Source organism: Bailinhaonella thermotolerans (genome assembly GCF_003594875.1).
GTDB classification, from domain to species: domain Bacteria; phylum Actinomycetota; class Actinomycetes; order Streptosporangiales; family Streptosporangiaceae; genus Bailinhaonella; species Bailinhaonella thermotolerans.
This window is the reverse complement of record NZ_QZEY01000001.1, coordinates 336277-443624: the sequence shown is the minus strand read 5'-3', so window position 1 is coordinate 443624 and position 107348 is coordinate 336277. Positions and strand designations below refer to the sequence as shown.

Here is a 107348-nt window from a genome sequence, read left to right as displayed (position 1 = left end):
TCGTCGGCGAGGCGCCGTACGCCGAAGCGGTCCAGGCCGTCGCGGTCGACCAGCGCGACGGCGGCGGCCGCGATCCGCGCGCGGTCGAGACCTGCCGAGGTCCCCCGTGTGCGTCTGGTCACGTCTGCTCCTCCTCGGTTGCCAAACCTACGCCGTAGATTCTACGGTGTAGGTGAAATCTACGGCGTAGGTTTGAGAAGGGAAGACTCATGGCCTTCACCGCCAACCGTCCCCTGCCCGAGGGGGAGCCCCTGAGTGAGGTCACCGTCGTGGAGCGGCCGCCGGAGCCGGACTTCACGGCGATGACGGAGGAGGAACTGGTCGCCTACCAGGAGGCGGAGAACCGCTGGCGGGCCGCTGACTCCTCGCGGGCGATCCTGGGGGAACGCGACCCCTGCGCCGCGATCGACTGGCGGGAGGTGGCGCTGCCCGACCGCCGGATCCCGGTGCGGGTGTACCGCCCCTCGCCCGGCGGGGCCGACGACCTGCCCCTGGTGCTCCACGTGCACGGCAGCGGCTTCGTGGGCACGGCGACGCAGAGCGACTGGATCAACAGCCACCTCGCCGCCCGGCTGCCCGCGGTCGTCGTCTCGGTCGAACACCGCCTGCTCGCCCCGCGGACCCCGCTGTCGGCGGCCGCCGACGACGGCTGGGAGGTGCTGCGGCACGTGGTGGAGCACGCCGCGAGGTGGGGCGTCGATCCGGAGCGGGCCGCCGTGTTCGGCGAGAGCACCGGCGCGCTGATCAGTGCCCTGGCGGCGATCCGGGCCGGGAGGGCGGGCCCGCGCCTGCGGGCGCAGGTGCTGGTCAACCCCCTCACCGACGTGACGGGGACGATGTTCGACCACCCCTCCATGGCTCAGCACGCCCACACGCCGACCCTGGCCGTGCCGCAACTGCGGCTGCTCCAGCGGCTCGCCGTGCCGCCGGGCACCGACCCCCGGCCGGTGTCGCCGCTGTACGCCGAGGTCCCGGACGCGCCGGCCCCGGCGCTGGTGCTGGTGCCGACCCGCGACCCGCTCGCCGATCACGGCCGCCGCTACGCCGAACGCCTGCGGGCGGCCGGGACGTCCGCGCGGCTCATCGAATACCCCGGAGCCGGCCACGCGTTCCTCAGCCTGCCCGGCGTGCCGGAGCAGGCCGAGGCCGCACACGCCGCGCGCGCCGACATCCTCCGGTTCCTCCGGGCCCACCTCACCGCGGGAGACGAGAGGGAAGGAACCCGATGACCGGAACATCCCATGAACGCGGGGCCGTCGCGGCGATGTACGCGGGCCTGGGCCTCACCGTCCTCGCGGCGATCGCCCCGTACGCTGACGACGCCACCACCCGTCTGCTGGCGGACCACATCCACGCCGGCTATCCCGCCTACTCCCCGGCGCGGGTCGACTCGGCCGTCAACACCTACCTGGTCCTGCTGTCGGCCATCGGAGCGCTCGGCGTCATCTCCTGGCTCTGTACGGCATGGGCCGTCAGGCGGGGCAAGCGGTGGGCCCGCCCCGCCGCGACGGTGCTGCTCGCGCTCGGCGTCGTCGTCGGGCTGACCGGGCTGCTCACCCAGGACACCTCCGGCGACACCGGCCTGCCGCCGGCCCTGGGCTGGATCGGCATGGCCCCCTGCCTGGCGGGGCTCCTGGCGGTCGCGCTGTTGTGGAGGCGGCCGCGCCCGGAGTGAAGCCGGCTCCGGCGAGTCCCGGGCCGCCGAGGTCGCGCCGTCGGTGGGTTCACCGTCAGGGCGGCCCGGCGGCCGGGGTGTTTCCGGGCCGGGTGTTTCCGGGCCGGATCACCGCCGGGCCCGGCCGGGAGCGGAGTCAGCCGGCGGCGCCGTTCCGGCCGGGCCCGGCGACCAGGCAGCCGGTGACCACGTCGGTCAGCGCGGCGATCGCGCCGGCGGTGGTCGTGCGCCCGTGGTTGAGCTCCGCCGCGATGGCCTCGGCCGCGCCCAGCACGCCGACGCAGCGCAGCCGGAGGGACTCGGCGCCCTGGCCGGTGTGGGGGGCCAGCGCGGCGGTCATCAGCTCGATGTAGTCGTCGAGCAGCTCGTGCTGGATCGCCTCCATCTCCGGGCTCCCCTTCAGCGCCGCGGAGATCGCGTTCAGCTCCGGCATGGTCGTGGCGCAGGTGAGGTAGGCCTCGGCCATCAGCCGCGCGACCCCGCGGGCGCCGGTCCCCGCGTCCGCCAGGGCCCGTGTCAGCGCGGCCCGGTACTGCTCGTCGAGCCGCCGGTAGAGCGCGATCAGCAGTGCCTGCCGGGTGCCGAAATGGTCGTACACGATCGGCCTGCTCACCTGGGCGGCCTCGGCCAGCGTGGGCAGGGTCAGGTGGGCGGCCCCCTGGTCGCGCACGATCGCGGTCGCCGCGTCGAGAAGTTGCTCCCGCCTCGCCTGCTTGGACAGGCGCGTCCCTTGTGTCCCCATCGTCCTCCTTGCGTGCTGAGTCCAGCTTAGGCTACAAAATGTAGGCTACAAAATGTAGCTTTCTGGATGAGAGGACTCAGCGCGTGAAGCAGCCGGTTTTGATCATGGGTGGTTCGGGTCAGGCGGGCTCGGGGGCCGCCCGGCTCCTCCGGGAATGGCACCCCGACCTGCCCCTGGCCATCGCGGGCCGCGACCTCGGCCGCGCCCGGCGCGTCGCCGGCGAACTCGGTGACGCCACCGCCGTCACCCTCGACCTGGAGCGCCCCGGCCTCGGCCTCCCCGCCGAGAACGCGTACTCCGCCGTGGTCGCCGCCGTGCGCGACTCCCACCTGCACGGGCTCCGGTACGCCCAGGAGCGCGGCCTGCCGTACCTCAGCATCTCCAGCGGCCTGGCCGACATCGCCCCCGAGGTCGTCGCCGGGGCTCAGCGGGCGACCGCCGCGCCGGTGCTGCTGGCCAGCCACTACCTGGTCGGCCTGGTCGTCCTCGCGGCCATGGACCTCGCGCGGGAGTTCGGGCGGCTCGACGCCGTCCGGATCGCCGCCGTCCTCGACGACCAGGACGCCGGCGGCCCGGCCGCGCTCGACGACCTCGAACGCCTGAGCGCCATCACCTCCGCGGGCCTCGTACGCCGGGGCGGGGCCTTCACCTGGGTCACCGGGGCCGAGGCGGAGGTGAGCGTGCCCAGCGCCGACGGCGTCGCGCTGCCCGGCCAGCGGGTCGCCACCCTCGACGTCCCGAGCCTGGCCCTGGCCACCGGCGCGAACGACGTCCACTTCGACCTCGCCGTCGGCGCCACGGCCAGCCGGCGACGCGGCGGCCCACCCTCGGCCGAAGTCCTCATCGACCTTGCGGGAACCGCCCCGTCCGGCGCCCCCCTTCGCACGCGCCATCACCTCGTCCACCCCGACGGCCAGCGCCCCCTCACGGCCCTCGGCATCGCCCTCGGCGTCGAGCGGCTCCTCGGCCTGACGGGCGAGCCCGCCGGCCCCGGCCTCCACACCCCCGAGGCCCTGCTCGACCCCGCCGTCGCCGTCGAACGGATGACGGCCATCGGAGCCACCATCACCGCCGCGTAACCCCCCACCCCCGCGGCCCCGGCCCCCGAGCCGCCCCGGCCCCGCGGAGCCGTACGCCGGCCGAGGATGCACCCCGGCCGCCGGGTTGCGTCCGGTCGAGGAGCGTGGCCGGGAAGGGCCGCCCTCATCCGGGACGAGGACGCCGATGGCGGCGAGGAGGCCGGCGCCGCCTGACACCCGCCCCGCCGTACCCGGGGCGGGTGTCAGGCCTGCCTGCGGCGGGACCGGCCCGTCCGCCGCCGGTCGGCCCGCGCCTAGTTCCCGCCGGCGCGGCCGGGCGCGTACTGCCGCCGGAACTCGCGCGGCGCCAGGTCGTAGGCGGCGCGGAAGACGTGGCTGAAAGGGCTGGGCCGGTGAAGCCCCATCGGGCGGCGATGGCGCGGATGGGCTGGTCGGCGAGGCGGGGGTCGGCCAGGTCGCGGCGTCAGCGTTCGAGCCGGCGCCGGCGGATCCGGGCGGCGACGGTGCGGCCCTCGGCGTGGAACAGCTCATGCAGGTGGCGCGGGGAGATGTGGTGGGCCGCGGCGACCGTGTCCCGGGGCCGGGCGCGGATCGCGAGGTTCCGCTCGGTGAAGGCGTGGATCTCGGCCGGCAGCGCGCGCTTCCTGGTGTGCGGCGGTACGGCGCCGCGGGCCTCCAGCGCGCCGGCCGCGCCAGGGTCGGCACGTCGAGCGTCAGGGTGGACTGCCGGGCGGCGTCGAGGGGGGCAGCTCGTCCAGAGGCCGGGCCACGGTGCACGACGCCAATTGTCTACAACGAAACTATCTGTTACAGTCTTTGTGTCGAAGATCGAACGTCCAGCGAGGGCGCGCCTCTTGGTGCCGCGCCGTCTGATCGGGGAGAAGAATGAACGAGAACCAGTCCGGTCCCGCCCCTCGGCCGCTCGGCGAGGAGGAACTGCTGAAACTGCTCGGCGGGCAGCGGTTCGGCGTGCTGGCGACGGTCAAGCGCAGCGGCCACCCCGCCATGTCCACGGTCCTGTACCGGTGGGACCCGGACGCGCGGATCATCAGGATCTCCACGACGGCCGGCCGGCTCAAGGCGCGCCAAGTGCGCAACAACCCGCACGTCGCCCTGCACGTCAACGGCCCCGACGTCTGGTCCTTCGCCGTCGCCGAGGGCGAGGCCGAGGTGTCCGACGCCGCCGACGAGCTCCTGGCCTTCGCGGGAGAGCAGCCCGACCCGGCCGCCTTCCTGGAGCAGCAGGCCCGGGAGCAGCGCGTGGTGATCAGGATCAAGGTGTCCCGCCTGTACGGCACGGCCCTGGACATCTCCTGAACGGTCCTGGGCCGGCGAGACCGCCATCCGCCCGAGGCGCGGGGAAAGTCCACCACTAAGATCGAGATCCATGACAGAAGTCGCAGGTCGGCCGGGCGGTCACCCGCTTCCCTCACGTCCGATCCGTATCGCCTCCGCACAGGCGCAGGCGCAGGCCGGTGACATCGAGGCCAACACGGCCACCGTGGCGGAGATGATCCGGGAGGCGGCCCGGGCCAAGGCCCGCCTGGTGGTCTTCCCGGAGAAGTTCCTCAGCGGCTACGAGCCCGACCTCATCCACGCCGACCCACGGCGCTACGCCGTACAGCCCGACGACCCGCGATTGAAGCCCATCGCCGACGCGTGCCGGGAGACCGGCACGGCCGCCATCGTCGGCGCCGCGTTCCACGACCAGGATGACCTGTACGTCTCGGCGCTGGTCATCGGTGCGAACGGGGAGTTGGTCACCCGCTACGACAAGCAGCAACTGTTCCAGTCGGAACGCGAGATCTACCGCGAGGGCGCGGCCGGGTGCACCCTGGAGATCGACGGCTGGCGCCTGGGACTGGGCATCTGCTACGACTCCGGCTTCCCCGAGCACGCCCGCGCGGCGGCGCTGGACGGCTGCCACGCCTACGTCGTCAGCGCCCTGTTCAGCGTCGGCAACGGCTACCACGAGTCGCGCACCTGGTTCCCGGCGCGGGCCCTGGACAACACCTGCTATGCGGTGCTGTCCAATCACATCGGCACCACCGGGGGCTGGAACGCCTGCGGATCCAGCGCCATCTGGGGCCCTGATGGCCGGCTGCTCGCCGAGGCGGGCCCGGACCGGCCCGAGCTAATCACGGCGGACCTCGACCCTCAGGTGCTGCTCGCCGCCCGCGACTCCGAACCCCTGCTCCGCGACCTGCGCGACACGACCACCCACCCGCGGACCCGTTTCCAGCTCACCTGATCCCCCCGGACGGCCGCCCGGCCCCCTCCCAGGCGACGACGCGCCGAACCCGACGCCCCTCCCCGGCGACTCGCCGCCGCCGCGCACGAGGGTGGGCGCGAAGGCGGACAGTTCTCCGGGCATCGGGGGGACCGGGCGGTGCGGGGTGGGGCTTGACGGGTACGGCGGGGCGGCGCATTGTGCGCTCGATGGGGAAGTTGGACGTGGTCGCCGCGCGGGTGGCCGGGGGAGCCACGGTGTCGTTCCGCCCGACCGGTTCCTCGATGGTGCCGCTGATCAAGAGCGGTGACCTGGTCACGGTGGCGCCCGTCGATCCGGCCGCGCTTGAGGTCGGGGACATCGTCCTGGCCCGGGTCGCCGGTGCGGTGTACCTGCATCGGGTCTCGGCCCTGGATCCGGCGCGGGGGCGTGTGCAGATCAGCAACAACCGGGGCGGGATCAACGGCTGGACGAGCTACGCCCGGGTGTTCGGGATCTGCCTCACCGTCGCCGGAGTCCCGCGCCCCGGCGCCGCCGCCAAGGTCGCGGCCCCCGCCGAGCCCGACGCCCCCGCGTGATCCGGCAGGGGAGTGCGGCGAGGCCGTACGCGGCCCGCCGCGGCGTCTCGCCCGCACGGATCCTGATGGCGGGCAAGGATGAATCTACAGTGTAAAGGCGAGCGGTTGGTGACGGCACCCGGCCTCAGGGCCACCACCCCTTCGACCTGCGCTTCCGCTCGCCCGGCTTCCGCCAGCACATACGGCGGGCGCCGCTGCTCGTGCCCCGGCAGTCCCTCACCCTCGCCGAACGCCACGGCATCGCCCTCACCGAGACCTTCTTCGCCTGCCCCGGCAGGAGCCCCGGGGATCAGGCGGGCCGCTCGGCGCCCTTCACGCTCACCTGCCGGCCGATGTCATCCTCCTCGGCCGCGGCCAGCACCGCCTGGAGCAGTCCGGGGAGGCGGGCCTGCACGTCCTCCCGCCGCAGGACCACGAAGCAGCGGGTCCCCTCCTGCCGAGTGCGCGTCAGCCCGGCGTCGCGCAGCACCCGCAGGTGGTGGCTCAGCGTTGACTTGGCCACCGGTGCTTGCAGCTCACCCCACCCGCGTTCACGGCCGTCGGCCAGCACCCGCACCAGCCCCACCCGAATCGGGTCGCTGAGGGCGGCCATCACCCCGGTCAGCGTGATCTCACCCGCTTCGGGGTGATGTGCCCGTCTCATCCGCCCATGGTAGCTTGTTCGATGTTTCACGAACATCGAATGAGAGGGGACGCCGTGACCGCCCCGCCCACCGGCCGGTTCCGGGACCACGTCGTGATCGTCACCGGCGCCGGATCCGGGATCGGCCGTGCCGGCGCGCTCGCCTTCGCCCGCGCCGGAGCGCGCGTGCTCGCCGTGGGCCGCCGCGCCGAAGCCCTGCGTGAGAGCGCCGCCCTGCATCCCGGCATCGCCGTCCTGCCTGGGGACATCACCGCCGACGGGGCCCCGCAGGCGGTGATCGACGCGGCCGTCGAGCGCTGGGGCCGCCTGGACGCGCTGGTCAACAACGCAGGCGCCACCGCCGTCATGCCGCTGGCCGACGCCGACGCCCGGCGCATCGGCGACCTGTTCGCGCTCAACGTCACCGCGCCCAGCCTGCTCGCCCGCGCCGCGCTGCCCCACCTGCGCGCCACCCGGGGCGCGATCGTCAACGTCTCCAGCACGTACGGCCACCGCCCGCTGCCCGGCGCCGCCCACTACGCCGCCTCCAAGGCCGCCCTGGAACAGCTCACCCGAAGCTGGGCGCTGGAGCTGGCCGCCGACGGAATCCGCGTCAACGCCCTGGCCCCCGGCCCCACCGAGAGCCAGGCCCTGACCGCCGCCGGCCTGCCCGAGGCCGTGGTCGAGCAGATCAAGCGGGATGAGACCGCCCGCATCCCCCTGGGCCGCCGCGGCGTCCCGGAGGAGGTGGCCGACTGGATCGTCCACCTCGCCGACCCCGCCGCCACCTGGATCACCGGCCAGGTCCTCACCGTCGACGGCGGCCTGGAGCTGACCTGAGGCCACCGGCGGCGGAACGCATGCACGCCGCCCGGCCGGAAACACCGCCCCCGTGACAGCCGGGAGGCGCCGGGCGGTGCGCGATCGCCAGGTGATGACATCCGCCGCGCCGCCTCGCTTCTGACGGCAGAGCCGCCCGAGCCGTGGCTACCCGCGCGGAACGGCGTGAGCCCCCTCTGTCTGCCCGCGCGGACCGGCGTGAGCCTCCTCCGACTGTCCGGCGGGTCGGCGGGCGCTCGTGCCGGTCCGGATGAAGGCGTGGAGGGCGTCCAGGGTGTCCAGGAGCAGGCGGTCCTCCGGCAGGAGCGCCTGGCCCATGGCGTTCGCCTCCGCCAGCGCGGCGCGGACCGCCTGGTGCGGATCCGGGTCGAGCGCGGCGGCGAGACATGCGGCGGCGTGGTGCTTGAGCAGCAGCCGTCCCGTCTTGGTCTCTCTGCCGGCGGCGAGGGGCTCGCCGGTCTCGCCGGCCCGTCGCTCGGCCTTCTCGCGTGCCCGGGGCGGCGGACGTGAGGACCCGAGTACGGAGGTCGTGGAAGGCGAGCGGGTCCTTCCCGGAGCCGATGTCGCTCATCGCGGACGCGGCCGCCTCGTTAAGGAACATGCCCGCCGTGTTCAAGGCGACCTCGGCGGCGCAGATCGCCAGCGCGGGCAGATCCCGGGGGCCGGGGTCGGAGGCGATCAGCTGGATCCTCCGGTGCTCCGCGAGCAGGTCAACCATGTCGTCGCGGAGATACTCGGCCGCACGGCCCAGCGTGGGCCGGGGCGGTGGCGGGGCGGGCTCCGCCGGCCGTTCCGCGTCGGGGGAGCCGGGGAGCCGAACGCGTCCCCGCGGACATCGTCCCAGGTGGCCTCGGAGATGTCGGCGGGGTCGCCGTCGAGGTGGCGGAGGATCTCCGCCGGGCCGAGGCCGTTCACCCAGGTCACGCACACGGGATCGGGGAAGGCCCGGACGGTTTCCCGGTAGGCGTGGAACGGCTCACTCATGGCCGGGACCTCTGTTCACGGGGCCTGCGGCGGGACGGTGTCCGGCTCCAGGATCACGGCCGCCGGTCCGATTCACGCTCTCGCCGTACGGCTCGCGCGGGCTCACGGAGCCGTCTTCCGCCACACCCTGACGATCCCCGACTCGCCCGGCAGGAGAGGGGAGGAGGGGGCGGCGGCGGGCTCCGCCTCCTCGAAGCCGAGGCGCCGGGGGACGCCCGCGCTGGCGACGTTGGCCGCGTCGTGCCGGATCTCCAGCCGATCGACTCCCTCCAGCGCGAACCCCGCCGTCATCAGGGCGGCGACGGCCTCGGTGACCAGGCCCCGGCCGGTCCAGTCCCCGTGCAGCCAGTAACCGATCTCCAGGCCGCCCGGCCCGATCCTGCGCATCAGCCCGCAGCCGCCCACCACCTGGCCCTCGGCGAGGATGGCGTACTTGTACGCCTCGTCCCGCTCCCACTCCGACATCGCCGTGGTCACCAGAGCGGTCGCGGCCTCGTGGCTGTCGCCCGCCGCGAGGTGCGACCAGGGGAGCAGATGGTCGTGGGAGTCCCGGATCGCCCGAGCCGCCGCGCCAATGTCCTCCTCCTGCCATCGGCGCAGGACGAGGCGGTCGCAGACGAGAGTCACAGGGGGACGGCGCATCACCCCATGATCCTCCCCGCGCGGACCCTTCTCAACTTCACCGCTGAACGGCCATCCGGCCGGTGTGTTCTCACGCGGCCTCGCCCGGTGACCGTGAGCCCGGCCCCCGTACGGCCACGAGGCGGCGCGATCACGCCGGCCTCGGCCGTACGCGCTCCTGGGGAGGTGGTGAGGGCGCGCGGAGGGACCGGACCTCGTACACCTGCACGTGGACGTGGTGCTTGCCCGCCCTGGCGGAGGACCTCAGGATGTGTCCTCGGCGTCGTGGGTGCGGGTGGGGTGGACGCCGGTGGGGTGGACGCCGGCCGAGGGCGCGTCGCGGTCGGCGGCGCGGCGGATCCCGCCCGTCACCGTCAGGGCCGCGATGGCGGCGAGCATCACCAGCCAGCCGGGCCATCCGCTGAGGCCGACGGTCCAGGGATCGCTCAACGCCCGCTGATCATCGGCGGCGAACACGACGTTCGCGAAACCCGTGATCAACGTGTTGTTGGCGGCGTGCGCGATCACGCCCGGCCAGATCAGCCCGGAGGCCAGGCGCAGCCAGCCGAGCAGGACGCCGAAGAGCATCGTGGTCACCACGAAGGGGATCAGGCCCGGCCTCGCGTCCGCGCCGATGTAGCCCGGCAGGTGCCACAGGCCCCAGATCAGGCCGCTGAGCAGGAGCGCCGGCCACAGGCCGATCGGCCGCAGCCGGGGGAGCAGGAAGCCGCGCCAGGCCCATTCCTCGCCGAACGCCAGTGGCAGGAGCAGGACGAACAGTCCCAGGTTCGCCGCGAGAACGGACAGGATCAGACCGGCGGGCATGCCGGGCTCGCCGACCGTGGCCGGTGCGTACGCGCGGCGCAGTCCGGAGAAGTTCTCCAGGTCGAGTGGGTACACCTGCGCCAGCGCGCCGATCGCGACGGCGAGGAAGGCGAAGGCGAGCGGGGCGAGGAGCGCGATCCCGCAGTAGCGCACGAGCCGGGGGACCGGGCGCAGCGGAGCCAGGGCGGTGTCGCGCGCGATGCCGTCCGGCCGTCCGGCCCAGCGGACGGCCACGAACGTGGCCACGCCGGCCGCGAGCATCCCGCCTGCCGCGACCACGTCGACTCCGGTGCGCAGCCGCAGCAGCCAGAGCAGCCACGGGATGGTGAAGGCGAGGAGCAGGAAGACCGCCAGCTCCCGCCGGCGAAGGCCGCCGGGACGCTCCGGCGCGTTGACGACGTGGGGGTCGGGGAGTGCGCGCATGGTGTCGGTCCTTTCGGGGCGGGATGCGGCCTCGTCGCCTGCCTGCGGGGGTGGACGGTGCCGTAGTACTCCTTCTCTATCTGTTCTACTACATCTATATCAGATAGAGTAGGGGTGTGCTTCTGACGATCGACCTCGACAGCGAGGTGCCGATTTACCAGCAGATCCGTGATCGGGTGGTGGAGGCCATCGCCGACGGAGATCTGGTGGAGGGATCGGCGCTGCCTTCCACGCGGCAACTGGCCGCCGACCTGGCGATCAACTTCCACACCGTGAACAAGGCCTATGACCTGCTGCGCCGGCAGGGGATCATCCGGATCAACCGCAAGAGCGGGGCGGTGGTGCGCCGCGACCCCGGCTCCGGGCCCGCCGACGCCGGCTTCGCCGACGAGTGGCAGGCGCGGCTGCGGACCCTGCTCGCCGAGGCCGCGGTGCACGGCCTCGGCGAGCAGGAGGCGCTGCGGCGGTGCGGCGAGGTGCTGCGCTCGTTCAGGGCCGAGAAAGAAAGGACGCCGACATGATCATGGTTGCGGTGGCAGGTCTGTCCCTGGTCGCCCTGCTGACGGCCGCGGCGGTCGCGGTTCCGGTGCTGAGCCGCCCGACACTGCCCTTCGGCGTGCGGGTGCCCGCCGGCCGCGTGTCCGATCCGGCCATCACCGCCCAGCGCCGCCGCTACACCCGGGCCGTCCTGGTCCTCGGCGCGCTCGCGGCCCTGCTCTTCCCTTCCGCGGCGGTCCTTCTCGGCACGCCGCACGTGCTGCAGGCCGGCATCGTGGGCCTGGGCGCGGCGCACATGACGCTCTTCTACACGGCTCATCGCGGAGTGTCGGCGGCCAAACGACGCGGGGACTGGTACGCCGGAACCCGGCAGGCGGCCGCCGCCGACACCACGCTGCGCACCGATCCGGTGCGCCTGCCGTGGCCGCTGCTGATCCCGGCCGCCCTGCTGCCGCTCCTCACCGCGGCCATCGGATCGTGGCGTTTCGGCGCGCTGCCGGCCACCCTGCCCACTCTGGGGGGCCCGGGCGTGGACCCTGTGGTGAGGGTCGACACCACCTTCGCCACGGCCTTCGCGCCCGTCTTCTCGCAGGTGGCCCTCACCCTGCTCACGCCGCTCCTGGCCGCCGCGCTGCTGCGGGCGAGACCGGAGCTGGACGCGGCGCGCCCGGCCGGCTCGGCCCGCCGCTATCGCGTCTACCTGCGCGGCCTGGCGAGGCTGCTGCCGGCCGGGGCGGCCTGCGCCAACCTGACCCTGCTTCTCCTCGCCCTGCAACTGTGGGAGATCGTGACGCCCAGCGCGATCGTGACCGTCGTCACCTGGCTGCCCTTGGCGGCCGCGGCGGCCGCCGGGCTGATCTTCGGGGTCCGGGTCGGAGAGGCCGGTCACCGGCTGCCGCCGGGCCCGGGCGAGGAGCCGCACTCTGGATTCGAGCAGCGCGACGACGACCGACACTGGCACCTCGCCGGGATGGTCTACGCCAACCGGGCCGACCCGGCGATCCTCGTCCATCAGCGCGCGGGCGGCCGCTGGACCCTGAACCTCGGCAACCCGGTCGCCTGGGCCATCCTGGCCGGACTGGCCATCGTGGCGCTGCTGTCCTTGCTCGGAGTGGTCGATCTCCCCGCGAACCCCTGACCCCGCACGTCCAGCCAGGGGGAGCACGGGGGCCCGCAAGCGCCGTTCCAGCCTCTCGAACCCGGCGCCGGGAAGACCAGGGCGCGCCGGGAAGGCCAGGGCCCGACCCTTTTCCGGAGAGCCCAGTACGGGCGCGCGGCCCCGGCCGGCGGTCAGGAACGGTTGAGATAGGTGAGGACGGCCAGGACCCGGCGGTTGGTGTCGTCGGCGGGTTCGAGGCCGAGTTTGGCGAAGATGGCGGCGATGTGCTTGCCCACGGTCCCCTCGCTGACGTGGAGGCGCTCGGCGACGGCGGCGTTCGAGCGGCCCTGGGCCATGAGCTGGAGCACGTCGCGCTCACGCGGGGTCAGCAGCGCGATCGGGTGCCGGGGCGAGGTGCCGCCGATCAGCTTGGCGACCACCTCCGGATCCATCGCGGTGCCCCCCGAGGCCACCCGGCGCAGCGCGTCCACGAAATGGCGCGTGTCGAACACCCGGTCCTTGAGCAGGTACCCGACGCCTCCCGCGCCGTCGGCCAGCAGCTCGCGGGCGTAGATCTGCTCGACGTACTGCGACAGGACCAGGACGGGCAGCCCGGGACGGCGGCGGCGGGCCTCGATGGCCGCGCGCAGCCCCTCGTCGCTGTAGCCGGGCGGCAGCCGTACGTCCACGATCGCGAGGTCCGGCTCCCGGTCGGCCACGGCGTCGAGCAGGTCCTCGCCGGTCTCCACCGCGGCCGCGACCTCGAAACCGTGGGCTCTCAGGATGTGGGCGAGCCCTTCCCGCAGGAGGTAGACGTCCTCGGCGAGGACAACGCGCATGGGATCTCCAAGGTGGCGACGGTCGGCCCGCCGGGCGGGCTGGACAGGGTGAGGACACCGTCGAAGGCGTCCAGGCGGCGCCGGATGCCGTGGAGCCCGCCGCCGTGCCCGGCCGCCGCCCCGCCCCGCCCGTCGTCGGCGACCGTGACGCGCAGCACGCCGTCCTCGTGGCGCAGCTCCACCGACGCCTTCGACGCGCCGGCGTGCCTGGCGACGTTGGTCAGCAGCTCGGACACGGCGAAGTACACCGCCGCCTCGATCGGCTCGGCGACCCGGCCGGGCAGGTCCGCGCGCACCTCCGCCTCCAGGGGAGCGTCCATCGCCAGCGTGCGTACGGCGTCCGCGAGCCCGCGGTCGGCCAGCACCGGCGGGTGGATCCCGCGGATGAGCTCGCGCAGCTCGCCGAGCGCGGTGACGGACAGGTCCTTGGCGCCGGTGATCATCGCCTTGGCCGCCGCGGGGTCCCGGTCGAGCAGTTCCTCGGCCGCCGCCAGCGTCATCCCGACCGCCACCCAGCGGGCCTGCGCGCCGTCGTGCAGGTCGCGCTCGATGCGGCGCAGCTCGGCGGCCTTGTCGTCGCTGACCCGCGCACGACTGGCGGTCAGCGCGCCGACCCGGCCGGTCAGCACGGCCGTCCTGGCCGGGGCGAGCAGCGACCGGCTCAGCAGGGCGTGCCAGCGCAGCAGCGCCGGGGCGCACGCCAGGCCCAGGGCGGCGGCGGCCACCCCGGCGACCGGGGCCGGGACCCCGGCCAGGCCCGGCGCGACGGCGTGCACCAGGTCGTCCGGTGACCAGGCGAGGTCGCTCACGAGACCCAGGGCCGAAGTCCACAGCCAGAGCCAGCACAGGACCACCGGCCCGCCCGCGATGAGCACGGCCGGCACGGCGAACAGCAGCGCGCCCACCGGCGCCTCCAGCAGCAGCCAGGCCAGGTCCCGCCACGAGGCCGGGTCGCGCAGGAGCCGGTCGAGCCGCCGCGCGCGCACCGCCGCCTCCCGGGTCCGGTGGAGCGTGCCGAACGGCCCCCACTCCAGCCGGTAGGAGCCGTCCGGCTCCGGCCGGGGCGGCGGAGGCTCGGGGCCGTACGGCTCGGCGATCCGCACGCCCGTCCATTCCCCCATCTGCGCGCGGCGCCAGGACACGAAACGGCGGGAGACCGCCACCGTGTCGGGCCACAGCCGCAGGGCCGTCAGCGCGATCGCCAGCACCTGGACCACGGCGAGCGGCGCCGCCGCGCCCGCCAGCACCGCGCTCGCGCACACGCGCGTCCCCGCCGCCGCGCGCGCCTGCGCCGCCCGGGCGATCCGGCCCGGCGCCCGCCGCGCTGGCGGCGCGAGCAGTACCCGGGTCCAGCGCGCGTGCGCGCGCAGCGTCCAGGGGCCGATCGCGACGCCGAGCAGCGCCGCCGCGCCGCCGAGGACGAGCCGGCCCGGCGCGGGCCGGTGGAGCCAGGCCGCGGCCAGCCCGCCGCCGATCAGCCCCGGCGACAGCACCGCGAGCGGGCCGCCGATCAGCGGGTTGAGCGCCATCCACGCCAGATCGCGCCAGGTCGCCGGATCCCCGGCGACCCACCGGAGCCGGCCCAGGTACGCCGGCGGGAACGCGGACCGGAACAGGTCGTCGCCGTCGCGGTACCAGCCGCCGGCGTCGCGCACCGGCGGCGGCGGAGCCGGACGGTACGGCGAGGCGACGGCCACCCCGCCCCACCGCGCGGCCAGCCGCCGGGCCAGCTCCGGCAGGCGGCGGCCGTGCTCGACGAAGAACGCCGGGGACGGCAGCCCCGCGTGCGCCCCGACGAAGATCACGACCAGGAGCGGCGGCCCCAGCAGCGCCGGCGCCGCCAGCGCCAGGCCCCGCAAGGGGGCGAGCGCGTACGCGACGACCCTCTCGCCTCGCCCCACCTCGCGCCTCCACACCCGCTCCGGCCGCCGGCCCGGATCGTCCGGCTCCCCGCGCCGCCGCGCCCGCACACGATGAAAGCACGCCGTACGGCGGCGCGGTATGGGTGCCGGCCCCCAGGCGAGCCGGGGGCCAGGCCCGTTACCACCGGCCGCCGCCGTTCCTAGCGTGGTGCGTCGACCAGACCGCAAGGCAGAGGCGGGAGCGACGCCATGCTGACCGACCACCCCACCGCCACCGGCCCGACCCGGGAAACCGGGAGGCTGTTCTTCCTCGACCGGGTGCGCGTGCTGCTCACCGCGCTCGTGGTCCTGCACCACGTCGCCCTGACGTACGGGAGCTTCGCGCTGTGGTACTACCACGAGCCGACCATGGGCCGCCCGCCCGCGCGGGCCGGAGAGTGGGGGCGGCTCCTGGACCTGTACCTGCTGCTGAACCAGACGTTCGCCATGGGGCTGTTCTTCCTGATCTCCGCCCACTTCCTGCCCGCCTCCCACGACCGCGGGGGCGGGCGGCGGTTCCTCCTCGACCGCCTGCGCAGGCTGGGGATCCCGCTGCTGGGCGTCGTCCTCGTCGTCGTCCCGCTCGCCAAGCTGCCGATGTACCACTGGGAGAACGCGCGCCGGCCCATCTCCTTCCCCGACTTCTACCTCCGCGAGCTGGAGCAGGGACCCGCGTGGTTCCTGGCGCTCCTCCTGGTCTTCGTGACGGCCTACACGGTGATCCGCGCGCCGCGCCCGGGCGCGCGGCCGCCTCGCCGTACGGGCTTCCCCCGGGCCCGCGCCGTCGCCGGCTTCGCCCTGCTGCTGGCCGTGCTCGGCGCGGCCTGGCGGATCCGGCCGCCCGTGGACCGGGTGCCGCTGCTGCACCTGCCCGTGCCGGCGTACCTGCCGCAGTACGTCTGCATGTTCCTCGCCGGCCTGGCCGCCCACCGGCGCGGCTGGCTGACGGCCATCCCGGCGCGGGCGTCCCGATGGGGGTTCGCGGCGGCCGTGGCGGCCTCGGTGACGCTCCTGCCCCTGGCGGTGGGCGACCCGGACGCCTCGGGCCCGCGGCTGCTGATCGCCCACGTGGCCCACGGCCTCTTCGACGGCGTCTACTGCGTGGGCATGTCCCTGGGCGTCCTCGGCCTGTTCGCCCGCCGCTTCACCGGCGCCCCCGGCCCCGTCGGCCGCTTCCTGTCCGGCAACGCCTACGCCGTGTACGTCGTGCACCCGATCGTGCTGGTCGCCGTCTCCGTCGCCCTGGCGGGCGTGCCCGCCGCCCCCCTCGCCAAGTTCGCCCTCGCGGCCCCGCTCTCCCTCCTCCTCTCCTGGCCCGCGGCCGCCGCCCTCCGCACCCTCCCCTACGCCAAGAGCGTCCTGTGACCCTGTCGAACGGCTCTCCTCATCGAGGGCCTTCGCCTTCCCCGATCCCCGGGTGACTCCGGCGGGACACCGGGCTCCTCGAACGACGGCGGCCGAAGAGGCCGTACGGCGCGTGCGCACCCAGCGGGAGGGGATCGGGCTCTTCCAGGGGCGCACAGGAGCTTCGCCGCTCGAGGGCGATCGCTGTGTACCAAGCCGCGCGGCGGCATCAGCGACGTCCTCTGGGCGCTTCGCTTGCCGGGGTGGGCTTCGCGCGGGGGTTCGTGGGCTGGCTAGCATCGCGGGGATGAGGCTTCACGTACGGGAGTTCGACGGGCCCGCGGATCGGGCGTTGCTGGTCATCCATGGCGGGCCGGACTGGGACCACAGTTACCTGGTGGAGCCGCTGAGGAGGCTGGCGGGGGAGTATCGCCTGCTCTTCCCGGATCTGCGCGGGTGCGGTCGTTCCGCCGCCGCCGAGCCGCTCACTCCCGATGCCATGGTGGGCGACCTCGTCGAGCTGATCGGCGCCTCGCGGGTGGACGTCCTCGGTTTCTCCTACGGCGGTCTCATCGCGCAGCGGCTGGCGATCCAGGCCCCGCACCTGGTCCGCCGGCTCATCGTGGCCTCCAGCGCCGTGCTGCCGGTGCCCGAGGACGCGTTCGAGGGGTGGGAGGAGTACGAGCGCCGCAAGGCGGCCCATCCGTCGAGCTGGGACACCTCGCCGCTGGAGGGGGCCGAGCTGACCTGGGCCGAGGCTTTCGCGGCGGCTCCGTTGAACGTCTGGCGGAAGGAGTCGCTGCCGGAGTACCTCAGGCGGCTGGAGCAGGTCACCTTCACCGGCAGCTACCTGCGCCCCTGGCGGGAAGGCCGGCTCCCCTCGGCCCAGTACCCCGACGCGGCCGAGCGCCTGTCCGGGATGCCGCTGTTCTTGCTGCACGGGCGGTATGACATGACGTTTCCGGCCTCGCTGGTGCCGCTGACGCCGTGCACGGACGCGGTCGTGCTGGACGAGGCGGGGCACATGGCGCACATCGACCAGCCGGAGGCCTGGCTCGCGGCGGTCACCCGCTTCCTCGCCGCCTCCTGATCCGGTTCGGTCCCGGCCCCGCCGGGACCGGCCCGGGCACGGCGCCGGCGCTCTCGCCGCCATCCGGCGATCACGGTCTCGATTCGCTTAGGGTGCGGTGCATGAACGGCGACCCCCGATTCGGGTACGGCCAGAGCGGGCGCCCTGTGCGGACGGCGCGGGACGCGGGAGCCGTTCGCACGCACCCGCCCCCCGTCACGAGCCCGGCCGCCTCCGGGGCGTCATGACCGGGGCGAACACGCAGGACGAGCCGAGGAGAACCGCGTGAGCACGGTTTTCATGCACAGCGTGGTGTCGGTGGACGGCTTCATCGCCGACGAGGACGACGACGTCGGGCCGCTCCACGACTGGTACTTCAACGGGGACACCCCGATCGCCGCGGACCAGCGGTACGACCACTCCGGAACCGGAAGCGGGTTCAAGGTCTCCCGCGCGTCGGCGCCGTACGTCCGGTCGATGTGGGAGTCGACCGGCACGATCGTGATGGGCCGCCGCCTGTTCGACCTGATCAACGGCTGGGAGGGGCATCCGCCCACCGGTGACCACGTGGTCGTGGTGTCCCACCGGCCCAAGCCCGAGGGCTGGCACCCCGAGGCGTCGTACCACTTCGTGGACGATGTGACGGCCGCGATCGGCAAGGCCAGGGAACTCGCCGGAGGGCGGGCCGTCAGCGTCAACGCCGGCTCCGTGGGCGGCCAGGTCTTCGCGGCCGGCCTCGTGGACGAGGTGGCGATGGACGTCGTGCCGGTGGTGTTCGGATCGGGCAAGCGCTACTTCGGCGACGTCGAGGGGCGGCATCTGCTGGAGGGCCCCCACGTGGTCGTCCAGGGTGAAGGTGTGCTGCACCTGAGGTTCAAGGTACGCCGTCAGGGGCCCGGCAAGCCCGGGCCGTGAATCGCAGGGGGCCGGAACGGAGCCGCGATGGGAGTGGTGCTGGCCGCGCTGCTGGCGGTGCTGGGGCTCAAGGCCGTGGCCATCTTCAACGCCACGCGCTGGCTGCACCTGCACGGGCCCGCCTACCGGCAGGCGTTCGGCTGGGAGTCCACGGGGCGGGCGGAGCGGGAGCGGCTGGTCGAGGAGCACGGCGGCGCCTTCTTCCCCTTCGGCCTCAAGGACTACCGGCTGCGGCGCTACCTGCGGCGCTCCCGCCGGTTCTCACCCCTCCGGATCCTGCTGCTCCTGTGGCACGCGCTGTTCTTCCGCCTCGGGTGGCTGATGCCGCTGTGCGCCGCCGCCCTGATCGCCACCGCCGTCGCGCCGGCCCGCCTGCTCCTCTTCCCGCCCCCGCTCACCGACGCCGCCGGGCTGACCTTGTCCGTACTGCTCCTGCTGGTCACGCTCCTGATCGTGGTGGAGTCGGTGTACGGCTACGCGCTGCTGGGCTCGTACGGCTTCGCGTTCCACCTGCTGAACCCCCGCAGGCTGGGCCCGGGCCGCCGCCTGCTGCGGGAACTACAGGTCTTCATCGGCGTCGTGATGACCGCGCTCCTGGCCGGCCTGGGGGCCTTCTGCTTCACCAGCGTGCGCTTCGACGGCTTCGAGCGCCTGCCGGGCGAGGTCGTGACCCCTCTCGACGTGCTCAACCGGATCCTGGACAGCGCCTACTACACCTTCATGGCGTTCCTCGGCTCCGGTGAGGCCGATCCGCGCAACATCCCGGGCCGCCTGATCGTCGCCCTGCTCGGCCTGCAGGGGTTCGCCATCCTCGTCCTGGTGCTCGGCGTCCTCGCCTCCGCCGTCCCCTCCCCGCCCCTGGCCGGCCCCCCTCAGCCCGTAGAGGGGCCGCCCCCGGCCGCCGCCGGTCCGCCTCCGCCCGCCACGGGCCACCCGCCTCCGCCCGCCGCGGGCCCGCCCCCGGCTCGCCTGTCCGCGCGGGGCCGTACCCTGGCATACGCCACGGGCGCGGCCCTCCTGGCTGGCGCGGCCTTCCGCGCGGCCCGCCACCTGCGCCGAAGGCGCCTCCCCGCCCGGCGGGGAAGCGGCACCACGCGGCGCTGACGCCCCCGGCCGGGGCGTGCCGTGGTCACGCCCGGCGCGGCAGGCTCACCGTGACGACCAGCCCGCCGCCCTCGCGCGGCTCGGCGCCTGCCGTGCCGCCATGCGCGCAGGCGATGGCGCGGACGATGGACAGACCCAGCCCGAAGCCGCGTTCCGCGCCCTGCTCGCCCGGGGCGCGGCTGTCGTCGAGCCGGCGGAACGGCTGGAACAGCGAGGCCACCTCGTAACGCGGCACCACCGGCCCGCTGTTGGCCACCTCCAGCACCGCCAGGCCGTCGTCGGCCCAGGTGCGGACGGACAGCCACCCGCCCTCGGGCACGTTGTGCTTGACCGCGTTCTCGACGAGGTTCTGCACGAGGCGTTCCAGCAGGTAGGGGTCGCCCTCCACGGGCGCCTCGGCCAGGTCGGCGCGCTGGATGCGCACGCGGCCGCCGCGGGCGGTCGCCACCAGCACGTTGCCGGCCACGTCGTCCAGATCGACGGGATGGCGTTCGGTGACCTCGTTCTCGCTGTCGGCCAGGATCAGCAGGCCGTCCACCAGCCGCTCGTGCCGGTCGTTGACGCTCAGGAGCGCACGGCCCAGTTCCCGTGCGTCGGGCGAGGCGCCCGGCCTGGTGACGGCCACCTCGATCAGCGCGCGCTTGATCGCCAGCGGGGTGCGCAGCTCGTGCGCGGCGCCGGCCACGAAGCGGCGCTGACCGTCGAACGAGCCGTCCAGGCGCTCCAGCATCAGGTCGAAGGTGTCGGCCAGTTCCTTGACCTCGTCGTGCGGCCGGCTCAGCGCGATGCGCTCGTGCAGCCCGCGTCCCACCCCGGCGGCGATCCGGCGCGCGGTCTCGGTGATCCGCTGCACGGGGGACAGCACCCGCCCGGCGAACGTCCAGGCCAGCGTCCCGCCGATGGCGCCCACCCCGCCGAGCGCGACGGCGCCCATGGCGAGCAGGGAGTCGAGCATGTCCTCGCGGTACCGGCGCTGCTGCGCCTGGATCTCCCCGACGTACTCGCGCAGCCCGACCCGCCTGCCGTCGATCTCGACCTGCCCGGCGAGCGGGAGCCGGTCGTTGTCCAGATTGGCCGCCAGCGCCGGGTACTCGCTGGTCAGCCCGTTCCCCATCTGCTGCGCCACCAGCAGGTAGGTCACCGCGAGCAGCACCGCCCCGCCGGCCAGCAGCAGCCCGCCGTACACGAGCGTGAGCCGTACGCGGAACGTCATGGGATCCGGTAGCCCTTTTCCTGGACGGTGAACACGATGGGCGGTTCGCCCAGCTTCCGGCACAACTTCATGATCGTGACGCGGACGACGTTCGTGAACGGGTCGATGTGCTCGTCCCAGACGCGTTCGAGCAGTTCCTCGGCCGACACGGCCGCGCCCTCGGCGCGCAGCAGTTCGGTCAGCACCGCGAACTCCCGGTTCCCCAGGCTGATCGGCCGGCCGTCGCGGTGCACCTCGCCCCGTGCCGGGTCCAGCCGGACGCCGGCCCGTTCCAGCACCGGAGGCGCGGCCGGGCGCGAGCGGCGCGTCAGCGCGTGCACCCGGGCGGACAGCTCCACGAACGCGAACGGCTTGGGCAGGTAGTCGTCGGCCCCGAGGGACAGCCCGGCCACCCGGTCCCGCAGCCCCCCGGCGGCGGTGAGCATCAGCACCCGCGACCGGGACCGCGCGGCGACGATCCGGCGGCACACCTCGTCCCCGTGCACCCGGGGCAGGTCCCGGTCGAGCACGACCACGTCGTAGTCGTTGGCGTACAGGCGGTCCAGCGCCGCCTCCCCGTCGTAGGTCATGTCCACCGCGAACGACTCGCGGCGCAGCCACTCGGCGATGCCGTCCGCGATGAGCCGTTCGTCCTCGACCACCAGCACCCGCACGGCGCGTCTCCTCTCCCCGGTCGTCCGCCCATACTCCCCGCCGGCATGTGAAGCGGGCGTAACGCGGCAGGGGTTACGTCGTGGATACCGCCGCCTGGATTGACTCCGCCCCAAGACGACCCCAAGGCAACCCCGAGACGGCGACGACGGAAGGAAGACCCATGTGGCGACGTGGAGGAACGGCGCTGGCCATGGCCGTGCTGCTGTGGGCGGCGGCCGCGTGCGGGGGTGCGGAGCCCGCCGCGACCACCCCCGCGGGCGGCGGCGGCGCGTCCGCGGCCGACGCGCGGAACGCCGAGAAGGCGCGCGAGTTCTCCCAGTGCATGCGGGAGAACGGCATCCCCGGCTTCCCCGACCCCGGCCCCGACGGCAAGCTGCCCGCCGCGCCGCTGCGCGGCCTGTCGGTGGACGAGGCCACGCAGGAGAAGGCGCTGAACGCCTGCCGGGAGCACATGCCCAGCGGGATGCTCGGTGGCCAGGAGGACCCGAAGGTGCAGGACCAGCGCAGGAAGTTCGCGCAGTGCATGCGCGACAACGGCGTCGCAGACTTCCCCGACCCCGACCCCGAGGGCGGCTTCGGCGACGGGGCCGGGTTCGACACCGGCGACCCGTCCGTACAGAAGGCCGCCGAGGCGTGCGAGCCGCTGCTCACCGGGGAGGGCGGCCGATGAAGCGCCGGACCCGCCGCGCCCGGCGCCGGTGCCGCTTACCAGGCCGTTCGCCTTCGGTTCGAGCTGGGGAGGCGGTACGGCGGCGCCTGATCCGTCCGCGGGCTAGGCGCGGGCCCGGCGGAGGCGCTCGGGGGCCTGGGCTCGCAGGGCGTCGCCGCCGGCCGGTGAGCCGCCGCACAGGGCCATCTCGCGGGCGTTGTAGGCGGCCATCCACACGCCGGCCGCCCAGGCGACCTCCAGTTCCTCGGGTGTGAACGAGCGCCCCCGCAGGTCCTGGTAGGCCATCAGGAACGCCTCGGAGCTCTCGATCGGCGCCAGCGTCGGCGGCCCGGAACTGGCGAACGACCCGCTCGCCGCTCCCGCCAGCGCCGCCTCCGGTAGCCACGCCAGGCTGTCCCAGTCGTGCACCGCCCACACCCGCCGCCCCCGCCACCGCAGGTTCTGCGCCTCGAAGGCGGCGTGGCCGAGCACGCACGGCAAGCCGCCGGCCAGCAGCCGTACCCGGGCCCGCTCAGCCGCCTCGGCGACGTGCGCGGGCACGGCGCTCTGGTCCAGGCAGTCGAGGAAGCCGATCGCCGGCCATGTCCCGCCACCGGTGTCGTCCCAGCGCACCCAGGGCGGATTCGGCAGCGGCGGAGCGCCGGTCACGCCGGCGAGTTCGGCCATCAGCCGGGCGAACACCTCCGCGCAACGCACGGCCATCTCCGGCGAGTCCCCGTGCAGCACCTCGCCGCCGGGCCGGAACTCCTCGGCGTGCACGGCCAGCGCGCCGACACCGACCACCGGCGTCAGCGGCCGCGCGCAGGGGAACCCGCGCTCGGCCAGCCGGGCCTGCGCCGCGACACACGAGGCCGCGCGGCCGCCGTCGGCCCGCGCCTTGACCACGACCTCCCGCCCACCGGCCAAGCGCAGGCCGAACACCATCGAGACCTGCCGCGACCGGAACAACACCCCGGCGGGCTCGCCGCCCAGATGCTCACGGCACCACCCCGGCAACCAGCCCGGCAACCCGTCCAAGGACACGCTCTGGACTGTGCCACAGCCCCCGAACCCGGCGGAAGCCGGCCCGGCTCCCCTGATTCGCCATGAGCCGTTCATCCACCGTTGCCTCCCATTCGCATCGACATCGGCCGATATCGAAGACGGCTCGGCCGCGCGATCGGCCTGCCGTACGACCGCACCGCGACCCTGGCCTTCACCGCCGCGGGCGACGACTTCGAGCCGGCCATCGCGGTCGCCGTCGGCGTCTTCGGCGTGACCTCCGGCATACCCTGGCCGGGGTGGTCGGCCCGCTCATCGAGGTGCCCGTCCTGGCCGCCCTGGTCTACGTCAGCCTGTACGGCCGCCGCCTGTTCGCCCGCACGCCCCGGAGGAGCCCGCCCATGCCCGGTAAGCCCGGTAAGCCCGGTAAGCCCAGCGTCCTGTTCGTCTGCGTGCACAACGCCGGCCGTTCCCAGATGGCCGCCGCCTGGCTCACCCACCTGGCCGGCGACCGCGTCGAGGTCCGCTCCGCCGGGTCGGCCCCCGCCGACCGCGTCAACCCCGCCGCCGCGGAGGCGATGCGCGAGGCCGGCATCGACATCGCCGCCCAGCAGCCCAGGATCCTCACCGCCGAGGCCGTGCGGACCTCCGACGTCGTCATCACCATGGGCTGCGGCGACGCCTGCCCCGTCTTCCCGGGCAAACGCTACGAGGACTGGGACCTCGACGACCCCGCCGGCCAGGACATCGACACCGTACGGCGCATCCGCGACGACATCCGGGCCCGCGTCGAGAAGCTCATCGACGAGCTGACCTAGCGGCCGGCGACGGCTCAGGGGGTCAGATCTGGTCCAGGGCCCGCAGGAGGCGTTCGACCTCGTCGAGGGTGTTGTAGTGGAGGAAGCCGACCCGCAGGGCGCCCTCGGTCAGGCCGAGGTGGTTCATGATCCCGGGAGCGTGGAAGTCGCCTGAGCCGGCCGCGATCCCCCTGTCCGCGAGGGCCTTGGCGAGGTCGTGGGGGTCGGCGCCGGGGAGGGTCAGCGCGAAGGTGGCGGTGCGGCCGGGCACATCGGGGAGCCCGTGCAGCCGCCAGCGGCGGGGCAGGCCGTCCAGGAAGCGGCGGGCGAGGGCCTGTTCCTGCTCCTGGACGAACCGCCAGCCGAGGTCGTCGAGGTAGTCGAGGGCGGCGATCAGCCCGGCCAGGGATTCGAAGGGCGGGGTTCCCGGCTCGAAGCGAGCGGCCGGATGCCCGTGGGCGGCGTGGCCGATCTGGTACGGACGCCACCGCTCCAGCAGGCGGCGGCGGGCGTAGAAGACGCCGACGTGCGGTCCGAAGAACTTGTACGCCGAGCCGATCACCACGTCGGCGCCGGTGGCGCTCGCGTCGACGGGGCCGTGGGGCAGGTAGTGGGTGGCGTCGGCCCAGGCGATGGCGCCGGCGGCGTGCGCGAGCCGTACCACCTCGGGCACATCGACCAGGGTGCCGACCGCGTTGTTGGCCCAGGGGAAGGCGACGATGCGGGTCCGGCCGGTGATCGCCCGCTCCAGCGCGGCCATGTCGAGGCGGGTGTCCGGCTCGACGCCGACGGTGCGGATCTTCAGGCCGCGGTCGGCCGCCGCCTCCGCCCACGGCGCGAGGTTGGCCTCGTGGTCGAGCCGGGTGACCACGATCTCGTCCCCGGGCAGCAGGTCCCGGGTGGCGCTCCTGCTGAGGTGGAAGTTGATCGCGGTGGCGTTCAGGCCGAAGCCGACCTCGTCGGGGTCGGCTCCCAGGAAGGCCGCGGTGCGCCGGCGGGCCTGGGTGACGAGCCGTTCACTGGCCAGGCTCGCCGGATGGGCGCCGCCGCGGTTGGCGTTGTGGCGCCGTAGGTGGTCGGCCATGGCGTCGAGCACCGACTGGGGTGCCTGGGCCCCGGACGGGCCGTCGAGCCGGACGACGTCGGAGTTCAGGCCGGGGAACCGGCGGCGCAGGTCGGCGAGCACGTCGTCTCCTCCGGGGTCGGGGTCGGGATCGGGCCGGTCGCCGGCCGTACGGCCGCGGCTTCCCGGGCCGTACGGCCGGCGCCGATGAGGGTGGCGGAGGCGGGGCCGGGTCCTGCCCCGATGGCCGGCACACCGACCGGCCGCGCTGTGGCGCCCGCCTCCTGGCGCGGCCTAGACGGTGGCGGGCTCGGTCATGGGGGTGAAGAGGCGGCCGATCTTGGCGACCCGCTCGGGGATGAGGCGGTAGTAGACCCAGGTGCCGCGGCGTTCGCCGTCGATGAGGCCGGCGGTGCGCAGGATCTTGAGGTGGTGGGAGATCGTGGGGGCGGTCAGGTCGAAGGCGCCGGTGAGGTCGCAGACGCACGCCTCGCCGCCCTCGTGCGCGCCGATCATCGACAGCAGGCGCAGCCGTACCGGGTCGGCCACGGCCTTGAACAGCGCGGCCAGCTCGGCGGCCTCGGCCTCGCCGATCGGCTCGGCGGCGATCGGGGCGCAGCACTGGGAGCCCACGGCGTCTCCTCCTGGTTAGATGATTCTCTAAATGATAGGCCGTGGAAGGTCATCGACGCCAACGGCGGCGATCCCGCGGGCCAGGGCCACACCGCCGTGGTCTGCCCGGCGGATATGGCTCCCGGCCGTGTCTGGACGGGTACGGCTCTCGCGTCAGCCGCAGCAGCTTCCACCGGAGGCGGTGGCGACGGAAGGGAGGGGTGCGGCGAGGAGGCCGCCGGTGATGCCGGTGGCCAGGCCGACGCGGGTCTCCTGGGCCTCGGCGAGGCCGGAGGAGCAGACACCGGTCTCGGGCAGGTCGAGCCGGACGTCGCGGGCGGCGTCCCAGTCGCCGGCCAGGGCGGCGACGACGGAGCGGGCCTGCTCGTAGCCGGTGGCGAGCAGGAACGTCGGGGCGCGGCCGTAGCTCTTGACGCCGACCGCGTAGTAGTCGGGCTCGGGGTGGGCCAGCTCGTCCACCCCGTGGGGCGGCACCGTGCCGCAGGAGTGCTGGTCGGGGTCGATGAGCGGGGCCAGGGCGCGGGTGGAGCCGAGGACGGGGTCCAGGTCCAGGCGCAGCTCGGACGCGATCGCGTGGTCGGGCCGGTAGCCGGTGGCCGCGACGATCCGGTCGGCGGTGACGGACCGCTCGGCGCCGGTCAGGTCCCGGCTGGTGACCGTGACCCGGCCGGCGTCCCGGCTCACGGTGTGGGTGTGGAAGCCGGTGAGCAGGCGGATGCGGCCGGACCGGACGTGCTCGCGCAGCCGGGTGCCGAGGGCGCCCCGGGCGGGGAGGGCGTCGGCGTCGCCGCCGCCGTAGGTCCGGCTCGCCGACGCGGCGCGGATCGCCCAGGTGATCGACGTGCCGGGGGCGTCCTCGGCGAGGGCGGCCAGGGCGAGCAGGGTGGTGGCGGCCGAGTGGCCCGCGCCGACGACCAGGGTGTGCCTGCCGGCGTAGGTCCGGCGGTCGGCGCCGAGGATGTCGGGCAGGGCGTGGTCGATGTACGGCGCGGCCGCGGCCTCGCCGTGGGCGGGCAGGCCGTTCGCGCCGAGCACGTTGGGCGTGGTCCAGGTGCCGGAGGCGTCGATGACGGCGCGGGCGGCGATCTCCTCCCCGGAGGCGAGGCGGATCAGGAACGGGGCGTTCTCGCGGCCGGAGGTGCGGACCCGGTCGTGGCCCAGGCGGCTGATCGCGGCCACGTGCGCGCCGAACCGCAGGCGGGGGGCGATCGCGGGGTGGGCGGCCAGCGGGGCGAGGTAGCCGGAGATCAGTTCGGCCCCGGTGGGCAGCCGGTCCGGGTCGGGCGCGGTCCAGCCTTCGGCCTCCAGGAGACGGCGGGCCGCGCCGTCGATGTCGAACCGCCACGGGCTGAACAGCCGCACGTGGCCCCACCGCGCCACCGACGCCCCCGCCCCGGCGCCGGCCTCCAGGACCAGGAAGTCCAGGCCGCGCCCGGCCAGGTGCGCGGCGGCGGCCAGCCCCACCGGTCCCGCGCCGATCACCACGATCGGCAGGTCACCGAGACCGCCCGCCCTGGCGGCGGGAATGTTCTCCTCGGCGGGGATGGGGCCGCGGCATCCACTCATGGGGGTCCTCTCCTTCGGCTCGCGCATTACTTAGAAGTTTTTCGAAGCAGGCGCCATCTTGTCCCCGCGCTTAGAGAGATGTCAAATTAGAAGCATGTCAAAGCAGGCGGGTCACCGGCGGTCGCGCCCGCCCGCCGAGCCGCCCCGGCCGCACCCGATGGAGAAGACCATGACCGAACTCGACGACCTTCGCGAACAGGTCCGCACCCGCTACGCCGCCGCCGCGCGAGCCGTACTCGACGAGCGGGACGCGGCCTGCTGCTCCCCGGCGGCCGACTGCCGCACCGGACCGCGGGTCTTCGGCGGCGACCTGTACGGCGCGGCCGAACGCGCCGAACTGCCCGCCGACGCGGTGACGGCCAGCCTGGGCTGCGGCGACCCGGTTGCCGTCGCCGAACTGCGTGACGGCGAGACCGTGCTCGACCTCGGCTCCGGCGGCGGCATCGACGTGCTGCTGTCGGCCCGCCGCGTCGGCCCCACCGGCACCGCGTACGGCCTGGACATGACCGATGAGATGCTCACCCTCGCCCGTGCCAACGCCGCCGAGGCCGGCATCGCCAACGCCCGCTTCCTCAAGGGCGCCATCGAAGCCGTCCCGCTCCCCGCCGGCTCGATCGACGTGGTCATCTCCAACTGCGTCATCAACCTCTCGGTCGACAAGCCCGCCGTCTTCGCCGAGACCTACCGCGTCCTGCGCCCCGGCGGGCGCCTCGGAATCACCGACGTCGTCGCCGAGGACCACCTGTCCCCCGCCGACCGGGCCGAACGTGGCGAGTACGTCGAATGCGTCGCCGGCGCCCTGTCCTTCGGCGAGTACCTCACCGGCCTGACCGAAGCCGGCTTCACCGGCATCCAGATCACCCCGACCCACCAGGTCGGCGGCGGCCTGCACAGCGCCATCATCCGCGCCACCAAGCCGCGGTAGCCGACCCGGCGAATCCACCAACTCCCAGCCCGCCGCCCGCCGCGTGTCGTACCCGCCCGGTATGGCCCTCCTGTCCTGCCGAGGTGCGCACCAGACAGGCCCCTCGGCCCGCTCCGCCGCCTCGTCGGCCATGTTCTGGCGAGGGTGGCGGCGTTCGCGGCGCCCCCATGAAGGCCCGGCCTTTCTGCTGGCGGAGCGCCTGACCGGGATCGCGATGACACCGCGGTTGCTGGAGGAGGCCGCTTATCTGGGTGGAAGCGTCTCCCTGCCGCGGTGAGCGGAGGCCGCTACTTCCGGGGGTGTAGGGCGGGGGGTGGGTGATCCCGGTGGGGTAGGGGGAGGAGTCTTCTGTGGCAGGACGTTCTCCGGGTGGGGGCGCGGCCACACTTGCCGCTCATGAGGGCCCGCGACCGCGGGCGCCGATCATGAGAGGACGGGTGTCTTGACGGTCAAGCTGAGGGCCTGGGCGGGTGTGGCCGTGATGGGGGCCGCCGCGGTGATGGCGGGGGCTCCCGCGGCCGGGGCGCGTTCCGGGCCGGATGACGGGAGGCTGCGCTCGGCCCTGGAGGAGGTTCATCGGGCCGGGATGGTGGGGATCGACGCCGCGGTCCGCGCGGGCGGGCGGGAGTGGCGGGGGGCCTCGGGGGTCGCCGACCTGGCGACCGGGCGGCCGCTGCGGCCGGGGACGCGGCACCGGGTCGGGAGCATCACCAAGACGTTCACCGCCGCCGCGATCTTGCAGCAGGTCGAGAAGGGCCGCGTGCGGCTCGACGCGCCGATCGGCCGCTACCTGCCGGACGTGGTGCCGGGGGAGCGCGGCCGGAAGATCACGGTCCGGATGCTGCTCAACCACACCAGCGGCCTGTCCGAATACCTCCTGGCGGCCTTCCCGTCCCTGGCCGGGTTCCCCTCCCTGCCGGACATGTCGGCCAAGAGCCTGGACGACAACCGCTTCCGGCGTTTCAGGCCGGAGGAGCTGATCAAGATGGGGCTGGCGCTGCCCGCCAAGGAGCCGGGCAGCCTTCCCGGCGTCTACTCCAACACCAACTACCTCATCCTCGGCCTGCTCCTGGAGAAGGTCACCGGCGCCAAGGCCGAGGACTACATCACCGAGCACGTCATCCGCCGCGCCGGGCTGCGCCACACCACGCTGCCGGCCGGGCCCCGGATCAAGGGCCCGCACCCGCGGATGTACGAGGCGATGCACGGCCTGCTCGACCCGCCCCGCGACTACAGCGTCTACGACCCGTCCTGGGTCGGCGTGGGAGCCTCGCTGGTGTCGACGGTGGAGGACCTCAACCGCTTCTACAGCGCGCTGCTGGGCGGCCGGATCGTCAGCCGGGCGTCGCTGGCGCGGATGCAGCGCACCGTCCCGGTCTCCACCCAGGTCTACGAGGACACGATCGAGTACGGCCTGGGCCTGCGCAAGGTCACGATCCCGGGCTGCGGCACCTTCTGGGGCCACGACGGCACCATGTGGGGCGCCGGCGCGCTGTCCCTGACCCGCGCCGACGGCGCCCGCCAGATGTCGCAGGCGATCAACCTCATGCGCTGGAACACCCTGGACGCCTCCGGCGAGCCCCGCCCCCACCCCATCGACAAGGCCCTGTCCGCCTTCCAGCGGCAGGCCCTGTGCACCTGACGCCGGCCCGCCACCAGACGCCCCCGCCCCGCCGTACGCCGAGGAACCGCCGAACGGCGCCGCAGGGGACAAGCCCCTGGCTGGGACGGGTGAACCGGCCCCGCCAGGGGCGCGGGGTGGATGGGATCAGGAGACGGGGGACAGGCCGTGGGCCCGGTGGACGGTCTGGGTCACGCGGTTGCCCGCGGCGTCCCGGGCCTGGGCGCGGATCGAGACGGCGCCCGTGCGCGTGGTGAGCGTGAAGCTGGTGTAGCCCTTATCCGGCGCCCTCGCTGACGTGGGGACCGTCCCCGCTCCGGTACATGATCACCGCGGGTGGGCCTCGTAGCCGTACCACCGCTCCCGCCGGGGCCGGAGCCGCTCGGACGTGGTCGAGATGGTCAGCGGGCGTCACCAGGTCGAGCTGCGGGTCATCCAGGTGCAGCGGGCCGCCCGGCGCGAACTGGGCTGCCTCTACACCGCGCCCCGCCTGGAACCGCCGGGGGCCGAGCGCGTGATGCGGGAGGCGCTCGCCGAGGGCGTGACCTGCCGCGCGCTCTACCAGTCGGCCGACCTCGCCCGGCCCGGCGTGCTGCCGCCGGTCGAGTCCCTTGACCACCCCGCCCCCGGCACGTCCCCGTGACCAGCGCACGCGGCTCGATGCGGGCCGGCCCGACCGGCGGGACCGGCGGGACCGGGCGGGCCGGTCAGCGGCGGTAGTAGTCCTCGATGGGCAGGCGGGCCTCCTCGAACAGGGCCGGGCCGTCCTGCGGCACCTCCGGCCAGCGGCTGTCCGGGTTGAGCCGGATGAGCTGCTCGGTGGCCAGCGCGTAGACGACCCGGCCGAGCCCGGAGCGGACGATGCCACCGGTGCACATGCCGCAGGGCTGGCAGCTCGTGTACATGGTGGTGCCGGCCGCGGTGTCGGCGTCGAGCTCGCGCGCGGCCCACCGGGCGAGTTTCAGCTCCGGGTGCGCGCTGATGTCGTTGTCGCGCCGGACGGTGTTGTGCGCCTCGGCGAGGATCGCGCCGTCGGGGCCCACCAGGAGCGATCCGTACGGGGCGTCGCCCAGGGTGATGGCGCGGGCGGCCAGGGCGATCGCGTGGCGCAGGTAGCCCTCGTCGGCGGTGGTGATCACGATGCGGTCCTCCAGTGGGTCATCACGGCGGTCAGGGCCCGCCAGGCCGCCTCGGGGCGGCGGGTCTCCTCGGGGTCGGCGTTGTAGGGGTCGAGCAGGACGGTCTCGGCCCCCAGCTCGCGGAGCCGGCCGAGGTCGTCGAGGACCTGCTCCAGGGTGCCCACCCCGGCCAGCCGTTCGGGGTCGGTGACCGGCTCGGCGGTCAGCCGCAGGGCGATGCGGGGCGCGAACGCCGTCCCCCGGCACTTCTCCCGGGCTTCGCGCAGCCACGGCATCGTGTTGCGCAGCGGGTGGTAGGCGTCGCCGTACCGCTCGGCGCGGCGGATCGCCACCGCGCCGTTGCCGCCGACCCAGATCGGGACGGAGGAGTTCTCGCGCAGGACGGACAGGTACTCCTCGGTCAGCTTGCCGCGCTCGGCGAACGGCACGCCGAGGGCCTCGAACTCCTGCCGGGACCAGCCGACGCCCACGCCGAGCACGAACCGGCCGCCGCTGAGCTGGTGGAGGTTGGCGGCCATGCGCGCCACCAGGAGCGGATGCCGGTAGGGCAGCACGAGCACGGTCGTGCCCAGCCGCACCCGGGTGGTGATGCCCGCCAGCCAGGACAGCGTGGTGAGCGGCTCGTAGAACGGCTCGGGATACCGCTGGGCCACCTCGGGGGTGATGACCACGTGGTCCGACATCATGAGCAGGTCGAAGCCGAGGCCCTCCACGACCCCGGCCCACTCACGCAGCACGCCGGGATCGGTGCCGGGCCCGAAGTTCGGCACGTTGACGCCAAGTTGCATGCAGGGACGCTATCGGGACGGCCCTGATCACGGGAATGCCCTTCTCCCGGTTCTGGGGGCCTTACGCAGGGAATTCTCCGGTAGATTGGCGCGATGGCCGTGAATCTCGACGAGACCGACTGGGCGATCATCGAGCAGCTCCAGCAGGACGCCCGGATCAGCCTCAGCGAGCTGGGCCGCCGCGTGAGCCTGAGCGCCTCGGCCACCACCGAACGGGTGCGGAACCTGGAGGCGCAGGGCGTCATCACCGGCTACCGCGCGGTGGTGGACCTGACCAAGGTCGGCTACCCGGTGCTGGCCGTCGTCCGGCTGAAGTACCCGGGCAACCACCACCAGCCCCTGCGCCGGCTGCTCACCGAGCGGCGCGAGATCCTGGAGTGCGTGCGGACCACCGGCGACGACTGCTACACGCTGAAGGTGGCCGCCACCTCCATGGAGCACCTGGAGACCCTGATGGACGAGCTGGCCGGCTTCGGCAGCACCACCACCAGCGTCGTCTACAGCCAGACCCTGCCCTACCGGGGCCCCGCCCGCCCCTGACCGGGCCCCCACCGCCGTCGAGGCGGGCGGGGAGGTGGGGGTTCGCCGGGGTTCGGGGGTGCCGGAAGGGAGTGGTGATCGTTAGGGTCGGATCGTCCCGGTCGGTTGCCGCTCCCTCCGGAAGGGCACGTGTTGCAGGCTCTCGGGCTCACCGCGTTCCAGGAGCGCGTCTACCGGACGCTGCTGCGCTTCCCGGCCCTGCCGGTGGCCGAGCTGGCCGCCCAGGCGCAGGGGAGTCCCTCCCGGGTACGGCAGGCGCTGGCCCGGCTGGGCGAACTGGGGCTGCTGCGGCGCGCCGGGCGGGGCAGGTACGTCCCGGTGCCTCCCGACGCGGCGCTCTACGCGCTCATCCACCGGCGTGAGGCCGAGCTGAACGACGCCCGGGTCGCGGTCGAGGAACTGGCCGCCGACTTCCGGGCGGGGCAGCTCCTGACCGATCCCGCCGGCCTGATCGAGGTGGTGACCGGGGCCGAGGAGATCCGGCGGCGCACCCTCGCCGAGCACGAGGGGGTCCGGGAGGAGATCCTCGGCCTGGACCGCCCGCCGTACGCCTGGCCACCGGACGCCTACGACGAGGTCCGCGGCGGGGCCGCGCAGCTCGCCCGCGGGGTGCGCATGCGCATCATCTACAGCGGGGAGGCGCTGGCGATGCCGGGCCGCATGGAGGCGGTCCGGCGGCTCGCCGCCCTGGGCGAGCAGGCCCGGATGCTGCCGGAGCTGCCGGTCAAGCTGCGCATCTATGACCGGAGCAAGGCGCTGATGCCGCTGACCACCGCGGAACGGGCCCTGGAGAGCCTGGCGATCGTGCACCCCTCCGGCCCCCTCGACGCGCTGTTCGCGCTGTTCGAGGCGCTGTGGGCGACGGCGTCGCCGATCACGCCCGGCCCCGCCGCGCCCGGCGGGCGCGAGGACCCGCACGAGGAGGTCATCGCCCTGCTCGCCGCCGGGCTCAAGGACGAGACGATCGCGCGGCACCTGGGCGTCAGCACGCGTACGGCCCGCCGCCGCATCGCCGCGGCGATGGACCTCCTCAACGCCGCCACCCGCTTCCAGGCCGGGGTCAACGCCGCACGCCAGGACCGCGCCTGACCGTTCCCGGCGGCGGGCGGAGGGCGGAGCCGAGCCGTACGGCGGGAAGGCGGGCGCGGGGCGCGCTGGCCGGATAAGGCGTTTTCCACTACCGGACATTTCCTTATATGGACACTTCCTGTCCCGCGAGTCATCTTCCATCCCAGACGATCTCGCGGAGGTGGGGCATGGGAGAACCGGCCGGACGGCGCCGTGGGGCGCGACTTGTGGGGATCGCCGGGATCGCGGTGCTGGTGGCGTCCGGCGCCGCCGTACCCGCGGCCGCCGATCCACCGACACCGACACCGGCGCCGCCCTCCGCCGCCACCGGGGCGCCGCCGCCCCAGGCCGCCGGAGGGCTCCCCGGCCGGAAGATCACCCTGATCACCGGTGACGTCGTGCTCGTGCGCCGCGTCGCCGACCGTAAGGGCCGCCCCCGCTACACCGCGACCCCCCTGACCGCCGCCCCGCGCCCCGCCGGCAGCCCGCCCGTGCGGTTCCAGACCCTGGAGACCCCCGCCGGAGACCTGTACGTCATCCCCTCCGACGCCCAGGGCCTGTTCGCCGAACAACTCGTCGAACGCGACCTGTTCAACGTCCGCGCGCTCGCCGAGCAGGGCCACACCGACGACCGCGAGGCCGCGCTCCCGGTGATCGTCCAGTACGGCGCGGCCGCCCCGGGCGCCCTCGCCCGGCAGGCCGACGCGCTGCCGGCCGCCGAACGGCCCCGCGCCCTGGAGAGCATCACCGGGGCCGCGGTCCGCCTGGCCAAGCCGCGCCTGGCCGAGTTCTGGGCGAAGGTCGCCGCCGAGCCCGCGGCCGCCGCCAAGCGCGCCGCGCCCGCGCCCGGACGGGCCGGCCGCCCGGCCCTGGGCGCCGGGCTGCGGCGGATCTGGCTGGACCGCACCGTGCGCCCGGCCCTGGACCAGAGCGTCCCGCAGATCGGCGCCCCCACGGCCTGGGCCGCGGGCCACGACGGCACCGGCGCCACCGTCGCCGTCCTGGACACCGGCATCGACGCCGCCCACCCCGACGTGAAGGGCAAGATCGACGCGACCGAGAACTTCAGCGCCGACGCCTCGGCCGCCGACGGCCACGGCCACGGCACCCACGTGGCCGCCACCATCGCCGGCACCGGCGCGGCCTCGGGCGGGAGGCACAGGGGCGTCGCCCCGGGCGCGCGGCTGATGGTGGGCAAGGTCCTGGCGGACTCGGGCGAGGGGCCGACCTCGGCCATCATCGACGGGATGGAGTGGGCCGCAGGCAAGGGCGCCCGCGTCGTCAACATGAGCCTGGGCATCCCGGCCCCGAGCGACGGCACCGACCCCTTCAGCCAGGCGGTCGACCGGCTCACCGCCACGACCGGCACCCTGTTCGTGGTCGCCGCGGGCAACACCGGCGGCGCCGGGACCATCGGCCCGCCCGGCGCGGCTCCCAGCGCCCTCACCGTCGGCGCCGTGGACAAGCGGGACGCGCTCGCCCCCTTCTCCAGCCAGGGCCCGCTCCAGGGATCCGGCGCGCTCAAGCCCGACATCACCGCCCCCGGCGTGGACATCGTGGCCGCCCGCGCCGCCGGCACCTCCATGCCCACCCCCGTGAACGACCTGTACACCAGCGCGAGAGGCACCTCCATGGCCGCCCCCCACGTGGCCGGGGCCGCCGCGATCCTCGCCGCGCGCCACCCCGGCTGGAAGGCCGCCGCGCTCAAGTCCGCCCTCACCGGCACCGCCAGGCCGAACCCGGACCTGACCGTCTTCCAGCAGGGCGCCGGCCGGGTGGACGTCGCCCGCGCCGTCGAGCAGACCGTCACGGCCGACGTGTCCAGCCTCGGCTTCGGCCTCGTGGCCGCGCCGTACCGGACCGAGCCCCGCCCGGTCACCCTGACCAACCACGGCGCCGCGCCCCTCACGCTCACCCTCACCGCCGAGGTACGGCGGGGCAAGGGGGCCCCCATCGCCGGAGCGGGCATCGTCTCGCCCGGCACCGTGACGATCCCGCCCGGCGGCACCGCCGGCCTCACCGTCGCGCTCGACCTCACCGGCGACGCGGGCTTCGGCGCGTACGGCGGGGCCGTCCGCGCGACCGGCCCCGGCGGCGCCGAGGTGCTGCGCCTGGCGGTGGGCGCGGTCAAGGAGACGCCCGGCCAGAACCTCACCCTCCGCGCCATCCCCCCGAAGGGCTGGCCCACCCAGCAGCGAATCGAGGAGTTCGTCTACTGGAACCTGCTCCGGCTGGACGAGCCCGGCCTCTACTCGGCGCCCCGCGACGTGCCGGTCTCCCAGATCCGCGTCCCGCGCGGCACCTACATGGCCATCACCCACTTCCTCGTCTACGACCCCGAGACCGGGGACCTGACCACCGTCAACCTCGTCGACCCCGAGGTGAAGGTCGAGCGCGACACGGAGGTCGTGATCGACGGGCGCCGGGCCAAGCCGGTCACCGTCAAGACGCCGCGCCCGGCCGAGCAGCGCGCCTCCCACCAGGCGCTGATCCGCGAGACCGCGCAGGTGGGCGCCTGGGCCGTGGGCTGGCGCACCGCCGCGGGCGGCAGCGACGTCCTGCCCTCGGCCGCGGCCCGCGACACGCTCGCCTTCACCCCGACCGAACCGGTCACCACCGGCACGCTGCGCTCCACCGGGATGTTCACCCTCGCCGAACCGCGCGCCACCGCCCGCGTCCTCGGCCGCGACGCGCCGAAGATCACCCTCAGCGCGCCGCACTACCACTTCGCGCAGCCGCGCCTGGACACCACCCGCACCGTGCAGGTGGCCGACGTGGGCGCGGGCGGAGCCGAGGAGATCGCCCGCGCCGGGGTGCGCGGGAAGCTGGCCCTGGTGTCGTGGAGCTGGCGACAGGGCAACGCGGTCAACACCGGCCACGCCAGGCAACTGCTCGACCGGCTGGGCGCCGCCGGCGCCCTCGGCGTGATCGCCTACAGCGACGAGGCCCTGCCGTACTGGGAATGGCAGGCCCGCGACCAGCCCGCCTACGCCGACCGGGTCGCCGTGCCGGTGCTCAGCGCCGGGCCGGGGGAGGGCGCCGCGCTGCGCGCCCTGACCCGCAAGCGCCCGGTGTTCGTCGAACTGCGGGCGCGGGCCGAGGAGTCCTACCTCTACCACCTGCGCCTGACGGCCGGCGGGGACAGGATCGCCGACCCCCCGGCGTACGAGGCCGGCGCCGACCGGCTCGCCGAGGTGGACGCGCGCTACCGCGCGGACGCGCCCGCCGCGATCAACCCGGCGCTGCTCTCCTACGGGACCGACGGGGTCAACCTCGACCTGGTCACCCTGCACGGCGGGCCGGCGCTGCTGACCGCGCCGCGCGCCCGCACCGAGTACTACGGGGCCACCTCACGCGACGTCGTGTGGTACCGCTTCGCCCAGGCGCGCGCCCTCAAGGAGCGCTGGGCGGACTTCGGCGACCTGGAGGAGCAGGGCTGGGACGTGTTCGCGCGGCCCGAGCGCACCCGGGAGGACTGGTTCGCCCCCCAGGTCGTCGGCGCCTACCGGGCGCGCCCCGAGGCCGACGCGCTGGCCTCGCGGCTGATCCTCAACGGCGCCCCGGCCACCGTCTGCACGGTCTGCCGGGACGCCCGCGACCTGATCGTGTTCCCCTGGCTGACCGGGGCCATCGCGCACAAGTGGGGCGCCGGGCAGGACTACGCGACCACGCGGGGCCGGCTGAGCCGGGACGGCCGGGAGATCCCCTCCGCCGGCGGCTTCCCGCGCTTCGACCTTTCCGGCGAGCCGGGGGCGGCCAGGTACCGGCTGGAGCACCGGGCGACCACGTTGGGCCGGCTCGTCCAGCGCGCCACCGACGTGACCACCACCTGGGAGTTCACCTCACAGGCCCCCGCCAAGGACGAGGGCACCCCCCAGGTGGCCTGCGTGGCCAACATCGGGACCGCCAAGGGCCCCTGCCGGATCGAGCGCGTCCCCCTGATCAGGTACGGCCTGGCGTCGGTGCTCGCCCTGGACAACACCGCCCGCGCCCCCGGCCTCCTGCGGCTGCCCCTGGAGGTCTACCACCAGGACGGCCCTGAACAGACCGCCATCACCGGCCTCACCCTGAAGATCAGCTACGACCGCGGCCGCACCTGGAAGGACGCGCCCGCGCGCCGCACGGGTGAGGGCCGCTACGAGGCCCGCATCATCCACCCGCCGCTCGCGGAGGGCACCACCGTCTCCCTGCGGGCCACCGCCAGGAACGCCGCGGGCTCCACCGTCGAGCAGACCGTCCTGAACGCCTACGCCCTCCGCCACTGATCCCCGCCCGCGGCGCCCGATCCCCGGACCCCGCGCGCGAACGCCCGCCCCTGCCGCCCCCGCCGTGGAGGCGGCAGGGGCCTCGCGCCGCCCGGAGGAGCAGCCCTGCCCGGCGACCCGGACGCGACCGCCGGGGGCGGACGACGGCCGGTCAGGGCACGGTGGTGAGGTCCGCCCGGGGCCGCGAGGGCGGGCGCGCCGCGCGCCCTCGCGTGAGGGTCAGCGCCAGGGGAAGCGTCAGGAGCGCGGTGCCCACCGCCCACCCGGGAAGAGCCCCGGCGGAGCTCCCGTGGTCCAGCAGCCGCCCGCCCACGGCCGCGCCGGCGGCCGAGCCCAGATACATGGCGGCCATCTGGAACGCGATGACCGGCATCGCTTGACGCCGTCGCCCCTGGACGAGGCGGTGCTGCAGGACGGGGACGCTCGCCCATCCCGCGGCCCCCCACAGAGCGACCGCGACGAGCCACACGGCGGGGTGGTCCGCCACGAGCAGGGAGCCCAGCGCCAGGGCCAGGACCGCCACGACGACCGGCAGCAGCCGCCGCGAGCCCAGGGCGTCCAGGGGCCTTCCGATCAGCGCCGAACCCGCGACCCCGCCGACGCCCCACACCCACACCAGGGTGAACGCCCACCCGGCCAGGCCCCGCGCGTCGGCCATGGGCACCAGGTAGGTGTACAGGCCCAGACTCGCCACCCCGAGCAGGAAGGCCACGATCACGCCGGTGGTGACCGCGGGGGACCTGAGCAGGCGCAGGTTCTCCCCGATCCGGACCACCGCGATGGAGGGATAGGGCGCCCGCCGGGCCAGGACCGCGGCCATGCTGACGGCGCCGATCGCCACGACCAGGCCCATGGTCCAGCGCCACCCGGCCCACTGGCCGATGAGCATGCCGACCGGCACCCCCGCCACCGTCCCCGTCGACAGCCCGAAGGTCACCAGCGCCATGGCCCGCCCGCGCTCACGGTCGGTGACCATCGCGGCGGCCGTGGCGGTCGCCACCGCGGTCAGGACCCCCGCGCCGACGCCGGCCACCACGCGCGCGCCCAGGAACACCGCGATGCCCGGGGCCAGCGCGGTGATCAGGTTGCCGATGTTGAACAACGCCAGCGCCACGGCCAGGGCGCGCCGCGTGGAACCGGCGACCAGCGGCCCCGACAGCAGCGGCCCGGCGAAGGCGTACGCGCCCGTGAACGCGGTGACGCCCAGGCCGATGGCGGCCACCGACGCCGCGAGCGAGTCCGCGATCCGGGGCAGGACGCCGGCCAGCACGTAGGCGTCGATGCCGAGCGAGATGGTGGCGGCCACCAAGGGCCACAGCCGGCGGATCATCGGCCGGTCTCCGGGTCCGCGCTCTCAGCGTGCCGGCCCTCGTGGCGTTCGCCGGCCCGGGCGCGGCCGTACCCGGCCAGGATGGTGCCGACCAGGCCGGGGAACCGGGCTTCCAGGTCCTCCGCGCGCAGGCTGATCATGCACTTGCGGCCCTCGGCGCGAACGAACGCCACGCCGGACTCACGCAGCAGGCTGGTGTGATGGGTCAGGGTCGACCTCGGCAGATCGGGGCCGAGTTCGATGCTGTCCACCTCGCCCTCCTCGGCGAGTTTGCGGACCATCTCCAGGCGCAACGGCTCACTGAGCGCGAACAGCACACGCGGCAGCGAGATGTCCTCGGTCTCAGGATGCACATAGGTGCGTACGGCGGCCACGGCCGGCCTCCTCAATCGTGCGACAATGTTCGCACAATAATAGTGCGAACATTGTCGCACGATCGCCGCCCCCCGTCCGACCGCTCCGAACGCCCGCCGAACGCCTCTGGAGCGCTCATCGCTCTCCGCGGGGAGCCGGCGTCCGCGTGGGCGCGGCGGGCGGCGATGCCGATCCGGGCCGGGGGTCTCAGGCGGGGGGATGGAGGCGGCGCTCGGCGGGCGGGATGAGCAGGATCTCCAGGGCGCGGGCGCAGGAGCGGGCGTGCGCGACGAACCAGCCGATCCGCGCGTCGGCGATGACCTGCGGCGTGGAGCGTACGGCCAGCGCGTAGCGCACGTGGTTCTGCCGGTCGAGCACGGGCACCGCGACGGTGCGCACGCCGTCGCCCGACTCCTCGTCGTTGAGGGCGTACCCGCACTCGCGCACGCGGCCCAGCTCGGCGCGCAGCTCGTCGTGGTCCACGATGGTGCGGCCGGTCAGCGCCCGTAGCGGGCCGAGTGCCGCCAGGCCGGCGCCGGCCTCGGGATCCCAGGCCAGCAGCACCTTGCCCAGGGCGGTGGAGTGCAGGGGACGGCGCAGGCCGGCCCCGCTGTCGGGGTTGAGCGAACCGCCGCTCAAGATCACCGCGTGCCGGTCGTTGCGGACGGCCAGGTCCACGGTGGCCGAGGTGATCTTGGCCAGCTCGGCCAGCTCGGGGGCGATGCGATGCAGGCCGCGCCGGTGGAAGGAGAGCTGTCCCAGCTCGGTGATCGAGGGTCCCAGCCGGTAGCGGCCGGTGGACGGCTCCTGCTCCAGGAAGCCCGCGCCGGTCAGCGTCCTGGCCAGGCGGTGCGTGGTCGAGGTGGACAGCCCCGCGCGCCGCGCCAGGTCGGACAGGCCGAGCGAGGCGTCGCCGCCGCCGAAGCAGCCGAGCAGGCCGAGCGCCCTGCGGACCGACTGGACCGCGCCGTCTGCTGCCATGCGGGAACTCCGTCTTCTGCGTAGGGGGAGCCGGGGCCAGGTGGGGGCGGCCCGGGCCGGGGGCGTTTCCCGCATCGCGGGACATTTTTTGTATTTCCTACCAACTTAGTGGCAAACTCTGGCCCCATGATCACAGCCGCACTCGACGCCATCTGGTTCACCCGCTGTCCCGTCCCCACCGCCACGGGCATCGCGGCCGACCAGGGCTGGCTGGCCCGGGAGTTCGCCGCCGACGGGATCGAGGTCCGCTCCCTGCAGGACCACCCCGGCGCGCCCCGCGAGACCCACTACACCCACGCGCTCACCGGCCTGTTCCGCGAAGGCGGCAACGTCCCGGCCCTGTGGGCGCGCTCGCGCGGCGAGGCCACCCGGCTCATCGGGCTCACCTGGATCGAGGAACGGCAGGCCATCCTGGTCCGCCGCGGCACCGCCCTGGAGAACCCCGCGCAGCTCAAGGGCCTGCGCCTGGCGGTGCCCCGGCACCCCATCGCCATCGACTTCTGGCGTGCCATGGCCCTGCGCGGATTTCACGGCGCGCTGTCCGCGGCCGGGCTCGGCCTCGGCGACGCCGACCTGGTGGACGTCCAGGCCCAGCCCGGCGCCGGCCAGTGGGAGGCGGAACTGGCCGCGCTGGCCGGGGGCCGCGTCGACGCGGTCTACGTCAAGGGCGCGCTCGCCGCCGAGGCCGCCCCGCGCCACGGCGCCGAGGTCGGCATCGACCTGGACGCGCTCCCGGACCGGCGCACCCGGATCAACAACGGCACCCCCCGCCCGATCACCGTGCACCAGCGCCTGCTGGACGAGCACCCGCAGGTGGCCACCCGCTTCCTGGCCGTCCTGCTGCGCGCTGCCGACTGGGCCGCCCAGCACCCGGCCGAGGTGGCCCGGATCCTGGCGGCCGAGACGGGCGCCGGCGCGACCGGCGTCGCCGCCGCCTACGTCCCCGGCGCCTCGCTCCACCTCGACCTGTCCGCCGAGCGCCTCGGCCTGCTGGCCGAGCAGGAGCGCTTCCTGCGCGGCCACGGCTTCCTCCCCTCGCCCGTGGACGTGGCGGCCTGGGCCGATCACACCCCGCTCCAAGGAGTAACCCATGCGTAAGCTGCTGCTAGCCCTCCCCCTCGCCCTCCTGGCCGCGGCCTGCGGCGGCACCGGCGCGGCCGCCGGACGGGAGCAGGTCGTCGTGCGCATCTCCGACCCCGGCAACAGCGGCTTCCTGGCCGTCGCCAAGCGCGACGGCAGCCTCGACGCCGCCCTGGCCAAGGTCAACGCCAAGGTCAAGTGGGCCGGCGACTTCCCGGTGTTCGCCCCCGCCGCCCAGGCCATCAACGCCGGCTCGCTCGACATCGCCACCGGCTCCATCACCGCCGGCGTCACCGCGCTGGCCGTACGGCCCAGCTTCAAGATCTTCGCCACCGTCCCGCCCGACCTGGCCGGCGAGGGCATCGTGGTCAAGAACGACTCACCGATCAAGTCGGTCGCCGACCTCGCCGGGCGCAGCGTCGCCGTCGGGCACGGCGGCACCAGCGAGTACCTGCTGCTCAAGGCCCTGCAGACCTTCAACGTGCCGGTCGAGAAGGTCAAGCGCGTCTACCTGCAGCCGCCCCAGACCGCCCCCGTCTTCGGCTCGGGCAAGGTGGACGCCTGGTCGACGTTCTCCACCTTCCTCATCCCCGCCGTCACCGACCTGGACGCGCGCGTCCTGGCCGACGGCGAGGCGATTGGATCCGACAACTACGTGATCTACGTGGCCGCCGACAAGCTCCTGCGCGAGCACCCCGAGGTGGTCAGAGCCCTGTTCGACTTCATCAGGCAGGGCAGCGCCAAGGAGATCGCCGACCCCGCGGCGTACCTGAACGTCTTCACCCAGACCGGCCCGCAGGCCGTCCAGGGCGAGCAGAAGGACCTCGTCGTCGACATCCAGCGCAAGGGCAGGCCCGCCCAGGCGGTCACCCCCACCGAGATCGCCAAATACCAGGACGTGGCCAGGTTCTTCCTCGACCAGAAGGTGCTCACCGCGCCGCTGGACGTCTCCCGCCACGTCGTGGACGTGACGACCCTCGGCAGGGCCCGGCCATGACCGTGACCACCACCACCCCCGTCGTCGCCCACGGCCTCGTCGCCCCGCGACCCCCGCGATCGGCCGGCCGCCACCCCGCCCTCACCCTCGCGCTGCGCGCCGTCGGCCCCGCCCTGCTGCTCACCGCCTGGTACGCCGCCACCGCCACCGGCGCCCTGACCAAGGACGTGCTCGCCGGCCCCCAGGACGTCGCCGCCACCTTCGCCGACCTGTGGGCCGACGGCCAGCTCCCCGAAGCGCTGCGCGTCTCGGTCACCAGGGCCGGGCTCGGCCTCCTGCTGGGCGCCTCCACCGGGCTCGTGCTGGGCGTCGTCTCCGGCTTCACCCGGCTCGGCGAAGAACTCGTCGACTCCTCGATGCAGGCCCTGCGCGCCATCCCCTTCCTGGCCCTGACCTCGCTGTTCATCGTCTGGTTCGGCATCGAGGAAGCGTCCAAGATCCTCCTGATCGCGGTCGCCTGCACGTTCCCCATGTACGTCAACGTCTCCAGCGGCGTCCGCACCGTGGACCGCAAGGTCGTCGAAGCCGCCCGCTCCTTCGGCCTGGGCCGGCTCGCCATCGCCCGCGAGGTCGTGCTCCCGGGCGCGCTGCCGTCCATCTTCGCCGGGCTGCGGCTGTCCACCACGCTCAGCGTGATCGCGCTCATCGCCGCCGAGGAGATCAATGTGACCGCCGGGCTCGGCTACCTCATGGCCCGCGCCACCGACTACCTGCGCACCGACATCCTCGCCCTGTGCGTGCTGCTGTACGCCGTGATCGGACTGGCCGCCGACCTGACCCTGCGCCTGGCCGAGCGGCTCGCGATGCCCTGGCGCAGGACGGTGACGATCCGATGAGCCTGGCCGTACGCGCCCGCGGGCTGCGCAAGGTCTTCGGCGAGCGGGCCGTGCTCGACGGCGTGGACCTGGACGTGCGGCGCGGCGAGTTCCTCGCGCTGCTGGGGGCCAGTGGCACCGGCAAGACCACCCTCCTGCGCATCCTGGCCGGACTGGACTCCGCCACCGGCGGAAGCGTCCTGGTCCCGCCCGTCCGCACCGTCGTCTTCCAGGAGCCCCGCCTCATCCCCTCCAAGCGCGCCCTCGCCAACGTGATCATCGGCCAGGGCCGCGCCGCCCGCCCCAAGGGGCTGGCGGCCCTGGCCGAGGTGGGGCTGAGCGGCCACGCCGACGCCTGGCCCGCCACCCTCTCCGGCGGCGAGGCGCAGCGGGTCGCGCTGGCCAGGGCCCTGGTGCGCGAACCGGACCTGCTCCTGCTCGACGAGCCGTTCGCCGCGCTGGACGCCCTGACCCGGCTGCACATGCAGGAACTCATCGCCGAACTGTGCGCCCGGCACCGCCCGGCCGTGGTCCTGGTCACCCACGACGTCGAGGAGGCCATCCTGCTCGCCGACCGCGTCGCCGTGCTGCGCGAGGGCGCGTTCGTCACCGACGTCCAGGTCGGGCTCGACCGGCCACGCGACCGCACCGACCCCGACTTCGTCGGACTGCGCCGCCGCCTCCTGGCCGACCTCGGCGTGGAGGCGCACGCGGCGGCGGCCCCATGACGAGCACCGGCCGCCGCCCCGCCGTACCACCTTCCGGGACAGACCGCTGACCGGGACCTCCCCGGACGCCGCCCGTTCCCGCTGAACCCTAGGAAAGATCAGACATGTCCGTCCTGCTCATCTCCGGCAGCCCCTCGGCCGCCTCCCGCACCGCCCGCCTGCTCGACCACCTGGCCGGCCGCATGGACCGGCCCGCCACCGTCCTGCGCCTGCGCGACCTGCCCGCCGAAGCCCTGCTGCACGGCGACACCGCCCACCCCGGCCTGGCCCGCGCCACCGAACAGGTGGCCGCCGCCACGACGATCGTCGCCGCCACCCCCATCTACAAGGCCTCCTACACCGGCCTGCTCAAGGCGTTCCTGGACGTCCTGCCCCAGGGCGCCTTCACCGGCAAGACGGTCGTGCCGGTCGCCACCGGGGGCACCGCCGCCCACCTGCTCGCCGTGGACTACGCCCTGCGGCCCGTGCTGAGCGTCCTCGGCGCCCGCCACGTCACCCGCGGCCTGTTCGTCCTGGACACCCAGATCGAGCCGCTGGCACAAGACCTGCTCCCGCGCATCGACGCCCTGCTGGCGGAGGTCCCCCTGGAGGCCGCGGCATGACCGCCGCCGGCACCCGGGCCGCCGAGCCCGCCGCGCGCCGCGCCACCGCCACCGCCACCGCCCAGGCCGCGCCCGCCCGCGCGGACCACGCCACCCCGCGCTTCCACGTCATCCTGCCCACCAGGAGTCCCGCCCCCGCCGACCTGCCGGCCTTCGTCACCGACGTACGGCCTGAGCCCGCCGACCCCGCCCGGGGCGCCGCCGTGGCCGCGGACCTGTCCGGATGGGCCGGCGCGCTCGTCCCCTTCGACCCGGACGGGCACGAATCCCTCACCGTCGCCGCCGGCGCCCTGCGCCACACCCGCCACCTGCGCGTCATCGCCGAGTTCCACCCCGCCGCGGCCACCCCCGTCTACGCCGCCAAGCTCTCGGCGTCCCTGCAGCGATTCAGCGCAGGACGCCTCGGCTGGCGGCTCGCCGTCGACCTGGACCCGGCCGTGGCCCGCGCACAGGGCGACTTCCTGACCGGCCCCGCCCGGCACGCCCGCGCGGACGAGTTCCTGACCGTCGCCAAGGCCGTGTGGCAGGGCGGCCCCGTCGACTTCCACGGCGACTTCTACCAGGTCGCCGCGGGCGGCTTCGGCCCGCCGCTGTCGTCCCCGCCCTTCCCCGAGGTGCACCTGTCGGGAACCTCCCCCCACGCCCTGGAACTGTCGCGGCGCCACGCCGACGTGCACGTCTTCTCCGCCGGCGACGACCTGGCCGCGCTCATCCCCGAACTCCCGGGCCTGCGGTACGGCGTGCGCCTGACCTCGATCGACGACGCCGACGACTACGCCGCGCTCGGCGTCACCGAGTTCTTCCTCCGGACCGAGGACGTCTACCGCCTCGGCGAGCACGTCAAGGAGCGGGCCCGTGACCGTTGACATCTACTGGCGCATCCACATGGAGGGCGACCAGCCCTCCCTGCGCCGCCGCGTCCGCAGCCGCGGCGGCTTCACCCCCGGCGGCACCGCCCCCGGCACCCGCGACGGCCGCGACGACGGCTACAACCACGCCGACTACATGGCCGAGGTCGCCAGGGCCGCCGAGGACAACGGCTTCGTCGGCGGCCTGCTCCCGAACTTCCCCCACACCGACGACCCCTGGGCCGCCGCCGCGACCCTCGCCCGCCAGACCACGTCGTACCGCTTCATGGTCGCCTTCCAGCCCGGATTCCTGCACCCCGTCCAGGCCGCGCGCATGACGGCCACCCTCCAGCGCGCCACCGGCGGCCGCATCGTCTACAACGTCATCTCCGGCGGCGGCGGCCCCGCCCAGCTCTGGTGGGGCGACAAGGTGGAGCACGACGACCGCTACGCCCGCACCTCCGAATTCCTGGACGTGCTCAAGGGCGTCTGGCAGGCCGGCCACGGCCGCGGCCACACCCACCACGGCCGCTTCTACCAGGTCGAGAACGCCGCCCTGCCGCCCGAACTGGCCGGCCAGCCGTTCCCGGAGATCTTCTTCTCCGGCTCCTCCGCCGCCGCCATCGACGCCGCCGGCCGCCACGCCGACTACTACCTGTCCTGGCTGGAGCCGTTCGAGGCGCTGGCGGAGAAGTTCGACGCCGTCCGCGCGCGCAGCGCCACCCCGCCCCGCTTCGCCGTACGCGTCGACCTGCTCGCCCGCGAGAGCGAGGAGGAGGCCTGGGAGGAGATCCGGCAGGGCTGGCAGGCCCGCCCGCGCCGGAGCGAGTCCACCGAGGGCGACTCCGTCGGCGTGCGCCGCAGCCGCGGCTTCCTCGCCGGCGCGGGCGACGACCCCCGCGCCCTGGAGGTCGCCCCCAACGTGTGGGGCGGGTTCGGCCACCTGCGCGACGGCCCCGCCTTCGGCCTCGTCGGCGACTACCGGCAGGTCGCCGAACGCCTCGACCAGCTCATGGGCCTCGGCGTGGACGCCTTCATCCTGGCCGGGATCCCCCACCTCGAAGAGGCCCACCGCGTGGGCCGCCACGTACTGCCACTCCTGAAAGGACGGACCTCATGACCACCCGAGTCGGCTTCTTCCCGCAGAACAACACCCTCTGGGTCGCCCGCCACCGCGACCTGCTGCCCGGCGCCCACTGGGTGGACCTGAACACCCTGGGCCGGGGCGAGCCCGTCGATCCCACCCGGGCCCTGCCGTCCGCCCACGGCGACCACCTGTTCGACGGCGGATACGACTTCATCGGCACCGGCTCGACCCCGCCGATCACCGCCCAGGCCAAGGGCCACGACATCGTGTACGTGGCGATCTCCGGCCCTCGCGTCGAGAACGGCCGCCTGGTGGTGCGGGACGACTCGCCGATCGGCTCCGTGGCCGAGCTGAAGGGCAAGCGCGTCGCCCTCGGGCACGGCTCCTGGCAGACCACCCTGCTGCTGCTGGCGCTGGACCGGGCCGGGCTCGGCTGGGGCGACGTCATCCCCGTGGACGCGTACGGCGACGCCGCCGAACTGCTGGTGAACGGCGACGTGGACGCCTGGGTCGGCTCCTACCCGTACCTGACGCCCGTCGAGTCCCGCACCAGGACCCTCGTGGAGACCCCCGGCCTGTTCAGCCACCGCTCCCTGTGGTTCACCCGCCGCGACTTCGCCCGCGAGCGGCCCGGGGAACTGGAGCGCATCGTCACCGCGCTGCAGCGGGCCGACCGCTGGACGCAGGAGCACCCGCGCCAGGCCGCGGCCCTGTTCGACGGCGACCTGGACGCCTGGGAACACGCGCTGCGCACCCGGCCCTGGGGCCTGCACCCGGTCAGCGAGGAGTTCGTCGCCGAGCAGCAGCACGCCGCCGACCTGTTCCACGCCAACGGCCTCATCCAGCGGAAGATCACCGTCGCCGACGCCGTGCTCCCCGAGATCGGCGAACTGGTCGCCCGAACCCGCTGACCCGCGCCCACCCCGAGACCCGCGCGCCCCTCCGCCCGCACGTGGGCGGCAGGGGCGCGCGGCCGCGGGCGGGACGGCTCAGCCCGGGACCGTGCCGAGCGCGTCCGCCGCCGTCCCCCTCGACGCCGTCCCCTCCGCCTCCGGCCCCTCGGGCGGCGGGCAGGCCAGGCGGCGGTACCTGCCGGGGGCCACGCCGTACTCGCGCTTGAAGGCGTTGGCGAAGGCGAACTCCGAGCCGTAACCCACCGCCGCCGCCACCTCGCTCAGCGCCGCCCCGGAATCACGCAGCATGCGCGCGGCCGTACCCAGCCGCCACCACGTCAGGTAGGTCAGCGGCGGCTGCCCGACGAGCTGGGTGAACCGGCGGGAGAACGCCGCCCGGGACAGCCCGGCGCGGCGGCCCAGCGACTCGACCGTCCAGGGATGGGCCGGGTCACGGTGGATCCCGTCGAGCGCGGCGCTGACGGCCGGATCGGCCAGCGCGGCGGCCCAGCTCTCCACCTCGCAGCGCTCGGCGGAGGCGTCGAACCAGGCTCGCAGGATGTACAGCAGCAGCGTGTCCAGCAGCGCCGGCACCACCATGTCCGCGCCCGGCCGCGGGTCCTCGATCTCCCCGCCCAGCAGCTCGACCGCGGCGCGCAGCTCGGGGTTGCGGCCCAGCCTGGCCGGCAGGTGGATCATCGCGGGAAGCGTTCTGAGCAGCGGATGCGCCCGGCTGGAGTCGAGCCGGTACCCGCCCCACAACGTCACCGTGACCGGCCCGGCGCCCTCCACCGAGGCCGAGGCGTACAACTCGGCGGGGGCGCGGGGATCGCAGTCGGGCTCGGCGACGGGCGTGCCGGGGGAGTCGGCCAGCGCGTAACCGTGCCCGTGCGGGAAGAACAGCACGTCACCCGGGCCGGCCTGGATCGGCTCGCCCTCCGGCGGCACCACCCAGCACGAACCCCGCAATACCACCTGGAATCCCGCCGAACCGGGCTCCGCCGGGAACCGCCGGCCCCACGGCGCCGCCCACTCCACCCGCGCCGACCGCGGCACGCCCATGCGCATGGAAGCGACCACATCGCTCAGCACGTCCACAGCCCGAGTCTAACCACGAAGACGATCGCGTATTAATCCAAGACATCAACGCATTGGATGTCTCATCGAGCGCTCCTACGGTTGTCTCATGCGAACGATCCCGGCTGGCGAGACCACCGGGACACGTCACGGTGAAGGCGGACAAATGATCAGAATCGGCATCATCCTCGGCAGCACCCGCCCGGGCCGCAACGGCGAGGCCGTCGCCCGCTGGGTCCATGACCACGCCGCCCGGCGCGGCGACGCCCACTACGAACTGGTCGACCTGAAGGACTACGACCTGCCCCACCTCGACGAACCCCTCGCCGCCGCCACCGGCGTCTACGAACGCCCGCACACCAAGGCGTGGTCCGACACCATCGCCGGCCTCGACGGCTTCGTCTTCGTCACCCCCGAGTACAACCACTCCACCAGCGGCGCGCTCAAGACCGCCATCGACTTCCTGTACGCCGAATGGCACGACAAGGCCGCGGGCGTCGTCGGCTACGGCGTCAGCGGCGGCGTTCGCGCGGCCGAGCACCTGCGCCAGGTGCTCGGCCAGCTCAAGGTCGCCGACGTCCAGATCGCCGTCGAACTGCTGATGCACACCGACTTCGAGGACTTCACCACCTTCAAGCCCGCCCCCCACCAGGCCGACATGCTCACCAAACTCCTCGACCAGGTCGTCACCTGGAGCACCGCCCTCCGCCCCCTCCGGACGTGAAGCGGGGGCCCGCCGCGCCGCCCCGGGCGGATCTCCTCACCCCGTCGCCGCCGCGAGGAAGTCGAGGACCAGGGGGCCGGCCACCTCGCGGAACTCCTCGAAATAGGCGTGCCGCGCGCGCGGGATGAGGTGCAGGCGCGCACCGGGGATGCGGCCGGCCAGCAGGGGCGCGTTCGCGGCGGGGTTGAAGACGTCGTCGGCGCCATGGACGACGAGGGTGGGCGCGGTGATGCCCGGCAGCGCCTCCCAGCTGTCGTGACCGGCGCTGGCGGCGAAGTGCCGGCGGCGCGCGTGAGCGGGCATGTCCGGATCGCCGGTCGTGTGGTACGGGCCGGGGTGAGCGGCGAGCCATTCGGGGGTGTACATCAGCTCGAGCAGCGCCCGCTCGGCGGCGGCCCGGTCGCGCTGGGCCAGCGCGCGGTGCACCTCCCGGCTCCGCTCCACCCCGTGCGCCCCTCCCGGCGAGGTGCACCCCAGCACCAGCGCCCCCACCCGTCCGGGGTGGTCGGCCGCCAGCCACTGCGCGACCCGCCCGCCCATCGAGGTCCCGTAGACGTGAGCCCGCTCCACCCCCACCTCGTCGAGCACGGCCAGCACGTCGAGCGCGAACCCCCGCGTCGTGTAGACCTCGTCCGGTTTGTCACTGTCCCCGGTGCCGCGATAGTCGAAGGTGATCGTGCGATAGGACCGCTCGAAGTCCGCCCGCACCCCGTCCCACCAGTGGTGATCGTTGGCCTGCCCCGGAAGCAGCACGAGCGGCGGCCCGTCCCCCCGCACCTGATACGAAAGCCTCACACCATCCGCAGTCTTCGCAAAAGCCACCCCCTCATTCTCGTCCCTCCCACAACCCGCGGCGCCCCGGCGGCCACACCTCCCCGCCCCTGACCGGACGACGGCGGCCCCCGCGCCGGGCCCGGCAGGCCCGGGTCGAGCCGCATCGGTCATCGAGGGGGAGGAGCCGAGAGGGCCGGCCGGTCCTGCCGTGGCGCGGCTATTGTCGGGGCGTGGCAGTCCGTCCCCGAACCCGCCTCCTGCCGTGAGCGAGTGGGGCGATCGCGTCGAGGGCCGGCCGAGCCCCTGGTCGTCCGGGGTGCTGGTCACGCCCGACGGGCGGATATGGCGCGCTCGGCGGGGCGACGCCGACCTGCGCGTGGCCGACCGGCTCATCCGCCGGCCGGACGTCCCGTTCGTGGTGGGCTGGTCCGGCGGCTTCGAGCCCGCCTTCGTCTCGGCGGAGGAACGGGCCGGGCTGTGGCGCGACCTGCGGCGGAGCTTCGCCGGCCCAGGATCGCGCGGGATCCCCGGCACGCCCTCCTACCGGGCCACCTGGTTCGCCTGCGAGGACGGCGGCGAGCTGATCTACCTGGAAGAGCACTGCTGAACGGCGGTCGGATGGGGGTGGTGCCGGTGTTGATCACTGGAGGTGGGTGGCCGGGCTTCGGGGCCCGCGGACCGGCCGGAGACACTCGTGAGCATCCGTACGACTCATCGCGCTCTGCTCATCCGGCTGCTCCCCGGCCACGAACCGGACGACCTCGCGGTACGCCGGGGGCGGTTCCACATCGTGATCATCGGCTCCGGCCGCGTCGTATGCCTGCCCCGCACCCGGGCGGCGGCCGCCCGCCTTCCCCGGCGCGCGGCCGCACTGCGGGCACTCGCCGGCCTCGAGCTGGGCTTCCGCACTCCTGAGCCGCTGCTCCAGGGCGGCGCCCACGGTGGCGACGAGGTGCCGTTCCTGGTACTCGGCCGCATCCCAGGGGAGCCGCTGGAGGCCGACGCCCTCAACGATGCCCGAAACGCGGCCTTCGCTGGGAAGGTCGCTGTTAGGCTGCGGTGTCCATGACCTTCGACACCGCGGTGACCTGTGCGTGCTGCGGGCGGCCACTGTACGACACGGACCGGATCGACATGCGGTTCGGACTGCCCGACATCGCCCTGGACCTCCCCGAGTCCGCGCGCGAGAAGGTGAACGGCGGGCTGCTGCGCGTCCGCGGGCACGGCTGCTTCGCCCGCTGCCTGCTCCCGGTGCGGCTGTCCGGTGGACTGGAGCTCGTCCTGGGCACCTGGATGGAGATCGGCGAGGAGGATCTGGAGCACGCCCGCGCGGTGTGGGACGACGACGCCGCGTACGGCGAGCTGGTGCTCACCGGGACCCTGGCCAACGCCGTCAAGCCGTGGGGCGAGGCGCGGGGCGCCCGCCTGACCGCCGTGGTGCGCGACCCGGAGGAGATCCCCGTACGTCGCGGACAGCGATGACGAGCGGCTCGCGCAAGTGCTGGGCACGGTCTGGGACCGTCACCACGTGCTGAGCCACTTCGGGCATCCGCTGCCGGTGCCGATCCGGCAGCGGCTGGACGAGCACTGGGTCATCGAGCGCAGCGCGGGCCTGGCCTCTCGCGTGGTCGAGGGCACCAGCCAGTTCGCCGGGCCGGGCCGTACGGTCCTCGCCGACCTGTACACCGCGCCCCGGTCCGCGGCCGAGCTGATCGCGTCGTTCACCGGCGAAGCGCCGCGCGTCGCCGAGGACCATCGGATCACCGAAGAGGTCCCGGGCGGATCGCGGCACGCCTTCTGGCTCACCGCCACGGTCGAAGGCCGAGAACGGCACGAGCTGTACGGCTTCACCGCACACGACGGGCGGATCCTCGCCGTCGCCTGTATGTACGACAACCCCGACGACCTGGCCTGGGCCCAGCACGTATGGCGCTCGGCGACCCTGACCCCCCACACGCCCCGGCACCAGCCCTCCGGCTAAGACGGCGGCGCCCGCTCACCCGGGCTGAGCGAGACGAGCACGCCGCACGTGCTCCCGGGCCAGGCCGGTGAGCGGGGCCTCCTGGTTGGTTGGGCGAGGGGGCGACGTTGTCGTGGGCCCGCGGGCCCCGCGACCGAGAGATCAGGCGAAGACCGCCCCGGTCTCGGTGAAGAGGGCGTTGAGGACGCGCAGGGCGCGCCATGCCTTGGTCATGCCGAACTGGGCGGAGAACCGGACGACGGCGCGGACGTCGTCGGGGGTGGCTCCGCCGCCGAGGGCGCGGGTCACGTGAGCGCGCAGGCTCTCGTCCAGCGTCTGGTAGAGCACATCGACGGTGATCGTGGCGAACGCCCGCTCGCGCACGCTCAGCCGCCGGATGCCCGCCCGCATCCGCGACTGCAGGTCCATGTAGTCGGCGAAGGGGGCGTCGAGGTCGCGTACGGCCTGCCGCATCGGCGCCGGGATCGGGCTGCCCGAACCTTCGGCGTCCACCTCGTGACCCGGTCCGGCGGGGCCGGTGAGGCCCTGCTCCCGTTCGATCTCGGCCAGGCGGGCGAGCGCGGCCAGCGCCGCGGGGTAGCCGCTGTCGTAGGAGATGAAACGCAGCAGTTCCCGCAGGTCGTCGCGGGACAGGCCGTGATCCAGGCCCATGCGCGCGTGGTGCTCGAACGGCAGGCCAAGGGTCTGCTGGCAGACGTCGGCGACGATGCTCAGCAGGATCTTCTCCCGCGTGGTGAGTTCGGGGATCTCCTCCCACACCTTGCGGTCGGTGGCGGCGCTCATCTCGGCGAAGACCGGGTCGAGCGCCTGGGTGCGAGTCTGGAGTGCGAGGTTCATGGTCATCCTCAGTAAGTGAACGGCTGTAGCGCTACGACTGTAGGGCAACAGTTGTCCGGATACAATGGCGAACCATGGACAGGACTTCATCCGCCCGGGGCGGCGGCCGGGGCCGCAACCCGCGCGGCCAGGGCGATCGGCTGCGCGAGGACATCCTGGGCGCCGCCCTCAGGCTGCTGGACGAGCTCGGCGACGACCAGGCCCTGTCCATGCGGGCGGTGGCGCGCGAGGTCGGCGTCGCGGCCACGTCGGTGTACATCCATTTCGCGGACCGGGACGCCCTCGTCCTGGCCGCGCTGGAGCGCTTCCACCACGATCTCGTCCAGGCCGTCGACCGGGCCGAGTCCGGCGCCGCCGATCCGGTCGGCAGGCTGCGCGCACGTGTCCTCGTGCTCGGCGCGTGGGTCCAGCGGCATCCGGGCCTGTACAAGGTGCTCCATGAGAGCACCCTCAACCAGCGCGTCGCCATGCCGTTCAAGCAGGCCCTGGCCGAAGGCACCACCGCCGCGATCCAGCGGTGCATGGACGCCGGGCTCGCTCCCGCCGACGACGCCGCGACGGTGTCGCTGGACCTCCGGGCGGCCGTCCACGGCGCCGTGTCGATGCGCGTCAACCAGCCCGCCGTCCCCTGGCCGCCGCTGGAGGAGCAGGTCGACCGCTTCATCGTCAAACTCGTCGGAGCCGCACCGGCGCCGGCCTGAACGCTCGAAGAGGCGGCGGCCATCCGCCGGGCCAGGGGAGGACTGAGACCGGCGTGGGCCGGAGTCCGGCGGCCGGCCGACCGAGCCAGGGGGTACAGCCGGTGCGGGGGCGGTCAGTTCCTGTTGAGGAAGGTGGCCAGGTCGGTGGCGATCTCGGTGGGGTGTTCGCCGTTGATCGCGTGGGAGGCGTGGGGGTAGAACCTGACGGTTCCGCCGTGGAGGGCGCGCTGGGCGACCTGGCGGGAGGTGGCGGGGTCGTGCATCACCGACTTGCCGGCCAGGATCGCCAGGACCGGGACCTTCAGGCCGCGCAGCGCGTTCTCGGGGATGCGGGTCGGCTGCGGCAGGTGCAGGGTGTAGTTCTTCATGCCGGACTCGATCATGTCCGCGACCGGGACGTCCTTCACCGGGGCGCCGCCCGCCGTGTAGGAGTTGAACGCGTCGCGCCAGGACTTCGGGAGCCAGGGGACCGAGGCGGGGATGGCGCGGATCGCCGTGCCGACCGGGATGTCGGAGAAGGTGTAGACCGGGTCGATCAGCGTCAGCGTGGCGACGTGCCGCGGCCGGTGGACGGCCAGGTTCGTCGCCGTCCAGCCGCCGATCGACAGGCCGACGACGTGGAAGGACTTCTCCGGCAGCCGCGCGAGCACCTGGTCCAGCCACGCCGCCTGGTCCGCGTCGGAGGTGATCGGGATCTCCTGGACGCTGCGGCCGGGCTCGCCCAGCAGGTCGATCGTGTAGACGTCGCCGACCTTGAGCAGGTGGGGGAGGTTGCCGCCCCAGACCGGTGACCCCGACGCCCTGCCGGGCAGGAGCACCAGCGGCTCGGCGCGACCGGGGTGGCCTTCGTACCGGTAGGCGCGCACGACCCCGAAGTCGGTGCGCACGTCGAGGGTGCGGGAGGGCCGGGGCATGTCGGCCATCGCCTTGCCGTACGCCGCAAGGTAGTCGGCCTGGCCCCGGGCGCTGGCCCAGTGCCCCACGGTGGACGGGCTGCGCAGGGCGAAGGCCAGGGCCACGGCCGCGACGACGAGGACGCCGGCGACGATCTTCAGCGCCCGGCGGCGCGCGCGTGTGCCTCGCCCGCGCGGCGGATCGGCCCTGGACGCCCCGGTGTCAGGCCGGTCTCGCTCGGCGTCGCCACTCATCGGAACCTCCCGGCTGAACGATGGTCAGTTTTTTGACCTCTGTTCAGAAGCATACGTCGCGATGCGATAGCGTCGGGCCATGGCACCACGGCGTACGGCACCGCATACCCAGGACAGGCCGCTCAGCCTCATCGAGCAGGCCCGGCGTGATCAGCTCATCCAGATCACGATCGACCTGGTGTCCGAGTACGGCTACGCCGCCACCTCGCTGACGCGGATCGCGCAGACGGCCGGGATCACCAAGGGCGCGGTGCTGTACCACTTCGCCTCCAAGGACGCGGTCGTGGCGGCGGCGCACGAACGCGTGCTCGGCCTGCTCGTGGCCGACGTCGAGGCGGCGATCGCCGCGGTGCCGGCCGACCGGGCCCCGGCCGCCTACGTGCGCCGGATGGTCGGTCACCTCGCCGAACGGCCCGGCCACACCCGCATGCTCGTGGGGGCGATCACCAACGGCGACGTCCCCGATCCGTCGGTCCGCTGGAAACCTCTCGCGGCCCTCCTCCAGGAGGCCCGGCGGGCCCGGGGCCTGGGCCCGGGCCCCGACCCGCGTACGCTGGCGATCATCGTGGGCGGAGCGATCGACGGGATCATCGGCGAGCACATGCGGGACCCCGGCTACGACGCCCCGGCCGCCGCCGAAGCGCTCATCACGATGCTGGAGACCACCCTGTTCGCGTGACTCCGCCGGCGGCGGGCAAGCCGGTCAGGAAGCGGAGGGGCGAGCAGACCGGTCAGGAGCTGGGGTGCCGCCCAAGACCGCGCGGAGAGGTTCGTGGGCGCGGACGGTCTGATTTTGTCGGAGGCCCCCGATAGGGTGCGGCAGCCAGATCCACCCCCTCCCCGGGAGAAACTCCGTGGACATCCTGCTCATCGCCGGCCTGTGGTTCGACGGATCCGCATGGGACGACGTCGTACCCGAACTCACCGCGCTCGGCCACCGCGCCGTGCCGCTCACCCTCCCGGGCCAGGGCGACGGAGCCGCCTCCGCGACGCTCGACGACCAGCTCGCGGCGGTGCTCGCGGCCGTTGACGCGGCGCACGGGAGGCCCATGGTGGTGGGGCACTCCGTGGCGGCGAGCCTGGCCTGGCTGGCCGCCGACGCGCGGCCGGAGAAGGTGTCCAAGGTCGTCATGATCGGCGGCTTCCCCGCCGCCGACGGGGGGACTTACGCCGATCACTTCCCGATCGGCGACGGCGTCATGCCCTTCCCCGGCTGGGGTCCGTTCGAAGGGCGGACGCCGCCGACCTGGACGAGGAGACGCGGGCCCGCCTGGCCTCCGCCGCCATCCCCGTCCCCGAGGCGGTCGCCAGGGGAGTCGTACGCCTGAGCGACGAGCGCCGCTTCGACGTCCCCGTCGTGGTCGTGTGCCCCGAGTTCACCCCCGACCAGGCCCGGAAGTGGATCGCCGCCGGGGAGAGCCCCGAGCTGGCCCGCGCCACCCACGTCGACTACGTGGACCTGGACTCGGGCCACTGGCCGATGGCCACCCGCGCCCGCGACCTCGCCCGCCTCCTGTCCCGGGCGGCCGGCGGATAGGCACTGGCCCGAGGCGTTGATCAGCGATATGTCGTCGCGGGGTGAGCAGAGAGGTCTCTTCGGGGGTGAGGCCCTGGGCTCACTCCCCGACCTGTCCGCGCGGGTTCGAGTCCGCGAAGCCGGCGAGCAGTTCCCGCAGCAGGCCGGCGAGCTGGCGGCGGTGTTCGGGTGGCAGGTGGCTGATGAGGTCGTCCTCGGAGGTGAGCAGGTCGGCGACGACACGGTCGAGCAGTTCGTTGCCCGCCTGGGTGAGGGTGACGGCGCGTGCGTGGTAGCCCGACCCGGCGGTGGTGCGTTCGACCAGCCCGGCCCTGGCCGCTCGCTCCACCCGCTGGGTGATCGCGCCGCGTGAGACCCTGCACGCCTCGGCCAGCTCGCCCGGGCTCATCCGGTACGGCGTGCCGGAGCGCCGCAACGTGGACAGCAGGTCCAGCGTCGCCACGTCCACGCCCAGTCGTGCCAGGGTGCGGCGCCGCTCGTCGCCGAACACCTTGGCGGCCCACCAGATCCGGGTGATGACGCCGATCGACTCGACCGGGACCCCTGGCAACTCCCGCAGCCACGCATCCTGAATGTCATCGGCGCCGTCGCGAGCCGCCCCGCCGGCCTCGGTGGCGCCGGGGGCGTCGGTGGCGTCGGTGGCGTCGGTGGCGTCGTCGCGCGGCGGCTCAGCGGCCACGCTCGGCTCCGCCGTTCACCTGGATGACCTGCGCGGTGATGTGCCCGCCGCCGGGCGAGGCGAGCCAGTGCACGGTCTCGGCGACGTCCCGCGGCGTGCCGGCCCTGCCGGTGCTGGTCTGCGCGACCAGCCTCGCGCGCCGCTCGTCGCTCAGGCCGTCGCCGAAGAACTCGGTGTCCTGGATGAACCCGGGCGCGACCACGTTGACCGTGATGCCGCGCGGCCCGAGCTCGGCGGCCAGGTCGAACGCGTACGGGTGCAGGGCCGCCTTCATCGGCCCGTACGAGTTGCCGCCCGACCCGCGGATGGCCGCGATCGAGCTGAGGAAGACGATCCGCCCGGACGGGTTGAGCAGGTCACGGAACGCCTCGGTCGGGAGTACGGCCGTCAGCACGTTGGCCCGGAAGTTGGCGGTCCACCGCCGCTCGTGGTCGCCGCCGCCCGGTTCGACGTTGCCGCCGGCGTTGTTGACCAGCACGTCGATGGCGCCGAAGCGGCCGGCCAGGTCGGCGCGTATCCGCTCGACCTCGGCCGGCTCGCTCAGGTCGGCCGGCAGCGCGACGGCGCCGATCTCCTCGGCCGCCCGTTCCAGCACGTCGGCCCGGCGGCCGATGACCACGACCCGGTCCCCGTCGGCCGCGAATCGCGCCGCCACCGCCTTCCCGATGCCGGTGCCGCCGCCACTGACCACGATCGTGCGCGCCATATCGATCCCCCTAACTTTAGACCTAAACTCAAGCTAGCACGGCAACCGGATGACCGTGAACGCAAACCGGCACGACACGGATCGTGCATCGGCCCCCACGACGACGCGACGGACCACAGCGGCCCCGCCCTCTGCCATCACGTGGTACGGCCGACCGCCCTGGCCGGGCCGGGGGATGTCGCGCCGAGGACGTTTTCCGTACAGTCGGGGCCGAGATCGTTTGCCGGATGCGATCTGCGTGGAGGTGCCGATGGCCGCTGACCCGACGATGGAGCGGATCGGGCAGGGGGTGGAGTTGCATCACGGCCGGGGGGAGCGGGAGGCCGCCCGGGAGTTGTTCGCGCGGATCTGGGATGACATCGGCGGTGAGGGGGGCGACCCGCTGCATGTGGGCGTGCTGGCCCACTCGATGGCCGATGTGCAGGACGACGTGCGGCAGGAACTGATGTGGGATCTGCGGGCGCTGGCCGCCGCTGGACGGGTCACCGATGAGCGGGTGGCCGAGGCGGGGGTGCCGCTCTCGGTCGCGGGCCTGTATCCGTCGCTGCACCTGAACATCTGCGACTGCTACCGGAAGCTGGGCGATCTCGACCGGGCCCGGGAGCACCTCCGGCGGGCGCGGGACGGGATGGGCGCGCTCGGCGACGACGAGTACGGGCGGCTGATCAGGGACGGCCTGGAGCGGCTGGCCGGGCAACTGGGCGAGCCCGCCTGACCGCGCCCCGTGGGCCGAAAGCCGCGTCCCGCGGGCCGAAAGCCGCGTCCCGCCGCCAGAGCCGCGTCCCGCAGGCCGCCGGGCCCCGCCGCCGGTCGGGGCCTCGCCGGCCGTACGTCCGCGTCTGTCAGGTCAGGTCAGGTCAGGACGCAGCGGGTGCCGGTGAAGATGGTCGGCATGCACTTGTTGCAGTGGATGCACAGGGAGGGCGTGGCGGGGTCGGCCTGGATGCGGTTGACCAGGTCGGGCTCGCGCAGGAGCGCGCGGGCCATGGCGACGAACTCGAAGCCCTCGGCCATCGCCAGGTCCATCGTCGAACGCCGGGTGACGCCGCCGAGCAGGATGAGCGGGAGCTTGAGCGCGGCGCGGAACTGGCGGGCGCTGTCGAGCAGGTACGCCTCCCGGTAGGGATAGGCGCGGAGGAACCGCTCACCGGCGAGCTTGACGCCCAGCCGTACGGGCTGCCTGAAGACGGCGGCGAACTCGGTGACCGGCGCGTCGCCCCGGAAGAGGTACATCGGGTTGAGCAGGGAGCTCCCGGCGGTCAGCTCCAGGGCGTCCACGCTGCCGTCGCGTTCGAGCCACTGGGCGACCCGCAGGCTCTCGTCCAGCCACAGGCCGCCGGGCACGCCGTCGTCCATGTTCAGTTTGGCCAGTACGGCGATGCGGCCGCCGACCGCGTCGCGTACGGCGCGGGCGGCGCCGAGGGCGACCTTGGCGCGGTTGGCCAGCGAGCCGCCGTACTGGTCGCGGCGCTTGTTGAGCCTGGGGGAGAGGAACGAGCTGGCGAAGTAGTTGTGGCCCAGGTGGATCTCGACGGCGTCGAAGCCGGCCTCGACGGCCAGTTCGGCGGCGGTCGCGTGGGCGGCGATGACGCGCTCGATGTCGGCGGCCGTGGCGCGGCGGGTCAGCCGCGCGGCCTGGGGGTTGAACCTGGCCGAGGGGGCCAGGGCGGGCGCGCGGTTGGACCTGGGGTCGGCCACCGGCCCGGCGTGGCCGATCTGGGCGGAGGCGGCGGCGCCCTCGGCGTGCACGGCGTCGGTGAGGCGGCGCAGCCCCGGCACGGCCTCCGGGCGCATCCAGATCTGGTTGCGCCCGGTGCGGCCCTCGGGCGCGACGGCGCAGTAGGCGACCGTCGTCATGGCGACCCCGCCCGCGGCGTGCCGCCGGTGGAACTCGATCAGGTCGTCCCCGGCGAGGGCGCCCCTGGTCATGCCCTCGAAGGTGGCGGCCTTGAGGATCCGGTTGCGCAGGGTGAGCGGGCCGAGCCGGGCGGGCTCGAACACGGCGGGAGGGCTGGCGTCCTTGGGCATGTCCACCGACTCCTGACGCTCGAACATATTTCAATCACTGATTGAATACCGCGCCGATCACGTGTGGTGCAATATCGGGCATGACGGAGGACTCCCCATCGACCCGTGACCGGCTGCTGGCCGCGGCCGAGCGGCTGTTCCTGCTCAAGGGGGCCGAGCAGGTGTCGGTGCGCGCCATCAACGCCGAGGCGGGTCTGAACCCCGGCGCGGTGCACTACCACTTCGGGTCCCGGGAGGGCCTGATCGCGGCCCTCCTGGAGCGGGAACTGCTGCCGCTGTGGGCGGACCGGCTGGAGGAGATCGCCCGCCGCTCCCGGTCCGGGGGCGCGGAGCTCGACGTCGCCGAACTGGTCGCGGCCATCGTCGAGCCTTTCGACCGGCTGGCGCGCACCGAGAAGGGGCGCATGCTGTGCCACCTGCTGGCCCGTACGGCGCTGCCGGCGGGGGGCGTGCCGAACGCGGTCTCCGCCTGGTTCGGCGCCGCGCCCTTCGAGGCCATGCTCGCCCGCGCCCTGCCGTACCTGCCGGTCCGCGAGGTGGCCACGCGCTGGCGGCTCGCCTTCACCCTGCTCCTTGAGGTGTACGGCCGCGCCCTGGCCCCGAACCCCACCGCTCCGTCCCCGCTCCCGGACCCGGCCACGGTGGCCGCCTTCATCACCGCCGGCCTGACCGCCCCGTCCCCGCACCGGGCCTGAGCGGGGCGTGATCCGCGGCCTCGCGCGGCCGGAGCCGGGCGGCGCCGTACACGTCGCGGGGATTCCCGGCGGCGCGGTCGCGCGGGAATCAAAACAAGATCTTCGGTGGTTGGCGGATGACATGACCATCAGAAGGGAGCCGTGATGGCCGCCGCGGCCGCCGGCGCCGTCTCCGGGAACCTCGCCGGAGCCGCGCCCGCGCGAGCCGGGCTCCCCGGACCCGGCGGCCGCCGCCGGGCGGGTCACCTCCCGCGAGGCCGCTTCCCCCGGCCCGGTACGGCGGGCGCGGCCGCCCCGCCGTACGGGGACCGGCTCACTGTAAGGAGCACCATGCACCGTCCGCCGCCGCCCTTCCCCGCCGAGACCGCTAAGTCCGCCGAGACCGCCCGGAGGGGCCGGCCCGCCGCCCGTGTCCTTGCGGCGCGCGAGCGGGACGGCGTGCTGCCGGGGGCGCGGGCATGAGCAGGTTCGCCCAGCTCGCCTTCACCGACGGCGTCGTCGCGCACCAGAAGGCGCACGGCAGCGACCGCGCCTACCGCCGCGCGCTGGAGGGGCCGGGCGAGCCCGACCGGCTCGGGCCCGACGAGCGCGCCTTCATCGCCGAGCGCGACAGCTTCTACCTGGCCACGGTCGGCGAGACCGGCTGGCCGTACATCCAGCACCGGGGCGGCCCGCGGGGGTTCCTCAAGGTGCTGGACGACCGGACGCTCGGGTTCGCCGACTTCCGGGGCAACCGGCAGTACATCACGCGCGGCAACCTCGACCACGACGACCGAGTCGCGCTGTTCCTGATGGACTACGCCAATCAAGTCCGGCTCAAGGTGCTCGGGCGCGCCCGCGTGGTGGAGGACGACCGGTCGCTGGCGGTGACGGGTTACCCCGCCAAGGTTGAGCGCGCCGTCCTGATCCAGGTCGAGGGGCTCAACTGGAACTGCCATCAGCACATCCCCCAGTTGTTCCCGCGCGACGCCGTCGAGGAGGCCCTCGGCCGCCTGCGGGACCGGATCGCCGAACTCGAACGGGAGAACGCCCGCCTGCGCGGCGCGACGCCGTAGCGGCCCCCCGGGCGCCCGCCTCCCGGCGCGCGGGGGCGGGCGCTCGGCCCCCGGCCTCAACCCTCGGCCTCGGCCCCCGGCCTCAACCCTCGGCCTCGGCCCCCGGCCTCAACCCTCGGCCTCGGCCCCCGGCCTCAGCCCTCGGCGTGCAGGCTCATGACGTAGACCTCGCCGTCGTCCTCGAAGAGCGCGACCCGGTCGACGCCGTCGTCCAGGAGGTCCCGCCACACCTGGCCGATCCAGCTCTCGGCGTCCGCCTGGGAGGTGAAGGACCCCGGTTCGACCGCGGGGGTAACCTCGCCGCCGTCGGCCGCCTCGAACCGCCACGTCCACGCCATCTCCGGACCTCCCTCATCCAGCACGCCCGCCGTCCCTGTCACCACCCGTGCGAGGTCACGATCCGCGTGAGGCCCAGGGCGCGGGCCATGATCCCGCCCCGTGGTGCTACCCCGCCGCCCTCGCCCGCAAGCGGCCCGCGCCCTCGTCATCTCTCGCCCACGGCCGTGGCCTTGGCCGTACGGCCCCGGCGGGGCGGGGCATGGCCGTATGGCGTCAGCGCAGCGCGCGGGGGCGGGCCAGGCGGGTGACGGCTGCGACCGCGGGGGACAGGCGGGCGGCCAGGTTGCGGGCCGCGACTCCGGCGCGGGTGGCGGGGACGAGGAGGGCGGCGGCGAGGCCGACGGTGCGCCGCTTGGGCCCGGCCAGGCGGCGGTGTGCCGACTCGTAGCGGCGGAAGGCGGCGGCGGGGTCGCGCGGGGTGGCGGCGAGTTCCCGGGCGAGGGTGTGCGCGCCCGCGATGGCCAGGGACGATCCGTCGCCGAAGAGGGACACGCACGAGGCGGCGTCGCCGAGCAGCGCGACCCGGCCGGCCGACCAGCGCGGCAGCGCGACCTCGCTCACCGAGTCGAAGAAGAGGTCGTCGGCGGCGCGCACCCGGTCCAGGAGTTCGGGGGCGCGCCAGCCCACGTCCGCGAACGCCGCGGCCAGCAGCCGCTTGTGCCGCTCGGTGTCGTGGTGGTCGAGGCCGGGCTCCTCGGGTGCGCGGTAGAGGAAGAACGCCCCGTCGCCCGCGGGCGTGGGGCTCACGGCCACGCACCTGCCCGGGGTGTTGTGCATGAGGATGTCGCGCCCGGCGCCGCGCCCGCCGGCGCGGGGGGGCAGGGTGGCGACGTAGAGGCCCAGGTGCTCGAAGCGGCCGCCGGCCCCGAACGCGAGCCGCCGCGTGACCGAGTGCAGGCCGTCCGCGCCGATCACGACGTCGAAGCGGCGTGGCGCGGCGCGTTCGAAGGCGACCTCGACCCCGTGGTCGTCCTGGGCGAGGCCGGTGATGGTGTCACCGAAGAGGTACTCGGCGTCGTCGCGGCTCGCCTCGTACAGGATCGCCGCCAGGTCGCCGCGCGGGATCTCCACCTCGCCCGGCCGCTGCACCACGCTCATGGGCAGCCGCGCGAGGCGGCGTCCGGCGGTGTCGACGAAGGTGAGGCCGGTGGTGCCGGTGGCCGCCTCGCGCAGCCGGGGCGTGATGCCCATGCGCTCGGCGACGCGCGCCGCCGGGCCGCGCACGTCCACGGGATTGCCGCTGGAGCGCGGGGAGCGGGCGTATTCCACGACGGTCACGCGGTGGCCGTGACGGGCCAGCCAGTAGGCGAGGGTCGGCCCGGCCACGCCGGCGCCGGAGATCAGAACGCTCAGCTCGCGCATGCCGTCTCCTCTAAGTGGAGGAATTTCCTCCGTATGGTTGGACGGTAGGCTAAGCGGAGGAAATTCGTCAACTTCTGGTTCCGGGGTGGATGTGGACGCTGAGAACGGCGCGGCGGGCGACGGGCTGCGCGCCGACGCGCGGCGCAACCGCGATCTGATCGTCGCCGCCGCGCGGGAGTTGTTCCTGGAGAAGGGCCTGGACGTGGCGCTGGAGGAGGTCAGCCGGCGGGCGGGCGTCGGGATCGGCACGCTCTACCGGCGGTTCCCCGATCGCGAGGCCCTGCTCCGCGGCGTCGCCGAGGACAACCTGCGCCGCCTGGTGGAGCTGGCGGAGACCGCCTCCCGCGAGGAACCGGACGCCTGGCACGGCCTGTGCCGCTTCCTGCGCGGCTGCGCCGACCTGCGGATGGGCGAGCTGTCGGCCAAGCTGGAACCCCGGCTGCACCAGCGGATCCGCGCCGGCGAGGGCCTTTCGGGCCGGCGGCGGCGCGTGATGGACGCCCTGCTCCGCATGATCGCCCAGGCGCAGGCGGACGGCGACCTGCGCCCCGACGTCGGCCCGGTCGACATCGCCCTGCTGATGACGGTCCACGTCTACACCCCGCCGCACATGCCCGCGGGCCAGGCCGCCGGCCGCGTCGTCGAGATCATGCTGAACGGCCTGCGCCCGGGCCCGGCCCTCCCCGGCGCGGCGCTCCCCGAGGCCGACCTCCTGCGTTACATCGACCCGGGCGCCGACGGCCCGTGACACCGGGGCCCGCCCCTGGTGTCACGGCGGGGACGCCCGGCGCCGCCAGGGGACGCGGGGGAGGGCCCCGGCGTCAGACGACGTCGATGTTGGCCATCATGGCCATGTCCTCGTGCTCCAGGTTGTGGCAGTGGACGACGTAGCGGCCGCGGAAGCCGGCGAAATGGACGAGGATCTGGACCACCTCGTACGGACGGACGTCCACGGTGTCCTTCCACCCGGCGTCCGAGGGCCGGGGCGGGCGGCCGTTGCGGCTCAGCACCTGGAAGTGCCCGAGGTGCACGTGCACCGGGTGATGGAAGTCCGAGGTCAGGGTCCACAGCTCCGTCGTGCCGAGCTCGGGCGCGGCCAGCGCCGTGCCCGGGTCGAACGGCAGCCCGTTGACCGTCCACCGCGCGCCGTGCGGCCCGGGCCCGCCGAGCCGGAAGTCGAAGCGGCGCCGCCGTACGGCATCGCGCGGGGTCAGGGTCCGCACCCGGGCCAGCCGGGCGGGCACGGCGCTGTCGTCTCCGGCCCGCCGTACGACGTCGAAGCGCATGACCTCGCGCGTCCGCCCGGCGCCGAGGCGGTTGCGCAGCACGACGCGGGTGCCCACGGGGTAGGCCCCGAAGTCCACGACGACGTCGGCGCGCTCGGCGCCGGCCAGCACCAGCCCGTCGAGCGGCCGCGGCCGCGACAGCAGGCCGATGTCGCCGCCGATCTGGGTGAACGCGGCCCCGGACGGCGGAGGCGGGTCGAGCCGCAGGTCCAGGCGGCGGGCGTTGCAGGCGTTGAGGAAGCGCAGCCGGTACCGCACGGCGGCGACCTCCGCCACGGGCCACGGCGCCCCGTTGACCAGCATCACGTCGCCCTCGACGCCCTGGTGGTGGGCGCCCGTCACGCCCGGCTCGCCGAGCAGCGCCGGATCGACGGACGGGTAGCGCAGCGCGCCGTCCTCCTCGAAGGCCCGGTCGCAGATCAGCAGCGGGATCTCCCGGTCGCCGCGGGGCAGGGGCAGCGCGTCCTCGGCCTCGTCGCGGATGAGGAACATGCCGGCCAGGCCCCGGTAGACCTGCGGCCCGGTGAAGTCCATGCGGTGGTCGTGGTACCAGAGCGTGGCCGCCGCCTGGCCGAGCGGGTACTCGTGGACGAAGGTCTCCCGCGCCGGCCGCCACGCCTCCGGCCGGCGCGCCCCGTGCCCGCCCTGCCCGGCCTGCCCGCCGTGCGCGCCCTGCCCGCCGTGGCCCGGCCGGAACCGGCCGGCCAGCCCGGACGGCACGACCAGGTGGGTGGGGTAGCCGTCCGAATCCGGGGGCGTCACGCCCCCGTGCAGGTGGGTGGACGTGGGCACCGGCAGGCGGTTGACCACGCGCACCCGGATCGGCCGCCCGGCGCGCACGTCGAACGTCGGCCCCGGGAAAACCCCGTCGTACCCCCACACCTCCGTCCGCGTGCCCGGGATGATCTCCACCCGCGCCGGGCGCTGGACGAGCTCGTACGACGTCCCGTCCGCGCCGGGACGCGCGACCGGCGGGACCGGCAGCGGCACGGCGAACGGCCGGGGGAGCGGGAGGCGGCTGGCCAGCGGCGCGCCGGCCCGCTCGGCGCCCGCGAGCCGGCAGCCGCCCGCCAGCGTGACGCCGGCGAGCGCGCCGAGGAGACCCCGCCGGGACAGGCCGCCCTCCGGCAGCCCGCGCCGGCCGGTCATCGCTCCGCTCCTCGCCGCGGGCGGCGCCGCCGTACCCCTGGCGACCAGACCGCGATGAGCAGGGCCACCGACAGCCCGAACAGCAGCACGCCCAGGGGGATGTGCAGCGCGACGGCCCGCGCGTAACCGGCCGCGGACTGCGCCTCCACCAGCACGAAACCCGCCACGCTCGCCCCGATGGGCCACGCCGGGCCCCGCCCCGGCCGCCACACCAGGATCGCGGCGACGACCTGGAAGAAGACCAGCGCGGCGAGGAACGACGCGATGGCGCCGTGCAGGCCCAGCATGCCGACGTCGCCGGTGACGAACAGCCCGGCCAGCACCGGCTGCGCCAGGACGAGCAGGGTGACGGCCAGCACGAGCCCGCGCAGCGACCACACCGCCCAGCCGGGCACGGCCGTCGCCGGCGCCCCGTCCACGGCCGGCGCGCCGCTCACGACCCGCCCCGCGACCTGCGCTCGATGATCACGCCGATGACCGCGCCGGAGATGCCGAGGACGGGCATCAGCATGCCGAGCAGGACCCCCACGCCGGTGGAGATCTCACCGCCGCCGCCGCCGACCAGCGGCCGGGCGATGGCCGAGGTCAGCAGGGCGCCGGCGATCAGGCCGAGGAACAGGCCGAGTACGGCCACGCCGAGTGTTCTCACGGTCCACGACGCTAGGCGGCCGCGCCCGCCCCGTCGTCCGGGCGGGGTGGACAGCCGGAGTCGACATCGGCGGTACGCCGCCCGCGGCGAGTACGTCCCATGACGACACCCACTCCTCCCACAGGCCCATTCCGGTCCGCCCGGTCCCCGCCCCGGCGGATGAGGGGGCGGATGGTCAGGTGATCCGGCGGCGCTCCGGATCCGGCCTCCGCGAAACAGGCGGATCCGGCACACTGTCCTCATGGACCCCGCGTGGGTGGCCGTCATCGCGGCCGCCGTCGGTGCTTTGGGCGCGGCGGGCGCCGCCGCGATCGCGGGCCGGGCGGCCCGCCGCCAGATCACGATGCAGAGCGCCGGTCAGCGAGACCAGTGGCGCCGCCAGACCCGACGCGACGCCTACAGCGCCTTCCTCGACGCGGGAGTCCAGGCGCGGGACGAGCTGACCTCCGTGTGGCGGCTCTTCAAGACCCGCGACCCCGACCTCGCCGGGATCGACGAGAAGATCACGAACACCGAGCCCTTCGTCAGCGCCGTCAAGCGCGCGAGCGCGACGGTCTTCGTCGAGGGGCCGACAGGCATCCTGGAACCCACCCTCCGCGCGGAGGAGAGCATCACCCTCTTCCGCGCCCTCCTGCGGCAGACGCTGGCGGACCTGCGAGCCGGTCGCGACGCCACCGAATACCTCGCCCTGTGCGCCCGGCAGGAGCACCTCGTCCGTGACCTGCTGGACCGCTTCGCCGCGTTCGCGCGCGGTGCGCTGGACGAGGCCGAGCCCGAACGGATGCCGCTGAACCCTCCGCAGGCCCCCGCCGCGGAGGAGGAGGTGCGCCGGCTGAGAAAGGAGATCAGCGAGCACCTCGAAACGGACGAAAGCCGGATCGACGTGAAGAGCCGTCTCGTCGACCAGGGCCTGGACTCCCTCCACGTCATGGTCATCCTCAACCGCGTGGCCCGGGACTGGGGGGTCCGCCCCGACGGCGCCTGGCCCATCTCCTCCTTTTTCGATAAGTCCATCGAAGAGATCGCCGCCCACATGGCCGCCCAGCGAGACCACCCCACCCCCGGCCGCGCGCCCTGACGGCCTCCCGCGGTGGCGACGGCCTTCCCCGTGGTGGCGACGGCTGACGGCGGCCGAGGTGGGGAGAGGGGTGCCTGCCGGCTCGGCTAGGGTGCTGGGCGTGGGGCGACGACTGCTGGTGCTCGATGCCTGCCTGGGGGCCGTCGTGTCCCTGGTCGTCGCGGTCGCGATCACCGCGGACGTGGGCGGCGAGCGCGGTCCCGACCTCGGGGCGTACCTGTTCGCGGCGGGCCTCGGCCTGCTCATGCTCGTACGGCGGCAGCATCCCGTGCTGGCGCTGGTCGCCACGACCGTCGGCCTGTGCGGCTACTACATCGCCGACTACCCGCCGATCGGGCTGGCCGTACCGGTCGCGGCGGCGCTGTACTCCGCGGCCGAGCACGGCAGGCCCGTGCTCGCCACCGCCGTCGCCGCCTTCCTGCTGGTCGCCTCCAGCTTCTTCCGGCTCCGTGAGGGGGAGCAGCTCGCCTACCTGCTCGGGTACGAGCTGCCGTGGTCGGTGGCGATCATGGCGGGGGCCGTCGCGCTCGGCGACGGCGTCCGCAGCCGCCGCATCCGAAACGAGCAGCAGCGCGAGCGCGAGCGGGACCTGCTGGAGGCGAGCCGCCGGGAGGCCGCCCGCCGCATCGAGGAGGAGCGCCTCGGCCTCGCCCGCGACCTGCACGACGTGCTCGCCCACACCACGACCATCATCACCCTGCAGGCCGACGTGGCCCGCGAGGCCCTCGACGACCACGACGTCGCCGCCGCGCGGGCCGCGCTGGAGGTCATCCGTACGGCGGGCGGCCAGGCCACCGGCGAGCTGCGCTCCACCCTCGCCCTGCTCAGGCGGCCCGCCGAGGAGACCCCGCGCGCCCCGACCGGCGGCCTGGAGCACCTCGGCCGCCTGGCCGCCGCGACCACCGCGGGCGGCCTGCCGGCCGCCGTCCACGTCCACGGCGAGCCGGCCCCGGTGCCGACCGTCGTCGGCGTCACGGCGTACCGCATCGCGCAGGAGGCGCTCACCAACGCCGTACGGCACGCCGCCGGCGCGACCCGCGTCGACGTGCACGTGACCTACCGGCCCGAGAGCGTCGAGATCAGCGTGCGGGACGACGGCCGGGGCACCGCCGGAGACGGGCACGGGGACGGGCGCGGGCACGGCCTGACCGGGATGCGCGAACGCGCGGAGCTGATCGGCGGCACCCTGACCACCCGGACCTCCGCCACCGGCTTCGAGGTCTCCGCCACCCTCCCCCTGCGGGGATCCCCCGAACCGGGACGGGCCTGACGCGCGCGGGCCGTCAGCCCGCGCGCCACGGCCCCGGCCGCCTCCCGCCGGCGGGGTCCTGCAACGGCGGCCCGCCCCCGTTTCCGCACGTCGACAGATGGCATGGCGACCGGGCGGCGGGCCCGTGACCTTCCCCGCTCAGGAGGGCCGGGGCAGGGCGGACCGTGCACGCTGACCGAACATTCGTGCACGCACGGACAAGACGTGCCGCGGCGGCGGCCCGCATGCTCGTATCGGGAACGCCGACGACGATCAGGAGTTGCGCCATGATGATGCGGAAGCCGACCGCGAAGACCGCTCTGCTCGTGTTCCTCGGCGCGGTGGCGCTGGCCGGGATGGCCGCGCCGGCGCGGAGCGACACCGCGTCCGCCTCCCGGCCGGGCGCATCCGCCGCCGCGGACGGTGCCTGGCGGGCCTACGGCAACGTCAACCCGATCACCTCCAGCACCAGCACGTGGGGATGCGCCGCCAGCAAGGCGATCGCCGTCGACGTCGTCGCCCAGGTCTGCGCGGTCAGGGCGCAGCATGGCGGCGCCGTGCAGGGAGCCGTGATCGTGCGCAACAACCGGTCCACCCGATACGACACGGCCGCGGGGTCGGAGCTGTTCACCTATGGCGAGTACCGAGAGGGCTACTGGGTCTGCCCGGTCTCCGGCGTCGCCCCGCACTCGTGGTCCGTCTGCTTCGGCACGACCCTCCCCCTCTCCGTCCTGACCCACGCGCGCGGCTGGGCCGCCTACACCGACCTCGAAACATCCCCCTACGTCTGATCCCGAGCCTCCAAGGGTTCGCCGGGGTCGATCGTCAGGTGGGCGGGGGCAGGGGCATGCCGAAGTACTTGGTGGTGGGGGTCTCGGTGATGAGGTGGAGGCCCAGGTGGCGGTAGAAGCCCTGCGCCTTGGTGTTGGCGGCGGCGACGCCGAGGTGGACGCCGGGCACGCCGCGCTCGCGCAGGGCGTCGATGGCGGTGGTCCACAGGCGCCGTCCGTGCCCGCCGCCCTGGGCCTCGGGCAGGAGGTCCACGTGGATGTGGGCCGGGTAACGGGCCGCGATCTCCGCCGGGGTGCGGGGCGGGTCGGCGAGGTAGGAGCGCAGCAGCGCGTCGGGGCTGCCCGGCTCGGCGGGCTTGCGCGGTTCCCGCGCGCGCACGCGGGGCCACCAGCGGCGTTCCAGCTCGTCCTCGAAGGAGGCGGTGTCGGCGACGGCGAGGAAGTAGCCGACGGGCCGCGACGGTACGCCCAGGGCCTCGTCGGGGGCGACGACCCAGGCGAGGTCGGGGGAGTGGGCCAGGTAGGGGCCCACGAAGATGTCGCCGAGCAGCCGGTGTTCGGTCAGCATCCCGCTCGCGTCCCCGCCGTGGGCGGCGGTGCGCAGGCAGATCTCGTAGAGCCGGTCGATCTCCCCGGGGTCGTCGGCGCGGGCCGCGCGGACGATCAGCGGCGCGGGCTGGGAACCTGGCGTCATCGTGGTGGGCCTCCTGGAGGGTGGTCGGCGGACGCGGGCGCCTCCGCCTGGAAGGTCCCGGCCGCGAGCCGGGTCACCTGCCGGCCCGGAGGGGGCTCCTCGCGGGACCGCCCAGCACGCTAACACGAAACCGAACAATGATCGGTTGGCGAGTGCCATGATCAAGCGGGCTGCAGCCGCCGTGCAAGCGGCGCCTGGTCGACTACCGGTGCCGGGGCCCGCGGGGGCGGCCGCCCGCCGGTCATCGTGAGGGAGGACAATGCCGTCGATCGTCTTCGGGACCGCCGCCGCCATCGGGGTGGTGGTGGCCGTGGTGCTGTTCCTCGTGCTGAGACGGAAGCCGCGCACCCGGGTGGGGGCGTACGTCAGCGCGATGTTCGTCCTCCTGGCCTCGGGGATGCTCGCCATGGGCGCCATCACGTTCGCCAGCATGGAGTCCGCCGGGCTGCGCGCCTTCACGCCGGAGGAGCGCGCGGCGGCCGTGCCGTGCGACGCGGCGGTCCTGGGGGCCGAGCAGACGTCCAACAAGTTCAACAAGCGCTACATCTGGCTGCTCCGGCTCCGCGTGACGCCCAAGGGCGGCGCGCCGTACGAGATCGAGCGCACCGCCCGGCTCACCTCGGACATGGGGGAGCGCCTGAAGCGGGGGAGCGTCACGCTGCCCTGCCTGGCCGACCCCGCCGACCGGACCCGCATCGAGATCGCCGCCCTGGCCTGAGGTCCGGGCGGCGGCGGGTGGGAGCGCCGCCCGGGCGGAAGGCCGTCACTCGCCGGTCGGGGGCAGCATGGCTCTGGCCTCGGCGAGGATCTCGGTCTGCCGCATCCAGTCGCCGCCGTCGAGGCTGAGCCCGGCCATGCCGGCTCCGGCCTCGGCGTAGGCGTGGAGGCGTTCGGCCACCTGCGCCGGGCCGCCGGTGACCGGGACGGCCGCCGCCTCCTCCGGCGGCATGCGGTGGATCTCCACCAGGACCCTGGTGAAGGCCTCGACGGCGGCCGGGTCGTCGGAGAGGACCGCGTGGCCTCCCACGGAGATCGACGGGACCGGCCGGCCCAGCTCGCCGGCGATCTCGCGCAGCCGTACGGCCTTCTTGGCCAGGGCCTCGGGGCTGATCAGGGAGGGGACCCAGCCGTCGCCGTGCAGGACGGCGCGGCGCATCGCCGCCTCGGAGTTGCCGCCGACGAGGATGGGCGGGACGGGGGCGGCGGGGCCGAGGGTGAGCTCCTGGTCGCCCAGCGAGGTCGGCTCGCCGCGGATGAGGCCCGGCAACGCCCGCAGCGCCAGGTCGGTCCAGCGGCCCCGGTCTTTGAGCGGCGCCCCGGCCGCGCGCCAGAACGGCGAGCCGGGGAAACCCCCGATCCCCACGCCGAGGATGACGCGGCCGCCGGACAGGTGCTGAAGCGTCTGCATCTGCGCGGCCACCCACGCCGTGGGGCGCAGCGGAAGGCTGAGCACGCCGAACTCGAGCCCGATCCGCTCGGTCGCCGTCGCCGTCGCCGCCAGGACGAGCGTGGCGTCGAAAGCGGGGGTGCCGTCCCCGACGATGAAATCGGCCATGCCGACCGCGTCGTAGCCGAGATCCTCAAGATGACGGGCCATCGCGACGTCGGGCACGCCCGTCCGGGTCGACGGCAAGGTCGTGCTGATCCGCATCATGGTCCTCCTGACGGGCGGCAAAGGAATGAGAGCCACGCTAGAACCTCAAGCGATCTTGAGGTCAAGCGCCCCGATGCCGCGGTTCACCTGGGCGTTCAGGAGAACGGCGAGGCGGGAACAGCGGTGACAACGGCGTTGACCTCAGGTTTGGTCGAGGTTCTAGGGTGAGCGGCACGAGCCTCCCGAAAGGACATGTGCCATGGAAACCGCTCCCGAGCGTTACCGATACGCCGCGATCCCGCACCTCATGGTGGACGGCGCCGCCGAGGCGCTCCGGTTCTACGCCGAGGCGTTCGACGGCGAGGAACTGTTCCGCGTCGCCGACCCGGCGGGCCGCGTCCTGCACGCCGAGATCAGCGTCAAGGGCTCGGTCGTCATGGTCGGGGACGCGGACGCCCCCTTCCAGGACCCGGTCGCCGCGGGCGGCTCGACGGTCGGGCTGCATGTGTACGTCGAGGACGTGGACGCGCTCAGTGAGCAGGCCGCCCGGGCCGGCGCCGAGGTGCTGCAGCCTCCGGCCGACATGTTCTACGGGGCCCGGTCGGCCATCCTGCGGGACCCGTTCGGGCACGTGTGGGTCTTCCTGACCCACACCGAGGACCTGCCGCCGGAGGAGATCGCCCGCCGCGGGTCCGAGCTGCTGCGCGGCGGCGGCGACGTGTTCCCCGGCTGACCGGCGGCCTCCCCGGCTGACCGGCGGCGCCGCGCGTCAGGAGGGCTGGACCTCGTCGAAGAGGGCGAGGGCCCGCGCGGGGTCCGGGCTCACGAGGCGGTCCAGTCCGGCGCCGGTGATCTCCGCCCACCGGCCGGCCCGCGCCCACATCCGCTCCTCGAAGGCGCGGACGGCCTCGTCCAGGTCCGCGGGGCCCGAGGCGGCGGCGACGGACTCGGCCAGTTCGGCGCCCTCCAGCATCGCCAGGTTCGCACCCACCCCCAGCGGGGGCATCAGGTGGGCGGCGTCGCCCAGGAGCGTCACCCCCGGGACGTGGTCCCAGGTGTGGCGCACGGGCAGGACGTGGAGGGGGCGGTGGACGAAGGCGGAGCCGTGCCGGAGGAGGTCGAGGACCGGCTCGGCCCAGCCGTCGAACAGGGCCAGCAGGGCCGCCCGCACGGCCCCGGCGTCGGCCAGGTCCAGCGCCCGGCCCCTCGCCGCGCCCAGGCCCGCGTGCCCGTCCGCGCTCCCGTGCCCGTCCGGGCCCAGGCGCGGGTCCAGGCGCCGGCCCAGGTCCGTGTGCCGGTCCAGGTCCGTGTGCCAGTTCAGGTCCGTGTGCCAGTTCAGGTCCGTGTGCCAGTCCAGCGGAGCCCGGAACTGGGCGTACACCTTGACGTGGCCGCCGCTGTTGCGCTGGGCGACGAGGGCGCGGTTGACGCCGTACACGGCCAGGGAGCCGTCTCCGACCAGCCGGGCGAGGCCGGGGTGGCGGGTGTCGACGTCGTCCAGGGAGGTCTCGACCAGGGTGACGCCGGTGTAGTGCGGCGTCGCGGGCGAGACCGCCGGGCGGACCCGGGACCAGGCCCCGTCCGCGCCGACCACGAGGTCGAACGTCTCCTGCCGCCCGTCGGCGAAGCGGATCAGCACCCCGTCGCGGGTCCCCGGCGCCACCTCGCTCACACGCCGCCCCCACCGGACGTCCAGGGGGCCGAGCAGCAGGTCGCGGAGCTGCCCTCGGTCGATCTCGGGATTGGCCAGGTCGTCCGGGCGGGGCCGCCAGTCGCGGAGCACGGTCCCGTCGGTGTCCAGGATGCGCATCGCCTGCCCCTCGGGACGGGAGAGCACCCGGAACTCCTCCAGCAGCCCCGCCCTGTCCAGCGCCCGCTGACCCAGTTCCTCGTGCAGGTCCAGCGCGCCGCCCGCGGGGCGGGCGCCGGGACCGGGATCGCGCTCGAAGACGGTGACCGGGTGGCCGTGGCGGCGCAGGACACGGGCGAAGGTGAGCCCGGCGGGGCCCGCTCCGATCACGGCGATACGCTGTCTCATGTCGATACACCGTATTTTCTGAATACGCTGTATCGCAACTGTACGATGTATCCATGACTGTGTGGGACCGGCCGGAGCCGCCGGCTCGCCCCGCGCCGCTCGACCGGGAGCGGATCGTCGCCACCGCCATCGCGCTGGCCGACGAGGGCGGGCTGGAGGCGGTGTCGCTGCGCAAGGTCGCCGCCCGGCTGGACGCCGGCCCGATGCGGCTGTACGGATACATCTCCACCAAGGAGGAGCTGTTCGACCTCATGGTGGACGAGGTCCACGGCGAGATCCTCCCCGAGGAGCCGCCCGGCGACTGGCGCGAGGCGCTGCGCGTCCGCGCCCACCGCACCCGGCAGGCCGCCCTGCGTCACGAGTGGCTGGCCGACCTGCTCGGCGGCCGTCCGGCCCTCGGCCCGAACGCCCTGGCCGTGGGCGAGGCGACGCTGGCCGCCCTCGACGGCCTGGCCGACCTGGGCACGGTCCTGCGCGCGGTGGAGACCGTCAGCGCCTACGTCATCGGCGCGATCAGGCGCGAGATCACCGAGCTGCGGGCCGAGCGGGCCACCGGCCTGTCCGAGCGCGAGTGGCAGCGCGCCCACGGCCCGCACCTGCGGAGGATGCTGGCCACCGGCCGCTACCCGGCGCTGGCCAAGGCCGTGTACGACGGCCCCGACTCCGACGCCGAGACCTCCTTCGCGACCGGCCTGGACTGGGTCCTGGACGCCGTGGCCGTGAGGCTCGCCCCGCCGCGGGCCTGACGCCCCACCCGGGGCCGGCGTACGGCGGCGCGCGGGCCGTACCGCCGGGGCGGGCACGGCCGGAGCGCCCCGGCACACCTCAGGCGGCGCGCCGGGTCGCGCACTGGCGGCGGAACTGGCTGGGCGGAACGCCGTAGGCGGCGCGGAAGGCCTGGCTGAAGTGGGCGGGGCTGGTGAAGGCCCAGCGCGCCGCGAGGGCGGAGATCGAGTGGGCGGCCAGCCGCGGGTCGGCCAGGTCCCGGCGGCACCGGCGCAGGCGCTGCTCGCGGATCCAGCCGGCCACGGTGTGCCCCTCCTCCCGGAAGAGCTGGTGCAGGTGGCGCAGCGAGATGTGGTGGGCCGCGGCGATCGCGCCGGGGCTGAGCCGAGGGTCGCCGAGGTTGCGCAGGATGAAGGCGTGGACGCGGGCCAGAAGCGCGCGCCGCCGCGCGCAGGGCGGCACCGCGGCGATGACGTCCAGCTCGTGGGCGAGCGCCGCGGCCAGCAGGTCCAGGGTCAGCGTGGACAGCCGGGCGGCGTCGGCCGGGCTGAACTCGCCCAGATGCCGGGCCAGGTGCAGCAGGAACCGCGAGGACAGCGCGCCCACGCCCGCGTCGCCCGGGATGCGGACCGCCGTCAGGTTCCGCAGGTCGCGGGGCGGCAGCGGCAGCAGCGAGCGCGGGAACTGCAGGACCAGCATCCGGCTCACCCCCTCCTGCGGCGCGAGCCCGGCGCTGTAGGGGTGCGAGGTGTTGTGCAGCACCAGATCCCCGACGCCGTAGTCCGCGCGCCTGCCCTCCTGCTCCAGCATGGCGCGGCCGCGCACGAGGCAGGTGAGCTTGAACAGCTCGGGATCGGCCTGGCGGATGAGCCTGGGGGTGCGCTGGACCGAGTGCGGCGTCGCCGTCATGAGCGCCGCCCGCACCGGGCCGAGCTCGGCCGCCTCGATCCGCGCCCGGAACCGGCTCCGCAGGTACGGCTCGCAGCGCAGGTCGTAGGGGACCCACGTCCGGGAGCTCACCTCGCGCCAGAAGGCCAGGCGCTCGCCGTGCGGGATCGTGGCGGTGCTGACCAGGTCCATGACCCACCTTCCGTCGCGAGAGCCGTGACCGGAGCGCGTCCGCGCCGCCGCACGGCACCCGGGCGCGCGGGGGCGGCGCGCGTCGCGCCCGTACCGTTCCGTCCATCATGGGCGGGTCCGGGCGTCCGGCTCGCCACCCGTGGAGCGGCCTTCGCGTGTACGCGCGTGAGCGTAGGCCCGTGACGCTCGCGGGGTATCGTCGCGTTCGTGGGCGGTGTCTGGGAGCGGGCCCGCGTCTGGTGGGCGGACGGATGGCTGTCCCTGCCGCTCCTGGCCGTCGGGCTGATCGGCACCGGGCCCGCGGCCGTGCTCCAGCCGGACGCGGCCCGCCCGCCGGATCCGCCGGCGTACACCCTGATCGTGGCCGCGGCGCTGGCCCTGGCCGCGCGGCGCCGGCCGGGCGTGGCGCTGGCGGTCAACGGCGCTCTGGTGTCGGCGTATCTGGCGGCCGGGTACCCCTTCGGCCCGATCCTGCTGACCGTGCCCTTCGCGATGTACGGCGTGGCGGCCGCGTGGCCGGCCGGGCGGGCGGCGGCCGTCGTGGCGGCGGACTTCGCGGTGCTGATGGTGGCCGCGTTCGCCAAGAACTTCGCGGAGGGCGGTGACCGCCCGGCGAACACGGTCGTCTGGGGCGCTATCGCGCTGGTCGCGCTGGCCGCCGGGGTCACCGTGCGGACGCGGCGCGAGGCCGCGGCCGGGCTGCGCACGGCGCAGGCGCGGCGGGTGGCCTCCGAGGAGCGGTTGCGCATGGCCCAGGACCTGCACGACTCCATCGGCCACGGGCTGGCGGTGATCGCGATGCAGACCGGGGTGGCGCTGCACGTGCTGGACCGGGACGCGGGGGAGGCCCGCCGCGCCCTAGAGGCCGCGCGGGCGGCCAGCCGCGCGGCCCTGGACGACCTGCGGGCCGAGCTGGATCGGTTGCGCGGTGACCGGCCGGAGCCGGGCCCGCGGCCCAGGCCGGGCCTGGGCGACCTGGACGCGCTGGCCGAGCGGGTGCGGGCCGGGGGGATCGAGGTGAGCGTGGAGGTCGGGCCGGACCTGGGTGTGAGCGGGCCGGTGGACGTGGCGGCGTTCCGCATCGTGCGCGAGGCGCTGACCAACGTGCTGCGGCACGCCGACGCGGCGGCCGCCCGGGTCAGGGTCGGCCGGGACGGGGACGACCTGCTGGTCGAGGTGATCGACACCGGGCCGGGGACCGGGCGCGTGTCCGGGGCCGGGCTCGGCATCGCGGGGATGCGCGCGCAGGCCGAGCGGCTCGGCGGGACCCTGCACGCGGGCCGCCGCCCCGGCGGCGGCTTCGTGGTCCGGGCCCGGCTGCCGAGGGAGGCGAGGCCGTGATCCGTGTCGTGGTGGTGGACGACCAGGCGCTGATCCGCATCGGCGTGCGCACGCTGCTGCGGGCCGAGCCCGACACCGAGCTGGTCGGCGAGGCCGCCGACGGCCGCACCGGGCTGGCCGTGATCCGGCGGACCCGGCCCGACGTGGCGCTGATGGACATCCGCATGCCCGGCGTGGACGGCCTGACGGCCCTGCGGGAGATCACCGGCGACCCGTCGCTGGCCTCGGTGCGGGTCGTCATGCTGACCACGTTCGGGCTGGACGAGTACGTCTTCGAGGCCCTGCGCGACGGCGCCAGCGGCTTCGTCCTCAAGGACGCCGATCCCGACGAGCTGCTGCGCGCGGTGCGCGTGGTCGCCCGGGGCGAGTCCCTGCTGTCCCCGGCGGTCACCCGCAGCGTCATCTCCCAGTTCGCCCGCCCTGCCCCCGCCGTGATCGCCCACCCCGGCGTCAAGGACCTGACCGAGCGCGAACGCGAGGTGGCCGGCTGGGTGGCCACCGGCCTGTCCAACGAGGAGATCGCCGAACGCCTGGTCGTCAGCGCCGAGACCGTCCGCACCCACGTCAGCCGCGCGATGCGCAAGCTCAACGCCCGTGACCGCGCCCAGCTCGTGGTCTTCGCCATCCGGTCCGGCCTCGGCCCCCCGCGATGAGCGCCGGCGGCGCCCGCGACAACCGCGCCTTCCTGGGCGCGGCCGTACGGCACCTGGCCGGGCTCGGCGTGCGCCAGTTCCTCGACATCGGGACCGGGCTGCCCACCCAGGAGAACGTCCATCAGGTCGCGCAGCGCGCCGACCCCGCGGCCCGCGTCGTCTACGTCGACAACGACACGGTGGTCGTCTCGCACGCCCGCGCCCTGCTCGCCGCGACCCCCGGCACGGTGGCGATCAAGGGTGACCTGCGCGAGCCCGGGCGGATCCTGGCCGACCCCGAGTTGCGCGGCCTGATCGACCTGGACCGGCCGGTGGCGGTGCTGCTCCTGCTGATCCTGCACTTCATCCGGGACGACCGGGAGGTGAGGGACATCCTCCGGCAGATCACCTCCGCGCTCGCCCCGGGCAGCTACCTGGTCATCTCGCACGGCACCGCCGGCGCCGACGTCGAACCCGGCCAGGCCGACGAGCTCCAGCAGGTCTACGCGCGGGCCCTGCGCGACTCCCTGACCCCGCGTCCCGCCGCCGAGATCGCCGGATTCCTGGACGGCCTGCGCCTCGTCGGCCCCGGCGTGGTGCCGGTCACCTACTGGTCGCCCGAAGCCCCGCCGTACGACGGCCCGGACCTGCCCGGCGCCCTCGGCGTCGTCGCCCGCGTCCCCTGACGGCCGGCGGGGCCTGGAGCGCCCGGCCCCAGCGGAGCGCCGCGGAAGGGCCCCGGCGGCGCCGGCGCGTCACCCTTGGGCGGTCTCCGCGCTCAGGCCGAGCGCGTGCCGCAGGACGGCGTGCACGTAGTCGATGTCGGAGGGCGCGTTGTCGATCAGGATGGCGGCGCACAGGCCGTCCGAGGCCGCGACGAGCGCCGTCACGGCCTCGGGGGAGTCGGTGCAGTGCCGGGCGAGTTCGGCGACGCCCTCGCGCCAGCGCCGGGCGATGGGGCGCAGGGCGGGCCGCCGGGCGGCGAGCGTGGACAGCTCGCGCTCGGCCAGGGCCCGATCGCGTCCGGGGCCCGCGGATTCGGCGATGAGCTCGGCCAGGCCGCGCACCTTGTCGTCGGCGTGGTCGATGATGTGGCGGATGCGCGTGGAGTACGCCTCGACGATGCTGGTCAGAGCCGCGACCAGCAGGTCGTCCAGGGTCGCGAAGTAGTAGGTGCTCAGGCTGACGGGTATGCCGGCCTCCTTGGCGACGGTGCGGTGGGTGACACCGGCCGCACCGTCGCGCTGGATGACGGCCAGGGTGGCCTCGATGATCTCGGCACGGCGCTTGCGCCCCCTGGCCTTGCGCCCGTCGATGGAACTGTCGTCGCCCATGCCCCCTCCTGGTCACCAGGTTAGACGATCACGGCTGCGTCTCCCCGATGGGACGGATGTGCCGGAGCATGAGCAGGCACACCGCGATCACCCCCACGATCGCGACGCCCGCGGTGAGGGAGGCGATGTTCAGCCCCGTGATGAACGCCTCCTGCGCCCCCTGGACGGCGCCCGGCGGAAGCCGGTCGGAGACGGCCATCGCGCCGTCCAGGCCGGCGGTGACGCGGTCGGCGATCTCGGGCGCCACCCCCTCCGGCTCCGGCGCCTGGGAACGGTAGACGGCCGTGGTGAGGCTGCCCAGCAGGGCGACCCCGACGGCGAGCCCGAGCTCCTGCACGGTCTCCGACATCGCCGCCGCCGATCCGGACTTCGCCGCCGGAGCGGCGCCGACGACGATGTCGGTGCCCAGCGCGGCGATGGCGCCCAGGCCGAGGTAGACGAACGCGAATCCGATCACGACGCTCACCGCGCCGCCGGTGCCGGCCGTGGCGAGGAGCGCGTACCCGATCAGGGAGAGCCCCTGCGTCGCCGCCATGACCACCCCGGGCCGGACCCGCCTGGCCACGAGGGGCGCGCCGACGGCGGCGGCGAACATCGCCAGCGCCGGCGGGCCCATCCACAGCCCGGCCACGGCCGGGGACAGCCCCTCGACCAGTTGCAGGAACTGGGTGACGAGGTACATCGTGCCGCCCACGCCGACGAGCCCGATCAGCAGGGCCGCCAGGGCGGCGGAGAAGGCCCGGTCGGTGAACAGCGTCATGTCCAGCAACGGGGAGGCGAGCCGGAGCTGCCTGCGGACGAAGGTGATCCCGGCCGCCGCCCCGGCCAGGAGAAGCAGCGGCGTCATCCCGTCGGCCCCGTGCGTGGCGACGTTCTTCACGGCGTAGACGATCGGCAGGATGGCGGCCAGCGACAGGGTGACGCTGGTGAGGTCGAGCCGGCCCTCACCCGGCGAGGCGTACTCCGGCAGCAGGGCGCGCGCGCCGGCCAGGACGGCCAGCGCCACCGGCACCGCGAGCAGGAAGGCCGCCCCCCACCAGAACCGGTCCACCAGGGCGCCGCCCACGATCGGGCCGGCGGCCATGCCGAGGGCGAACATGGTCGCCCACACGCCGAAGGCCACGGCCCGCTGGCGTACGTCGGCGAACATGTTGCTGATCAGCGACAGGGTCGAGGGCATGAGCGTGGCGCCCGCGACCCCGAGCAGCGCCCGCGCCAGGATCAGCAGCCCGGCGCTCGGGGCGAACGCCGCGGCGACCGAGACGGCGGCGAACGCCGTGACGCCGATCATCAGCAGGCGCCGCCGGCCGATCCGGTCTCCCAGCGTCCCCATCGTGATGAGGAGGCCGGAGATGAGGAAGCCGTAGGCATCCATGATCCACAACGACTGCACAGGAGTGGGACGCAGCTCGGCGGCGATGCTCGGCGACACCAGGTAGAGGACCGTGACGTCCAGCCCCAGCAGCACGGTCGGCAACGCCAGCAGCCCCAGTCCGAGCCACTCGCGCGTCCCGGCCCGCGCCGCCCCCGTCCGCGTCAAGACGTTCTGTTCCATCGACATGTTTGGACGATAGTACAAGTAGTACTTTCGTTCAAAAATGATGCGGGAACCGCCCCGTCCCGCCGGGACGGCCTCGCCTGGGCGCCCGGCTTCCTGGGACAGGGGTTCCTAGGGCGCGGACCCGCCGCGCGGTGCGGCGTGCGCGGCCGCGGGGAACTCGGCGACGACCTCGAAGCGGCCGCCGGGCCGGTGGCCGGCCGTCAGGCGGCCGCCGGTGCGGTGCGCGAGACCGCCGAGGCCCGACCCCCGGCTCCCCGGCCCCGCAGGGACGGGGGAGGGGGCGCCGTCGTTGGCGACGCGCAGCCGTACGACACCGTCGGAGGCCGAGACGGAGATCTCGCACGCGCGGGCCCGGCTGTGGCGCAGCACGTTGGTGACGCACTCGCGCAGGGCGGCGGCCACCGCCGTGCAGACCCCGGCCGGCAGCGGCCCGGTCTCGCACCGCGCCGCCACCTCGACGCCGGCGGCCCGCAGCACCTCGCGGGCCGAGTCGAGCTCGGCCGCCAGCCGCAGGTCGACGCGGTCGGCGGCGATGGACCCCAGCTCCGCCAGCGTCCGCTCGACCAGCGGCACGAGCGCGGCGATGACGGACCTGGCCCGCGCCGGATCGGTGTCCAGGAGGCGGTCGGCCAGCTCGCCCTTCAGCGCGACCGCCGACAGGCTGAACCCCAGCACGTCGTGCAGGTCGCCGGCGACCCGCGTCCGCTCGCCGCGCACCGCCGCCACGGCCAGCTCGTGCCGCGCCCGCTCCAGTGAGGCGAGCAGGCCGCTCAGCCGCCCGAGGCAGTACACCAGCCACATGATCATGAGGTGGTCGCCGAAGACGGTCAGGGCGTGGGCGAGGCCGTCGAAGACCAGGGGATCGCCGCGGTCCACCGAGTGCAGGAGCCAGGCCAGGTGCCCGGCCGGCACGACCCCCGCCAGCGCCCAGGAACGCGGCGGCCGCAGGGTCAGCAGCAGTTTGCCGGTCAGCACGCCCAGCAGCCGGTCCCACACGCCGGGGAAGAACGCCAGAGGGAGGACGATCAGCAGGCCCTGGGCGGCCGGCGTCGTCCGCGAACGCGGCAGCACCTCCAGGACCACGACGGCGGCGAGCAGGACGGCCGCCAGGACGGTGACCCGCCAGCCGGTGAGGTGCCCGTGCAGCGCCAGGAGCCTCATCACGAGCACGCACTGGAGGGCCAGGACCGCCGGCAGCGCGCGCCGGGCCAGGCGCGGGGACTCGACCCGCGGCTGCTCGCCGGCCGGTCCCGCCCGGCAGGCCGCGGCCGCGGCCCGTACCCGCGCCAGGGTCTGCCGGGCCAGCGCGACGCCTTCGCGCAGGTCGCGCCGGGCGTCCCCGGGCCCGGCCCGGGCCGCCGCGCGCATCCGGGACGCCAGGGCCCGCAGGTTCCCGCCGAGCGGGTCCCGCAGCTCGGCGTCCAGCCGCAGGCGTTCCCTCGCCAGGGCCGCCCCGGCCGGCTCCTCACGGGTTCCGTGCAGGTCCTCGACGGCCCGCACCAGCGCGGACAGGACGAACAGGATGAGCCCGCCGTTCGCCGCCACGATCATGTAGCCGAGGCCGGCCTGGACCCCGGGCCCGGGGCCGAGCCCGTGCCCGAACAGGAGCACGGCCCCGCCCGAGCCCACCACGACCAGGACGAACAGCGGCCAGGCCACCCGGCCGGGCAGCGCGCACAGCACCGCGGCGGCCACCGTCCACGGCGCCCAGTCCCAGCGCCCGCCCGCCACCGCGAACGGCGCCGCGTAGAGCAGCACCACGGCCGCCAGGAGCGCATGCCGTACGGCGCCGCTCCAGCGCCGGGCCAGCAGCACGCCCAGCGGCAGGCAGGACGCCAGGGGGAGCAGCGCCGCGACCGGGCCGATGCCGTCGTCCAGCCCGGCGGCCAGGCGGGTGAGGAACAGGACGCCGAACGAGACCCGCAACATGGCCCGCGCGCGCCGCAACGGAAGATCGTCGCCACGCCCCACCGCACGCCCCCGAGAAATGCCGAACGCGCGCCCGCGCTCCCGTGGGGACACTAGTGACCTTCCCCCATCCATGCCACCCCACCGCCCACCCCATCGCCCCCCGCCACCCGCCCCACCGCGCGCCCCGCCACCCGCCCCACCCGCCCACCCCGCCGTCCGCCCGGCCCGCCCGCGGCGACGCCCGCTCAGCGGTCCGGCCCGCGCGGGACGGGGGATCTCATACTCGTTGGCGATGGACCGGTGCAGGAGGTTGACCGAGCGCTGGCTCGGATCCTCCAATCCGATCAAGGATGAGCGTGAGTTGAGAGGGGAAGCCCATGAGAACCGACGTCGCCGCCCGGGCCCGCCGCCTCGCCGCCCGGGTCGCCGCCGCCCTCGTCCTGGGAGCGCCGCTGATCGCGGTCGCGGCGCCCGCTCACGCCGCGGCCACCATCACCCGCTACAGCGGGAACCAGTGCGCGACCGCGCGGTTCGTGTACGGCTACACGCCAGAGCCCGGCGGCACGTACGAGATCTTCTGGGACGGCACCCTGACCTGGGACGAGAGCAGGTCCACGTGCGGGCCGTTCCGTGAGCCGTACGCAGGAGTCCTCCAATGGTCCGGGTACCGCAACGGCGTCTACTTCGGCTGGCAGACCGCTCCCAACGGGCACATGGACTACTACAACCCCAAGCACATCGCCTGGGCCGAGCCCGGCGGGATGAACGACATCCGCTTCCGCGTCTGCAACACCAACGTCCGCACCGGGTACGTGGGCACCTGCGGCTCCTGGTGAACCCCTCGACCCTGGCCGGGGGCGGGTTCTGGGTCTGGTCAGGGGGGTGGGCGGGGTCGAGGATCGGGGGGAGATGTTCGGCCGAGACCTTCTGGAGGCCGTGTCATGAAGACGTCGCCCCGGCTCTCCCGCCGCGCCGTCCTGGCCGGCGCCGCCGCCGCGGTCACGCCGTTCGCCGCCGCCGGTACGGCTCGCGCCGGGTCCTGGCCGGACGAGTTCCCGCTGCCCGACGGGTTCCGGCCGGAGGGGATCGCCATCGGCGGCCCGCCGTACGCCTATATGGGCTCGCTGGAGAACGGCGCGGTGTACCGGGCCGACCTGCGCACCGGCCGGGGCGCCCTGATCCATCCCGGCGCGCCCGGCACCGCCGCCGCCGGGATGAAGCTCGACCACGACGGGCTGCTCTACGTCGCAGGCGGCCCCCAGGGCGTCGCCCGCGTGTTGGACACCCGCACCGGCTCGGTCATCGCCACCCACCGGCTCGCCCCGCCCGCCGGCCACCTGATCAACGACGTCGTCCTGCTCCGCGACCGTGCCTGGTTCACCGACTCGCGCGACAACGTCCTGTACGGCGTGCCGCGCGGCCGCCCCGGGGCCGTACGCGCTCTGCGCCTGGGCGGGGACTGGCAGCAGGTCCCCGATGTGGTCAACGCCAACGGCCTCGTCGCGGCCCCCGGCGGGCACGCCCTGATCGTCGTCAGCAGCCAGCCCGTCGGCAGGCTCTACCGCGTCGACCCGCGCACCGGCCACGCCACCGCCCTCACGCTGCGCGGCACCGACAACGTCCAGCACGGCGACGGGCTCCTGCGCGTCGGCCGCACGCTGTACGTGGTGCAGAACCGGCTCAACCGCGTCGCCGTCTTCGACCTCGGCCCCGGCGCCGCGACCGCCACCCTGCGCCGGCACATCACCGATCCCCGCTTCGACGTCCCGTCCACCGTGGCCCGGCACGGCTCCCGCCTCTACCTGGTCAACGCCCGCTTCGGCACCCCTCCGACCCCCGCCACCCCCTACAACGCGGTGGCCGTGCCCCGCTGACCACCGCCGCCCCGCCTCGCCGAATTGACCTCGAGTTAAGTCGAGGTCCTAGGGTCGGGGCCATGACGACGACGAGCCACCGGGCGCCGACGGTTTCCGACGGCGGCGCCGACCACACCGACGACATCGCCGCCATCCGGCAGATCATCGCGAACGTCGAGACCGGCTACAACACCAACGACCCGGAGCTGATGACGGCGGACTTCACCGCCAACGCGGCCGTGGTCACCGCCATGGGCACGCTGATCAGCGGCTATGACGACCTGCTCGCCGCGAACACCGCGGGACTGGCCGGGTTCCTGAAGGACGAGTACGTCCGGTACGACGTCCGGGACATCACGTTCCTGCGGCCGGACGTGGCGATCGCGCACAAGGTCGCCCGCGCGACCACGGCGGAAGGCGAGCTGATCGACCGGGAGCCCGTGATGATCGCGTTGTACGTGCTCGTGAAGGAGCGGGGGCGCTGGTGGACCGCCGCCCGCCAGAACACCCTGATCCCGAAGAGCTGACCCGCGGCCGGCCCCTCGGGACCAGGCCGGGGAACCTCCGCGGCCCCGACCCGGGCCGGCCACTCCCTCCCCGCGCGCTCAGGTGTAGGCGATCAGACGCCCGGCGGCGACCACCCCCGCCCAGGCCCCCAGCGACACGCCGCCCGCCACCCTGGCGGCCACCGGCGGGCGGAGGTCGCCGTCCCACGCGCCGACCCGGCGGTAGACGCCCAGATGGAACAGGGCGACGTTCACCCCGGCCACCCCGAGCAGGGCCAGCTTGACCGGCGCGGCGCCGGCGCCCGCGATCTCCCTGGCCCCCGCCGCGAACATCGCCGCCCCCGACACCGCCGCCGCGGCGAAGCCGGCGCGCGCCACCGGCAACAGGCGCCGAGCCGCCGCCGACACCGAGATCGCACGCCGTCCCGCGCCGAGCAGCCGCAGGTCGAACAGGGCGGCGGGGCCGACCAGCAGTGCCAGCCCCAGCAGGTGAACGATCTCCAGCGAGGCGTACACCCACGGCGTCTGCCTGACGAACTCCGCCGGCCACGTGCCCTCAAGCCACGCCAGTGCCTCCATCGCGCCGCCTCCTCACCCGCACCGCGACGACCGCGCCGCCACCGGCCAGGAGCCCGGCCCCGACGAGCCACGGCAGCGCCCCCGCGCCGCCGCCGGGGTCTGTGCCGTGTCCGTTCCCGGATCCCGTCCCGGCCGGCGGGGGCGGGCTCTGCGGCAGGGCGACCGAGCGCTGCCGGACCGCCCGGCCGTCCTGCCTGATCAGCAGCTCAGGCCGGAACTCCTCCGCGTGCTCGCGATGCGCGTACCCCACCGCCTCCAGCCGCTCGCCCTCCTTCACCCGGTCCGGCATGCCCCACGCCGAGAGCCGCTCCACCGGGGCGAGGATCAGCACCACCTCGTCGCCCCGGCCGTCGAACGCCCGGGTCCGCCTCAGCACCTCCCGCCCGCCGAGCTCCTCCAGCTCGGCCGGGATGGACCGCCCGGCGAGCCCGGACGGCAGCCGCACCGGGCCGGACACCTTCAGCCGCACCCGCGGGTGCGGGTTGCCCCACGTCACCTCGCTCACGGTGCCGGACACATACATCGGCCGCTCGGTCCGGAAGTCCTCCCAGCCGTGGTGCAGCGCGCCGAGGAGGGCGAGTCCGGCGATCATCGTCTTCATGGCCCCCACCCTGGCCACCGCGCGGCGATCCCACCGGATTCACAGGTAAGGACGGGCCGATTAATATCGGCCGCCTATGAATCTCCAGCAGTTGCGCTACGCGGTCGCGCTGGCGGAGGAACTCAACTTCGGCCGGGCCGCGCTACGCGAGGGCGTGCGGCAGCCGCCGTTCAGCCAGCAGATCGCCAGGCTGGAAGAGGAACTGGGCGTCCGCCTGTTCGAGCGCACCACCCGGCAGGTGCGGCTCACCCCCGCGGGCGAGGCCTTCGTGGCCGGGGCCCGCGCGAGCCTGGCCCACGCGGAGCAGGCCGCCGAGTCCGCCCGGCGCGTGGGCAGGGGAGAGGCGGGCCGGCTGGTGGTCGGCTTCGTCGGGTCGGCGACCAACCTCACCCTGCCGAGGGTGCTGCGCCGCTTCCGGGCCCGCCACCCGGGCGTCCAGGTGGAGCTGCGCGAGCTGCCCACCGCCCAGCAGGCCGAGGAACTGCGCCAGGGCCTGCTCGACGTCGGCCTCCTGCACGCGCCGCTCGCCGGGCCCGCGGCCGAGGTGCTGACCACCCGCACCGTGGCTCGCGAGGTGCTGCTCGCCGCCCTGCCCTCCGACCACCCCCACGCCGCGCGCGCGTCGCTGCCGCCGTCCGCCCTCGCCGCCGAGCCGTTCGTCATGTTCCCCCGGCGGTACGGCCCCGCGCTGCACGACCAGATCACCGCCGTGGCCCGCGCGGCCGGATTCGAGCCCAGGATCGTGCAGGAGGCCGTGCAGATGCAGACCATCGTCGGCCTGGTGGCGGCGGGGATCGGAGTGTCCATCGTCCCGGCGTCGGTCGCCCGGCTGCGGCGGGCCGACGTCGCCTTCCGCCCCCTCTCGCCGGCCGCCCGCGCGGTCACCCTGGACCTGGCCTGGCGCACCGGCGACCCCAACCCGCTGGTCCGCAACTTCCGCTCCCTGCTCCCCACCCCTCCCGCTCCCGCTCCCGCCTGAGCGTCCCCGCGTGGGATCGGTGGGGGTCGTCTCTGTCAGGCGGGTGGGTGGGTGGGTTCGCGGAGGAGGGCGAACCAGGTGGCGACGGATCTCTTGTAGCCGTCGGGCATGACGAGGGCGGGCACCTGGGACTCGGGGAAGAGGCCCACCTCCTTGTGCTCGTGGCTGAGCACCGGAGGCGCGTCGCTGTCGAGGCGGCAGCCGTACGTCACGATCAGCACGTCGGCGCCGTCGCGGATGTGGTACTGCCAGCAGTCCAGGATCTCCTGGACGGTGACCCTCCACCCGGTCTCCTCGGCGATCTCCCGGGCGAGGCAGTCCCGCGGGTCCTCTCCCAGATCGAGCTTCCCGCCGGGCAGTTCCCATTCGTCGCGCTCATTGCGCAGAAGCAGCACCCGCCCGGCCCGGACCACCACGCCCTTGATCGACACCGGGAACCGCTGCGAATTCCCACCCACCACGCCCGACCCGCCTTCCGCCGTCAACCCATCCCGCTCGGACCCTGACAATCATCCCGGCCGGATCCCGCGCCGATCCAGCCCCATCGGCCGGATCCGCTCGCGAGATCCCGTACGGCCGGCAGCCCCCGGCGGGGAGCGGCGCGGGTCGCGGCCCGCCGGCCCGGCCGGTTCACGGGTGGTCGTGTGCCGGGGGGAACCAGTGGTGGGCGGCGGTGTGGAGGGCTTGGAGGTCGGCGGGGGCGGGGTGGGAGGAGCCGGTGGCCCAGGCGACGTGGCCGTCGGGGCGGAGGAGGAGGGCCGCGGGGGCGCCGGGGGTCAGGGGGCGGGCGGTGATGATGTCGATGCGGCCGGCCCAGGGGGCGAGGGTCTTGGCGGGGGAGGAGTCCTCGGTCAGGTCGAGCAGGAGGGGGCGGGCGGTCCGGGCCAGGTCGGCCAGGCGGGTGGTCTGGCCCGCCGAGGTGCGCAGGTCCAGGTCGGGGGCGAACGCGCCGGTCAGGGGGTGGGCCGCGGGCGTTCCCATGTCGTAGCGGAGGTCGGCGCCCGTGGTGAGTTCGGCCAGGCGGCGCACCGTGGCGGGGTCGCGGAGCAGTTCGGCGAACACCTCGCGCAGGCCGGTGACGTCGCTCCCGGGGGCGATCAGGGCCGCCTGCGCCCGCGCGTTGAGCACCATGCGGTCGGCGGCGAGGCGCCGTTCGGTCTCGTAGGTGTCCAGGAGGCCCGGCGGGGCGCTGCCGCGGATCGCGGCGGCGAGCTTCCAGCCGAGGTTGACCGCGTCCTGCAGGCCGAGGTTGAGGCCGGGGCCGCCTCCCGTGGCGGCGTAGACGTGGGCGGCGTCCCCGATGAGGAACACCCGCCCGTCGCGGAACCGCTCGGCGAGGCGGGTGTTGCCTCCGGTGAGCCGGCGCAGCGCGTGCGGACCCTCGCCTTCGGGCGGGCCGAGGGGCAGGTCGGCGCCGAGCACGCGGCGGACGCTCGCCCGCAGCTCCGCCAGGCTCATCGGGGTCTCGGTCGCGGGCTGGTCCCACTCGGTGGTGCTGACGAGCGGCGGGTGCCCGGGCATCGGCGCGTAGGAGAACCCGCCGTGCTCGGTACGGCGGGGCAGGAACGGCGGGACGGCGCCGTGGCCGGGGACGATCAGCGCTCCGCTCGCGGGGTCGATCAGGTCCGGCGGCACGGTCACGTGCGCCGAGCGGACGGTCATCCGGTCGTAGGTGACCCCGGGGAAGGCGATGCCGCTGAGCTTGCGGACGGCGCTGTGGGCCCCGTCCGCGCCGACGAGGTACCGGGCCCGCAGGCCGTACACGCCGTCCGGGCCCGCGACCTCGGCGGTGACGGCCTCGCCGTCCTGCGACAGGCCGACGACCTCGTGGCCCCGCCGGATCTCCGCGCCCAGCTCGATCGCGCGTTCCTCGAGGACCTCCACGACGCGCCGCTGCGGCACCGGCAGGGCGTGGACCGGGCTCTCCTCCAGCAGGCCCAGGTCCAGGCTCAGCCCGCCGAACATGAAGTACGCGGTGTTCGGCCGCGGCGGCTCGGGGCTCCCGCTGAGCCGTTCGTGCAGCCCACGGCGGTCGAGCACGCGCACGACCCGGCCGAGCAGCCCGTTGGCCTTGGGCTGGCCGTCCGGCTCCGCCAGCCGTTCCAGGACCACCGGCCGGACCCCGGCCAGGCTCAGCTCGCAGGCCAGCATGAGCCCGTTCGGGCCGCCGCCGACGATCACGACGTCGTACGTCATCGGAGTTCTCCTCGCGGTGTTCTCGGTGTCAGTTCTCGGGGGTCGGTTTGTGCAGTCGGCATTCCGGGTGGCCGGCATTCCGGGTGGCCGGTGTTCCCGGTGGTCAGCGGCGGCCGTAGTGGGCGGCGACGGCGGCGAACGCGGCCTTCGGGTCCCACGGCAGATCGGGGTAGGCGGCGCCGAGGCGGTCCTCGTAGACCTTGACGACGCCGTAGCTCGCCAGGTCCAGGTCCTCGCGCGGGTCGCCGTCCGGGCGGTGCGGGTGGTCGCGGAGCGCGAAGGTGAACACGAACGCGGCGTCCACCCCGGCGGCGTCGAAGACCTCCAGCAGCTCCCGCAGGTACGCGGCCTGCCCGGCCTCGTCGCGGTCGTAGTCGCCGCGCAGCCGTACGGGCGCGCCGGTGTCCCGGTCGTACTCGACGATCTCCAGCCCGCGCGCGCCGTGCTCGCCGGCTCCCCGGTAGGTGGCCGAGCCGAACTCGGTGATGGCGACCGGCTTCCCCCGCGCGACGAGGGCCCGCACGCCGTCGGCGAAGCGGTCGGCGATCTCGGCGGACCGGTACAGGTCCGCGGACACGATGTCGAAGGGGGTCCAGTCGATCCGCTCCATCGGCACCGAGGCGTACGTCACCCTGCCGCCGAAGCGCTCGCGGACCAGGGGCACGACCTCGCCGAGGAAGTCGTTGAGGCGTGAGCCGACCTCACCGGCCGGCTCGCGCAGGCGCTCCGGGTCGCTCAGCGACGCGACCCGGCCGGCGACGCCGTCCCCGGGCAGGAACCCCTTGCCCATGAGGCTCAGCTCGGCCCCGGCGACGAACACGACCTCGGCGCCCCGTTCGCGGAGCCGTTCGGCGCGTTCGGCGCAGTCGGCGAACAGCGCCTTCATCTCGCCGGTGGTCAGGTCGAGCGGGTAGGGGGAGAACCAGATCTCCAGGCCCAGGTCGGCGGCGTGCCCGGCCGCGATCTCGATCCGCTCCGGGTCCCCGCCGATCACGCGTACGGCGGTGCAGCGCAGGTCGTCGCGGATCACGCGCAGCTCGCGCCGGACCGTCCCGGGGTCGAAGCGCGCGAGGGAGTTCACCCCCTCGACGACGAAACCGGTGTCGTACGTGATGCCCTTGGCTCGCATGGGCTGCCTCTTTCAGGCCGATTTAGGGTACGGCGAGTACCTTAAACGCTCGCTGGAGCGCGACACAACCGGGCTGGAGCGCGAAACAACCGGCCGACATTGGGTACGATCGGTGCCGGAAGCGGGAAGGGGACATGACGGCGGACTCGACGGGGCGGCCGGGCGGCGGGCCGGCGCGACGGCGCGGGGCGGCACTGGAGGAGGCGATCCTGCGCGCCGCGGTGGACGAACTCCTCGAATCCGGATACGCCGGGCTGACCATGGACAAGGTGGCCACGCGGGCCGGGACCAACAAGAACGCCATCTACCGCCGCTGGCCGAACCGCCTCGCCCTCGGCGTCGCCGCCTACCGGCATCTGGCCACCACGATCACGCCCCCCGACACCGGCAGCCTGCGCGGCGACGCCCTGGAACTGCTCCGCCAGGCCAACCGCTACTGGGGCTCCCCGCTCGGCGCGATCCTGCGCGACCTGCTCGCCGCCGCCGGCGGAGCGCCGGAGTTCCTGGCCCGGCTGCGGGAACAGTCCGGCGACGCGGCCGCCGCCCCCTGGCTGACCATCCTGGGCCGCGCGGTCGCGCGGGGTGAGGCCGCCCCCGAGGCGCTCCACCCGCGCGTCGCGACCGTGGCCATGGCCCTGCTGCGCGACGAGTTCGTCGTGCGCGGCGTCCCGGCCGCCCCCGACGAGGTGATCGTCGAGATCGTCGACGAGGTCTACCTGCCCCTCGTGCGCGGCCGTGCCCCGTCCTGAGATCGGCCCGCCGGGCAGGATCGGAGGTCGGGACGAGGCGACCGTCCCCGCGCCGGACGCCGGCGGCGCCTCCACACTGACCGCCGGGCCGAGGCCGGTGGCGAGGTGACGGAGCGCGACGCCCCGCCGCGACCGGAGCGGTAGCGTGGGCGGATGTCGCCTGCGGAGGCCGCGGAGCACCGGCTCGTCGTTCTCGCCGATCACTACCAGTTCTACCTGCAGGACCTCGGCGCGCACGGGGAGTGGACGCGGTCGTGGAGCGCCCGGGGCGGCCCTCCGCCCCGGGCCTGGGGCGACGAGTCCGGGGCGCGGAGGATCGTGGCGGAGCCGTACTCGATCACGGTGGGGACGGCCCGCTCCGACCTCGTGGAGGTGCTCCTGCGCGTGCGTCCGGACAGGCCCGCGGCGGACCTGGAGGCGGCCGAGCACGTCGTGGAGGCGGACCTGGACCTCCCCGGCGGCGAGCTGGCGGTGTACGGCCCCGCCGACGACCCGGGGGACGAGCGCCGCCTCACCCTCACCCCCGGCCGGTATCGCGTGCGCGTCTCCTACCTCCCCTCGGGACCTCCCGGGGAAGGCGCCGCCGAGCACGAGCCCGGCGACCACTTCCGCTACCGGGCCGACCTCTGGCCCACCCGCCGGGAGGGGGCGCCCGACGTCCTCAAGCAGGGCCCCGTCCCCTGGGCGGGCTGACCTCACGAGGGTCGTCACCGGACCGGGCTGGAGACGAGCGGCGCCCGGGCGTACGGCGGGCGAGGGCAGGCCACGCGGCAGCGCCCCTTCGAGCGGGTCTGGGGGCACGGCCTCGATCAGCCGGGCGTAGGCCGGGTGAGGGCGATTGACGGATCATTCGCGGGGTTGGTACAACCGGGCGAGCGTCGCGGTGCGCCCGGCCAGGAGACCGCCGAGGGCATGGAGGCGCCGGACCCCCGGAATTACCTGTGACGAGATCCGGCGAACGCCTGGCGGCGTTCGGCAACCAGTTGATCGAAGTACACCTCTGGCTCCGCGAGGAGCTCGCGGCGCTGCGCGAGGACGTCGACGCCTACCTCAGCGGCGGCGCGCGGCCACGTGAACTCCATGCCCACTGCCTGGCCTTCTGCTCGGCGCTGACGCGGCACCACACGGGCGAGGACGGCGGGGCGTTCCCCAGGCTCGGCGAGCGGTTCCCCGAACCGCGCCCGGTGCTGGAGGAACTGCGCCGCGACCACCGGCTGATCGAGGACGCCCTGCGGCGGTTCGAGAGCCTCGTCGCCGGGCTGGACCGGCGGGCGGACCCCGCCGGGGCCCGCCGCGAGATGGACACCCTCGCCGCGCTCATGGAGACGCACTTCGTCTACGAGGAGAAGCGGATCGCCGCGGCCCTCAACGCCCTGGACGTCCCGGCCTGGGACCGCTCCCGCCCCGCCTTCCTCGTCACCGAGGACACCGAGGACACCGAGGACACCGAGCCCTGACCGGGCCCGGAACCCGCCGGCCGCGGCCACGTTCATACGCTCCCGATGCCGGGGGCCGTTCCCGGGCGAGGCCTCCCGGGGCGTACGACGGGGCGGGGCCGGTCAGGCGCGGAAGGGGGTGTAGGGGCTGTGGCCGCGCTGGTAGACGGGGTGGCCCAGGACATAGGTGGCGACGGTGCAGCGCTCGTCGCCGAGGATGGTGAGGGCGAAGAGCCGGTCGTGGACGCTCTGGGCGGCCTCGACGCGGCGGCGCAGGGCCGGGGTGGCGCCCAGGTCGAGGACGACGAAGTCGGCCTCCATCCCCGGCTGGAAGGAGCCGACCCTGTCCTGGAGGCGCAGCGCCTCGGCGCCGCCCCGGGTGGCCAGGTAGAGGCCGCGCAGCGCGGTCAGGGTGTGGCGGCGCGGTTCGGGGAGGCGGTCGGGGAAGCCGTTGCCGAGCTGCACGGCCTTGTAGGCGTCGCCGAGGGTGTGCAGGAGGCTGTAGCTGGTCCCGGCGCCGATGTCGGTGCCGAGCCCGACCGGGACGCCGGCGTCGCGGGTCCGGTGCAGGCGGAAGAAGCCGCTGCCCAGGAACAGGTTCGAGGTCGGGCAGAAGGAGACCCCGGCGCCGCGCGCCCGCAGGACCTGCCGGTCGCGGGCCGGGCCCCGGTGGCGGTGGCGGCACTTGCGGGGCCGCGGGTGGTACTCGTGGTCGGGCCAGACGCAGTGGGCCCAGATCGTGCGGGGGCCGACCAGGCCGCACCGGTCGTAGACGTCCAGGTAGGAGCGCAGGCGCCGGCCGGGGAAGGCGTCGCAGAACAGGTCCATGACCAGGTCGATCTCGTCGCGGTTCTCCGCCAGGTGGCTCTGGGCCCAGACCGGCTCGCCCTTGCCGGCGAACTCCCGGTACAGCTCGCCCGCGGCCTTCAGCGCCCGCAGCGTGGAGGTGGGGGCGAAGCGCGGGGTGATGCAGTAGCACAGCCGGCTGGAGCCGTACGGGTCGGAGGCGCTGCCGCGGCGGCCGTTGTAGCGCTCGATCAGGTCGCGGGTCAGCTCCTGGCCGTGCCGCCAGTCGCGGTCCAGGTAGGCGTCGGGGACGGTGCCGCCGCCGCTGTCCATGAGCACCTTGCCCGCCACCATGCGCAGGTTCAGCCGCAGCGCCTGGTCGAAGAACGCCTCGGTGGACTGGGGGTAGGTGGTGGTGTGCACGGCGGCCGTGGTGGTCCCGGCCGAGAGCAGGATGTTCAGGAAGTCCCAGGACGCCTGGGCGGCGTAGTCCCGGTCCTCGAACCGCATCTCGGCCGGGTAGATGTACTTCTTCAGCCACGGCAGGAGCTGGCCCCCGGGTGAGGCGACGGCGTCGATCTGCCCCGAGTGGATGTGGGTGTCGATGAATCCGGGCAGGATCAGGTGGCCGCGGTGGTCGGCGACCCGCGCGGCGGGCGGCCGCGACTCCCAGGGCCCCGCGTAGACGACGTGCCCGCGGTGCACGACCAGCGCCCCGTCCTCGAACAGGTGGGTGTGCGCGTTCCCGTGCTCCCGGTCCCCGGGGTCGCCGGTGAAGTGCAGCACCGTCCCCCGGTGGCAGACGGGCCCGTCGCCCGCGGCCTCGTGCCCGCCGCCCGGCCCGGTCCATCCGGCGGTCACGGTCGCGCCCGCGGCCAGGCCCGCGCCGCCCAGCAGCAGCCTGCGCCGATCCACCCGCGGGCCCTCGCCGCTCGCGAAGGCTCCGCCAGGAAGAAACCCGCCCATCCCAACCCCCCGAAAATGTCGCCCGGCGCCCGCCAACGTCCACGCCCTGCGGCGTGCCCGGGCGGACGTCTCCGATCATGACGAGGGCCCGCCCCGGAGCCGGGAGGCGCGAGGCCGCTTGCCGACATCGTGACGCTCCCTTGACACCCGCCCTGACGGCTCCGGCCCGGGCCGCGGTGACCAGGCGTCTTCGGCCGCCGGTCTCAAGATGATCACGTTCAGGGGGGCCCTGTGACGAGATCGGGAAGTGCGTAATAATCTCTCTATCAATTATGAATGACGTACACATCTATGAACGTGATCCCGACGGCCACCTCTACGATCCGCGCGTGCGGGCGGCGATGACGCGGCTCGCCGACGGCGAGGCCGACCTGCCCGCCTTCGAGGCGGCAGGCGCCCTCCGCACCGCCTACCACGCCGTAGAACGCATGCGGGCGCACGGCTCCGAGGGCAGGGGCCTCAGCGCCGGCGCCCTCGACGTGCTGATCCGGCTCAGCACGAGCGGCCAGGGCATCAGCATCGGCGACCTCGCCCGCGCCGCCGGGGTCAGCTCCCGCAACGTCACCGGCCTGGTGGACACCCTGGAACGCGACGGACTGGTCCGCCGCGTCCCCGACCCCGAGGACCGGCGGTCGGTGCTCGCCGAGATCACGCCCGCCGGCCAGGCGTGGATCGAGGCGTTCCGCAAACCCTCGCAACTCGCCATGCGGGCGATGTTCCAGGGCTTCACGCCCGAGGAACTGCTCGCCTTCCGTGACCTGTGCCTGCGGCTGGCCGCCAACCAGCACCGCCTGGCCGCCCACCTCCGACAGATCGGACCCCGGACATGACCCTGACCGCGCGGGACCGCACCCGCCAGGCCGTACGCGGCTATCACGAGGCGCGCTTCCGCGGCGACGCTCCCGCCGCCGCCGCGCACCTCGGCGAGCCGTTCCGGTTCCAGAGCCCGTTCATCACCTCCGACGACCGGGCCGGGCACCTGGCCACGCTGCCGGGCTTCGTGTCGATCGTGACCGGGGTCGAGCTCATCAGCGAGCTGTACGGCGACGCCGAGGCGACGCTCGTGTACGACGTGCACACCGCCACCCCGGCCGGCACGCAGCGCACCGCCGAGCACTTCCGCCTGGACGACGGCAAGATCGTCTCGATCATGCTGGTGTTCGACGCCGCGCCCTGGCAGTCCATGACGGCCCACATCCAGCCCTGAGCCCCTGGCGGCCCGCGTCCGGCCCTGAGCCCCTGACGGCCCGCGTCCAGCCCTGATGCGGGCCGTCCGCGTCCCGCCGGCCGGGCGCCCGCCGTACCCGAGCCCCCGCGCACCGTGGCGGTCCACCTCGCCCCCGCCGGGCCAGGATGGGTCCGCGGGTGGGCGGGGGTCCGCCGGCGGGCGCGTAGGGTACAGCGTGATCTCGATTCTGCTCGTCGAGGACGACGAGGTGATCCGCAGAAGCGTCTCGATGGCCCTCGAACGGTACGGCTACCGCCTGGACGGCGCCGCCGACGGGCTCGGCGGCCTGGAGGCGTTCCAGGCGGGCGGGCACGACCTGCTCGTGCTCGACGTGATGCTGCCCGGGCTGGACGGCATCGGCCTGTGCCGCCGGATCCGGGAGACCAGCCAGGTGCCGATCCTGATGATGTCGGCGCGCGGCGACTCGCTGGACGTGGTGGCGGGCCTGGAGGCCGGCGCCGACGACTACGTGGTCAAACCCGTCGACCTGCCGGTGCTGGTGGCCCGGATCCGCTCGCTCCTGCGCCGGGCCACCATCGCCGCGCCCGGACCCGGCCCGGCGCCCGGGCAGGCCCCGGCGGGCGCGGTGCTCACCTTCGGCGACCTGAGCATCGACACCGGCTCGCTGGAGGTACGGCGGGCCGGGCGCCGCGTCGAGCTGAGCCCGACCGAGCTGCGGCTGCTGCTGGAGTTCGCCGCCCACCCCGGCATCGTGCTGGAACGCGCCACGCTGCTGCGCGACGTGTGGGACTACGGCTGGAACGGCGACAGCCGCGTCGTCGACCTGTGCGTGCAGCGCCTGCGCAAGAAGATCGGGGCCGCGCGCGTCGAGACGGTCCGCGGGTTCGGCTACCGGCTGAGCCCCTCGTGAACCCGGCCTCGCTGCGCTGGAAGATCGCCTCGCTCGTCACGCTCGCCTCGGCCGTCGTCGCCGCCGTCGTGGGACTCCTGGTCCACCGGGCGACCTGGCAGCGCGCCCTGGACGAGGGCGAGGCCCGCGCCCAGACGGCCCTGACCACCGCCCTGGCCGCCGCCGAGCGCGGCGACGACCCCGAGGCCGTGGTGACCGTCGCGGAACTGCCCGACCCGCTCGCCTCCCGGCTGCGGCCCGGCCGCCCGGTCATCTGGTACGGGCCCGACCACCGGGGCGAGCCGTGGATGTGGGCGGCGCGGCCGTACGGCGATGACGGGCGCCGGGCGGTGAGCGCGCGGATCTCGATGGGCAGCGAACTTCTCGGCCTGCACGCCCTGGACCGCGACATGGTCAAGGCCGGGCTGCTCGCCCTGGCGGGGGTCGTGCCGCTGTCGGTGCTGGCGGCCGAGCTCCCCAACCGGCGGCTGCGGCGCATGGCCCGCACGGCCCGCGAGATCGCCGACGGTGACCTGTCGGCGCGCACCGACGCGCGCGGCCGGGACGAGATCGCCGAGATCGGCGCCGGGCTCAACTCGATGGCCGCCGGGCTGCAGCGCCGCCTGCGGGCCGAGCAGCGGTTCACCGCCGACGTCGCCCACGACCTGCGCACCCCGCTGATGGGCCTGGTCGCCGTGGCCGGGCTGCTCCCCGAGGGTGAGGCCACCGACCTGGTGCGCGACCGGGTGCGCGTGCTGAGCTCGCTGGTGGAGGACCTGCTGGAGGTCTCCCGGCTCGACACCGGCGCCGAGGTCGCCGAGCGCGTACGGGTGCCCCTGGCCGAGCTGGCCGCCGAGTCGGCGGCCCGGGTGGGGGCCGAGGCGCGGGTGCTGGCGCAGGGGGCGCCGGTGGCCGAGACCGACCCGCGCCGCCTGGACCGGATCCTGGCCAACCTCGTCCTGAACGCCCACCGCCACGGCTCGCCCCCGGTGGAGATCGCGGTGCGGGACCACGAGATCGAGGTCCGCGACCGGGGACCCGGCTTTCCCGCCGAACTCCTGGCCGACGGTCCCGCGCGCTTCCGCACCGGCGCCGCCGAGCGCGGGCGCGGCCACGGCCTCGGGCTGACGATCGCGCTCGGGCAGGCCCAGGTCATCGGCGCCGCCCTGACCCTGGCCAACGCTCCCGGCGGCGGAGCCGTCGCCACCCTCCGCCTGCCCGCCGCGCCGCCGGGCTGATACACGGCTGATACACGGCTGATACACGGCCGAGCCCGGGCGGAGACGCGGCGACGGCCGTACTGACACGCGGACGGCCCACCGTGGGCGGTATGCGATGTTCCTTCCTGATTCTCCTGCTGGTGAGCGCCCTGTCCGGCTGCGGGACCGCGCCGCCGGGCCCCGCGGCCGCCCCCGGGGCCGCGGGGCTGGGCGCGTCCCTGCCCTGGCCGGCCGAGGGCCAGGCGGCGGTCGAGGTGGAGGGCCTGGGCGCGCTGGGCGCCGGCGGCGAACCGGACCCCGTGCCCATCGCCAGTGTCACCAAGGTCATGACCGCCCACGTGATCCTGGCCCGCCACCCGCTCCGCCCCGGCGACGACGGCCCGCTGATCACCGTGGACCGCACGGCCGACCACGAGTCCCACTCGGGCCGGGAGTCCACCGTCCCGCTCCGCGAGGGCCACCGCGTACGGCTGCGCCATCTGCTGGAGCTCATGATGGTGCCCTCCGGGAACAACGCGGCCCGCCTCCTGGCTCGCTGGGACGCGGGGACGCAGGAACGCTTCGTCGCCCGGATGAACGCCGCCGCCCGCCGCCTGGGCATGACCGCGACGACCTACACCGGCGCCAGCGGCAACGAGGACAGCACCGTCAGCACCGCGCCGGACCAGCTCAAGCTGGCCAGGGAGGCGATGCGGGACCCGGTCTTCCGGGAGGTGGTGGCGCGGACCGACACCGCCGTCCCCGGCGAGGCCCGCCGCCTCCCCGCCACCAACACCCTGCTGAACAGGCACGGCGTCATCGGCGTCAAGACCGGCTCCGGCACCGCCGCCGGCGGCAACCTGGTGTGGGCCTCCCGCGTGCGGGGCCGCCTGGTCCTGGGCGTCATCCTCGCCCAGGCGGTGAACACCAACCCGGTCGCCGCCAAGGCCGCCGTCCTGGAGGAGGGCGAGCGGATGAGCGCCGCCGTCGAACGGTGGCTCCGGGCCCGCCCGGCCGCCCCGGGGCAGGAGACCCCGCCCGGAGCCGCCGGTCGCGAGGTCAGGGCACGTCGATGATGCGCCACAGCATCCGGCTGGCCCGGTAGGCGTAGGGGAAGAGCTGCACCCAGCTGTCGTTGTTGCCCGGGTCGCGCAGCCCCGCGGCGAAGAGCTTGTCGTCCGCGACCGCGGAGCCCGGCGACTGGTCGACGAGGAGGAGGGCGTACTGGTTCCCGTAGCGGCGGACGTACCAGTGCTGCTTGGCGTTCGCGGGCTGTCCCTTCTCCAGCCAGACCTCGTGGCCGTACTCCAGGGGTTCGTACTCGCCCTTGTTCTCGTCCTTGCGCTTCGGCTCCAGGTAGCGGTTGGCGTTGACGTTCTTGATCAGGTACGCGCCGTTGCCGACGTCGATGAACGACCAGGTGTTGTAGCCGTTGTGATCCTTGGGCTTGGCGTTCCACGCCTGGGCTATGTGGCGCGCGTCGTTGGCGTCGTTGGGGCTGAGCATGCCGCCGTTGTGCCAGCTGATGATGAGCTTGTTGCCGTTGGTGAGGTTCAGGTCGCCGTCGGGCATGGTGGTGCCTTCCTGGTACTGGGGGTGGTGGGGGGAGACGCCGGGCAGGCGGGACCGGACGCGGGTGAGGTGGAGCGCCAGGCCGTAACGGAGGTCCAGCCACAGGCGGCCCGCCTCGCCGGTCTCTCGCAGGCGCGGGTTGTCCAGGGTCGTCTCGGTGGCGGTGCCCGGGTTGACGCGGACCTCGACCTGTTCCAGGCACCAGGCGGGGTTCGCGCCCTCGGGCTCCACGCGGACGTAGGCGGGCTGGGAGAGCGCGTCGCCGAGGGTGAGCCGCGGTACGCGGGGGTCGTTGAACCCGGGTTCGGCGACGTTCGCGTCCCGGCCCAGCACGAAGCGGCGGGTGGCGCCGCGGTCGAGGGCCTCGCCCCCGGCGTTCAGCCGGAACTCGCGGCCGCCCAGGCCGAGGAAGACCCGGCTGCGGGTGTCGGCGTGCTCGACGTCGGCGGTCTCGGCGAGGACTTCGACCTGGGAGATGGGCACTCGGGATGGATCGGTCGGAGCGGTCGCTGGTGAAGCGGGGATGTCGGCCATTCACCTGTCCTTCTGGGGGGCTTCGACATCCCACTACTACCCTATGTAATGTTCTGACTACATTACGTAACCGTCAGGAGGGCCATCCTGACCGACACATTCCTGTGGTGGGCGTACGACCCGCGGGCCTGGGACGCCGGGCCGGGACGGCGGGGACACCATGGTGGCGCCGACCTTCACGCCGCCGTCTCCGCCTTGTGGGCCGAGCCTGGCAGCGCCCCCCGGTTCCCGGCGGTGGGTGATCTCCGAGATGCGCCGGGCGAGCTGGGCGGCCCGGCCCAGGGCCGCCACGACGTCCTGGTGGACCCGTAACCCCTTCCGGTGCGCCTGCTCGCACAGCCGGGCGACCTCCTGCGCCCGCGCCCGGGTCTGGCGCAGCTCCGCCAGGAGGCGGCTCTCCCGGCCACCCGGGTCGCCGCCGAGCCCGCCGTCCAGCCCGCCGCCGAGCCCGCCGTCCAGCCCGCCGCCGAGCCCGCCGTCCAGCGCGCCGCCGAGTTCGCCGTCGGGCGCGCCGCCGTACGCCGCGTCCGGCCAGAGGGGCGCGGATCGCCCGCGATCGGCCCGCGCCGCCCGCCGGTCGGCCCGCGCCGCGGCCCGATCCTCCGTACTCGCCTCGCGGTCGCGCCGTGCCTGCAGCCGATCCCGGCGCGCGGCGGCCTCGGTCCCGTCGGCCGCGCGATCGCGGCGCGCGGCGGCCCGGTCCCGCGGTTCGGCGGCGGCGAGGAGGTCGTGGAAGGCGCGCTCGGCGTCATCGGCGGCCGCCTGCGCCCGCTGAGCCTGGGCGCCGCGCTCGGCGGCGGCGGCATCGCGCAGCGCACCCGCCTCATCACGGCGCCCGGCGGCGAGATCGCGCCGGTCGGCCGCCTCATCCCGCGCCGCCGCGTCCTCGCCCGCCCCCGTGTGCCGGGCAGTCGCGTCCGGGCCGCCCGGCGGGGGCGTCGTGTCCCGGCCGCCCGCCCGGACCCGGCCGAGGCGTTCACGCAGCACCGCGGCCATCCGCCCGGCGTCGCCGTCCAGCCCGTCGCCCGCGGTCCGCTCGGCCACCCGCTCCAGCAGCGCCGCGAGGGCCCTGGCCTCCTGCTCGTCCAGCATCCCGGCCCCCTTCCCCAGGGGCGAGGCCGTCGCCCCAGGCGCCCGGACCCGCATCGAGCCCGGCATCCCATCATCCGCCAGCCCACCACCCGCCGACAGGCATAACGGGCAGAGAAAAGGCGCCGATGCCGTAACGCGCGGGACCGTCCCATCGCGCCTGCCGTACCGCTCCCGCGGCACCGGCGGCGGGAGCGGTACGGCGCGCATGCGAACAATCCCGTGGAATACACGACACAGGATGTCGTGATTGGCCGAGAGGATCGACTGCGTGATCTCTCAGACCCTGGGCGGTCACTCCCCACGGCCCGGGCGCGAGCGGAATCCGCCCGGCCGGACCTCGGCGGCCGGGCGCCGCCAGGTCCGGTGAGGCGGCGGCACCGCCGCGGCCTGGCCGTTCACTCACCGGAAGGAGCATCAGATGGGTTCTCAACTCAACCCGTGCCTGGCCTTCAACGGCGACGCGCGGCAGGCGATCGAGTTCTACCGGGACGTCCTCGGCGGCGAGCTGGAGATGGGCACGTACGCCGACTACGGCTCGGCGGACGTGCCGCACCCCGACAGGATCATGCATGCCACCCTCCGCACGCCGGACGGCTACACCCTGATGGCGTGGGACGTGCGGGAGGACATGCCTCACGTTCCCGGCAACAACGTCGCGGTCTTCCTCGGCGGTGACGACGCCGGACTCCGCGGCCACTTCGAGAGGCTGTCCGCCGGCGGCATCGTGACGCTGCCCCTGGGCGAGCAGTCGTGGGGTGACGAGGCCGGCTCACTCGTGGACCGCTTCGGCATCACCTGGATGTTCAACATCACCCAGCCCCGGTCCTGACCACCCCCGGCGACCGCCCGCCGGGCCCCGGCGATGAGGACGTGCCCGCTGATCGAGTACGTTGGCGGTAGGCGACTTAGCGTGATCCCCCCGAACTGTCGGAATTCCTTGGGGGGAGCGCGTCGTGCTGGCCTGGATCGTCCTCATCGTCTCCGGCATCATGGAAACCGTCTGGGCCGCGGCCCTGGACGCCTCCCACGGCCTGTCGCGGCTCCGCCCCAGCGTCCTGTTCGTCGTCGCCCTGGTCCTGAGCATGGCCGGCCTCTCCTACGCCATGCGCGCCATCCCCATCGGCACCTCCTACGCCATCTGGGTCGGCATCGGCGCGGTCGGCACCGCCCTGTACGGCATGATCTTCCACCACGAGCCCGCCACCGCCGCCCGCCTCCTCTGCCTGGCCCTGATCATCGGCGGCGTGGTCGGCCTCAAGTTCCTCCACTGACCCACCTACCCACCCACCCGGCCGCGGCGGCGAGCCGTACGCCCGTCGGGCCGGGCCCGCCACCGCGAGGGCGACGTCATAACGCGGCGCGGGACCCCGGCCGGCCGGTGGGGCGGGGGGACGGACGGCTGCGCCGGCCTGTGCGGGACGCCGATCTCTCGTCGCCGATCCCGCCGGAGCGCCCCGCGCACGTCTCGTCAGCGAAGATCCCGGTTCGCCCGGTGCAACGCGGCGAGCACGAGCGGCAGCACGGCGAGCCACCCGTAGTGCACGACCTCCCAGTTCTCCTCGTCCGGATAGAGCCAGGGCCAGTACGGCCCGCGCAGCACCAGGCTCACCGAGGCGATCACGAGCAGGCCGCCCATGCCCGCCAGAGCGGCCGCCCTGCCGTGGTGCGCGCGCCCGGCGGCCGATGCCGTGAGCAGGCCGATCGCGACGCACACGGCGGCCTCGGCCGCCATCCCCGCCACCTTGAGCTGTCCGCCCTGGGGCAGCCTGGCCGCGGCGATGGCGCATGCCGTCCCCCACGACAGCCCCGCGGTGAGGCCCCCGAGGCCGCAGCGCAGCCACTGGAGGAGCCGGCGGGACACCGGGGCCGCGCCCGTACTCGCCGCCATCTCGTCGATCACGGCGAATCCGGCGGCGGCGCCCAGCATCACGCCCATCATCCTGAGCAGGGTGAAAGCGGTTCCGACGCTCAACGCGGAACCCGCCTCGACCAAGGAGGCCATCATCACGGCGAGCGTCCCCGCGACCGCGAGGGGGATCCAGTCGATCGCCCGCACGATCGGCCTGATCAACTGCATCACGAGCATGGCCGCCCCTTCGCGGGCTCGGCCAGGCGCTTCCCCTGCTCGGACCGCGGTCGCAGCCCGAGCAGGGGAAGCGCCTGGCCGACCGTGGTCCCGGGCTTGATCAGGGTGTCCCAATGCGTCCAGACGCGTCGCCGCGCGTCCGGCATCGCGAGCAGCTCGCGGGCATACCCCAGTTCGGCCGTGCCGTACCGGATCATGCCCAGCCGGGACTGCTCCGGCATGAAGACCGAGGAGCCCACCCGGATCTCCCGGTCCTCAGGCGGAGCGGGCGGGACGACGTGGCCGAGCAGCCACAACGCCACGAGGGCCCGGGCCTGGCCCCGCACGTCACAGCCGGTCCCCGGCGGGCGCAGGCCCAGCACGGAGCGGATGACCTGGGAGGCGAGCACGGCGCGGTGGGAGTCCTCGGCTCCGGCCCGTCCCCACACCATGAACGTGCGGATGGACCGCCCCTCATCGCCCTCCGCGCCGAACCAGGTGTCGGTCGTCTGCCGGACGACCGGCGGCCGGCGGCGCTCGGCCGGGGGCAGCGCCTGGATCACGGGGTTCACGGCCGAGACCCACGACGGGATCCACGCGGCGTAGTCGCGGAAGGCGCAGTAGGTGACGGCGTGGTGCGTCTCGCACCGCCGCGCGTCCGGCCCGAAATAGCGCCGCCGGACGCCGGCGTCCAGGGCGCCGGGCATCGCGGCCGGATCCGCCCGCGTGGTCACGGACCGGCGGTTGATCTCCGGCCCGGGAGCGGCGGCGGTCGCGGCGGCCCCCGCCGGCACCGTCACGGCCGCGGCGGTGAGGACCGCGATCACGCGCACCGGCCCGGCCCCGTGCCGGAGCAGGGCCAGGGCCGCGAAGAGGGCGATGGCGGCCAGGAGGTAGACGGCGTGCAAGACCGATGGCCGCTGCGGCCAATCGGGCCCGTGAAAGAGCACGACGGGCAGAAACCAGCTCCCGTAACCGCCCTGCTGACTGTTCAGCCAGGTGAGAGCGCCGATCAGGAAGGCCGCCGCGGGAACGGCGACCAGCGAGGGAGTCCACCTCCCGAGCAGGGCGCCCAGGGCCGCGGCGAAGGGCACGGCCAGGACTCCGCCCACCGCCTCGAAGGGATCGAACGCGCCCGCGACCGGGCCCATGGCCAGGCGCGCCAGCAGGTAGCAGAGCATGACGGGCAGCGCGATCCCGGTGCTGACGGCCACGGCCGCCAGGGTCGCGGCCTTGGTCCGTTCCGCGGCGCGGCCGGGAAGCGCGTCGAGCGTCCGCGGCATGCCATGCCGGGTGTCCCGGGACGTCGCGAGGTTGGCGGTGGTCATCACCGCCACCGCGAGGAGCAGCATGGCGCCCGACGTGCTCGCCGGATCGACGCTCATGTCGGGCAGCCACGGCCAGGTCGCCAGGAGCCGCAACCCCAGGCAGAGTACGGCCGCGCCCCACCAGAGCGGGCTGCGCAGCAGCCGGTGAACCTCGAACAGGAACAATGACCGAAGGATCATTCCGCCGCCCCGAACGGCTCGCCGAGCACCAGCAGGTATCCGTCCTCCACCGTCGGCGTGGCAGGTGACGCGCCCGGCGGAGGATCTCCCAGAACGCGGTAGCGCCCGTCCGCGGTCCGCCAGAACAGGCGGGAGTCACCGGGAGGCGCGTCGCAGATCCATATCCGGCCGGACGCGGCGGCGGCGAGTTCGCGCGGGGTCCCCTGGAACACCGCGCGCCCGCCCTTCATCACGATCACGCGCTCGCACAGGGCGGCGACGTCCTCGGTCTGGTGGGTCGACAGCAGCACCGTGCGGTTCTCGCCGAGCCGGGAGACCAGCGCCCGGAACCGCATGCGCTGCTCGGGGTCCAGGCCGACCGTGGGTTCGTCGAGAATGAGCAGGTCGGGCTCGCCGAGCAGCGCCTGGGCCAGGGCCAGCCGCTGCTTCATGCCGCCGGACAGCTTGCGGACCTTCGTCTTGGCGCGGTCGCTCAGGCCGACCTCCTCCAGGACCCGGCGCACCTCCCGGTGGCGTTCGCGCCGGTCCGTCATCTCCTTGAGGATCGCCACGTACTCGATCAGCTCGAAGAGCGTGAAGTGCGGGTAGAAGCCCGGGTCCTGGGGGAGGTAGCCCAGGCGGCGGCGCAGGTCCGTCCGCTGGCCTCGATCCGCCGGATCCAGGCCGAGGGCGCGCACCTCACCTCCGTCGGGGGCCAGTGTCGTCGCCAGGCTCCGCAGCAGGGTGGTCTTGCCGGCGCCGTTGGGGCCGAGCAGCCCGGTCACTCCCCGGCCGAATTCCAGGGTCAGGCCGTCGAGCACGAGGTTCCGGCCGTACTTCTTGGTCAGGCCGCGTACGGCCACGGTCGCGTTCATCGGGATTCTCCGGGATCGAAGCGGGCGCGCCGCAGGTAGACGAGGGGAACCAGGGCCGCCACGGCCAGGCCGTACACGACCTGGGCCGCCGGGGAGAAGAGCGCCAGCCCGTCACCGGCGAGTTCGGTGGAGGCAAGCACCGCGCCGAGCCAGGCGACGATGAGCACGGCGGCCGAGACCGGCGGCGGGAACCAGGTCGACAGGGCCAGGGTCGTCGCGGTGAGCGCGAGAGCGGGCAGCAGCCACGCCGTCGTCAGCCCCGGCGGGCCGGGCAGCAGCGGCGTCGCCGCGCCCGTCAGCGCCATCGCGGTGACCAGCACCGCGAGCGCACGCAGCAGCAGGACCCTGGCGCCCGCCAGGGGAGTGGCGGCCTGCGTCTCGTGGACGGGATCCACCCGGGGTCCGTAGGCGACGGCGATGCCCGCCAGTGGCAGCACGGGGGCGGCCACGAGGAAGGGCAGCAGCCCGTCGAAGGCGGCCGCGGGGTCCCGGCCGACCAGGTGGGCGGCCGCCACGGCGAAGGCCGTCACCGCGGTGACCGCGACCAGCCATCCCCGGGCCAGAGCGGGAGTGGCCACGAGGAGCGTGGCCACATGGCCGGGGACGCCGAACCGGCGCAGGAGCCGCGCCACAGGCCGTGCCCTGGGCCGGTCCACCAGATCCTCGATTCGCTCCCAGCTCGCGGCGAGCCACTCCCGCTCGTACGGCACCGCCGCGCGGCAGGGCTCGCACCGGGCGAGATGGCTCTCCACCGAGAGCACCTGAGCCGGTTCCAGGCGGCCGGTCACATAACGTTCGATCAAGTCCTCGGGCAGGTGCCACGGCCGGTTCATACGAGATACCCCCTGAGCCGGGCCTTGGCCCGCATGACGCGCGTCTTCACGGTCCCCTCGGGGACGCCGAGGAGGTGGGCGGCCTCGCGTGTGGTGAGGCCGTCAAGGACGGTCGCCTGGAGAGCCGCGCGCAGGTCGGGGGAGAGCCTGGCGAGCGCGTCGCCCAGGTCACCATGCTCCACGCCGACCAGGACCACGTCCTCCGCCGACTCGGTGATCAGGTCCGCGGCCTGGCGCGCCCCGGGACGCGACGCCCAGGGCGGGTGCCCGTCCTCGATCGCGGTGACCTGCGGGACCGTCCCGGTACGGCGCAGCGCGGAGATGAGCGTGCGGATCGCGATCGTCCAGATCCACGCGGCCGCCTCACCCTGCTCGGGTCGGTAGCGGCGCGCGTCGCGCCAGATGGCGACGAAGGTGTCCTGGATCGCGTCCTCCACCACGTCGGCGTCCGCGCATCGGCGGGCCAGCCGGGCCCGCAGCCAGGGGGCGTGCCGCCGGTGCAGGAGTTTCAACGCCTCCACCCGCTCGGCGGCGACGCTCGCGAGAAGGCCGGCGTCGTCGCTGTCGGGACCGACCGGAGGTGGTTCGCGGCGTCGCGTGAAGAACGGGTGCATATCTTGATCTATCGCATGATCTGCCGCTTTCGGTTCCGTGATCAGAGGACCAATTCGCCGAACGGCGGCCTCGCCCACGACTCCACCCTCAGATGGGGGCGCGGTTCAGCGGGGCGGGCGTTCGTCCGATGGGGGGCGGGGCGGGTTCAGGCGGGCGGGTGGTCGTCGACGCGGGTGGGGGCGAACGGCGCGGACTCGTCGCCGAGGCGGGTGGTCAGGTCGTCGGCGAGCCCGCCGATGTGCCGGTGGAGGAAGTGCCCGACGAGGCCGGGGTCGCCCATGCCGACCAGGCGGACCAGGTTCTCGTGTTCGGTGAGCAGGGTCCGCGCGGACGAGTAGTAGTGGCGATGCAGGCGGAAGGTGTGCAGCAGCGGCAGGCGCATGCCGTCCCAGAGCCGGCGCAGCCGCCCGACATCCGAGAGCTCGTAGAAGACGCCGTGCAGGTCCATGTCGGTGGTGACGAGGGCGCTCCAGTCCTCGTCGGCGGCGGCCTCGCGCATCGCGCCGAGCCGGGCGTCGAGTTCGCGGCGGAGGTCGTCACCGTGCCGGGTCATGGCGAAGCGGGCCGCGACGGGCTCGACGGCCTGGCGGACGGCGATGGTCTCCGCGGCCTCCCGCGCGGTCAGCGTGGCGACCCGCACGCCCCGGCCGGCGTGCGGCTCGACGAGCCCTTCGGCGCGCAGCGCCCGCAGCGCGTCGCGGACGGGGCCGCGGCTGGTGGCGAAGTGGTCCGCCAGCTCCTGGACGATGAGCCGCTGGCCCGGCTTCAGGGCACCGGAGATGATCATGTCGCGCAGGTCGGCGGTGACCCCGGCGCCCAGGCTGCCCAGGGGTTTCGGCCGCGCGGGCTCGTCCGCCGGCGGATCCTGCATGATCGGCCTCTCGTCACCGGAACCGAGGGTTCCTGCCTTTTGGTCAACCAAATCGCTCGCTCACGTAAGCATGATCGGCGGTCCGGAGTCAACGCTTCCTGCTGTTTACGATGATCCGTGAAGGATGTACCGTCTCGGTTCAGCGGAGTTCGGTCGACCAAAGATGGGGCTGATGCGCTGATGGCCGTCGCAGGGTTCGATCACCTCGTGCTGGTGGCGAAGGACGTCGCCGCCACACTCGACTGGTACCACCGGGTCCTCGGCGCCCAGGTGCGCGACCTGGACCGGTGGCGGCGGGGCGAGGCCGACCACCCCGTCCTGCACTTCGGCACGCACAAGATCAACGTGCACGACGCGGGCGGGGACCTCGCGCCGCGCGCGGCCGACGCGCGGCCGGGCGCGCTCGACCTGTGCTTCGTCTGGGACGCCGACGCCGAGGCCGCGCGGCGGCACCTGCTCGCCCACGGCCAGGCGGTCGAGTTCGGGCCGGTCGACCAGGAGGGGGCCCGGGGCGCGGGCCGCAGCGTCTACACCCGCGACCCGGACGGCAACCTCATCGAGCTGATCTGCTACCCGGCGGAGGGGCCGCGATGACCGACCG

121 protein-coding genes and 1 pseudogene (2 of these 122 only partly in view) are annotated in these 107348 nt (G+C 74.6%); 70 read left to right on the top strand and 52 right to left on the bottom strand.

Features of this window, described 5'->3' with window-relative positions; all coding sequences use genetic code 11:
* On the bottom strand, positions 1-122 hold the 5' portion of the coding sequence (locus D5H75_RS02160; protein ID WP_119924588.1) for a TetR/AcrR family transcriptional regulator. The gene continues 514 nt to the left of window position 1, outside the view; only the first 122 of its 636 coding nucleotides appear in the window; its start codon is at positions 120-122; the stop codon falls past the left edge of the window.
* Between the two features lie 87 nt (positions 123-209).
* On the opposite strand from D5H75_RS02160, the gene D5H75_RS02155 reads away from it, so the two are divergent.
* Positions 210-1229: an alpha/beta hydrolase gene (locus tag D5H75_RS02155; protein WP_202637738.1), complete on the top strand. Its 1020-nt coding sequence runs from the start codon at positions 210-212 to the stop codon at positions 1227-1229.
* On the top strand, positions 1226-1675 hold the full coding sequence (locus D5H75_RS41185; RefSeq protein ID WP_202637737.1) for a hypothetical protein: 450 nt from the start codon (positions 1226-1228) through the stop codon (positions 1673-1675). Before D5H75_RS02155 ends, D5H75_RS41185 begins: the two co-directional genes overlap by 4 nt.
* A 136-nt stretch (positions 1676-1811) precedes the next feature.
* Here D5H75_RS41185 and D5H75_RS02145 read toward each other — a convergent pair whose 3' ends face one another.
* Positions 1812-2417, bottom strand: a complete 606-nt coding sequence (locus D5H75_RS02145; RefSeq protein ID WP_119924587.1) for a TetR/AcrR family transcriptional regulator — start codon at positions 2415-2417, stop codon at positions 1812-1814.
* Positions 2418-2521: 104 nt separating this feature from the next.
* Here D5H75_RS02145 and D5H75_RS02140 point away from each other — a divergent pair, with 104 nt between their 5' ends.
* The 4 genes from D5H75_RS02140 to D5H75_RS02125 all read left to right on the top strand — a co-directional run bounded on the left by D5H75_RS02140 (position 2522) and on the right by D5H75_RS02125 (position 6265).
* Positions 2522-3496, top strand: a complete 975-nt coding sequence (locus tag D5H75_RS02140; protein WP_119924586.1) for a saccharopine dehydrogenase — start codon at positions 2522-2524, stop codon at positions 3494-3496.
* An 846-nt stretch (positions 3497-4342) separates the two neighbouring features.
* Positions 4343-4774 carry a pyridoxamine 5'-phosphate oxidase family protein gene (locus tag D5H75_RS02135; protein WP_119924585.1) on the top strand — a complete coding sequence of 144 codons (432 nt, stop codon included), beginning with the start codon at positions 4343-4345 and terminating at the stop codon, positions 4772-4774.
* 70 nt (positions 4775-4844) lie between these two features.
* Complete coding sequence (locus D5H75_RS02130; RefSeq protein ID WP_119924584.1) at positions 4845-5708, top strand: carbon-nitrogen hydrolase family protein; 864 nt, start codon at positions 4845-4847, stop codon at positions 5706-5708.
* 188 nt (positions 5709-5896) lie between these two features.
* Positions 5897-6265 (top strand): S24 family peptidase, encoded by a 369-nt coding sequence (locus D5H75_RS02125; protein WP_119924583.1) that lies wholly within the window; start codon positions 5897-5899, stop codon positions 6263-6265.
* A gap of 289 nt (positions 6266-6554) precedes the next feature.
* On the opposite strand, the gene D5H75_RS02120 is transcribed toward D5H75_RS02125, so the two are convergent.
* Positions 6555-6908: an ArsR/SmtB family transcription factor gene (locus D5H75_RS02120; RefSeq protein WP_119924582.1), complete on the bottom strand. Its 354-nt coding sequence runs from the start codon at positions 6906-6908 to the stop codon at positions 6555-6557.
* 39 nt (positions 6909-6947) lie between these two features.
* On the opposite strand from D5H75_RS02120, the gene D5H75_RS02115 reads away from it, so the two are divergent.
* Together D5H75_RS02115 and D5H75_RS02110 are read left to right on the top strand one after the other, a co-directional pair.
* Complete coding sequence (locus D5H75_RS02115) at positions 6948-7727, top strand: SDR family NAD(P)-dependent oxidoreductase (RefSeq protein WP_119924581.1); 780 nt, start codon at positions 6948-6950, stop codon at positions 7725-7727.
* A gap of 258 nt (positions 7728-7985) precedes the next feature.
* Positions 7986-8237, top strand: a complete 252-nt coding sequence (locus tag D5H75_RS02110; RefSeq protein ID WP_119924580.1) for a hypothetical protein — start codon at positions 7986-7988, stop codon at positions 8235-8237.
* A gap of 168 nt (positions 8238-8405) precedes the next feature.
* Here the strand turns inward: D5H75_RS02110 and D5H75_RS02105 are convergent, their stop codons facing one another.
* The 3 genes from D5H75_RS02105 to D5H75_RS02095 form a co-directional block, all read right to left on the bottom strand.
* Positions 8406-8711: a hypothetical protein gene (locus D5H75_RS02105; protein WP_119924579.1), complete on the bottom strand. Its 306-nt coding sequence runs from the start codon at positions 8709-8711 to the stop codon at positions 8406-8408.
* A 102-nt stretch (positions 8712-8813) separates the two neighbouring features.
* Complete coding sequence (locus tag D5H75_RS02100) at positions 8814-9353, bottom strand: GNAT family N-acetyltransferase (RefSeq protein WP_119924578.1); 540 nt, start codon at positions 9351-9353, stop codon at positions 8814-8816.
* A 243-nt stretch (positions 9354-9596) separates the two neighbouring features.
* Entirely contained in the window at positions 9597-10580 is a 984-nt protein-coding gene (locus D5H75_RS02095; RefSeq protein WP_119924577.1) for a CPBP family intramembrane glutamic endopeptidase, read from the bottom strand.
* Positions 10581-10696: 116 nt separating this feature from the next.
* On the opposite strand from D5H75_RS02095, the gene D5H75_RS02090 reads away from it, so the two are divergent.
* Together D5H75_RS02090 and D5H75_RS02085 are read left to right on the top strand one after the other, a co-directional pair.
* On the top strand, positions 10697-11101 hold the full coding sequence (locus D5H75_RS02090) for a GntR family transcriptional regulator (protein WP_119924576.1): 405 nt from the start codon (positions 10697-10699) through the stop codon (positions 11099-11101).
* On the top strand, positions 11098-12216 hold the full coding sequence (locus D5H75_RS02085; protein ID WP_119924575.1) for a DUF1648 domain-containing protein: 1119 nt from the start codon (positions 11098-11100) through the stop codon (positions 12214-12216). Before D5H75_RS02090 ends, D5H75_RS02085 begins: the two co-directional genes overlap by 4 nt.
* Positions 12217-12368: 152 nt before the next feature.
* Here D5H75_RS02085 and D5H75_RS02080 read toward each other — a convergent pair whose 3' ends face one another.
* Together D5H75_RS02080 and D5H75_RS40775 are read right to left on the bottom strand one after the other, a co-directional pair.
* Positions 12369-13016 (bottom strand): response regulator transcription factor, encoded by a 648-nt coding sequence (locus D5H75_RS02080; RefSeq protein ID WP_119924574.1) that lies wholly within the window; start codon positions 13014-13016, stop codon positions 12369-12371.
* Positions 12956-14917 carry a sensor histidine kinase gene (locus tag D5H75_RS40775; RefSeq protein WP_202637736.1) on the bottom strand — a complete coding sequence of 654 codons (1962 nt, stop codon included), beginning with the start codon at positions 14915-14917 and terminating at the stop codon, positions 12956-12958. The genes D5H75_RS02080 and D5H75_RS40775 overlap by 61 nt, the downstream gene beginning before the upstream one ends.
* A 210-nt stretch (positions 14918-15127) precedes the next feature.
* Here D5H75_RS40775 and D5H75_RS02065 point away from each other — a divergent pair, with 210 nt between their 5' ends.
* The 4 genes from D5H75_RS02065 (at position 15128) to D5H75_RS02050 (ending at position 19349) form a co-directional block, all read left to right on the top strand.
* Complete coding sequence (locus tag D5H75_RS02065) at positions 15128-16282, top strand: acyltransferase family protein (protein ID WP_119924573.1); 1155 nt, start codon at positions 15128-15130, stop codon at positions 16280-16282.
* 286 nt (positions 16283-16568) lie between these two features.
* The gene (locus D5H75_RS02060) at positions 16569-17351 is read left to right on the top strand and encodes an alpha/beta fold hydrolase (RefSeq protein WP_119924572.1); all 783 of its coding nucleotides are present in this window, start codon (positions 16569-16571) and stop codon (positions 17349-17351) included.
* A gap of 264 nt (positions 17352-17615) precedes the next feature.
* Complete coding sequence (locus D5H75_RS02055) at positions 17616-18245, top strand: dihydrofolate reductase family protein (RefSeq protein WP_119924571.1); 630 nt, start codon at positions 17616-17618, stop codon at positions 18243-18245.
* A gap of 27 nt (positions 18246-18272) precedes the next feature.
* Positions 18273-19349 (top strand): hypothetical protein, encoded by a 1077-nt coding sequence (locus D5H75_RS02050; protein ID WP_119924570.1) that lies wholly within the window; start codon positions 18273-18275, stop codon positions 19347-19349.
* Between the two features lie 25 nt (positions 19350-19374).
* Here D5H75_RS02050 and D5H75_RS02045 read toward each other — a convergent pair whose 3' ends face one another.
* Positions 19375-20562, bottom strand: a complete 1188-nt coding sequence (locus D5H75_RS02045) for a sensor histidine kinase (protein WP_119924569.1) — start codon at positions 20560-20562, stop codon at positions 19375-19377.
* Complete coding sequence (locus tag D5H75_RS02040) at positions 20559-21215, bottom strand: response regulator transcription factor (protein ID WP_119924568.1); 657 nt, start codon at positions 21213-21215, stop codon at positions 20559-20561. The genes D5H75_RS02045 and D5H75_RS02040 overlap by 4 nt, the downstream gene beginning before the upstream one ends.
* Before the next feature lie 161 nt (positions 21216-21376).
* On the opposite strand from D5H75_RS02040, the gene D5H75_RS02035 reads away from it, so the two are divergent.
* Positions 21377-21886, top strand: a complete 510-nt coding sequence (locus D5H75_RS02035) for a hypothetical protein (protein ID WP_147425036.1) — start codon at positions 21377-21379, stop codon at positions 21884-21886.
* Between the two features lie 102 nt (positions 21887-21988).
* Here the strand turns inward: D5H75_RS02035 and D5H75_RS02030 are convergent, their stop codons facing one another.
* Positions 21989-22909 (bottom strand): aminoglycoside phosphotransferase/kinase family protein, encoded by a 921-nt coding sequence (locus D5H75_RS02030; protein ID WP_119924566.1) that lies wholly within the window; start codon positions 22907-22909, stop codon positions 21989-21991.
* Positions 22910-23035: 126 nt separating this feature from the next.
* Here D5H75_RS02030 and D5H75_RS02025 point away from each other — a divergent pair.
* Positions 23036-23256, top strand: a pseudogene (locus D5H75_RS02025) (arsenic resistance protein); the annotation flags it as partial.
* 12 nt (positions 23257-23268) lie between these two features.
* Positions 23269-23685: an arsenate reductase ArsC gene (locus D5H75_RS02020; protein WP_119925177.1), complete on the top strand. Its 417-nt coding sequence runs from the start codon at positions 23269-23271 to the stop codon at positions 23683-23685.
* Between the two features lie 22 nt (positions 23686-23707).
* On the opposite strand, the gene D5H75_RS02015 is transcribed toward D5H75_RS02020, so the two are convergent.
* From D5H75_RS02015 to D5H75_RS02005, 3 genes are all read right to left on the bottom strand, one after another.
* Entirely contained in the window at positions 23708-24850 is a 1143-nt protein-coding gene (locus D5H75_RS02015; protein ID WP_202637735.1) for a cysteine desulfurase-like protein, read from the bottom strand.
* 171 nt (positions 24851-25021) lie between these two features.
* Positions 25022-25360: an ArsR/SmtB family transcription factor gene (locus D5H75_RS02010; protein WP_119924565.1), complete on the bottom strand. Its 339-nt coding sequence runs from the start codon at positions 25358-25360 to the stop codon at positions 25022-25024.
* 153 nt (positions 25361-25513) lie between these two features.
* Positions 25514-26926, bottom strand: coding sequence for an FAD-dependent oxidoreductase (locus tag D5H75_RS02005; RefSeq protein WP_119924564.1), 1413 nt, complete (start codon positions 26924-26926; stop codon positions 25514-25516).
* Between the two features lie 94 nt (positions 26927-27020).
* Between D5H75_RS02005 and arsM the strand changes: the two genes are divergently transcribed.
* The 4 genes from arsM to D5H75_RS01985 all read left to right on the top strand — a co-directional run bounded on the left by arsM (position 27021) and on the right by D5H75_RS01985 (position 30115).
* Positions 27021-27851, top strand: coding sequence for an arsenite methyltransferase (gene arsM / locus D5H75_RS02000; RefSeq protein WP_202637734.1), 831 nt, complete (start codon positions 27021-27023; stop codon positions 27849-27851).
* A gap of 61 nt (positions 27852-27912) precedes the next feature.
* A complete protein-coding gene (locus tag D5H75_RS43930; RefSeq protein ID WP_340137743.1) occupies positions 27913-28128 on the top strand; it encodes a DUF6461 domain-containing protein in 216 nt (71 codons plus the stop codon).
* A gap of 165 nt (positions 28129-28293) precedes the next feature.
* Entirely contained in the window at positions 28294-29493 is a 1200-nt protein-coding gene (locus D5H75_RS01990) for a serine hydrolase domain-containing protein (RefSeq protein WP_242453938.1), read from the top strand.
* 367 nt (positions 29494-29860) lie between these two features.
* Positions 29861-30115, top strand: coding sequence for a hypothetical protein (locus tag D5H75_RS01985; RefSeq protein ID WP_119924561.1), 255 nt, complete (start codon positions 29861-29863; stop codon positions 30113-30115).
* A 64-nt stretch (positions 30116-30179) separates the two neighbouring features.
* On the opposite strand, the gene D5H75_RS01980 is transcribed toward D5H75_RS01985, so the two are convergent.
* Together D5H75_RS01980 and D5H75_RS01975 are read right to left on the bottom strand one after the other, a co-directional pair.
* The gene (locus D5H75_RS01980; RefSeq protein ID WP_119924560.1) at positions 30180-30611 is read right to left on the bottom strand and encodes a nucleoside deaminase; all 432 of its coding nucleotides are present in this window, start codon (positions 30609-30611) and stop codon (positions 30180-30182) included.
* Positions 30608-31399, bottom strand: coding sequence for an LLM class flavin-dependent oxidoreductase (locus tag D5H75_RS01975; RefSeq protein WP_119924559.1), 792 nt, complete (start codon positions 31397-31399; stop codon positions 30608-30610). The genes D5H75_RS01980 and D5H75_RS01975 overlap by 4 nt, the downstream gene beginning before the upstream one ends.
* Before the next feature lie 93 nt (positions 31400-31492).
* Between D5H75_RS01975 and D5H75_RS01970 the strand changes: the two genes are divergently transcribed.
* The 3 genes from D5H75_RS01970 (at position 31493) to D5H75_RS01960 (ending at position 37272) form a co-directional block, all read left to right on the top strand.
* Positions 31493-31939: an Lrp/AsnC family transcriptional regulator gene (locus tag D5H75_RS01970; RefSeq protein WP_119924558.1), complete on the top strand. Its 447-nt coding sequence runs from the start codon at positions 31493-31495 to the stop codon at positions 31937-31939.
* Positions 31940-32068: 129 nt separating this feature from the next.
* Positions 32069-33028 carry a TrmB family transcriptional regulator gene (locus tag D5H75_RS01965; RefSeq protein WP_119924557.1) on the top strand — a complete coding sequence of 320 codons (960 nt, stop codon included), beginning with the start codon at positions 32069-32071 and terminating at the stop codon, positions 33026-33028.
* Positions 33029-33234: 206 nt separating this feature from the next.
* Positions 33235-37272 carry a S8 family serine peptidase gene (locus tag D5H75_RS01960; RefSeq protein WP_119924556.1) on the top strand — a complete coding sequence of 1346 codons (4038 nt, stop codon included), beginning with the start codon at positions 33235-33237 and terminating at the stop codon, positions 37270-37272.
* A 151-nt stretch (positions 37273-37423) separates the two neighbouring features.
* Here D5H75_RS01960 and D5H75_RS01955 read toward each other — a convergent pair whose 3' ends face one another.
* The 3 genes from D5H75_RS01955 to D5H75_RS01945 all read right to left on the bottom strand — a co-directional run bounded on the left by D5H75_RS01955 (position 37424) and on the right by D5H75_RS01945 (position 39937).
* Positions 37424-38602 (bottom strand): MFS transporter, encoded by a 1179-nt coding sequence (locus D5H75_RS01955; RefSeq protein WP_119924555.1) that lies wholly within the window; start codon positions 38600-38602, stop codon positions 37424-37426.
* Complete coding sequence (locus tag D5H75_RS01950) at positions 38599-38976, bottom strand: ArsR/SmtB family transcription factor (protein ID WP_242453937.1); 378 nt, start codon at positions 38974-38976, stop codon at positions 38599-38601. The genes D5H75_RS01955 and D5H75_RS01950 overlap by 4 nt, the downstream gene beginning before the upstream one ends.
* Positions 38977-39163: 187 nt before the next feature.
* A complete protein-coding gene (locus tag D5H75_RS01945; RefSeq protein WP_119924554.1) occupies positions 39164-39937 on the bottom strand; it encodes an IclR family transcriptional regulator in 774 nt (257 codons plus the stop codon).
* Between the two features lie 126 nt (positions 39938-40063).
* On the opposite strand from D5H75_RS01945, the gene D5H75_RS01940 reads away from it, so the two are divergent.
* From D5H75_RS01940 to D5H75_RS01905, 8 genes are all read left to right on the top strand, one after another.
* Entirely contained in the window at positions 40064-41035 is a 972-nt protein-coding gene (locus tag D5H75_RS01940; RefSeq protein ID WP_119924553.1) for an ABC transporter substrate-binding protein, read from the top strand.
* On the top strand, positions 41028-42014 hold the full coding sequence (locus D5H75_RS01935) for an ABC transporter substrate-binding protein (protein ID WP_119924552.1): 987 nt from the start codon (positions 41028-41030) through the stop codon (positions 42012-42014). The genes D5H75_RS01940 and D5H75_RS01935 overlap by 8 nt, the downstream gene beginning before the upstream one ends.
* On the top strand, positions 42011-42850 hold the full coding sequence (locus D5H75_RS01930) for an ABC transporter permease (RefSeq protein WP_119924551.1): 840 nt from the start codon (positions 42011-42013) through the stop codon (positions 42848-42850). Before D5H75_RS01935 ends, D5H75_RS01930 begins: the two co-directional genes overlap by 4 nt.
* Entirely contained in the window at positions 42847-43557 is a 711-nt protein-coding gene (locus D5H75_RS01925) for an ABC transporter ATP-binding protein (RefSeq protein WP_119924550.1), read from the top strand. Before D5H75_RS01930 ends, D5H75_RS01925 begins: the two co-directional genes overlap by 4 nt.
* A gap of 104 nt (positions 43558-43661) precedes the next feature.
* Positions 43662-44159 carry an NADPH-dependent FMN reductase gene (gene ssuE / locus D5H75_RS01920; RefSeq protein ID WP_119924549.1) on the top strand — a complete coding sequence of 166 codons (498 nt, stop codon included), beginning with the start codon at positions 43662-43664 and terminating at the stop codon, positions 44157-44159.
* Positions 44156-45025 (top strand): LLM class flavin-dependent oxidoreductase, encoded by an 870-nt coding sequence (locus D5H75_RS01915; RefSeq protein ID WP_119924548.1) that lies wholly within the window; start codon positions 44156-44158, stop codon positions 45023-45025. The genes ssuE and D5H75_RS01915 overlap by 4 nt, the downstream gene beginning before the upstream one ends.
* Entirely contained in the window at positions 45015-46127 is a 1113-nt protein-coding gene (locus D5H75_RS01910) for an LLM class flavin-dependent oxidoreductase (protein ID WP_119924547.1), read from the top strand. Before D5H75_RS01915 ends, D5H75_RS01910 begins: the two co-directional genes overlap by 11 nt.
* The gene (locus D5H75_RS01905) at positions 46124-47005 is read left to right on the top strand and encodes an ABC transporter substrate-binding protein (protein WP_119924546.1); all 882 of its coding nucleotides are present in this window, start codon (positions 46124-46126) and stop codon (positions 47003-47005) included. The genes D5H75_RS01910 and D5H75_RS01905 overlap by 4 nt, the downstream gene beginning before the upstream one ends.
* 78 nt (positions 47006-47083) lie before the next feature.
* On the opposite strand, the gene D5H75_RS01900 is transcribed toward D5H75_RS01905, so the two are convergent.
* The gene (locus tag D5H75_RS01900) at positions 47084-48085 is read right to left on the bottom strand and encodes an AraC family transcriptional regulator (protein ID WP_119924545.1); all 1002 of its coding nucleotides are present in this window, start codon (positions 48083-48085) and stop codon (positions 47084-47086) included.
* A gap of 145 nt (positions 48086-48230) precedes the next feature.
* Between D5H75_RS01900 and D5H75_RS01895 the strand changes: the two genes are divergently transcribed.
* Positions 48231-48788 (top strand): NADPH-dependent FMN reductase, encoded by a 558-nt coding sequence (locus D5H75_RS01895; RefSeq protein WP_119924544.1) that lies wholly within the window; start codon positions 48231-48233, stop codon positions 48786-48788.
* A gap of 36 nt (positions 48789-48824) precedes the next feature.
* Here the strand turns inward: D5H75_RS01895 and D5H75_RS01890 are convergent, their stop codons facing one another.
* The gene (locus D5H75_RS01890) at positions 48825-49610 is read right to left on the bottom strand and encodes an alpha/beta fold hydrolase (protein ID WP_119924543.1); all 786 of its coding nucleotides are present in this window, start codon (positions 49608-49610) and stop codon (positions 48825-48827) included.
* 214 nt (positions 49611-49824) lie between these two features.
* Between D5H75_RS01890 and D5H75_RS01885 the strand changes: the two genes are divergently transcribed.
* The 4 genes from D5H75_RS01885 (at position 49825) to D5H75_RS01870 (ending at position 51543) form a co-directional block, all read left to right on the top strand.
* Positions 49825-50169, top strand: coding sequence for a hypothetical protein (locus tag D5H75_RS01885; RefSeq protein ID WP_119924542.1), 345 nt, complete (start codon positions 49825-49827; stop codon positions 50167-50169).
* An 87-nt stretch (positions 50170-50256) separates the two neighbouring features.
* Positions 50257-50631 carry a phosphotransferase gene (locus tag D5H75_RS01880; protein ID WP_119924541.1) on the top strand — a complete coding sequence of 125 codons (375 nt, stop codon included), beginning with the start codon at positions 50257-50259 and terminating at the stop codon, positions 50629-50631.
* Complete coding sequence (locus D5H75_RS01875) at positions 50628-51044, top strand: DUF2199 domain-containing protein (protein ID WP_119924540.1); 417 nt, start codon at positions 50628-50630, stop codon at positions 51042-51044. The genes D5H75_RS01880 and D5H75_RS01875 overlap by 4 nt, the downstream gene beginning before the upstream one ends.
* A gap of 16 nt (positions 51045-51060) precedes the next feature.
* Positions 51061-51543, top strand: a complete 483-nt coding sequence (locus tag D5H75_RS01870) for a hypothetical protein (protein WP_119924539.1) — start codon at positions 51061-51063, stop codon at positions 51541-51543.
* A 141-nt stretch (positions 51544-51684) separates the two neighbouring features.
* On the opposite strand, the gene D5H75_RS01865 is transcribed toward D5H75_RS01870, so the two are convergent.
* Positions 51685-52380 (bottom strand): carboxymuconolactone decarboxylase family protein, encoded by a 696-nt coding sequence (locus tag D5H75_RS01865; protein ID WP_119924538.1) that lies wholly within the window; start codon positions 52378-52380, stop codon positions 51685-51687.
* A 74-nt stretch (positions 52381-52454) separates the two neighbouring features.
* Between D5H75_RS01865 and D5H75_RS01860 the strand changes: the two genes are divergently transcribed.
* Positions 52455-53081 carry a TetR/AcrR family transcriptional regulator gene (locus D5H75_RS01860; RefSeq protein ID WP_119924537.1) on the top strand — a complete coding sequence of 209 codons (627 nt, stop codon included), beginning with the start codon at positions 52455-52457 and terminating at the stop codon, positions 53079-53081.
* A 113-nt stretch (positions 53082-53194) separates the two neighbouring features.
* On the opposite strand, the gene D5H75_RS01855 is transcribed toward D5H75_RS01860, so the two are convergent.
* Entirely contained in the window at positions 53195-54229 is a 1035-nt protein-coding gene (locus D5H75_RS01855; RefSeq protein ID WP_119924536.1) for an alpha/beta fold hydrolase, read from the bottom strand.
* Between the two features lie 79 nt (positions 54230-54308).
* Between D5H75_RS01855 and D5H75_RS01850 the strand changes: the two genes are divergently transcribed.
* The 3 genes from D5H75_RS01850 (at position 54309) to D5H75_RS42665 (ending at position 55766) form a co-directional block, all read left to right on the top strand.
* A complete protein-coding gene (locus tag D5H75_RS01850) occupies positions 54309-54908 on the top strand; it encodes a TetR/AcrR family transcriptional regulator (protein ID WP_119924535.1) in 600 nt (199 codons plus the stop codon).
* 175 nt (positions 54909-55083) lie between these two features.
* Positions 55084-55557, top strand: a complete 474-nt coding sequence (locus D5H75_RS01845; RefSeq protein WP_242453935.1) for an alpha/beta fold hydrolase — start codon at positions 55084-55086, stop codon at positions 55555-55557.
* Between the two features lie 29 nt (positions 55558-55586).
* Positions 55587-55766: a hypothetical protein gene (locus D5H75_RS42665; protein ID WP_242453934.1), complete on the top strand. Its 180-nt coding sequence runs from the start codon at positions 55587-55589 to the stop codon at positions 55764-55766.
* A gap of 79 nt (positions 55767-55845) precedes the next feature.
* On the opposite strand, the gene D5H75_RS01840 is transcribed toward D5H75_RS42665, so the two are convergent.
* Positions 55846-56445 carry a MarR family winged helix-turn-helix transcriptional regulator gene (locus D5H75_RS01840; RefSeq protein WP_119924534.1) on the bottom strand — a complete coding sequence of 200 codons (600 nt, stop codon included), beginning with the start codon at positions 56443-56445 and terminating at the stop codon, positions 55846-55848.
* Positions 56435-57151 carry an SDR family NAD(P)-dependent oxidoreductase gene (locus D5H75_RS01835; protein WP_119924533.1) on the bottom strand — a complete coding sequence of 239 codons (717 nt, stop codon included), beginning with the start codon at positions 57149-57151 and terminating at the stop codon, positions 56435-56437. The genes D5H75_RS01840 and D5H75_RS01835 overlap by 11 nt, the downstream gene beginning before the upstream one ends.
* Positions 57152-57401: 250 nt before the next feature.
* On the opposite strand from D5H75_RS01835, the gene D5H75_RS01830 reads away from it, so the two are divergent.
* Positions 57402-57866: a hypothetical protein gene (locus D5H75_RS01830; protein ID WP_119925174.1), complete on the top strand. Its 465-nt coding sequence runs from the start codon at positions 57402-57404 to the stop codon at positions 57864-57866.
* Between the two features lie 137 nt (positions 57867-58003).
* Here D5H75_RS01830 and D5H75_RS01825 read toward each other — a convergent pair whose 3' ends face one another.
* Positions 58004-59206, bottom strand: coding sequence for an NADH:flavin oxidoreductase (locus D5H75_RS01825; protein ID WP_277949910.1), 1203 nt, complete (start codon positions 59204-59206; stop codon positions 58004-58006).
* Between the two features lie 53 nt (positions 59207-59259).
* Here D5H75_RS01825 and D5H75_RS01820 point away from each other — a divergent pair, with 53 nt between their 5' ends.
* Together D5H75_RS01820 and D5H75_RS01815 are read left to right on the top strand one after the other, a co-directional pair.
* Entirely contained in the window at positions 59260-59874 is a 615-nt protein-coding gene (locus D5H75_RS01820; RefSeq protein ID WP_119924532.1) for a TetR/AcrR family transcriptional regulator, read from the top strand.
* 458 nt (positions 59875-60332) lie between these two features.
* Positions 60333-60929: a pyridoxamine 5'-phosphate oxidase family protein gene (locus D5H75_RS01815; RefSeq protein WP_119924531.1), complete on the top strand. Its 597-nt coding sequence runs from the start codon at positions 60333-60335 to the stop codon at positions 60927-60929.
* A 134-nt stretch (positions 60930-61063) separates the two neighbouring features.
* On the opposite strand, the gene D5H75_RS01810 is transcribed toward D5H75_RS01815, so the two are convergent.
* Together D5H75_RS01810 and D5H75_RS01805 are read right to left on the bottom strand one after the other, a co-directional pair.
* The gene (locus D5H75_RS01810; RefSeq protein ID WP_119924530.1) at positions 61064-61267 is read right to left on the bottom strand and encodes a hypothetical protein; all 204 of its coding nucleotides are present in this window, start codon (positions 61265-61267) and stop codon (positions 61064-61066) included.
* A 214-nt stretch (positions 61268-61481) separates the two neighbouring features.
* Complete coding sequence (locus tag D5H75_RS01805) at positions 61482-62630, bottom strand: FAD-dependent monooxygenase (RefSeq protein WP_119924529.1); 1149 nt, start codon at positions 62628-62630, stop codon at positions 61482-61484.
* Positions 62631-62715: 85 nt separating this feature from the next.
* On the opposite strand from D5H75_RS01805, the gene D5H75_RS01800 reads away from it, so the two are divergent.
* Positions 62716-63378 (top strand): TetR/AcrR family transcriptional regulator, encoded by a 663-nt coding sequence (locus D5H75_RS01800; protein WP_202637733.1) that lies wholly within the window; start codon positions 62716-62718, stop codon positions 63376-63378.
* Between the two features lie 73 nt (positions 63379-63451).
* Here the strand turns inward: D5H75_RS01800 and D5H75_RS01795 are convergent, their stop codons facing one another.
* From D5H75_RS01795 to D5H75_RS01785, 3 genes are read right to left on the bottom strand one after another with little or no spacing between them, the layout of a single operon-like run.
* Complete coding sequence (locus tag D5H75_RS01795; protein WP_119924527.1) at positions 63452-65065, bottom strand: multicopper oxidase family protein; 1614 nt, start codon at positions 65063-65065, stop codon at positions 63452-63454.
* A complete protein-coding gene (locus D5H75_RS01790) occupies positions 65062-65502 on the bottom strand; it encodes a hypothetical protein (RefSeq protein WP_202637732.1) in 441 nt (146 codons plus the stop codon). Before D5H75_RS01790 ends, D5H75_RS01795 begins: the two co-directional genes overlap by 4 nt.
* A complete protein-coding gene (locus D5H75_RS01785) occupies positions 65499-65714 on the bottom strand; it encodes a hypothetical protein (RefSeq protein WP_202637731.1) in 216 nt (71 codons plus the stop codon). The genes D5H75_RS01790 and D5H75_RS01785 overlap by 4 nt, the downstream gene beginning before the upstream one ends.
* Positions 65715-65955: 241 nt before the next feature.
* Here D5H75_RS01785 and D5H75_RS01780 point away from each other — a divergent pair, with 241 nt between their 5' ends.
* The 3 genes from D5H75_RS01780 to D5H75_RS01770 all read left to right on the top strand — a co-directional run bounded on the left by D5H75_RS01780 (position 65956) and on the right by D5H75_RS01770 (position 68832).
* Complete coding sequence (locus D5H75_RS01780; RefSeq protein ID WP_119924525.1) at positions 65956-66792, top strand: acyl carrier protein; 837 nt, start codon at positions 65956-65958, stop codon at positions 66790-66792.
* 100 nt (positions 66793-66892) lie between these two features.
* Complete coding sequence (locus D5H75_RS01775; protein WP_202637730.1) at positions 66893-68062, top strand: sensor histidine kinase; 1170 nt, start codon at positions 66893-66895, stop codon at positions 68060-68062.
* 266 nt (positions 68063-68328) lie between these two features.
* Positions 68329-68832 (top strand): hypothetical protein, encoded by a 504-nt coding sequence (locus D5H75_RS01770; RefSeq protein WP_119924524.1) that lies wholly within the window; start codon positions 68329-68331, stop codon positions 68830-68832.
* A 34-nt stretch (positions 68833-68866) separates the two neighbouring features.
* Here D5H75_RS01770 and D5H75_RS01765 read toward each other — a convergent pair whose 3' ends face one another.
* Entirely contained in the window at positions 68867-69526 is a 660-nt protein-coding gene (locus D5H75_RS01765) for a GNAT family N-acetyltransferase (RefSeq protein ID WP_119924523.1), read from the bottom strand.
* A gap of 259 nt (positions 69527-69785) precedes the next feature.
* Here D5H75_RS01765 and D5H75_RS01760 point away from each other — a divergent pair, with 259 nt between their 5' ends.
* Positions 69786-70244, top strand: coding sequence for a hypothetical protein (locus tag D5H75_RS01760; RefSeq protein WP_119924522.1), 459 nt, complete (start codon positions 69786-69788; stop codon positions 70242-70244).
* 45 nt (positions 70245-70289) lie between these two features.
* Here D5H75_RS01760 and D5H75_RS01755 read toward each other — a convergent pair whose 3' ends face one another.
* Entirely contained in the window at positions 70290-71180 is an 891-nt protein-coding gene (locus tag D5H75_RS01755; protein WP_242453933.1) for an LLM class flavin-dependent oxidoreductase, read from the bottom strand.
* A gap of 199 nt (positions 71181-71379) precedes the next feature.
* Here D5H75_RS01755 and D5H75_RS01750 point away from each other — a divergent pair, with 199 nt between their 5' ends.
* On the top strand, positions 71380-71853 hold the full coding sequence (locus D5H75_RS01750) for a VOC family protein (RefSeq protein WP_119924521.1): 474 nt from the start codon (positions 71380-71382) through the stop codon (positions 71851-71853).
* Between the two features lie 36 nt (positions 71854-71889).
* On the opposite strand, the gene D5H75_RS01745 is transcribed toward D5H75_RS01750, so the two are convergent.
* Positions 71890-73158, bottom strand: a complete 1269-nt coding sequence (locus D5H75_RS01745) for an FAD-dependent oxidoreductase (RefSeq protein WP_119924520.1) — start codon at positions 73156-73158, stop codon at positions 71890-71892.
* 53 nt (positions 73159-73211) lie between these two features.
* On the opposite strand from D5H75_RS01745, the gene D5H75_RS01740 reads away from it, so the two are divergent.
* The gene (locus tag D5H75_RS01740) at positions 73212-73904 is read left to right on the top strand and encodes a TetR/AcrR family transcriptional regulator (protein ID WP_119924519.1); all 693 of its coding nucleotides are present in this window, start codon (positions 73212-73214) and stop codon (positions 73902-73904) included.
* A gap of 79 nt (positions 73905-73983) precedes the next feature.
* Here D5H75_RS01740 and D5H75_RS01735 read toward each other — a convergent pair whose 3' ends face one another.
* Entirely contained in the window at positions 73984-74964 is a 981-nt protein-coding gene (locus D5H75_RS01735) for an AraC-like ligand-binding domain-containing protein (RefSeq protein ID WP_119924518.1), read from the bottom strand.
* Positions 74965-75171: 207 nt separating this feature from the next.
* Here D5H75_RS01735 and D5H75_RS01730 point away from each other — a divergent pair, with 207 nt between their 5' ends.
* Genes D5H75_RS01730 through D5H75_RS01720 form a run of 3 tightly spaced genes read left to right on the top strand, consistent with a single transcriptional unit; the run spans position 75172 to position 77623 of the window.
* Positions 75172-76305 (top strand): sensor histidine kinase, encoded by a 1134-nt coding sequence (locus D5H75_RS01730; protein ID WP_119924517.1) that lies wholly within the window; start codon positions 75172-75174, stop codon positions 76303-76305.
* On the top strand, positions 76302-76958 hold the full coding sequence (locus D5H75_RS01725) for a response regulator (protein ID WP_119924516.1): 657 nt from the start codon (positions 76302-76304) through the stop codon (positions 76956-76958). The genes D5H75_RS01730 and D5H75_RS01725 overlap by 4 nt, the downstream gene beginning before the upstream one ends.
* Entirely contained in the window at positions 76955-77623 is a 669-nt protein-coding gene (locus tag D5H75_RS01720; protein WP_119924515.1) for an SAM-dependent methyltransferase, read from the top strand. The genes D5H75_RS01725 and D5H75_RS01720 overlap by 4 nt, the downstream gene beginning before the upstream one ends.
* A 69-nt stretch (positions 77624-77692) precedes the next feature.
* Here D5H75_RS01720 and D5H75_RS01715 read toward each other — a convergent pair whose 3' ends face one another.
* The 3 genes from D5H75_RS01715 to D5H75_RS43925 form a co-directional block, all read right to left on the bottom strand.
* The gene (locus D5H75_RS01715; RefSeq protein ID WP_119924514.1) at positions 77693-78271 is read right to left on the bottom strand and encodes a TetR/AcrR family transcriptional regulator; all 579 of its coding nucleotides are present in this window, start codon (positions 78269-78271) and stop codon (positions 77693-77695) included.
* A 28-nt stretch (positions 78272-78299) separates the two neighbouring features.
* Positions 78300-79832, bottom strand: a complete 1533-nt coding sequence (locus D5H75_RS01710; RefSeq protein ID WP_242453932.1) for an MFS transporter — start codon at positions 79830-79832, stop codon at positions 78300-78302.
* Between the two features lie 108 nt (positions 79833-79940).
* Positions 79941-81779, bottom strand: a complete 1839-nt coding sequence (locus D5H75_RS43925; RefSeq protein WP_147425035.1) for a sensor histidine kinase — start codon at positions 81777-81779, stop codon at positions 79941-79943.
* Positions 81780-82120: 341 nt separating this feature from the next.
* Here D5H75_RS43925 and D5H75_RS40770 point away from each other — a divergent pair, with 341 nt between their 5' ends.
* The 3 genes from D5H75_RS40770 (at position 82121) to D5H75_RS01690 (ending at position 84126) form a co-directional block, all read left to right on the top strand.
* Positions 82121-82579 (top strand): hypothetical protein, encoded by a 459-nt coding sequence (locus tag D5H75_RS40770; protein ID WP_147425034.1) that lies wholly within the window; start codon positions 82121-82123, stop codon positions 82577-82579.
* A gap of 105 nt (positions 82580-82684) precedes the next feature.
* Complete coding sequence (locus D5H75_RS01695; protein ID WP_119924511.1) at positions 82685-83617, top strand: SMP-30/gluconolactonase/LRE family protein; 933 nt, start codon at positions 82685-82687, stop codon at positions 83615-83617.
* Between the two features lie 62 nt (positions 83618-83679).
* Complete coding sequence (locus D5H75_RS01690; RefSeq protein WP_119924510.1) at positions 83680-84126, top strand: SgcJ/EcaC family oxidoreductase; 447 nt, start codon at positions 83680-83682, stop codon at positions 84124-84126.
* Positions 84127-84204: 78 nt separating this feature from the next.
* On the opposite strand, the gene D5H75_RS01685 is transcribed toward D5H75_RS01690, so the two are convergent.
* Positions 84205-84684 (bottom strand): hypothetical protein, encoded by a 480-nt coding sequence (locus D5H75_RS01685; RefSeq protein WP_119924509.1) that lies wholly within the window; start codon positions 84682-84684, stop codon positions 84205-84207.
* A complete protein-coding gene (locus tag D5H75_RS01680; protein ID WP_119924508.1) occupies positions 84662-85285 on the bottom strand; it encodes a DUF6152 family protein in 624 nt (207 codons plus the stop codon). Before D5H75_RS01680 ends, D5H75_RS01685 begins: the two co-directional genes overlap by 23 nt.
* 76 nt (positions 85286-85361) lie before the next feature.
* Here D5H75_RS01680 and D5H75_RS01675 point away from each other — a divergent pair, with 76 nt between their 5' ends.
* Positions 85362-86264 carry a LysR family transcriptional regulator gene (locus D5H75_RS01675; protein WP_119924507.1) on the top strand — a complete coding sequence of 301 codons (903 nt, stop codon included), beginning with the start codon at positions 85362-85364 and terminating at the stop codon, positions 86262-86264.
* Positions 86265-86299: 35 nt separating this feature from the next.
* On the opposite strand, the gene D5H75_RS01670 is transcribed toward D5H75_RS01675, so the two are convergent.
* The 3 genes from D5H75_RS01670 to D5H75_RS01660 all read right to left on the bottom strand — a co-directional run bounded on the left by D5H75_RS01670 (position 86300) and on the right by D5H75_RS01660 (position 89589).
* Positions 86300-86725, bottom strand: a complete 426-nt coding sequence (locus D5H75_RS01670) for an NUDIX hydrolase (RefSeq protein WP_202637729.1) — start codon at positions 86723-86725, stop codon at positions 86300-86302.
* A 169-nt stretch (positions 86726-86894) separates the two neighbouring features.
* A complete protein-coding gene (locus tag D5H75_RS01665; protein ID WP_119924505.1) occupies positions 86895-88460 on the bottom strand; it encodes an FAD-dependent oxidoreductase in 1566 nt (521 codons plus the stop codon).
* 103 nt (positions 88461-88563) lie between these two features.
* A complete protein-coding gene (locus tag D5H75_RS01660; RefSeq protein ID WP_119924504.1) occupies positions 88564-89589 on the bottom strand; it encodes a hypothetical protein in 1026 nt (341 codons plus the stop codon).
* 134 nt (positions 89590-89723) lie between these two features.
* On the opposite strand from D5H75_RS01660, the gene D5H75_RS01655 reads away from it, so the two are divergent.
* From D5H75_RS01655 to D5H75_RS01645, 3 genes are all read left to right on the top strand, one after another.
* Positions 89724-90338 carry a TetR/AcrR family transcriptional regulator gene (locus tag D5H75_RS01655; protein ID WP_119924503.1) on the top strand — a complete coding sequence of 205 codons (615 nt, stop codon included), beginning with the start codon at positions 89724-89726 and terminating at the stop codon, positions 90336-90338.
* Between the two features lie 153 nt (positions 90339-90491).
* A complete protein-coding gene (locus tag D5H75_RS01650) occupies positions 90492-91031 on the top strand; it encodes a hypothetical protein (RefSeq protein ID WP_119924502.1) in 540 nt (179 codons plus the stop codon).
* 248 nt (positions 91032-91279) lie between these two features.
* Entirely contained in the window at positions 91280-91795 is a 516-nt protein-coding gene (locus tag D5H75_RS01645; RefSeq protein WP_202637728.1) for a hemerythrin domain-containing protein, read from the top strand.
* 102 nt (positions 91796-91897) lie between these two features.
* Here the strand turns inward: D5H75_RS01645 and guaD are convergent, their stop codons facing one another.
* Entirely contained in the window at positions 91898-93475 is a 1578-nt protein-coding gene (gene guaD, locus D5H75_RS01640; RefSeq protein ID WP_202637727.1) for a guanine deaminase, read from the bottom strand.
* Positions 93476-93855: 380 nt separating this feature from the next.
* On the opposite strand from guaD, the gene D5H75_RS01635 reads away from it, so the two are divergent.
* The 5 genes from D5H75_RS01635 (at position 93856) to D5H75_RS01615 (ending at position 97879) form a co-directional block, all read left to right on the top strand.
* Entirely contained in the window at positions 93856-94356 is a 501-nt protein-coding gene (locus D5H75_RS01635; protein ID WP_202637726.1) for a MarR family winged helix-turn-helix transcriptional regulator, read from the top strand.
* Positions 94353-94733: a nuclear transport factor 2-like protein gene (locus D5H75_RS01630; protein WP_202637725.1), complete on the top strand. Its 381-nt coding sequence runs from the start codon at positions 94353-94355 to the stop codon at positions 94731-94733. The genes D5H75_RS01635 and D5H75_RS01630 overlap by 4 nt, the downstream gene beginning before the upstream one ends.
* A 196-nt stretch (positions 94734-94929) precedes the next feature.
* Positions 94930-95625, top strand: a complete 696-nt coding sequence (gene cseB, locus D5H75_RS01625) for a two-component system response regulator CseB (RefSeq protein ID WP_277949909.1) — start codon at positions 94930-94932, stop codon at positions 95623-95625.
* Positions 95622-96842, top strand: a complete 1221-nt coding sequence (locus D5H75_RS01620; protein WP_242453931.1) for a sensor histidine kinase — start codon at positions 95622-95624, stop codon at positions 96840-96842. The genes cseB and D5H75_RS01620 overlap by 4 nt, the downstream gene beginning before the upstream one ends.
* A gap of 92 nt (positions 96843-96934) precedes the next feature.
* Complete coding sequence (locus D5H75_RS01615) at positions 96935-97879, top strand: D-alanyl-D-alanine carboxypeptidase family protein (RefSeq protein WP_119924497.1); 945 nt, start codon at positions 96935-96937, stop codon at positions 97877-97879.
* Here the strand turns inward: D5H75_RS01615 and D5H75_RS41180 are convergent.
* Positions 97863-98858: an RICIN domain-containing protein gene (locus D5H75_RS41180; protein ID WP_202637724.1), complete on the bottom strand. Its 996-nt coding sequence runs from the start codon at positions 98856-98858 to the stop codon at positions 97863-97865. The two genes, D5H75_RS01615 and D5H75_RS41180, sit on opposite strands and share 17 nt — an antisense overlap.
* 108 nt (positions 98859-98966) lie before the next feature.
* The gene (locus tag D5H75_RS41175) at positions 98967-100001 is read right to left on the bottom strand and encodes a hypothetical protein (RefSeq protein ID WP_202637723.1); all 1035 of its coding nucleotides are present in this window, start codon (positions 99999-100001) and stop codon (positions 98967-98969) included.
* Between the two features lie 418 nt (positions 100002-100419).
* Here D5H75_RS41175 and D5H75_RS01595 point away from each other — a divergent pair, with 418 nt between their 5' ends.
* Both D5H75_RS01595 and D5H75_RS01590 read left to right on the top strand, forming a co-directional pair.
* Complete coding sequence (locus tag D5H75_RS01595; RefSeq protein ID WP_119924496.1) at positions 100420-100830, top strand: VOC family protein; 411 nt, start codon at positions 100420-100422, stop codon at positions 100828-100830.
* A gap of 127 nt (positions 100831-100957) precedes the next feature.
* Positions 100958-101272: a DMT family transporter gene (locus tag D5H75_RS01590; protein WP_119925166.1), complete on the top strand. Its 315-nt coding sequence runs from the start codon at positions 100958-100960 to the stop codon at positions 101270-101272.
* 197 nt (positions 101273-101469) lie between these two features.
* Here the strand turns inward: D5H75_RS01590 and D5H75_RS01585 are convergent, their stop codons facing one another.
* The 6 genes from D5H75_RS01585 to D5H75_RS01560 all read right to left on the bottom strand — a co-directional run bounded on the left by D5H75_RS01585 (position 101470) and on the right by D5H75_RS01560 (position 106747).
* The gene (locus tag D5H75_RS01585; RefSeq protein ID WP_119924495.1) at positions 101470-102087 is read right to left on the bottom strand and encodes a hypothetical protein; all 618 of its coding nucleotides are present in this window, start codon (positions 102085-102087) and stop codon (positions 101470-101472) included.
* The gene (locus D5H75_RS01580; RefSeq protein ID WP_147425033.1) at positions 102078-103574 is read right to left on the bottom strand and encodes a hypothetical protein; all 1497 of its coding nucleotides are present in this window, start codon (positions 103572-103574) and stop codon (positions 102078-102080) included. Before D5H75_RS01580 ends, D5H75_RS01585 begins: the two co-directional genes overlap by 10 nt.
* Positions 103571-104428, bottom strand: a complete 858-nt coding sequence (locus tag D5H75_RS01575; RefSeq protein ID WP_119924493.1) for an ABC transporter ATP-binding protein — start codon at positions 104426-104428, stop codon at positions 103571-103573. The genes D5H75_RS01580 and D5H75_RS01575 overlap by 4 nt, the downstream gene beginning before the upstream one ends.
* On the bottom strand, positions 104425-105261 hold the full coding sequence (locus tag D5H75_RS01570; protein WP_119924492.1) for a zf-HC2 domain-containing protein: 837 nt from the start codon (positions 105259-105261) through the stop codon (positions 104425-104427). The genes D5H75_RS01575 and D5H75_RS01570 overlap by 4 nt, the downstream gene beginning before the upstream one ends.
* A complete protein-coding gene (locus tag D5H75_RS01565) occupies positions 105258-105875 on the bottom strand; it encodes an RNA polymerase sigma factor (protein WP_119924491.1) in 618 nt (205 codons plus the stop codon). Before D5H75_RS01565 ends, D5H75_RS01570 begins: the two co-directional genes overlap by 4 nt.
* Before the next feature lie 146 nt (positions 105876-106021).
* Complete coding sequence (locus tag D5H75_RS01560; RefSeq protein WP_119924490.1) at positions 106022-106747, bottom strand: GntR family transcriptional regulator; 726 nt, start codon at positions 106745-106747, stop codon at positions 106022-106024.
* A gap of 180 nt (positions 106748-106927) precedes the next feature.
* Between D5H75_RS01560 and D5H75_RS01555 the strand changes: the two genes are divergently transcribed.
* Together D5H75_RS01555 and D5H75_RS01550 are read left to right on the top strand one after the other, a co-directional pair.
* Positions 106928-107341, top strand: a complete 414-nt coding sequence (locus D5H75_RS01555; protein ID WP_119924489.1) for a VOC family protein — start codon at positions 106928-106930, stop codon at positions 107339-107341.
* A protein-coding gene (locus tag D5H75_RS01550; RefSeq protein WP_119924488.1) for an amidohydrolase crosses the window boundary here: on the top strand, positions 107338-107348 show its 5' end (the start). It continues 1171 nt past the right edge of the window; 11 of the gene's 1182 nt are visible here — the first part of the coding sequence; the start codon lies at positions 107338-107340; its stop codon lies beyond the right edge, outside the window. The genes D5H75_RS01555 and D5H75_RS01550 overlap by 4 nt, the downstream gene beginning before the upstream one ends.

Bases quoted from the DNA above. Each gene is read 5' to 3' on its own strand.
- D5H75_RS02155 (WP_202637738.1), top strand. From the start codon at position 210: ATGGCCTTCACCGCCAACCGTCCCCTGCCCGAGGGGGAGCCCCTGAGT.
- D5H75_RS41185 (WP_202637737.1), top strand. From the start codon at position 1,226: ATGACCGGAACATCCCATGAACGCGGGGCCGTCGCGGCGATGTACGCG.
- D5H75_RS02145 (WP_119924587.1), bottom strand. From the start codon at position 2,417: ATGGGGACACAAGGGACGCGCCTGTCCAAGCAGGCGAGGCGGGAGCAA.
- D5H75_RS02140 (WP_119924586.1), top strand. From the start codon at position 2,522: ATGGGTGGTTCGGGTCAGGCGGGCTCGGGGGCCGCCCGGCTCCTCCGG.
- D5H75_RS02135 (WP_119924585.1), top strand. From the start codon at position 4,343: ATGAACGAGAACCAGTCCGGTCCCGCCCCTCGGCCGCTCGGCGAGGAG.
- D5H75_RS02130 (WP_119924584.1), top strand. From the start codon at position 4,845: ATGACAGAAGTCGCAGGTCGGCCGGGCGGTCACCCGCTTCCCTCACGT.
- D5H75_RS02125 (WP_119924583.1), top strand. From the start codon at position 5,897: ATGGGGAAGTTGGACGTGGTCGCCGCGCGGGTGGCCGGGGGAGCCACG.
- D5H75_RS02120 (WP_119924582.1), bottom strand. From the start codon at position 6,908: ATGAGACGGGCACATCACCCCGAAGCGGGTGAGATCACGCTGACCGGG.
- D5H75_RS02115 (WP_119924581.1), top strand. From the start codon at position 6,948: ATGAGAGGGGACGCCGTGACCGCCCCGCCCACCGGCCGGTTCCGGGAC.
- D5H75_RS02105 (WP_119924579.1), bottom strand. From the start codon at position 8,711: ATGAGTGAGCCGTTCCACGCCTACCGGGAAACCGTCCGGGCCTTCCCC.
- D5H75_RS02100 (WP_119924578.1), bottom strand. From the start codon at position 9,353: ATGCGCCGTCCCCCTGTGACTCTCGTCTGCGACCGCCTCGTCCTGCGC.
- D5H75_RS02095 (WP_119924577.1), bottom strand. From the start codon at position 10,580: ATGCGCGCACTCCCCGACCCCCACGTCGTCAACGCGCCGGAGCGTCCC.
- D5H75_RS02085 (WP_119924575.1), top strand. From the start codon at position 11,098: ATGATCATGGTTGCGGTGGCAGGTCTGTCCCTGGTCGCCCTGCTGACG.
- D5H75_RS02080 (WP_119924574.1), bottom strand. From the start codon at position 13,016: ATGCGCGTTGTCCTCGCCGAGGACGTCTACCTCCTGCGGGAAGGGCTC.
- D5H75_RS02065 (WP_119924573.1), top strand. From the start codon at position 15,128: ATGCTGACCGACCACCCCACCGCCACCGGCCCGACCCGGGAAACCGGG.
- D5H75_RS02060 (WP_119924572.1), top strand. From the start codon at position 16,569: ATGAGGCTTCACGTACGGGAGTTCGACGGGCCCGCGGATCGGGCGTTG.
- D5H75_RS02050 (WP_119924570.1), top strand. From the start codon at position 18,273: ATGGGAGTGGTGCTGGCCGCGCTGCTGGCGGTGCTGGGGCTCAAGGCC.
- D5H75_RS02045 (WP_119924569.1), bottom strand. From the start codon at position 20,562: ATGACGTTCCGCGTACGGCTCACGCTCGTGTACGGCGGGCTGCTGCTG.
- D5H75_RS02035 (WP_147425036.1), top strand. From the start codon at position 21,377: ATGTGGCGACGTGGAGGAACGGCGCTGGCCATGGCCGTGCTGCTGTGG.
- D5H75_RS02020 (WP_119925177.1), top strand. From the start codon at position 23,269: ATGCCCGGTAAGCCCGGTAAGCCCGGTAAGCCCAGCGTCCTGTTCGTC.
- D5H75_RS02005 (WP_119924564.1), bottom strand. From the start codon at position 26,926: ATGAGTGGATGCCGCGGCCCCATCCCCGCCGAGGAGAACATTCCCGCC.
- arsM (WP_202637734.1), top strand. From the start codon at position 27,021: ATGTCAAAGCAGGCGGGTCACCGGCGGTCGCGCCCGCCCGCCGAGCCG.
- D5H75_RS43930 (WP_340137743.1), top strand. From the start codon at position 27,913: ATGGCCCTCCTGTCCTGCCGAGGTGCGCACCAGACAGGCCCCTCGGCC.
- D5H75_RS01975 (WP_119924559.1), bottom strand. From the start codon at position 31,399: ATGCAACTTGGCGTCAACGTGCCGAACTTCGGGCCCGGCACCGATCCC.
- D5H75_RS01970 (WP_119924558.1), top strand. From the start codon at position 31,493: ATGGCCGTGAATCTCGACGAGACCGACTGGGCGATCATCGAGCAGCTC.
- D5H75_RS01955 (WP_119924555.1), bottom strand. From the start codon at position 38,602: ATGATCCGCCGGCTGTGGCCCTTGGTGGCCGCCACCATCTCGCTCGGC.
- D5H75_RS01945 (WP_119924554.1), bottom strand. From the start codon at position 39,937: ATGGCAGCAGACGGCGCGGTCCAGTCGGTCCGCAGGGCGCTCGGCCTG.
- D5H75_RS01940 (WP_119924553.1), top strand. From the start codon at position 40,064: ATGATCACAGCCGCACTCGACGCCATCTGGTTCACCCGCTGTCCCGTC.
- D5H75_RS01935 (WP_119924552.1), top strand. From the start codon at position 41,028: ATGCGTAAGCTGCTGCTAGCCCTCCCCCTCGCCCTCCTGGCCGCGGCC.
- D5H75_RS01930 (WP_119924551.1), top strand. From the start codon at position 42,011: ATGACCGTGACCACCACCACCCCCGTCGTCGCCCACGGCCTCGTCGCC.
- D5H75_RS01925 (WP_119924550.1), top strand. From the start codon at position 42,847: ATGAGCCTGGCCGTACGCGCCCGCGGGCTGCGCAAGGTCTTCGGCGAG.
- ssuE (WP_119924549.1), top strand. From the start codon at position 43,662: ATGTCCGTCCTGCTCATCTCCGGCAGCCCCTCGGCCGCCTCCCGCACC.
- D5H75_RS01915 (WP_119924548.1), top strand. From the start codon at position 44,156: ATGACCGCCGCCGGCACCCGGGCCGCCGAGCCCGCCGCGCGCCGCGCC.
- D5H75_RS01905 (WP_119924546.1), top strand. From the start codon at position 46,124: ATGACCACCCGAGTCGGCTTCTTCCCGCAGAACAACACCCTCTGGGTC.
- D5H75_RS01895 (WP_119924544.1), top strand. From the start codon at position 48,231: ATGATCAGAATCGGCATCATCCTCGGCAGCACCCGCCCGGGCCGCAAC.
- D5H75_RS01875 (WP_119924540.1), top strand. From the start codon at position 50,628: ATGACCTTCGACACCGCGGTGACCTGTGCGTGCTGCGGGCGGCCACTG.
- D5H75_RS01865 (WP_119924538.1), bottom strand. From the start codon at position 52,380: ATGAACCTCGCACTCCAGACTCGCACCCAGGCGCTCGACCCGGTCTTC.
- D5H75_RS01860 (WP_119924537.1), top strand. From the start codon at position 52,455: ATGGACAGGACTTCATCCGCCCGGGGCGGCGGCCGGGGCCGCAACCCG.
- D5H75_RS01855 (WP_119924536.1), bottom strand. From the start codon at position 54,229: ATGAGTGGCGACGCCGAGCGAGACCGGCCTGACACCGGGGCGTCCAGG.
- D5H75_RS01850 (WP_119924535.1), top strand. From the start codon at position 54,309: ATGGCACCACGGCGTACGGCACCGCATACCCAGGACAGGCCGCTCAGC.
- D5H75_RS01835 (WP_119924533.1), bottom strand. From the start codon at position 57,151: ATGGCGCGCACGATCGTGGTCAGTGGCGGCGGCACCGGCATCGGGAAG.
- D5H75_RS01830 (WP_119925174.1), top strand. From the start codon at position 57,402: ATGGCCGCTGACCCGACGATGGAGCGGATCGGGCAGGGGGTGGAGTTG.
- D5H75_RS01825 (WP_277949910.1), bottom strand. From the start codon at position 59,206: ATGTTCGAGCGTCAGGAGTCGGTGGACATGCCCAAGGACGCCAGCCCT.
- D5H75_RS01820 (WP_119924532.1), top strand. From the start codon at position 59,260: ATGACGGAGGACTCCCCATCGACCCGTGACCGGCTGCTGGCCGCGGCC.
- D5H75_RS01815 (WP_119924531.1), top strand. From the start codon at position 60,333: ATGAGCAGGTTCGCCCAGCTCGCCTTCACCGACGGCGTCGTCGCGCAC.
- D5H75_RS01810 (WP_119924530.1), bottom strand. From the start codon at position 61,267: ATGGCGTGGACGTGGCGGTTCGAGGCGGCCGACGGCGGCGAGGTTACC.
- D5H75_RS01805 (WP_119924529.1), bottom strand. From the start codon at position 62,630: ATGCGCGAGCTGAGCGTTCTGATCTCCGGCGCCGGCGTGGCCGGGCCG.
- D5H75_RS01795 (WP_119924527.1), bottom strand. From the start codon at position 65,065: ATGACCGGCCGGCGCGGGCTGCCGGAGGGCGGCCTGTCCCGGCGGGGT.
- D5H75_RS01780 (WP_119924525.1), top strand. From the start codon at position 65,956: ATGGACCCCGCGTGGGTGGCCGTCATCGCGGCCGCCGTCGGTGCTTTG.
- D5H75_RS01770 (WP_119924524.1), top strand. From the start codon at position 68,329: ATGATGATGCGGAAGCCGACCGCGAAGACCGCTCTGCTCGTGTTCCTC.
- D5H75_RS01765 (WP_119924523.1), bottom strand. From the start codon at position 69,526: ATGACGCCAGGTTCCCAGCCCGCGCCGCTGATCGTCCGCGCGGCCCGC.
- D5H75_RS01760 (WP_119924522.1), top strand. From the start codon at position 69,786: ATGCCGTCGATCGTCTTCGGGACCGCCGCCGCCATCGGGGTGGTGGTG.
- D5H75_RS01755 (WP_242453933.1), bottom strand. From the start codon at position 71,180: ATGATGCGGATCAGCACGACCTTGCCGTCGACCCGGACGGGCGTGCCC.
- D5H75_RS01750 (WP_119924521.1), top strand. From the start codon at position 71,380: ATGGAAACCGCTCCCGAGCGTTACCGATACGCCGCGATCCCGCACCTC.
- D5H75_RS01745 (WP_119924520.1), bottom strand. From the start codon at position 73,158: ATGAGACAGCGTATCGCCGTGATCGGAGCGGGCCCCGCCGGGCTCACC.
- D5H75_RS01740 (WP_119924519.1), top strand. From the start codon at position 73,212: ATGACTGTGTGGGACCGGCCGGAGCCGCCGGCTCGCCCCGCGCCGCTC.
- D5H75_RS01735 (WP_119924518.1), bottom strand. From the start codon at position 74,964: ATGGACCTGGTCAGCACCGCCACGATCCCGCACGGCGAGCGCCTGGCC.
- D5H75_RS01720 (WP_119924515.1), top strand. From the start codon at position 76,955: ATGAGCGCCGGCGGCGCCCGCGACAACCGCGCCTTCCTGGGCGCGGCC.
- D5H75_RS01715 (WP_119924514.1), bottom strand. From the start codon at position 78,271: ATGGGCGACGACAGTTCCATCGACGGGCGCAAGGCCAGGGGGCGCAAG.
- D5H75_RS01710 (WP_242453932.1), bottom strand. From the start codon at position 79,832: ATGTCGATGGAACAGAACGTCTTGACGCGGACGGGGGCGGCGCGGGCC.
- D5H75_RS40770 (WP_147425034.1), top strand. From the start codon at position 82,121: ATGAGAACCGACGTCGCCGCCCGGGCCCGCCGCCTCGCCGCCCGGGTC.
- D5H75_RS01695 (WP_119924511.1), top strand. From the start codon at position 82,685: ATGAAGACGTCGCCCCGGCTCTCCCGCCGCGCCGTCCTGGCCGGCGCC.
- D5H75_RS01690 (WP_119924510.1), top strand. From the start codon at position 83,680: ATGACGACGACGAGCCACCGGGCGCCGACGGTTTCCGACGGCGGCGCC.
- D5H75_RS01685 (WP_119924509.1), bottom strand. From the start codon at position 84,684: ATGGAGGCACTGGCGTGGCTTGAGGGCACGTGGCCGGCGGAGTTCGTC.
- D5H75_RS01680 (WP_119924508.1), bottom strand. From the start codon at position 85,285: ATGAAGACGATGATCGCCGGACTCGCCCTCCTCGGCGCGCTGCACCAC.
- D5H75_RS01675 (WP_119924507.1), top strand. From the start codon at position 85,362: ATGAATCTCCAGCAGTTGCGCTACGCGGTCGCGCTGGCGGAGGAACTC.
- D5H75_RS01665 (WP_119924505.1), bottom strand. From the start codon at position 88,460: ATGACGTACGACGTCGTGATCGTCGGCGGCGGCCCGAACGGGCTCATG.
- D5H75_RS01660 (WP_119924504.1), bottom strand. From the start codon at position 89,589: ATGCGAGCCAAGGGCATCACGTACGACACCGGTTTCGTCGTCGAGGGG.
- D5H75_RS01655 (WP_119924503.1), top strand. From the start codon at position 89,724: ATGACGGCGGACTCGACGGGGCGGCCGGGCGGCGGGCCGGCGCGACGG.
- D5H75_RS01650 (WP_119924502.1), top strand. From the start codon at position 90,492: ATGTCGCCTGCGGAGGCCGCGGAGCACCGGCTCGTCGTTCTCGCCGAT.
- D5H75_RS01630 (WP_202637725.1), top strand. From the start codon at position 94,353: ATGACCCTGACCGCGCGGGACCGCACCCGCCAGGCCGTACGCGGCTAT.
- D5H75_RS01615 (WP_119924497.1), top strand. From the start codon at position 96,935: ATGCGATGTTCCTTCCTGATTCTCCTGCTGGTGAGCGCCCTGTCCGGC.
- D5H75_RS41175 (WP_202637723.1), bottom strand. From the start codon at position 100,001: ATGCTGGACGAGCAGGAGGCCAGGGCCCTCGCGGCGCTGCTGGAGCGG.
- D5H75_RS01595 (WP_119924496.1), top strand. From the start codon at position 100,420: ATGGGTTCTCAACTCAACCCGTGCCTGGCCTTCAACGGCGACGCGCGG.
- D5H75_RS01585 (WP_119924495.1), bottom strand. From the start codon at position 102,087: ATGCTCGTGATGCAGTTGATCAGGCCGATCGTGCGGGCGATCGACTGG.
- D5H75_RS01580 (WP_147425033.1), bottom strand. From the start codon at position 103,574: ATGATCCTTCGGTCATTGTTCCTGTTCGAGGTTCACCGGCTGCTGCGC.
- D5H75_RS01575 (WP_119924493.1), bottom strand. From the start codon at position 104,428: ATGAACGCGACCGTGGCCGTACGCGGCCTGACCAAGAAGTACGGCCGG.
- D5H75_RS01570 (WP_119924492.1), bottom strand. From the start codon at position 105,261: ATGAACCGGCCGTGGCACCTGCCCGAGGACTTGATCGAACGTTATGTG.
- D5H75_RS01565 (WP_119924491.1), bottom strand. From the start codon at position 105,875: ATGCACCCGTTCTTCACGCGACGCCGCGAACCACCTCCGGTCGGTCCC.
- D5H75_RS01560 (WP_119924490.1), bottom strand. From the start codon at position 106,747: ATGCAGGATCCGCCGGCGGACGAGCCCGCGCGGCCGAAACCCCTGGGC.
- D5H75_RS01555 (WP_119924489.1), top strand. From the start codon at position 106,928: ATGGCCGTCGCAGGGTTCGATCACCTCGTGCTGGTGGCGAAGGACGTC.